General features: G+C 69.4%; 106 protein-coding genes, 7 pseudogenes and 1 riboswitch (2 of these 114 only partly in view). Of the genes and pseudogenes, 45 read left to right on the forward strand and 68 right to left on the reverse strand.

The features are described 5' to 3' along the window. Positions 1-161, reverse strand: partial view of a helix-turn-helix domain-containing protein gene (locus DNK56_RS26225; RefSeq protein WP_111338288.1) — the 5' end (the start) only. It extends 739 nt beyond the left edge of the window; only the first 161 of its 900 coding nucleotides appear in the window; the start codon lies at positions 159-161; its stop codon lies off the left edge, out of view. A 566-nt stretch (positions 162-727) separates the two neighbouring features. After that, the gene (locus DNK56_RS35090; RefSeq protein ID WP_158558474.1) at positions 728-886 is read right to left on the reverse strand and encodes a hypothetical protein; all 159 of its coding nucleotides are present in this window, start codon (positions 884-886) and stop codon (positions 728-730) included. A gap of 225 nt (positions 887-1111) precedes the next feature. On the opposite strand from DNK56_RS35090, the gene DNK56_RS26235 reads away from it, so the two are divergent. From DNK56_RS26235 to DNK56_RS26270, 8 genes and pseudogenes are all read left to right on the forward strand, one after another. Next, complete coding sequence (locus tag DNK56_RS26235) at positions 1112-1591, forward strand: DUF6415 family natural product biosynthesis protein (protein ID WP_241990185.1); 480 nt, start codon at positions 1112-1114, stop codon at positions 1589-1591. Positions 1592-1721: 130 nt separating this feature from the next. Further along, a pseudogene (locus DNK56_RS26240) lies at positions 1722-2222 on the forward strand (trehalase-like domain-containing protein); the annotation flags it as partial. 248 nt (positions 2223-2470) lie between these two features. Next, positions 2471-2926 carry a roadblock/LC7 domain-containing protein gene (locus DNK56_RS26245; RefSeq protein ID WP_241990085.1) on the forward strand — a complete coding sequence of 152 codons (456 nt, stop codon included), beginning with the start codon at positions 2471-2473 and terminating at the stop codon, positions 2924-2926. 62 nt (positions 2927-2988) lie between these two features. Further along, positions 2989-3477: a LuxR C-terminal-related transcriptional regulator gene (locus DNK56_RS26250; RefSeq protein WP_111338291.1), complete on the forward strand. Its 489-nt coding sequence runs from the start codon at positions 2989-2991 to the stop codon at positions 3475-3477. Then, on the forward strand, positions 3474-4109 hold the full coding sequence (locus DNK56_RS26255; RefSeq protein WP_342211045.1) for a hypothetical protein: 636 nt from the start codon (positions 3474-3476) through the stop codon (positions 4107-4109). Before DNK56_RS26250 ends, DNK56_RS26255 begins: the two co-directional genes overlap by 4 nt. Positions 4110-4200: 91 nt before the next feature. Next, on the forward strand, positions 4201-4668 hold the full coding sequence (locus tag DNK56_RS26260) for a hypothetical protein (RefSeq protein ID WP_111338293.1): 468 nt from the start codon (positions 4201-4203) through the stop codon (positions 4666-4668). Between the two features lie 411 nt (positions 4669-5079). Further along, entirely contained in the window at positions 5080-5388 is a 309-nt protein-coding gene (locus tag DNK56_RS26265) for a transposase (protein ID WP_158558473.1), read from the forward strand. Continuing rightward, on the forward strand, positions 5385-6302 hold the full coding sequence (locus tag DNK56_RS26270; RefSeq protein ID WP_158558472.1) for an IS3 family transposase: 918 nt from the start codon (positions 5385-5387) through the stop codon (positions 6300-6302). The genes DNK56_RS26265 and DNK56_RS26270 overlap by 4 nt, the downstream gene beginning before the upstream one ends. A gap of 28 nt (positions 6303-6330) precedes the next feature. Here the strand turns inward: DNK56_RS26270 and DNK56_RS26275 are convergent, their stop codons facing one another. Both DNK56_RS26275 and DNK56_RS36225 read right to left on the reverse strand, forming a co-directional pair. Beyond that, positions 6331-7461, reverse strand: coding sequence for an ATP-binding protein (locus tag DNK56_RS26275; RefSeq protein ID WP_241990206.1), 1131 nt, complete (start codon positions 7459-7461; stop codon positions 6331-6333). A 196-nt stretch (positions 7462-7657) separates the two neighbouring features. Continuing rightward, positions 7658-7825, reverse strand: a pseudogene (locus DNK56_RS36225) (hypothetical protein); the annotation flags it as partial. Positions 7826-7944: 119 nt separating this feature from the next. Between DNK56_RS36225 and DNK56_RS26280 the strand changes: the two are divergent. Further along, complete coding sequence (locus DNK56_RS26280) at positions 7945-8142, forward strand: hypothetical protein (protein ID WP_111338296.1); 198 nt, start codon at positions 7945-7947, stop codon at positions 8140-8142. Positions 8143-8212: 70 nt separating this feature from the next. Here the strand turns inward: DNK56_RS26280 and DNK56_RS35095 are convergent, their stop codons facing one another. The 10 genes from DNK56_RS35095 to DNK56_RS26325 all read right to left on the reverse strand — a co-directional run bounded on the left by DNK56_RS35095 (position 8213) and on the right by DNK56_RS26325 (position 17940). Beyond that, positions 8213-8377, reverse strand: a complete 165-nt coding sequence (locus DNK56_RS35095; protein ID WP_158558471.1) for a hypothetical protein — start codon at positions 8375-8377, stop codon at positions 8213-8215. 221 nt (positions 8378-8598) lie between these two features. After that, positions 8599-9732, reverse strand: coding sequence for an IS630 family transposase (locus tag DNK56_RS26285; RefSeq protein WP_241990086.1), 1134 nt, complete (start codon positions 9730-9732; stop codon positions 8599-8601). 36 nt (positions 9733-9768) lie between these two features. Continuing rightward, complete coding sequence (locus DNK56_RS26290) at positions 9769-10101, reverse strand: glyoxalase superfamily protein (protein WP_111338298.1); 333 nt, start codon at positions 10099-10101, stop codon at positions 9769-9771. Positions 10102-10468: 367 nt separating this feature from the next. Further along, positions 10469-11626: a DegT/DnrJ/EryC1/StrS family aminotransferase gene (locus DNK56_RS26295; protein WP_111338299.1), complete on the reverse strand. Its 1158-nt coding sequence runs from the start codon at positions 11624-11626 to the stop codon at positions 10469-10471. Then, positions 11623-12681, reverse strand: a complete 1059-nt coding sequence (locus DNK56_RS26300) for an NAD-dependent epimerase/dehydratase family protein (RefSeq protein WP_111338300.1) — start codon at positions 12679-12681, stop codon at positions 11623-11625. Before DNK56_RS26300 ends, DNK56_RS26295 begins: the two co-directional genes overlap by 4 nt. Before the next feature lie 29 nt (positions 12682-12710). Further along, positions 12711-14093: a hypothetical protein gene (locus tag DNK56_RS26305; protein WP_111338301.1), complete on the reverse strand. Its 1383-nt coding sequence runs from the start codon at positions 14091-14093 to the stop codon at positions 12711-12713. A gap of 21 nt (positions 14094-14114) precedes the next feature. Continuing rightward, the gene (locus DNK56_RS26310) at positions 14115-14789 is read right to left on the reverse strand and encodes a hypothetical protein (protein WP_111338302.1); all 675 of its coding nucleotides are present in this window, start codon (positions 14787-14789) and stop codon (positions 14115-14117) included. A gap of 97 nt (positions 14790-14886) precedes the next feature. Beyond that, positions 14887-15891, reverse strand: coding sequence for a Gfo/Idh/MocA family protein (locus tag DNK56_RS26315; protein WP_111338303.1), 1005 nt, complete (start codon positions 15889-15891; stop codon positions 14887-14889). Between the two features lie 29 nt (positions 15892-15920). Next, positions 15921-16994: an NAD-dependent epimerase/dehydratase family protein gene (locus DNK56_RS26320; protein WP_111338304.1), complete on the reverse strand. Its 1074-nt coding sequence runs from the start codon at positions 16992-16994 to the stop codon at positions 15921-15923. A gap of 28 nt (positions 16995-17022) precedes the next feature. Then, positions 17023-17940 (reverse strand): class I SAM-dependent methyltransferase, encoded by a 918-nt coding sequence (locus DNK56_RS26325; RefSeq protein WP_199563621.1) that lies wholly within the window; start codon positions 17938-17940, stop codon positions 17023-17025. A gap of 396 nt (positions 17941-18336) precedes the next feature. Between DNK56_RS26325 and DNK56_RS26330 the strand changes: the two genes are divergently transcribed. Beyond that, positions 18337-19509, forward strand: coding sequence for an XRE family transcriptional regulator (locus DNK56_RS26330; RefSeq protein WP_241990087.1), 1173 nt, complete (start codon positions 18337-18339; stop codon positions 19507-19509). A gap of 32 nt (positions 19510-19541) precedes the next feature. Here the strand turns inward: DNK56_RS26330 and DNK56_RS26335 are convergent, their stop codons facing one another. The 3 genes from DNK56_RS26335 to DNK56_RS26350 form a co-directional block, all read right to left on the reverse strand. Beyond that, entirely contained in the window at positions 19542-20429 is an 888-nt protein-coding gene (locus tag DNK56_RS26335; protein ID WP_111338307.1) for a glycosyltransferase family 2 protein, read from the reverse strand. Between the two features lie 613 nt (positions 20430-21042). Then, complete coding sequence (locus DNK56_RS35555) at positions 21043-22317, reverse strand: MAB_1171c family putative transporter (RefSeq protein WP_199563620.1); 1275 nt, start codon at positions 22315-22317, stop codon at positions 21043-21045. Beyond that, positions 22314-22841: a regulator component gene (locus DNK56_RS26350; RefSeq protein WP_199563619.1), complete on the reverse strand. Its 528-nt coding sequence runs from the start codon at positions 22839-22841 to the stop codon at positions 22314-22316. Before DNK56_RS26350 ends, DNK56_RS35555 begins: the two co-directional genes overlap by 4 nt. 127 nt (positions 22842-22968) lie before the next feature. On the opposite strand from DNK56_RS26350, the gene DNK56_RS26355 reads away from it, so the two are divergent. The 3 genes from DNK56_RS26355 (at position 22969) to DNK56_RS26365 (ending at position 27251) form a co-directional block, all read left to right on the forward strand. After that, positions 22969-24132 (forward strand): IS4 family transposase, encoded by a 1164-nt coding sequence (locus tag DNK56_RS26355; protein ID WP_111329449.1) that lies wholly within the window; start codon positions 22969-22971, stop codon positions 24130-24132. A gap of 823 nt (positions 24133-24955) precedes the next feature. After that, a complete protein-coding gene (locus tag DNK56_RS26360) occupies positions 24956-26332 on the forward strand; it encodes an IS1380 family transposase (RefSeq protein ID WP_111329981.1) in 1377 nt (458 codons plus the stop codon). A 214-nt stretch (positions 26333-26546) separates the two neighbouring features. Next, on the forward strand, positions 26547-27251 hold the full coding sequence (locus DNK56_RS26365) for a helix-turn-helix domain-containing protein (RefSeq protein WP_241990088.1): 705 nt from the start codon (positions 26547-26549) through the stop codon (positions 27249-27251). Between the two features lie 5 nt (positions 27252-27256). Here DNK56_RS26365 and DNK56_RS26370 read toward each other — a convergent pair whose 3' ends face one another. Beyond that, positions 27257-27700, reverse strand: coding sequence for a helix-turn-helix domain-containing protein (locus tag DNK56_RS26370; protein WP_111338309.1), 444 nt, complete (start codon positions 27698-27700; stop codon positions 27257-27259). Positions 27701-28112: 412 nt separating this feature from the next. Between DNK56_RS26370 and DNK56_RS26375 the strand changes: the two genes are divergently transcribed. The 10 genes from DNK56_RS26375 (at position 28113) to DNK56_RS26420 (ending at position 35577) form a co-directional block, all read left to right on the forward strand. After that, on the forward strand, positions 28113-28442 hold the full coding sequence (locus DNK56_RS26375; RefSeq protein WP_111338310.1) for a transcriptional regulator: 330 nt from the start codon (positions 28113-28115) through the stop codon (positions 28440-28442). 1 nt (position 28443) lies between these two features. Next, complete coding sequence (locus DNK56_RS26380) at positions 28444-29463, forward strand: hypothetical protein (protein WP_111338311.1); 1020 nt, start codon at positions 28444-28446, stop codon at positions 29461-29463. Next, positions 29463-30170 carry an ATP-binding protein gene (locus DNK56_RS26385; RefSeq protein WP_111338312.1) on the forward strand — a complete coding sequence of 236 codons (708 nt, stop codon included), beginning with the start codon at positions 29463-29465 and terminating at the stop codon, positions 30168-30170. Before DNK56_RS26380 ends, DNK56_RS26385 begins: the two co-directional genes overlap by 1 nt. Before the next feature lie 117 nt (positions 30171-30287). Beyond that, on the forward strand, positions 30288-30851 hold the full coding sequence (locus tag DNK56_RS26390; RefSeq protein WP_111338313.1) for a WhiB family transcriptional regulator: 564 nt from the start codon (positions 30288-30290) through the stop codon (positions 30849-30851). After that, on the forward strand, positions 30848-31885 hold the full coding sequence (locus DNK56_RS26395; RefSeq protein WP_111338314.1) for a DUF2637 domain-containing protein: 1038 nt from the start codon (positions 30848-30850) through the stop codon (positions 31883-31885). The genes DNK56_RS26390 and DNK56_RS26395 overlap by 4 nt, the downstream gene beginning before the upstream one ends. Before the next feature lie 102 nt (positions 31886-31987). Continuing rightward, the gene (locus tag DNK56_RS26400; RefSeq protein WP_111338315.1) at positions 31988-32212 is read left to right on the forward strand and encodes a hypothetical protein; all 225 of its coding nucleotides are present in this window, start codon (positions 31988-31990) and stop codon (positions 32210-32212) included. Next, the gene (locus tag DNK56_RS26405; RefSeq protein WP_111338316.1) at positions 32209-32874 is read left to right on the forward strand and encodes a MobC family plasmid mobilization relaxosome protein; all 666 of its coding nucleotides are present in this window, start codon (positions 32209-32211) and stop codon (positions 32872-32874) included. Before DNK56_RS26400 ends, DNK56_RS26405 begins: the two co-directional genes overlap by 4 nt. After that, positions 32874-34616 carry a relaxase/mobilization nuclease domain-containing protein gene (locus tag DNK56_RS26410; RefSeq protein WP_111338317.1) on the forward strand — a complete coding sequence of 581 codons (1743 nt, stop codon included), beginning with the start codon at positions 32874-32876 and terminating at the stop codon, positions 34614-34616. The genes DNK56_RS26405 and DNK56_RS26410 overlap by 1 nt, the downstream gene beginning before the upstream one ends. Before the next feature lie 117 nt (positions 34617-34733). Beyond that, a complete protein-coding gene (locus tag DNK56_RS26415) occupies positions 34734-35096 on the forward strand; it encodes a hypothetical protein (protein WP_342211044.1) in 363 nt (120 codons plus the stop codon). Between the two features lie 271 nt (positions 35097-35367). Next, positions 35368-35577 (forward strand): hypothetical protein, encoded by a 210-nt coding sequence (locus DNK56_RS26420; protein WP_111339614.1) that lies wholly within the window; start codon positions 35368-35370, stop codon positions 35575-35577. A gap of 78 nt (positions 35578-35655) precedes the next feature. Here DNK56_RS26420 and DNK56_RS26425 read toward each other — a convergent pair whose 3' ends face one another. From DNK56_RS26425 to DNK56_RS26440, 4 genes are all read right to left on the reverse strand, one after another. Next, positions 35656-35985 carry an esterase gene (locus tag DNK56_RS26425; RefSeq protein WP_111338318.1) on the reverse strand — a complete coding sequence of 110 codons (330 nt, stop codon included), beginning with the start codon at positions 35983-35985 and terminating at the stop codon, positions 35656-35658. 78 nt (positions 35986-36063) lie between these two features. Continuing rightward, positions 36064-36276: a hypothetical protein gene (locus DNK56_RS26430; RefSeq protein ID WP_111339615.1), complete on the reverse strand. Its 213-nt coding sequence runs from the start codon at positions 36274-36276 to the stop codon at positions 36064-36066. 308 nt (positions 36277-36584) lie between these two features. Further along, complete coding sequence (locus DNK56_RS26435; protein WP_111338319.1) at positions 36585-36770, reverse strand: hypothetical protein; 186 nt, start codon at positions 36768-36770, stop codon at positions 36585-36587. A gap of 104 nt (positions 36771-36874) precedes the next feature. After that, positions 36875-37276, reverse strand: a complete 402-nt coding sequence (locus tag DNK56_RS26440; RefSeq protein WP_241990089.1) for a DUF317 domain-containing protein — start codon at positions 37274-37276, stop codon at positions 36875-36877. Positions 37277-37476: 200 nt separating this feature from the next. Here DNK56_RS26440 and DNK56_RS26445 point away from each other — a divergent pair, with 200 nt between their 5' ends. Further along, on the forward strand, positions 37477-37707 hold the full coding sequence (locus tag DNK56_RS26445) for a hypothetical protein (protein ID WP_342211043.1): 231 nt from the start codon (positions 37477-37479) through the stop codon (positions 37705-37707). 679 nt (positions 37708-38386) lie between these two features. Here DNK56_RS26445 and DNK56_RS35560 read toward each other — a convergent pair. From DNK56_RS35560 to DNK56_RS26500, 12 genes and pseudogenes are all read right to left on the reverse strand, one after another. Beyond that, positions 38387-38797 (reverse strand): DUF317 domain-containing protein, encoded by a 411-nt coding sequence (locus DNK56_RS35560; RefSeq protein ID WP_199563618.1) that lies wholly within the window; start codon positions 38795-38797, stop codon positions 38387-38389. A 122-nt stretch (positions 38798-38919) separates the two neighbouring features. Continuing rightward, on the reverse strand, positions 38920-39738 hold the full coding sequence (locus DNK56_RS26455) for a winged helix-turn-helix transcriptional regulator (RefSeq protein ID WP_111338321.1): 819 nt from the start codon (positions 39736-39738) through the stop codon (positions 38920-38922). 29 nt (positions 39739-39767) lie between these two features. Continuing rightward, positions 39768-40346, reverse strand: coding sequence for a hypothetical protein (locus DNK56_RS26460; protein WP_111338322.1), 579 nt, complete (start codon positions 40344-40346; stop codon positions 39768-39770). After that, positions 40343-41011, reverse strand: a complete 669-nt coding sequence (locus DNK56_RS26465; RefSeq protein ID WP_111338323.1) for a hypothetical protein — start codon at positions 41009-41011, stop codon at positions 40343-40345. Before DNK56_RS26465 ends, DNK56_RS26460 begins: the two co-directional genes overlap by 4 nt. Further along, positions 41008-41484: a hypothetical protein gene (locus DNK56_RS26470; protein WP_111338324.1), complete on the reverse strand. Its 477-nt coding sequence runs from the start codon at positions 41482-41484 to the stop codon at positions 41008-41010. Before DNK56_RS26470 ends, DNK56_RS26465 begins: the two co-directional genes overlap by 4 nt. Before the next feature lie 40 nt (positions 41485-41524). After that, positions 41525-42100, reverse strand: coding sequence for a DUF4913 domain-containing protein (locus DNK56_RS26475; RefSeq protein WP_111339616.1), 576 nt, complete (start codon positions 42098-42100; stop codon positions 41525-41527). Between the two features lie 93 nt (positions 42101-42193). Further along, entirely contained in the window at positions 42194-42505 is a 312-nt protein-coding gene (locus DNK56_RS35565; protein WP_199563617.1) for a hypothetical protein, read from the reverse strand. 291 nt (positions 42506-42796) lie between these two features. Beyond that, positions 42797-43078 (reverse strand): annotated as a pseudogene (locus tag DNK56_RS36840) (DNA cytosine methyltransferase); the annotation flags it as partial. A gap of 115 nt (positions 43079-43193) precedes the next feature. After that, positions 43194-43376, reverse strand: a pseudogene (locus tag DNK56_RS36845) (DNA cytosine methyltransferase); the annotation flags it as partial. A gap of 1 nt (position 43377) precedes the next feature. Continuing rightward, positions 43378-43953: a hypothetical protein gene (locus DNK56_RS26485; RefSeq protein ID WP_111338325.1), complete on the reverse strand. Its 576-nt coding sequence runs from the start codon at positions 43951-43953 to the stop codon at positions 43378-43380. 29 nt (positions 43954-43982) lie between these two features. Then, positions 43983-45146: a DnaB-like helicase N-terminal domain-containing protein gene (locus DNK56_RS26490; protein ID WP_111338326.1), complete on the reverse strand. Its 1164-nt coding sequence runs from the start codon at positions 45144-45146 to the stop codon at positions 43983-43985. Between the two features lie 266 nt (positions 45147-45412). Then, positions 45413-45859, reverse strand: a complete 447-nt coding sequence (locus DNK56_RS26500) for a hypothetical protein (RefSeq protein ID WP_199563615.1) — start codon at positions 45857-45859, stop codon at positions 45413-45415. Between DNK56_RS26500 and DNK56_RS26505 the strand changes: the two genes are divergently transcribed. Beyond that, on the forward strand, positions 45858-46232 hold the full coding sequence (locus DNK56_RS26505) for a hypothetical protein (protein ID WP_111338327.1): 375 nt from the start codon (positions 45858-45860) through the stop codon (positions 46230-46232). The genes DNK56_RS26500 and DNK56_RS26505 overlap by 2 nt on opposite strands. A gap of 51 nt (positions 46233-46283) precedes the next feature. Here DNK56_RS26505 and DNK56_RS26510 read toward each other — a convergent pair whose 3' ends face one another. The 7 genes and pseudogenes from DNK56_RS26510 to DNK56_RS36235 form a co-directional block, all read right to left on the reverse strand. Further along, positions 46284-48518 (reverse strand): tyrosine-type recombinase/integrase, encoded by a 2235-nt coding sequence (locus DNK56_RS26510; protein WP_241990090.1) that lies wholly within the window; start codon positions 48516-48518, stop codon positions 46284-46286. Beyond that, on the reverse strand, positions 48515-49561 hold the full coding sequence (locus DNK56_RS26515; protein WP_111338328.1) for a tyrosine-type recombinase/integrase: 1047 nt from the start codon (positions 49559-49561) through the stop codon (positions 48515-48517). Before DNK56_RS26515 ends, DNK56_RS26510 begins: the two co-directional genes overlap by 4 nt. 198 nt (positions 49562-49759) lie before the next feature. Then, a pseudogene (locus DNK56_RS26520) lies at positions 49760-50287 on the reverse strand (hypothetical protein); the annotation flags it as partial. A gap of 53 nt (positions 50288-50340) precedes the next feature. Further along, positions 50341-52132, reverse strand: a pseudogene (locus DNK56_RS26525) (type IV secretory system conjugative DNA transfer family protein). Positions 52133-52327: 195 nt separating this feature from the next. Next, positions 52328-53581: an ATP-grasp domain-containing protein gene (locus DNK56_RS26535; RefSeq protein WP_111338330.1), complete on the reverse strand. Its 1254-nt coding sequence runs from the start codon at positions 53579-53581 to the stop codon at positions 52328-52330. A gap of 67 nt (positions 53582-53648) precedes the next feature. Continuing rightward, on the reverse strand, positions 53649-54863 hold the full coding sequence (locus DNK56_RS26540) for an MFS transporter (protein WP_111339620.1): 1215 nt from the start codon (positions 54861-54863) through the stop codon (positions 53649-53651). 53 nt (positions 54864-54916) lie between these two features. Further along, a complete protein-coding gene (locus DNK56_RS36235; RefSeq protein WP_241990091.1) occupies positions 54917-56179 on the reverse strand; it encodes a hypothetical protein in 1263 nt (420 codons plus the stop codon). A gap of 238 nt (positions 56180-56417) precedes the next feature. Between DNK56_RS36235 and DNK56_RS35100 the strand changes: the two genes are divergently transcribed. The 3 genes from DNK56_RS35100 to DNK56_RS26555 all read left to right on the forward strand — a co-directional run bounded on the left by DNK56_RS35100 (position 56418) and on the right by DNK56_RS26555 (position 59131). Next, positions 56418-56570: a DUF6892 domain-containing protein gene (locus DNK56_RS35100; protein ID WP_158558470.1), complete on the forward strand. Its 153-nt coding sequence runs from the start codon at positions 56418-56420 to the stop codon at positions 56568-56570. Between the two features lie 120 nt (positions 56571-56690). Next, positions 56691-57086, forward strand: coding sequence for a hypothetical protein (locus DNK56_RS26550; protein WP_241990092.1), 396 nt, complete (start codon positions 56691-56693; stop codon positions 57084-57086). Positions 57087-57907: 821 nt separating this feature from the next. Then, a complete protein-coding gene (locus tag DNK56_RS26555) occupies positions 57908-59131 on the forward strand; it encodes an IS701 family transposase (protein ID WP_446750396.1) in 1224 nt (407 codons plus the stop codon). A gap of 629 nt (positions 59132-59760) precedes the next feature. Here the strand turns inward: DNK56_RS26555 and DNK56_RS26565 are convergent. The 13 genes and pseudogenes from DNK56_RS26565 to DNK56_RS26625 form a co-directional block, all read right to left on the reverse strand. Further along, positions 59761-61406, reverse strand: a pseudogene (locus tag DNK56_RS26565) (VWA domain-containing protein). Further along, a complete protein-coding gene (locus tag DNK56_RS26570) occupies positions 61403-62548 on the reverse strand; it encodes an AAA family ATPase (protein WP_199563696.1) in 1146 nt (381 codons plus the stop codon). The pseudogene DNK56_RS26565 and the gene DNK56_RS26570 overlap by 4 nt, the downstream one beginning before the upstream one ends. Before the next feature lie 194 nt (positions 62549-62742). Beyond that, positions 62743-62961, reverse strand: coding sequence for a hypothetical protein (locus DNK56_RS26575; protein WP_111338333.1), 219 nt, complete (start codon positions 62959-62961; stop codon positions 62743-62745). 34 nt (positions 62962-62995) lie between these two features. Next, positions 62996-63619, reverse strand: coding sequence for a hypothetical protein (locus tag DNK56_RS26580; RefSeq protein WP_199563614.1), 624 nt, complete (start codon positions 63617-63619; stop codon positions 62996-62998). A 71-nt stretch (positions 63620-63690) separates the two neighbouring features. Beyond that, positions 63691-64770, reverse strand: coding sequence for a hypothetical protein (locus DNK56_RS26585; protein ID WP_146615263.1), 1080 nt, complete (start codon positions 64768-64770; stop codon positions 63691-63693). Positions 64771-64945: 175 nt separating this feature from the next. Next, positions 64946-65971: a hypothetical protein gene (locus DNK56_RS36240; protein WP_241990093.1), complete on the reverse strand. Its 1026-nt coding sequence runs from the start codon at positions 65969-65971 to the stop codon at positions 64946-64948. Between the two features lie 3 nt (positions 65972-65974). Further along, a complete protein-coding gene (locus tag DNK56_RS26595; RefSeq protein WP_111338335.1) occupies positions 65975-67477 on the reverse strand; it encodes an ATP-binding protein in 1503 nt (500 codons plus the stop codon). Between the two features lie 24 nt (positions 67478-67501). Then, positions 67502-67954 (reverse strand): DUF6238 family protein, encoded by a 453-nt coding sequence (locus DNK56_RS26600; protein WP_111338336.1) that lies wholly within the window; start codon positions 67952-67954, stop codon positions 67502-67504. Positions 67955-67988: 34 nt separating this feature from the next. After that, entirely contained in the window at positions 67989-69452 is a 1464-nt protein-coding gene (locus DNK56_RS26605; RefSeq protein ID WP_111338337.1) for an SCO6880 family protein, read from the reverse strand. A 137-nt stretch (positions 69453-69589) separates the two neighbouring features. Beyond that, a complete protein-coding gene (locus DNK56_RS26610; RefSeq protein ID WP_111338338.1) occupies positions 69590-70972 on the reverse strand; it encodes an SCO6881 family protein in 1383 nt (460 codons plus the stop codon). A 28-nt stretch (positions 70973-71000) separates the two neighbouring features. Continuing rightward, a complete protein-coding gene (locus tag DNK56_RS26615) occupies positions 71001-71705 on the reverse strand; it encodes a hypothetical protein (RefSeq protein WP_111338339.1) in 705 nt (234 codons plus the stop codon). Next, positions 71705-72013, reverse strand: a complete 309-nt coding sequence (locus DNK56_RS26620; protein WP_111338340.1) for a DUF6112 family protein — start codon at positions 72011-72013, stop codon at positions 71705-71707. Before DNK56_RS26620 ends, DNK56_RS26615 begins: the two co-directional genes overlap by 1 nt. An 84-nt stretch (positions 72014-72097) precedes the next feature. Further along, positions 72098-73231 (reverse strand): C40 family peptidase, encoded by a 1134-nt coding sequence (locus DNK56_RS26625; RefSeq protein WP_111338341.1) that lies wholly within the window; start codon positions 73229-73231, stop codon positions 72098-72100. 586 nt (positions 73232-73817) lie between these two features. Here DNK56_RS26625 and DNK56_RS26630 point away from each other — a divergent pair. Then, complete coding sequence (locus tag DNK56_RS26630; protein ID WP_111338342.1) at positions 73818-74564, forward strand: DNA-methyltransferase; 747 nt, start codon at positions 73818-73820, stop codon at positions 74562-74564. A gap of 99 nt (positions 74565-74663) precedes the next feature. On the opposite strand, the gene DNK56_RS26635 is transcribed toward DNK56_RS26630, so the two are convergent. Next, a complete protein-coding gene (locus tag DNK56_RS26635; protein WP_199563613.1) occupies positions 74664-75599 on the reverse strand; it encodes a DUF5655 domain-containing protein in 936 nt (311 codons plus the stop codon). Between the two features lie 393 nt (positions 75600-75992). Here DNK56_RS26635 and dcm point away from each other — a divergent pair, with 393 nt between their 5' ends. Further along, positions 75993-77975 carry a DNA (cytosine-5-)-methyltransferase gene (gene dcm / locus DNK56_RS26640; RefSeq protein WP_111338343.1) on the forward strand — a complete coding sequence of 661 codons (1983 nt, stop codon included), beginning with the start codon at positions 75993-75995 and terminating at the stop codon, positions 77973-77975. On the opposite strand, the gene DNK56_RS26645 is transcribed toward dcm, so the two are convergent. After that, a complete protein-coding gene (locus DNK56_RS26645; RefSeq protein ID WP_111338344.1) occupies positions 77890-78384 on the reverse strand; it encodes a very short patch repair endonuclease in 495 nt (164 codons plus the stop codon). The genes dcm and DNK56_RS26645 overlap by 86 nt on opposite strands. A gap of 54 nt (positions 78385-78438) precedes the next feature. Between DNK56_RS26645 and DNK56_RS26650 the strand changes: the two genes are divergently transcribed. Then, the gene (locus DNK56_RS26650; RefSeq protein WP_111338345.1) at positions 78439-78627 is read left to right on the forward strand and encodes an AbrB/MazE/SpoVT family DNA-binding domain-containing protein; all 189 of its coding nucleotides are present in this window, start codon (positions 78439-78441) and stop codon (positions 78625-78627) included. A 19-nt stretch (positions 78628-78646) separates the two neighbouring features. On the opposite strand, the gene DNK56_RS26655 is transcribed toward DNK56_RS26650, so the two are convergent. From DNK56_RS26655 to DNK56_RS26685, 7 genes are all read right to left on the reverse strand, one after another. After that, positions 78647-80656 carry an AIPR family protein gene (locus DNK56_RS26655; protein ID WP_111338346.1) on the reverse strand — a complete coding sequence of 670 codons (2010 nt, stop codon included), beginning with the start codon at positions 80654-80656 and terminating at the stop codon, positions 78647-78649. Next, positions 80649-81659 (reverse strand): PD-(D/E)XK motif protein, encoded by a 1011-nt coding sequence (locus DNK56_RS26660; protein ID WP_111338347.1) that lies wholly within the window; start codon positions 81657-81659, stop codon positions 80649-80651. The genes DNK56_RS26655 and DNK56_RS26660 overlap by 8 nt, the downstream gene beginning before the upstream one ends. Beyond that, positions 81656-84439: a Z1 domain-containing protein gene (locus DNK56_RS26665; RefSeq protein ID WP_111338348.1), complete on the reverse strand. Its 2784-nt coding sequence runs from the start codon at positions 84437-84439 to the stop codon at positions 81656-81658. The genes DNK56_RS26660 and DNK56_RS26665 overlap by 4 nt, the downstream gene beginning before the upstream one ends. Positions 84440-84502: 63 nt before the next feature. Further along, positions 84503-85978 carry an ATP-binding protein gene (locus DNK56_RS26670; RefSeq protein ID WP_111338349.1) on the reverse strand — a complete coding sequence of 492 codons (1476 nt, stop codon included), beginning with the start codon at positions 85976-85978 and terminating at the stop codon, positions 84503-84505. Positions 85979-86158: 180 nt separating this feature from the next. Then, on the reverse strand, positions 86159-87703 hold the full coding sequence (locus tag DNK56_RS26675) for a hypothetical protein (protein ID WP_146615264.1): 1545 nt from the start codon (positions 87701-87703) through the stop codon (positions 86159-86161). Between the two features lie 76 nt (positions 87704-87779). After that, positions 87780-89651, reverse strand: coding sequence for a hypothetical protein (locus tag DNK56_RS26680; RefSeq protein WP_146610423.1), 1872 nt, complete (start codon positions 89649-89651; stop codon positions 87780-87782). 26 nt (positions 89652-89677) lie between these two features. Continuing rightward, complete coding sequence (locus tag DNK56_RS26685) at positions 89678-93130, reverse strand: helicase-related protein (protein ID WP_111338352.1); 3453 nt, start codon at positions 93128-93130, stop codon at positions 89678-89680. A gap of 737 nt (positions 93131-93867) precedes the next feature. On the opposite strand from DNK56_RS26685, the gene DNK56_RS26690 reads away from it, so the two are divergent. After that, on the forward strand, positions 93868-94821 hold the full coding sequence (locus DNK56_RS26690) for a hypothetical protein (RefSeq protein WP_241990094.1): 954 nt from the start codon (positions 93868-93870) through the stop codon (positions 94819-94821). A 221-nt stretch (positions 94822-95042) separates the two neighbouring features. Here DNK56_RS26690 and DNK56_RS26695 read toward each other — a convergent pair whose 3' ends face one another. The 4 genes from DNK56_RS26695 to gcvT form a co-directional block, all read right to left on the reverse strand. After that, on the reverse strand, positions 95043-96464 hold the full coding sequence (locus tag DNK56_RS26695) for an L-serine ammonia-lyase (protein WP_111338353.1): 1422 nt from the start codon (positions 96462-96464) through the stop codon (positions 95043-95045). A 169-nt stretch (positions 96465-96633) separates the two neighbouring features. Then, the gene (glyA, locus tag DNK56_RS26700) at positions 96634-97893 is read right to left on the reverse strand and encodes a serine hydroxymethyltransferase (RefSeq protein WP_111338354.1); all 1260 of its coding nucleotides are present in this window, start codon (positions 97891-97893) and stop codon (positions 96634-96636) included. 20 nt (positions 97894-97913) lie between these two features. Then, complete coding sequence (gcvH, locus tag DNK56_RS26705; RefSeq protein ID WP_111338355.1) at positions 97914-98291, reverse strand: glycine cleavage system protein GcvH; 378 nt, start codon at positions 98289-98291, stop codon at positions 97914-97916. 101 nt (positions 98292-98392) lie between these two features. After that, complete coding sequence (gene gcvT / locus DNK56_RS26710; protein ID WP_274543551.1) at positions 98393-99559, reverse strand: glycine cleavage system aminomethyltransferase GcvT; 1167 nt, start codon at positions 99557-99559, stop codon at positions 98393-98395. A 141-nt stretch (positions 99560-99700) separates the two neighbouring features. Further along, a riboswitch (glycine riboswitch) is annotated at positions 99701-99794 on the reverse strand. Between the two features lie 183 nt (positions 99795-99977). Between gcvT and DNK56_RS26715 the strand changes: the two genes are divergently transcribed. From DNK56_RS26715 to DNK56_RS26765, 11 genes are all read left to right on the forward strand, one after another. Beyond that, positions 99978-100673 (forward strand): AAA family ATPase, encoded by a 696-nt coding sequence (locus tag DNK56_RS26715; protein WP_111338356.1) that lies wholly within the window; start codon positions 99978-99980, stop codon positions 100671-100673. Positions 100674-100769: 96 nt separating this feature from the next. Further along, positions 100770-101567, forward strand: a complete 798-nt coding sequence (locus tag DNK56_RS26720) for an enhanced serine sensitivity protein SseB (RefSeq protein ID WP_111338357.1) — start codon at positions 100770-100772, stop codon at positions 101565-101567. A gap of 152 nt (positions 101568-101719) precedes the next feature. Next, positions 101720-102502, forward strand: coding sequence for an enhanced serine sensitivity protein SseB C-terminal domain-containing protein (locus tag DNK56_RS26725; RefSeq protein WP_111338358.1), 783 nt, complete (start codon positions 101720-101722; stop codon positions 102500-102502). A gap of 520 nt (positions 102503-103022) precedes the next feature. After that, a complete protein-coding gene (locus DNK56_RS26730; protein ID WP_111338359.1) occupies positions 103023-104021 on the forward strand; it encodes an ABC transporter permease in 999 nt (332 codons plus the stop codon). Between the two features lie 86 nt (positions 104022-104107). Continuing rightward, positions 104108-105859 (forward strand): ABC transporter substrate-binding protein, encoded by a 1752-nt coding sequence (locus tag DNK56_RS26735; RefSeq protein ID WP_199563695.1) that lies wholly within the window; start codon positions 104108-104110, stop codon positions 105857-105859. A 140-nt stretch (positions 105860-105999) separates the two neighbouring features. After that, positions 106000-107010, forward strand: a complete 1011-nt coding sequence (locus DNK56_RS26740; RefSeq protein ID WP_111338361.1) for an ABC transporter permease — start codon at positions 106000-106002, stop codon at positions 107008-107010. Further along, positions 107007-108092, forward strand: a complete 1086-nt coding sequence (locus tag DNK56_RS26745; protein WP_111338362.1) for an ABC transporter ATP-binding protein — start codon at positions 107007-107009, stop codon at positions 108090-108092. The genes DNK56_RS26740 and DNK56_RS26745 overlap by 4 nt, the downstream gene beginning before the upstream one ends. Positions 108093-108115: 23 nt before the next feature. After that, positions 108116-109240 (forward strand): ABC transporter ATP-binding protein, encoded by a 1125-nt coding sequence (locus tag DNK56_RS26750; RefSeq protein ID WP_111339628.1) that lies wholly within the window; start codon positions 108116-108118, stop codon positions 109238-109240. 18 nt (positions 109241-109258) lie between these two features. Beyond that, on the forward strand, positions 109259-109918 hold the full coding sequence (locus DNK56_RS26755) for a trimeric intracellular cation channel family protein (RefSeq protein WP_111338363.1): 660 nt from the start codon (positions 109259-109261) through the stop codon (positions 109916-109918). Between the two features lie 91 nt (positions 109919-110009). After that, entirely contained in the window at positions 110010-110846 is an 837-nt protein-coding gene (locus tag DNK56_RS26760) for a thioesterase family protein (protein WP_111338364.1), read from the forward strand. A gap of 162 nt (positions 110847-111008) precedes the next feature. Then, positions 111009-112178, forward strand: a complete 1170-nt coding sequence (locus DNK56_RS26765) for a cysteine desulfurase family protein (RefSeq protein WP_111338365.1) — start codon at positions 111009-111011, stop codon at positions 112176-112178. A gap of 25 nt (positions 112179-112203) precedes the next feature. Here the strand turns inward: DNK56_RS26765 and DNK56_RS26770 are convergent, their stop codons facing one another. Beyond that, complete coding sequence (locus tag DNK56_RS26770; protein ID WP_111338366.1) at positions 112204-112884, reverse strand: N-acetylmuramoyl-L-alanine amidase; 681 nt, start codon at positions 112882-112884, stop codon at positions 112204-112206. A gap of 61 nt (positions 112885-112945) precedes the next feature. Between DNK56_RS26770 and mnmA the strand changes: the two genes are divergently transcribed. Continuing rightward, on the forward strand, positions 112946-114076 hold the full coding sequence (mnmA, locus tag DNK56_RS26775; RefSeq protein WP_111338367.1) for a tRNA 2-thiouridine(34) synthase MnmA: 1131 nt from the start codon (positions 112946-112948) through the stop codon (positions 114074-114076). Between the two features lie 216 nt (positions 114077-114292). After that, positions 114293-115343 carry the 5' portion of an AAA family ATPase gene (locus DNK56_RS26780; RefSeq protein WP_241990095.1) on the forward strand. It continues 161 nt past the right edge of the window, so 1051 of the gene's 1212 nt are visible here — the first part of the coding sequence; the start codon lies at positions 114293-114295; its stop codon lies off the right edge, out of view.

The raw sequence follows: 115343 nt of genomic DNA on the forward strand, positions 1-115343 counted from the left end.
TCCAACCGAGTCAACTTCGAGCCGGCCCAGGATAGATGACGGCATACCTCTGCGCCGGTCATCTTCCTCTGCAGCCGTAGCTGACGTAGCTCAACGCCCAGTTGGAGCCGACATAGAGCAGGCGTTGCTGCTTCGAAGGCCGATTCGGCCACTTCGATCATCCCGCACCCTCCCGAATCTTGGACCCAGTCTGACGGTGAACGTTCGAGTTGCGCAACGCAGCTTCTCCTGACTAGTGCAACGTTCGGCTGATTCGCAGAACTCTCTTGCAGGACAGCAAAGTTTGCAGTGAAATTCGTCTGAAGCAATTGCTCCTGAGAGCTTCCACGATAGGTCTTGCGCTGTCATGATGTCTGCGGATCGAGTGCACTGGGTCACCGATCGACACTCATGGTTGCCATCCCCGTCTGCTGGCATGTCGGTAGCCCTTCGTGGGCGTGCTTGCAGCACGACGACCTCCGACGAAGCCGAGGCCAGCAATGCGCCAGAGCAATGCCCGCACCATGCGGAACTGGATGAGCGAGGTACGCCCCGAGCGTGTGCGAGGGGTCGACTACGCAGCTCGTCCCGTCCCCAACCCGTACGCACTCGTAGCTGCCGTACGTCGCTCCCAGGTGGACCGGCGCGTAGAGCAGATCCGCAGTCGCCACCGGACGCCAAGGGTTTGCCTATACGCGTTATCCGGCGACGGTGAGAGCCTGGCCGCATCGCTCAACTCCGCTGCGGCCTACGCCGAAGCGCGGTCATGGCAGGTGTCGGCAGGGCGGTCCCACTCCGACTTGGTGGGCCAGCCGGCTTCCTCGTCGCGGCCGGGCTGGAGGCTCGTGAAGAGCCAGGTACGCGCCGGCTTCGCGGACGGAGTGGTGGTGGCTACCGCCGAGGCCATCAGTACGGAGTTCGATGAGTATCGACGGGAACTCGACTGGTTCGCCTCGCACTTCGCCTTCGTGGCCGTAGTGACACCCGAAGCTGTGGGGCTGCCATGAGCAGGACGACTCGGATCATGGATCGGCCGCCGGCTCAGCATGTTGCGACGGGCGCGTGCCGTCCGTTCGGTCCCAAGTCCGAGCGCGGGCGAATCGCTCGAACGTTGCATGATGCCGTGGGGCTGATGCGCGCAATACGGGTCACCTTTCCCCGGCTTGAACTGACGGCCAGTCAACACTCGCACCGGACGGGACAGGGGCGGGACCAGGTAGTCGCCGCGACAGAGACGGTTGCGCTCGTGCTGGGCGAGGACTCGCCCGTTCCTGAGAACGCCGCCGATGTGGAGGACCTCGTCCTGCGGTTGCGGGGCCACGTCCAGCACCTCGGCCCCCTGGCGCCTGCGACCGAGCCGGCCCTCCGGCAGGCGCAGCAGCTCTGCTCGGAAAGTCTTCCCGACGGCTACGTGCCCAGCCGAGTCCATCTCGTCAATCTGGCTCGGGCCACCCAGCAACTGCTCGCTGTAGCGGGGAACGACAGAGCTGTCACCGTGGAGTCGCCGCGCCGACGTTGGTGGTGGAGGCCGTCGTTGAACGTATGGCGCGGCTCCGTTTTCGCCCTGGCACTCGCCGTTTTGGTGCTTGCCGCATCGGTGCCGCGTAGGTGACCGGCACCGGGGCCGCCCTCATTGCGCTGATCCTCGGTCCGACGGCCTGGCTGGTCGTCCGCGACGGCCGTACGCGCCGCCACCACTCCCAGAAACGATCCCCTTCCAGGGGCCTACGGAGATTTTTACGATGACGCGTCATCCACGTATCGAGCGATACGGCCTGATCGGCGACCTGCAGACCAGTGCGCACGTCTGCGACGACGGATCGGTCGACTGGCTGTGTCTGCCCCGCTTCGACTCGCCGGCCGCCTTCGCGCGACTGGTCGGCGAGAAACAGCACGGCAGTTGGCGGATCGCACCGGCCTCGTCGTTCGACGACGACGGCCGCGAGGTCACCGCCGAGCGCCGCTACCGCAGGGACTCCCTCGTCCTGGAGTCGGTCTGGCACACGCCGGCTGGGATGGTCCGTGTCACGGACTTCATGCCGCCGCGCAAGGGCGAGCCGCAGGTGATCCAGGTCGTCGAGGGCCTGACCGGCGAGGTCGCGATGGTGTCGGCCATGCGCCTGCGCCCGGGTTACGGCCGTGTCCACCCGTGGACCCACGAGGTCGGCGGACGCATGGTCGTCGAGGCCGGCGCGGACGCGATATGGCAGGACACCGGCATCCAGCAAGCGGAGCGGCTCGGTGCCCCGTCCGCGCCGGGCACGGAAGCCCTCCCGCCTCCAACTCACCGTACGAGCCGGGACCGCGGGGGCCTGACGCCGCTGCGCGCACAGCCACCGACACCGTCTTGATGCGCAGGGCACCGGACCGGCCGACCCCGCCCAACCCCCACCCGGACGTGGACCAACCGGTCCGGTCCATCCGCAAGCGTGAACGGCATTGCCCTGTGCCGCGCCGAAGCCGACGCCAACCCATACCCCGGAGTGATCCCTTGAGCACCCACCCTGCGAGCAGCACGCCCGCATCGAAGACTACGGCCGACGAAGACCGCGACGACATCGCCTGGCTCCTGCGCGAATTCGCCACCGACACGACCGGCGTCACGCACGTGGTCCTGCTGTCGCGGGACGGATTGCGGCTGCTGGACAGCGAGGTTGACAGGGGCTGGGCGGACTCGCTCGCCGCCTCGGTCAGCGGCCTTGCCTCCCTCGCGGGGGGTTTCACCGGCCCCGGCGGCAGGAGGTGCCCGGCCAGGCAGGTACTGATCGAGCGGGACGATTGCCTGATCTTCGTGCGGAACGCCGGACGGAGTTCCGCCTTCGACAACCAGCCTGGTGGCGTGGACACGATCTTGGCAGTGGTGGCCGCCGTGGATTCCGACGCGCACACCATCGGGTTCAGCATGGGTCGCCTGGTCGGCCGGCTCGCCCCGTACATGCTGCGTTGAACCAACGCCCGAAGCCACCTCGTCCGCAGCCGATCACCAGCTCAACGGAGAATGAGGATCCCGTGACCCCGCTCGTGACCACCAGCGCACCGATCACACCGCTGAGCCCAACCTTACGGCGAGTCGTCCATCACCTCATGGCGGGGCTCACCACCCCCCAGATAGCCGTGGAGCAGGGCATAGCGCTCGAAACGGTGCGTGGGTACGTGCGCGACATCAGAGCGCGTCTCCACTGTCCGCGGCGCAGCAAGACCTGGGTGATCGTTCACTTCGCCCTGGTGTCGGCTCAGGCCGAACCGCCCGCGACGGATCGGCCCGCGCCGTCACTCGACGCAAAGCAGACGTTGCTACTGCGGGCAGTGGCGGAGCACAGCACCACCCGCGACATCAGTCGTGCCGCCCGGATCGCCCCCGACGACCTGCGCAGCGCACTCGACGGGCTGCACGCCGCGACATCCACCAAGGACGTCACCCAACTCGTCGTCCGGGCCCATGCCTGGGGCTTACTGCCGAGTCGGCGAATCGACGTGAAAGGTACGAGCGAACAGTGAAGACCTTCCCGCCGGCCGCCGGGACGTCCCGGCTGGACCGACCACGCAACCCTCTTCCCCCGTACGAGATGCGGCCCCTGCGCACCGACGCCGAGCGAGCCGAGGCTGCCGCCCTCGTCCAGGACCATCAACGCTGGCTCGCCCTGAGTGGCCTCGCAATACCCGCTGACATAAGCGCTTCCACTCTCTCCAAGGCCCCGGCGACGCCAGCGGTCGGCCTGTTCGAGAACGGACTGCTGCTGGCCTGCATGACCGCGCAGCGCGTACCCGATCTCGCCTGGGGCGGCGGCCCGTGTCTCTTCCTGGGCCACGTCCACATCCTGCCCGACCGACTCGACGACACTGCCCGGTTGATCACACTCTGGGGTTCCGACGCCGCAGCCCGAGAGGATCTCCCGCTCGTACGAACGGAGATGCCGGCCCGCGGCGCCCTTGCCGCAGAACCCCTTGCCAGTCGCTTGCGCCGGCTCATCGACCTGGGCTGGGACCTACGGGGACCGGGCCCCGGCCGGAACGGCGACCGAGTGGCCCGCCTCGAACTCGTCGCCGAGCAGCGTTCCGGGCTCAGCGCGCTGATCGGTGACGACGTCCGCATGACGTTCGCAAGCCCGCCTGACCGCACTGATGCATGACGACCGGCGAACTCACCCTTCTTCAGCGAATCGGAAGCGCCACCCAACGCCGTCCCTCGCGCCTGCTCCACCGAGACTCCGGAGGCACCTCATGACCCAGCGGACGACTTCCATCATCACCCCCCTGACCCCTACCGAGCGCAAGGTGTTGGAGGAGATGTCCCTCGGCCGCGTGCCAGCGGCCGGCGCTGCGAACCTGAACATGACGCCACGTACGTTCGGCCGACACTCCACGCTGATCGGCCACAAGTTGCAGGTTAAGAAGCCCTCGCTCAAGGTGCAGATGGGCTTCGTGACCGGCGAACTTCCCCGGCCCGCACCTCTGCCGACGCCTGAGCCGTTCACTGAGAAGGAACTACTGCTGTGGCAGGCCCATGCCCTGCACCACACGGTGGCCGCGATCGCCCGACACACCGGGATCGACCAGTTCGACCTGCCGGGCTACACCGCCCACCTCATCGCAAAGGCAGAGGCTGACAACGAAGCGCACCTGATCCGCCTCGGTCACGCCTACGGAATCCTCACCACCGACGATGTACCCGAACCGTCGCCGACGTGATCCAGAACCCCGCTATGACCCACCACCCACACCACCTCTCCGAAAGGGAAGGCGATCGAGTGCCGGGCCTGGGTCCTGTCCGCGAACGCTTCCTCGACAGCAGCCACGAAGTCCTTGTTGCACCATCCGGGCCACCACGACTGCGACTCGTCCACCACCTCCTGGACGGCGGCTCTCTCAGCGTCCGCGTACCAGCCGCCCCTGGGCGGGTTTGTCGGGTCGGCGCCGTGGGGCGGGGCTACGGGGCATGGCGCTGATGTCGGTGGGCTCAGTGGGAGGCGGGGACTGTTCGTGCGCGGTGATGATCTTGCTGGTTTATTCCGTACCCAGCAGGATCATCACTGAGGTTCCCCCGGGATGCGGAAGGTGCTGACAGCGGGTCGGATGGGACTCATGAGAGGAACCCAGACGATGCCTGCTCCGAGAAAGTACCCGCTGGAGTTGCGTGAGCGTGCGGTACGGATGTACCGCACCGCCGAGCCGAAGCCGCAGATCAAGAAGCTGGCCGTCGACCTCGGCGTCCATCCCGAGGCTCTGCGCGGCTGGATCCGCCAGGCCGAGGCGGACGCCGGCGAGCGCGACGACCGGCCCACCACCGCCGAGCGCGAGGAACTCGCGGCCCTGCGCAAGGAGAACGCCCAGCTCAAGCGGGCGAACGAGATCCTGCGGACCGCCTCGGCTTTTTTCGCCGCGCAGCTCGACCCGACCCGGCCCAGGTGACGGCGCTCTTCACCGAGCACCCGCACCTGGAGGTCGAGCCCACCCTCCGGGAACTGCACATCGCCTCCTCCACCTACTACCGCTGGCGCCAGGCCGAGACCGAGCCGTGCGAACGGCTCCGCCGGGACGCCGAGCTGACCGAGCAGATCAAGGAGATCCATACCGAGTCCGGCGGGATCTACGGCTCCCCACGCGTGCACGCCGTCCTCAAACGCGAGGGCGTCCACGTCGGCCGCAAGCGCGTCGAGCGACTGATGCGCGAGGCCGACCTCGCCGGGATCAGCCCGCGCCGCACGGGCTTCACGCGCCGGGACCCGAAGGCCACCCCGGCCCCGGACCTGGTGATGCGCGACTTCACCGCCCCCGTGCCGAACCGGTTGTGGGTCACCGACCTGACGATGATCCCGACCGGTGAGGGGCCGCTGTGGCTCTCCGCGATCCGCGACGCGTTCTCCCGCCGGGTGGTCGCCTGGGAGACCTCCGCCCGCGCGGACGCCGACCTGGTCCTGACCTCGCTGGAATACGCCCTCGCCTCGCGGGAGGTCGAACCCGGCCGGCTGATCCATCACGCCGACCACGGCTGCCAATACACGTCCGTGAAGCTCACGACACGCCTGGTCAGAGCGGGGATCGAGGCGTCCATGGGATCGGTCGGCGACAGTTACGACAACGCTCTCGCCGAGAATCTCTGGATGGTCATCAAGACCGAATGCGTCCGCGGCCGCGTCTTCGCCACCAGGGCCGAGGCCAACCTCGCGCTCTTCGAGTACATCGACGGCTTCTACAACCCCCGCCGCATCCAGAAACGCCTCGGCTACCTCAGCCCCATCGAGTTCGAGGAGAAGCACTACGCCGACCAGGCAGCGGCCGAACCGGTGAACCTGAAACCCAGTCAACCCGCCCTGACCAGCTAGTCAGCACCTCCCGCACAGCGGGGGAACCTCACTCGGGGTCGCCGTGGTCGGCTGCGCGTTGGAAGAGGTGGTGGCTCCATTGCAGGCGATATCGGTCTTTGGCTGCTTTGGCGAGGTTGTTCAGGTCGCCGGGGTGAGTGAGGTGGGTGTGTGCGGCATGCCAGAAGGATGCGGGTGGGCACAGGTGGCCGCGGATGGTGCGGCCGTGTTGTTCGAGGTAGTCGGCGAGCCGGAACACCGGGCCTGCGGGGGTGGGCGGTGTGGTGCCGGCGTCGGTGGTGGGGGTGGGTGGGCGCCGTGTGGGCCGGGGCGTGGTGCGGCGCAGGGGTGCTTGCTTGCCGTGGACTTTTTCGGCGAGTTCGGCGTAGGCCTGTTCGGCCCAGTCGTCGGCGAGCTGGTCGTAGTCGTGGTCGCTGAGGTAGTCGAGGGCGGCGTCGGTCAGGAAGGACTGGGGGATGTGGAGTCCTGTGCCGAGCCGGCGGGCGTCCATCGCCGCTTCCAGGAGCGCGCGGGCGGCGGCCTGGCGGGGCTGTTCGTAGCGGCGCAGGAGCTCGGGGGCTCCGGCCAGGTCCTGGGTGATCCGGCCGCCGTTCCGGTTTCGGGTGAGGGCATCGGCCAGCAGGCTGTCGCCCTGCTCGGCAAGGGCTGTCGCGGTGGCCAGGGCCGCGGCATCGAACGTGTCGGGGACGCTCACGGTGTGTCCGGCCATCAGTTCCCGCACCAGACTGTACGGATCGTCCTGGCCCGGTGTGGGCGGGGCAGTGTAGTCGTATGCGTACTCGGGCCACAGCGTGCCCAGGACCAGGACCGGGCCGCGATCCTCGTCGAGCAGCAGCTGGCGCACCGCCGCCGCGATCCGCTCGCCGAACTTCCGGTCGCCGAGGTAGTGCTGTGCCTCGTTCAGCCATACCACCGTCTGCGGACCGACCCGGTGCAGGTCCTCAAGGGCGGCTTCGGCGCGGGTCGGATCGAAGGGATGCCAAAGCCGCCAGCCCTTCTCGGCGAGCGGCTGCACGGCCTCCCAGCACGCCCGGGTCTTCCCCGTCGACGAGGTCCCCACCAGGACCACAATTCCACTGCGGCCTGCTGCCGCCGCCGTGACCGTGTTGGCCAGCACCTGGTCGTGCTCGCGCCGCGCATACCCCGACAGCGCGCGCACCGTCGGTGCCCGTCGGGCTCTTGCCGGGTCCGGCTGGGTGGACTTCCAGTTCGTGCGGATCCCACTGCCCGATCGGCCGGCCCGGCCCGGACATGTCGGCGGAGGCGGTGCCTGTCTCCCCGGCCGCGATCCGCCGCAACTCCAGCAGCTCCTCTTCCGACAACTTCAGCACGTTGGCCAGCACGGTCACTGTGTTCACCGACGGCACCCCTTGATTGGGGGAGAGTGCGTTCGACACCGTCGTACGCCCCAGTTCCGCTCTCCTGGAAAGTTGCGTCTTATCCAGGCGGGCGCGGGCGCGTCCCCTTTCCAGCCTTGAGCACAGCTCGGACAGCGCACGTCGACGGTCCGGATCATCGAGCATGTGACGGTCTCCAAGTGATGCGTGTGCCCGTGTTCATCTTCGTTCAGGTGAACCATGGCGCACAGCGGTTCTGCGAACTTCGCCCCTGTCAACACCCCACTGTGTCCAGGGAGTCTGTCATGACCGTCGCTGTTGTCCTTCTCACCATCGCTGTCGTCCTCCTTGTCGCTCTGCTGTCCGCTCTCGGCGCAGGCACGCTCGCCCGGATCGACGGCGCTAGCTGGCCAACAGCCTGCACCCGGGCTGCCGGCACCTTCGCCGCCGTCCTCGCCCTCGCCGCCGCCATCACCGCAGCCCTCTCCCCCCTCTTCACCTGACGGCCAGCACTCCCACGTCTCCGAAGGCCGATCATTTGCGGCCGGTGGCGATCCTGCCGGCTTTACTTGGTCACGCGGCGAGGGAGAGGTCGAGGCGGGCAAGGCGGCTGGCACGGATACGGTCGAGCGAGTGGCCTTTCCACCAGGCATCGAGGCGGATGAGGGTGAGCGCAGCGGCGGAGAAGACGCGTTCCACGGGGGTCTTCTGGAGGACGAGGCAGCGGGCACGTCTCATGCCGGTGACCGCGACGGCCTGGTGGATGGTTCCCTCGACGCCCGCGCGGGTTGCGTACTTGGCTCGCTACTGGTCGTCGGACTGCTGGAGGCGGGCATGGTCGAGGACTTCTTGCACCTCGCGTGGTGCAGGGAGAGGGTCCGACCGCCGATCTTCGAGCGGGGGCACTTGTCTCGCACCGGGCGGGGGCGACATCGCGCCGAGACCGATCTAGTGCCGCATCAGGCAACGTTCGCCCTGTCAACCACGGCTCGTAGCCGTTGATCGTCGGCGTGGCGGTTTCGCCAGATGATGTAGCGACGGATCATGCTGCCCTGCTCCTTGTGGCTGGCGTGGTCGGTGCCGTCGAGGGTGAAATAGCGCAGGGCGGTGAACTGGGCCTCGATGCGGTTCAGCCAGGAGCTGTTCGTAGGCGTGTAGGCGAACTCGACGTTGTTGGCCGCGGCCCAGTCGCCGACCCGGCTGTCCCTCTTCGTGGTCAGGTGCGGGGAGAAGTTGTCGAGCACGATCGCGATGCGGATCTTGGGCGGGTAGAGGCTGCGCAGGTAGCGGCAGAACTCCAGGAACCTCGTCCGGTTCTTCTTCGGTTTGATGTGGCCGTAGAGCTTGTCCTTGCCGAGGTCGTAGGCGGCGAAGAGGTGCCGGACCCCGTGCGGGCGGGTGTAGGTCGCCCGTCGGCGGGGCCTGGGCTCCCGGCCGGGGTCCTTGTGCCGTCCTCCGCGCTCGGCCCACTGTCGGCCGGGGTGGGGCTGGAGGTTGAGCGGTCCGAACTCGTCCAGGCATAAGACGACTTCGGGTTCGCCCTCCTCGGGTATGACCTCGCCGTCGGCGATCGCGTAGAGGTGCTCGACGCGGGCCTTCTTGGCGGCGTAGTCGGGATCGCGGGAGGTCTTCCAGGTCTTTATGCGTTGAAACGACACGCCCTCCTCGCGGAGCAGGACCCGAAGGCCCTCGTGGCTGATGTCGTCGACCACCCCCTCGGCGACCAGGAAGTCGGCCAGCTTGGCCAGGCTCCAGGTCGAGAACGGCAGACCGTGCTCGGTCGGCCTGGACTTGGCGATCTTCTTGATCTCACGCCGCTCGGGCAGGGTGAATGTCCTGGGCCGACCGCCTTTGTACTTCGGGTAGAGGGAGTCGAAGCCGTCGGCGTTGAAGTTGTGGATCACATCCCGGACCCGGTCCACGCTGGTGAACGTCACCTCGGCGATCTTCGCCACGGGCATGCCCTGCGCGGACAGCAGCACCATCTGTGCCCGCCGCCACGTCACCACCGACCCGCTGCCCCGGCGGATGATCCGCAGCAGGCGCTGCCCCTCGTCGTCATCGATCTCGCGGACGCGTACTCGCTCAGCCACCAGCACAGCTTCCCTGCCGCGCGCTGCCGGCGAGTGTCATTCCGTCGGTGTGCCGATTCGAAGCCGGTTGCCGTCAGGGTCGCGCAGCTCAATCTCACGCGCCCACGGAGCATCCTTCGCCTGCACACCGAACTCGGAGGCGATGGCCTCGACATCACGAATGCGGAGGTAGACCAACGTGTCGGGACGGGCGTCACCCTCGTGCTCCGACAAGAACAACCGCACCCCGCCCCGAGCGACCTCGACGAACGCGGGAAGTTCCGGTTCGAAGCGGTGTTCCCACTGCTTGGCGAAACCCAGTCGCTCATACCAAGCGACCGCCGCCGCAGCGTCCTCGACGCGAAGAATGGGGATGACTTCCTCGTCCATGGAGTCATCGTCGCAGACCGCCCAGGGCGAACGTTGCCTGATGCGGCACTAGATCAGGGAGTCTTCGCGCGGAGGGTCCGCGACGGGGCCGGTCAGGTTGTAGGCGTAGGGAGTGCCGGGCCCCTTCGCCAGCGACGACGACGCGCCGGCCTTCGGGGCTTTCCGGGCAGGGGGGTCTTCTGGAAGGCGTGCGGGAAGACGCCGGGGGCTCGGTGTCCCTGCGGCGGTCTTCACGATGGACGAGGGCGTTGGTCGGCCGGAAGGCAGTGGAACGGTGCTCCGGCGGTGCGTGCCCGAAGCACCGCCGGAGTAGCCACGTTCCGTGGTGCTCCGGCGGTGCTCCCCGCGTACTGTGTGCGCCCGCCTGTCAGGCCCACAGCTCCCGGACGGCGTGGATGACGCGTTCGACGTCTCGGTCGGTCATCGCTGGGAAACAAGGCAGGGACAGCTGGCGGGTTCCGGCCTGCTCGGTGACCGGCAGCGGCCGGTGGGCCATGTCCCGGTAGGAGCCCAAGAGGTGGACAGGTTTGAAGTGGACGCTGGTGGAGATCTGGTGGCGCTCCAGCAATGTGTCCGCCACTCGGTTGCGGTCCAGGGGCGCTGCGGCGGGGTCGATGAGGACGGCGTAGAGGAACCAGCCGTGCTCGATGCCGGGCAGGACGGTGGGGGTCGACAGGCCGGGCAGACCGGTGAGGCCGCTGGTGTAGGCGGCAGCGATGTCGGCGCGGCGCCGGGTGAACTCTTCCAGCCGGTCGTACTGAACGCTGGCGAGGGCGGCGGTGAGGTCGGACATGACGTATTTCAAGCCAGGGACGGTGACCTCGTAGTCGGCGGTGTTGCGCTTGCCATGCCGCTGCCAGGCGGAGGAGTCGATGCCGTGCCGGCCCAGCAGCCGGGCCCTCTTCACCAGTTCGCCGCGGCCGACGAGCAGGCCGCCCTCGCCGGCGGCTGCGACCTTGTTGGCGTAGAAGCTGAACGTCGACAGATCGGCGGTGCTACCAACGGATAGCCCGTCGCGGCTGCCGTGGAGGGCATGGGCGGCGTCCTCGATCAGCAGCAGGCCGTGGCGGTCGGCAAGCTGGCGGAAAGCGCGCATGTCGCACATCTGGCCGCCGTAATGCATGACGGCGATGGCTCGGGTGAGCGGAGTGATCGCGGCCTCGACCGCCTCGGGGGTGACGCACAGGACGGTGGGGTCGACATCGACGAACACCGGACGGGCGCCGACGTGGCGGATGACGTTCGGGGCGGCGCAGAAGGTCAGGCTTGGGGTGATGACTTCGTCGTCGGCGCCGATGCCGGCGGCGAGGAAGGCGAGGTGGAGGGCGGCGGTGCAGGAGGTGACGGCGAAGGCGTCCTCGACGCCCAGGCGCTCGCGCGCTGCGTGCTCCAGGCGCGTGGCCTTGGGACCGTGGGTCAGCCAGCCGGAGCGGAGCGTGTCGACGACGTTGGCGATCTCGTCCTCGCCGATCAGAGGCCGGTTCCACGGCAGCGGGTCGGCCGCCGGTTCGAGGGTCTGGTTCATCGCGCGCTCCAGGAGGTGTTGGTGTAGTCGGCGTGCAGGCGGGTGCAGTCGGCGCTGCGCAGCGCGCCGACGCGGCCCTGGGCTAGGGAGTTCTTCAGTCCGGCGAGGTTGTCGTATTCGGGCAAGTTGGGGTCCTCAAGCTCCTTGGACCCCACGGCAGTGGCTACCTCGCGTACACCGTGGTCCAGGGGGGTGGGGCAGGCGCCGGGGAAGGTGGCGGCCAGGCGGGCGAAGCTGGTGCGGTAGTCGCGGGCGTCCGCTTCGTCGCGCTCGGGCCCGGCGTCGATGCGGGTTTCGGGAACGGTGCGCTCCACGGTGGCGGCGATCTGGGCGATGGTGTAGTTCTCCGCCTCGGCGCCGACGTTGAAGATCCGGTGTCCGGCCGGGGTGGCGAGGACCTGGGCGAGGACGTTGGCGACATCCTCGACGTGGACAAGGGGGCGGCGCTGGCCGCCGCCGTTGAGGGGGATACGCCCGGTGGCAACGGCCTGGGCGGTCATGCGGTTGGCGACGGAGTCCAGGCGCTGGCGGGGGGAGCGGCCGTGCACGGTGGCCAGTCGCAGGACGGTCAGTGCCCGGTCGGCCAGCAACCCGGTCAGGGCTCGTTCGGCCAGGACCTTGGTGCGGGCGTAGATGCCGAGCGGGTTAGGGGCGGTGTCCTCGTCGACGGTGCCCTCGTGACGGCCGTAGACGCTGCAGGAGGAGAAGAAGACGTAGTGCTGCACACCAGCCGCGCAGGCCGCCTCGGCGGCTAGGACAGGTGAGGCGTAGTTGAGCTCGACGGCCAGGACCTCGTCGAGGGCGCAGGCGGGCTCGCCGACCAGGCCGCCGAGGTGAACGACGGCATCGGCGCCGGTGGCCGCCAGGCGCAGCGCGTCGCCGTCGCGCAGATCGGCGTGGACGAAGGTGCTTGCGGCCGGGAGGAGGCGGGCCGGGTCGTCGCCGCGGCTGTAGATCAGGCCGTCGACGACGGTGACGTGGTGTCCCCGTTCGGTCAGGTGACGGGCGGCGACGGTGCCCAGATAGCCGGCGCCACCGAGCAGGACGATACGCATGTAGGGCTCCTTGGAGAGATAGGGGACGGTCAGACAGCGGAGGTTGCGCCGACCAGGGCGGGGCTCGCGGACGGGCCGACCGGCCGCGGGGGCGGCGGATCGGGGAACGCCGCGCGGCCCAGGGCGGTGCCGCGCAGGTCAGCAAGGCGCGGGACGGGCAGGAGGTTGAGCTCTTCGGTGGGGTGCAGCAGCCCACGGTCACAGGTCTCGGCCACCCACGCCGCGCACGAGGCGCGGGGAAAGGCGAGGTTGAGGCCGATCTCGCCCTTGGGTAGTACCCCGTTGAAAGGGACGGCGATCTCGTGGCTGTTCCAGTACGCGTACACGGATGTCGCCTTGGCCTGCTCGAACACAGGGAAGAGCGCTGGGTAGCGGGGCAGTGTGCGCATCTCGCGGAAGACGAGCTGCCCGGCCAGGTACGGTGCCATGATGGTCAGGGTGTCGAAGTCGGCGCCGGCGTACCGGAAGGACACCGCGCCTGCGTCCCGGTCCGGGCCGAGCGCGGCGCAGGCGAACAGGTGCGGCAGGCGTCGGCGTACGTAGGTGTCGGCGCCCAGGGCGAGCGCGGGGTCGATCCGGTTTATCAGCTCGGTGAGTTGCGCGCGGTCGGGACTGAACAGGGCCAGGTCGAACAGGCGCCCCATCGTGGCGACGGCGGCGAACGCGAGTTCCTTGTAGAGATGGTTGTTCATCTCCCCTGCCAGCGCGAACGCCTTGGTCTCGGGGCTGGTGGAGTACAGCAGGAGGTACTCCGACAGAACCTCGAAGTACAGGTAGCCCAGGAACGGCATGCGCGGGACGGCCTGAGCCAGCTGGTGGAAGAACGCAGTTGTGGAGGTGGTGCGCTGACCGCAGGCGTCGGCGAGCAGCAGGTCCAGGAAGTCGGCCGCCTCGCGCACCTTGTCCACGGCGCTCTGCCGGAGGTGCTCGTCCTCGCCCTCGGCGAGGAATCCGCGGTGGGCCAGGTAGGTGTCCAGGTGAATGCCGCCGAGGCGCAGGTAGTCCAGGCCCTTGGCCGGCGCGGGTGCCTCGGGGTGGACCTCGAACACGAGGGTTCTAATGTCGGGTTTGGTCCGCAGCAGGTAGGAGCCGAGGTTGTGCGGGCGCAGGCCCTCGGCGGTGGTGGTCAGCGGGGCGCAGTACAGGGCGCCGACCAGGCAGCCGGCGGAGCCGTGGAGTTCGCCGGTGGCGCGGATGGCGTCCAGGTACGGGGTGGTGTGCATCAGGTGGACGGGCCGGCCGCTGGTGAGGGAGGCGAGCATCTGGTTGCCGGCGGGGGCCAGCAGGTGTCCGTTCGGGGTTCCGCGGTGAGCGGTGAACCAGTCGTCGGTGCTCTCGGCGAGCCCGGTCGGCCCAGGCAGGGCGGCGCGGGCGGAGTAGTCGGTGTGGACGGCGTCCCAGGCGGCGTGCACGAGGGTCGTCTCCCTTCTCTCTTAGCGGGCCAGGGTGGTCACGGCGTGGGTGAGCGCGTCGCGGTGTCCGACGCCGTGAAGGCGGGCGCGTTCGGAGTGGATGACCAGGCCGTGCGCGAACGGCAGCAGCCAGTCGGGGACCGTCACGCGCAGGTGGGTGAGGTCGGGCCACCAGCGCTTGAGCGGCAGGCGGTAGCGGTCCAGGCAGTCGGCGGCCTTGAGCAGGTCGGTCAGGTGCGGCGCCCGCTGGTAGGCAGTGCGCTGGGCGGGGCTGAAGGCGTCATAGGGCAGGTTGTGCGCGGCGATCGCTGCGGCCGCCTCCTCGCGCAGGGCCGCGGGAACGTCCTGGCCGAGAACGGCGAGAACATTCTCGGCGTTCTCGGTGAACCAGCCGGCCCCCCGGCAGCCGTGCCCGGGATCGGTCCGGTCGTCGTGGCGGCGGCAGTCGTGGATGGCAGCAGCGGTGCACAGCGCGGCGGTGTGCGGCCGGTCGAGGCCGTGGAAGCGGGCGAGGAGGAAGGCGAGGACGCCGGTGCGGGCGCAGTGGCTGATCCCGTGCAGGCCCTCGGCCTGCTCGCGGCGGGCAAACCATGCCGGGTCGGGGACCAGCACAGGGATGTCGCCAGCCACGAGCTGCGGGAGGTCGGCGGTCGGCGGAGGGCTCTCCGCGATCCAGTCAAGGGTGGCGGCGTCCATTCTCTGGCGATCTGGCAGCGTCCGGGCAACGGCCAAATCGCGCAGGGTAGACCCAGGTTGAGCGGGCACAGCAACTCTCCCTTCAGGAACGGAACTGTCAGGCGGGGGCGAGTTCGCGGGCGGCCACCGAGGTGGTACGGCCGCTGGCCGCAGCCGTCAGCAGCGCCTCGGTCGCGGTCACGGCGTGCGCGCCCTCGGCCAGAGACACCAGGCCGCGGCGGCCGGTCCCGAGCAGGGCGTCGCGCATCAGCCGGTGTTCGATGGTGAACGGGGGCTCCTGCTCGGGCAGCGTGATCAGGCGTGCCTCGCCGCCCTGGACGCCCGGGAAGGAGTCGGCCGGGGCTGAGGAGGCGGTGTTGGGGTGGTGGATGAGGGTGCCCGCGACGGTGTCGGCGGTCAGGACCCCGGCTGCGGTGTGGACCTGGACCTGACGGTGTTTGAACGGGGTGATCCAGTCGGCGTGGTGGTGGGCGAGGACCCCACCACGCAGGACCGTGGTGGCGGTGGCCGTGTCCTCGTTCGGGCCGGCCAGCGTGCGGGTGGCAGCGGTGACCGATTCGATCGGCGCCCCGGCGAGCCAGGAGACCAGGTCGACATCGTGGATTAGTAGGTCCAGGGCGACGCCGACGTCGAGGATTCGGCCGGAGTAGGGGCCCTGGCGCCGGGTTTCCAGCTGCCACAGCTCGCCGAAGTCTCCGCTGTGAAGAAGCCGGGCGAGTTCCGAGAGCGGTGCCTGGTGCCGTTCGGTGTGTCCAACGGCGGCGAAGGTCTCGGTGTGGGCAAAGGCGTCGTGGATGCGGCCGGCGGCCGCGCCGGTGGGCGCGAGCGGCTTCTCGATCAGCGCCGGCACGCCGGCCGACGCGAGGAGAAGGGCGTAGTGCTCGTGGGTCGCGCTCGGAGTGGCGATGACGCAGTAGTCCAGCTCCAGGCGCAGCATCTCCTCCACGTCGTTGTGCAGGGGGATGTCGGGGAAGGCGGTGTGCTTGGCGGGGTCGAGATCGCTGACGGCGACCAGGTCGATGCCGGGCAGGGCGGCCATGGTGCGGGCGTGAACGGTACCCGCCCAGCCCAGGCCCACCACACCGGCACGCAGCTTCGTCACGGGGCTCTCCTTCAGATCCGAGGGACAGGTCACCGGGGGGCGGGGGCGCTCCAGGCGGCGATGCGGCTGGTGCTGGTCTCGGTGCGCATCCAATCGGGGACGGCGTTGGGGGTGGTGCGCACCCAGTCGACATAGCCGTCGATGCCGTCCGCGACGCCGATGACCGGCTGCCAGTTCAGGACCGTGCGCATGCGGGTGGTGTCGGCGCAGGCGCCGAGCGGGTCCTGGGCGACACGGGGGGCGTCCACGATCTGGGCGCCGGGGAAGTGCCCGGCCACGTGCTCGGCGACCTCGCGGACAGCGGTCTGGGCGCCGGTGCCGAGGTTGAGGGTCTGCCCGGATGCCGCAGGCGCGGTGAGGCAGATGCGCAGAGCGTCAGCGACGTCGTCGCGGTGGATGAAGTCGCGGACCTGACGGCCGCCGTTGTTGAGCAGCAGTTGCTGGTTCAATGCGGCGTACATGGTGAACTGCGCCACCACCCACGAGGCGGCGCCCGGCTTCGGAACCTGGCCGGGCCCGTAGACGGAGAACGGTCGCAGGATCGTGTAGTCCCGCTCGGCCAAGTCCAGCAGGTGCCGGGTGTGTCCCTCGGCCCAGAGTTTGCTGTTGGCGTAGATGTTCAGGGGGTTGAGTGGCTGGTCCTCGGTGAAGTAGCCGGCCTGTTCGCCGCACGGAGCGTGAGGGTCGCCGTGGCCGTAGACCTGGGCGGTGGAGAGCAGGACGAAGCGGTGCACGTTGGGTGCGGCAGCCACCGCGCGCAGCAGGGTGTCGGTGCCCGTCAGGTTGGAGCGGACGGCCTTGTGCGGGTCGGTGGTGCAGCCGTGGACGGAGGAGTGGGCGGCAGCGTGGACGACGTAGTCGGCTTCGGCGACCATACGGCGTACCAGCGGCTCGTCGTTGATGTCGCCGACGGTCAGGTCCGGGTCGGTGGGGTCGGTGCCCAGCAGGGTCAGGGTCGTGGGCCCGTAGGCGCTCAGGTCGTCGAGGAGGGCCGGGCGCGCGCCGGCTCGGGTCAGGGTGGTGCGCAGCGCGGTGCCGATGAACCCGGCGCCGCCGGTGATCAGGACGCGGGCACCGGTCAGGTCGTTCGTCTGGGAAGGCACGGGGGTCTCCTCGTGGCGGTGGAGAGGGTCAGGAGCAGATGAAGTGGCCGGTGTACTTGGTCAGGGCGAAGTAGCCGGTCGCGTCGACGGCGGCTTGGACGTGGGCGTGCACGCGGTCTTCGAGCTCGGTGAAGAACGCCGGCGGCAGCCCTTCGCCTGGCTTGGAACCGGCGCAACAGTGGTTGCAGCTGCGGTAGAAGGCCATGAAGTGCTCGGCCTTGCCGAACTGGAGCTGGTCCTGCCAGTCCACGCGCTCGACGGACGTGAAGTGGCCGGCGAGCTGGTCGGCGCCGTTGCTCAGGGAAATCCGCGCTTTCGGTGTGGCCCGGAACAGCTGCTGGGTGGCGTTCATCTCGCGAAGCGCAGCGAAGTGGACGTTCCACATCTCGACCATGGAGTCGTTGCGGTCGGTGGCGAGCACGAACCGGCCCCCAGGGCGGAGGACCCGGTGTACCTCGGCGAAGCAGGCGTCCAGGTCGGTGAGGTAGTGCGCCATGTAGACGGCCATGACCCGGTCGAAGCTGTCGGTGGCGAAGGCACCCAGGTCGTCCGCGCTGCCCTCGACGAACTCGCACGGGGTGGTCACGCCATCCAGTCGCTGCCGGGCGGCCTCCAGGGCGGCTGGCGCGATGTCGAAGGCGGTGAGGTGGCCGGCGGCCAGGTAGGGGCGGATCCGGGCCAGCATCTCACCGTTGCCGCAGCCCAGGTCCAGCAGTTCCTCAGTACCGCGCAGGTCCAGGGCCCTGAGCAAGTGGTCGTGCAGGGCAATCGGATTGGTGCGGAACCGGTCGTGGGCCAGCTGCTTGGCGTCGAGCTTGCTGGTGTCGGTGAAGTATCTGTCGCGGGCGTCCTCGGCCCGCAGTTCGAAGTGTTGCTCGGGGATGATCTTCAGAGCCAGAGCGTCCAGTTCCGGGGTGCTGAAGTCCAGGGTCTCGGTGAACGACAAGACGGTGCTCCGATCGTGGCCGTCCGGGGCGTCGACGCCCGGTGGCAGATCCGCTGCCGCGACCTCGGGCTGACCTCACCCTGGCTTCCGCCCGGCCACGGGTGGAAGGCCGTTCGGCGGTGCTGTTGGGGTGCGGTGAGGAGCACTATCGGAGCACCGTTTGACGCTCTTCCGCGCCGAGGTCCGGGCCGCTAGCGTCGCCCGGATATCCACCCGCGCGTGGCTTTTGCAGGAGGAACAGTGAAGATCCACCGGTTAGTCATCGCACGTCAGGCACGAAACATGAACCGTCCTGATCTCGCCCGCGCACTGCGCAGACTGAGTGTCGAGCGCAAACGCCCTCTGGGAACCGCCCCATCCGGCGTCCTACGCTGGGAGGACGGCCGCGAGCCGGAGGTGGAGACGCAGAGACTGCTGGCCGAGCTGTTCGACATCGACCCGCACCTCGTCGACGCCCATCCCTGGCCCCTGTGGCTCGAGTTCGACCCGCTTCAGCAGTACAGCGACTTCCCCTGGACCCCGCACGGCGCGCTGGACGCGCTCAGAGACTCAGTCGGGAGCGACATGCATCGCCGGTCCTTCATCTTCGGTTCGTCGGCCCTGACTGCCGGCCTGTTCTCCTGGCTCACTGCCGACCCGGCAGCCGCAGGCGAGATCACCAGCGGCAAGCGCATCGGCGAGGCCGCCGTCACCCACATCGAGCGCAAGGTCCGCGCGCTGCGCCGCACCGACGACGAGGACGGTGGCGGCACCCTGATCCATGAGACTGCGGCGGCCAACGACATGGTCGCCGACCTGCTGACCCACCGCAGCTACTCCTTGGACCACGGCCGGCGCCTCTACGCCGCAGCGGCCGACCTGGAACGCATGCGCGCCTGGGCCATCTTCGACATCCACGGCACCTGCGACGACCGGATCTTCAAGTCCGCCCTGCACTCCGCGCACAGCGCCGACGACCAGGCCCTGGGAGCCCACATCCTCACCTTCTGGACCGCCGCCGCCTACAACTGCGATCGCCCCGTCGAGGCCGAGTCGATCGCCAGCGCGGCCCTGAGCACCGTACGCGGCAAGGCATCCCCGCGGGTGCAGGCCCTCGTCCACGCCCGCCGCGCCCGCGCCCGCTCGCACCTCGGGGACGAACGCTGCTGGTCCGACCTCGATCAGGCCGAGAGCCATCTCCACCGCGCGGAGCAGCACCCCGACGAGCACGAGCCCGAGTGGGCATACTGGATGGACCGCGCCGAACTCCAGGGCTCGCGCGCCTCCACCCAGCTTGCCATGGGGCGTCCGGGCGACGCGGAAGCCACCTTTGCAGCGGCCGCCCGCGCCTTCGACGGCGGCGCGGTGCGCACCCACGCTCTCTACCTCACCCGCATGGCCGGAGCGCAGTGGCTCCAGGGACATCACGAGCAGGCGTGCGGCACCGCGCACCAGGCCCTGGACCTCACCGACCAGATCAGTTCGCAGCGCACCGTCGGCCCTCTCCAGGACCTCGTCGCCACCATGGCCTCGCACAAGGCACTGCCTGCCGTACGGGACGTTCGCGAACGGGTCGCCGCTGTCCGCTGACGCACACCGCCCCCAGGGCGGCGCCGGGCAGGTCAGACGATCGGTGGGCGGCCGGCGCGCGTCAGTCGCCACACTGTGCGCCACGACATTGCCCGACGCTCTCCCGCGCCCCCGCGTAGTCCCTCGGCGAACCCCCGGAACCAAACCCCGAGGTTCCCCGAGGACCGGAACCGCCAGATGCTGATCACGGCCCAGGCAGTCAGGTAGACAGGGATGAGCGGAGCGGGCAGGCGGCGGCGCGCGACCCACACCCGGTTGCGGGCCACCATCCGGTAGAACGGCTTGTGCCGGGCGGGGTTCGTTGCTGGGTGGTGCACCTCGATGTCCCCGGCATACCAGCCGACCTTCCCGAGGTCCCACAGGCGCCACGAGAGGTCGATGCCCTCGTGGAAGAGGAAGAAGTGCCCAGGCCAGCCGCCCACCTTCTCGTAGTCCGTGCGGCGCACGAGGACGATGCCCTCAGCCATGACGGTGACGACTCCCGAGCGCCGGGCGTCGCCGGACCGGAGCCGTGGAACCCACCGTCCCAGCGTCATCCCGGTGGCGGGGTCGGCGATGCGGGGCTGGACGTAGGCGGCCTGCGGGTGCCGGTCGAACTCGGCGATCAGCCGAGTGACGGTGTCGGGGGCCGGCAGGACCGCGTCGTTGTCGAAGAACAGCACGAACTCGGCACCGTGCGCAGCCAGGGCGTCCGCTCCGACGTTACGACCTTCCGGAATACCGGTGTTCTCAGCAAGTGTGACGCCTTGCATTCCGTCGGGGATGTAGTCGGGTTCCACACCGTTCCCGACGATCACGACACGGAGGTCCACGTCCTCCTGGGCCAGGACAGAGGACATCGCCGTGCGGAACTCTTTGTCGCGATCGTTCATGGTGAGCACGACGACATCAACCGTGCGCTTGGGCGCTTCCCTGCTCACTGGACCTGTCCTTCGTTCACTGGGCCTGCGACGCCGTTTCCGCGAGGGCCCTCGTTGCTATCGAGGCGCACAAGGTGGTCTCGCAGCTTGTCCTGACTGCACGGCCCAGCGCAGCGTAGCGCCCAGAGCGCCTGCGGAAGAACTCGGCAGGTTGGCCACATGACGCGACTGCGAACTTCAGCTGAACGTGCCACTCGACGGTAATTCCCGAGGGGGAGGCCAGGCTCGTGGGGGTGCTTCGCTGGCCAGTCGCTTGGGGGTGATGGCCAGCCGCAGCTGCCGGTCCGCCGCGAGGACGTCGCGGGCTCCCAGGCTCGCCCTGCACGAGCGGGTCGAACTGTGTACGGGGGAGTTCACGAACGGCCGCGAGCGCCACGGCGTACGGCTCAGCACGTGCGGTATCTCGGCCGCGTCCTTCGGGAGCTGCCGTTGCCAGGTGCCGGCCTGCCCCTGGAGCCGGGGAAGACGCTCTGGTGCGGGCACGGCAAGGCGGCGGCTGCTCTGTCCGGCGATCGCGCCGCAGCCTGCGGAGTCAAGACCTCGGCCAGGGTGCCGCCGTGCTCACCGACGGCCCTCTTCCCGTTCGGTACGGACGCCGTCGGCAAGGGCGTGCTCACCTATTCGCCCGGCGCCTGCTGGACGAGAAGAGGACAGAGGGCGGCAGATTTTGGGAGTTCGACGCCATTGACCTCGGTCTCGGCAGCGAGGAACTGGTGGTTGAGGTCGCCGAAACCGTCCACTTCTGGGACTGGCTTGCATAGGCGTGCGCCACGTGGACAAGCCACTGCGCGTCGGCATCAAGGTCTCTGCGCGAGGTGGTCTGCGCCGGCGGGGCGATATCGGAGGCCAGCTGGCTGGCAGCGAGGTTGGCAAGCGCCGCCCTAACGACAGCCGCCTCGATTTGTGCCGATCCTTGCTCAGTTCTGGCGTCGAATATCTTCCGAGCTGCTTCTTGGGACTCTCGGGAGCGGTACGGTCTCAGTGCCAGAATCCCGTCGCTGATTTCAACAACGCGTCGCTGCAGGTGAAAGGCAGTGTCTGCTTCAGGCGGATTCTCGGTGAGTGGCCGAGCGGGTGACAGGACGATATGCGGCATCGCTTTTGCGAGATCGCGCCACAGGGGTGTGAGAGCTTCGAAGGACGCCTTTTCCCAGTGGCGGCGACGCATGTGGCGAATCGGGTAGATCACCGCGGGCAGGGTCAGACCGAGGCAGATCAGCGCTACGGCGAGTGCTGGAGACGTCACGCCGACTGCGCAGCGTACGGCGCTGAGTGAGGTGCACCTTTCGCCATCGCCATTGAGTTCGGCTCCCAGACCCAGATGGACCAATCGAACGGTCTTGTAACTGAGATGGATCAGCGCGACCCCGGAGCCCACCGCCGCAGTACGCAGGCCAACGCGCACAGTTGTCCGTCGCGTCGTCGTTGCCTGACGAAGTGCCTGGACCACGAAATTGATGTCCGTGGCTCCGACGACGGAGATGTAAAGAAGAGAGTAGAGGGCGTACACGTGTGCCGACTGGCCGGTTGCCTGCTCGTACACGAACAGGCAACCGATGCCGGCGAGGGCAATAGCCGTCCATTTAAGACGTGATCCGATGAGCTGTCTTGCTCTGGCCGGGCCCTGGTTGAGCTGGAGCGAAACAGCAAGGACTGCTGTGGTGGCTCCCAGCGATGCGCTGTCGCCGAGAATGCGGGTTCCGTGGGGCACGGCCGACTCAACGGTACGTTCCACCAGCGGCGCATATGTGGCCAGGAATACGGCGAAGGAGCTGAGGAGCGCACCCATGGCCCACGTGCCGGCAGGTCGCGGCTTTCTCCTGCCGAGTACCCAGAAGCAGCTGGCACCTGCGAGCAGGGTGGCCATGCCGAGGAAGAAGATGCTCACGGGCCGCTCTTGCGCCTTCTGAAGGGCTGGGCAAAGAGAGCGTCCCAGCGCTCCGGAGCCAGGCTGGGGTCAGGGGACGGGTCCTCTCGGTCCCGGTAGATGCGCCAGCGGATAACCGACGCCATCATCTCGGCCTCGCGCTCGTCGTCGGTCGAGTACCTGGTGCGGCCCGCCATGCGCATCATCAGTGCGGGGTTGAGCCCGATGATGCGGGCTGTCTTCTCATCGACTTCCAGATTCCCCGGATGATCGCAGTACACGTGGCACAGCTCATGCGTGAGGATGTGGCGCTGATGGTGCACGGAAGTTCCCTCCTCGTAGAAGAGGAGATCGGCGGACGGGGTCTCGATCCTCATGCCGCAGGGTGCGTCGACTGCGCCGAGTGTGGACAGCGGCCTGATCGATATCGGCTTGCCGCGGCGTTCGGCGATTGCGTCGCGCAACGCCCGGGTGGTGGCCGGGTAGGGAAGGTGGAGGCGGTCGACTTGGTCCTCGCACCACTGGCGCAGCCGCATCCCGGTCATGTGTGACGAGGGCATGGCACTCATTCCCCAACCCCCAACGTCGCTCGCTTAGTTCATGATCGCGTAGAGTCTCGGTCTTGTGCCGAGAGATCACATAGTTGGTGAGACGTACCCGGAGCGGGTCCGGATGGGGGTGCTGTCGCGTACGTTCACGCCCGAGCTGGTCGACTTCGTGGTCGATGAGGCGGGGGCGCGCGAGGAGCGGACCCGGTCGTTGCCGGCCCGGCTGATGGTGTATTTCGTCCTGACGATGTGGCTGTTCAGCGGTGACGGATACGGCCTGGTGCTGCGGGAGTTGGTGGAGCACTGGCCGCGCCGGGCGCGGGAGGTGTGGCGTCCGGCGCGCACGGGGTCTCTGACAACGGCGCGGGCCCGGCTGGGTGCGGGGCCGCTGCGACTGCTCTTCGACCGGGTCGCCGGTTGCACCGGCACTGCGGCCACGCCGGGGGCTTTCTGGCGCGGGCTGCGGCTGACCTCCATGGACGGCACACTGCTGGACGTTCCTGACAGCGAGGCGAACGCTGCCGCCTACACCCGTGCCTCCAACGGAAATCGGCCTGGACCGTACCCGCAGGTGAGGCTCCTCGCGCTGGTGGAGTGCGGCACGAAGGCGTTGATCGGTGCGGTCTTCGACTCCTTCGCCGTCGGCGAGCGCACCTTGGCCGCCCGCCTCCTGGTGCACCTGCGGGAAGGCATCCTGTTGATGGCCGACCGGGGCTTTCCAGCCTATGAGCTGTGGCGGGCAGCCGCGGTCACCGGGGCCGAACTCCTGTGGCGGGTCTCGGATTCCTTCACCCTGCGGCCGCATGAGGTTCTGGCCGACGGCACCTTCCTCACCCGCCTGAACGGGCCGCGCGGCGCCCGGATCACCGTGCGCGCCGTGGAGTACACCGTGGTCACCACCACGATCGGCGCGGACGGCGACAGTGAGGAGACCTCGGAGCTGTTCTGCCTGATCACCACGCTCCTGGACCCCGAGGCGGCACCCGCCGCAGAGCTGGCAGAGCTGTACACCGCCCGCTGGACCAGCGAGACGATCTTCAAGCACATCAAGATCGAACAGCGGGGAGGACGCACCGCGACCCTCCGGTCCAACAGTCCCGCCATGGTCGAGCAGGAACTGTGGGCCATGCTCTGCGTCTACCAGGCCGTACACGACCTGGCCGTGGACGCCGCCCACCACGCGAACCTCCCCGTCTCGCACATCAGCTTCAAGAACACCCTCGCCGCCGCCCGACGTTCCGTCGGCGCGGACTTTCCCCCCTCGGCAACTGGCCGCCAGGATCCGTGACATCCAGGCCGACCTGACCCGCGAGGCCGTCCGTCCCCGCCCCGGACGTGCCGCACCCCGCGCCACCAAACGCAGCACCACCGGATACCGCACCCTCAAACCGGACGAGCCCGCCACCACCAAGGTCACCCACACGATCAGCCTCTCGCTCTTCCCCGAAGAACGACGACCACGCAAGCCGCGGGCGAAGCCGAGACCCCTGCAACTCGCCCCGCAGGAAACGACGTCACCGACACTCAAAGACATGGCGACGGCCATCTAATAGAGCGACGTTGCCCCAACCCCTACATCCTGGCTTCGGGCTAGAGCCCGGCTCCCGTTTGTGAGTGGGCGTGACGAGAATGCCAAAGGGGAGCAGGAAGCCGCACTTCCGGGAACTCGCAGTTCCGATTACGGTGTGTGGTGCAGGGTGGGGCCTGTCGCGTGATTCTTGAATCGCCTTGGCCTGTCTCGATCTGGTGTGCGCACCCTGAAATATCGTGCGCAGCCGACTGGTCCCAGGCTGTTCATTTCTCTCCGCCTGGTTACGCTGAATGACTGATTCATGATCCACTGCCACCCTTGCGATGCCTGGTATGGCGTAAATCACAGGGCCGCTAGAGCTACTTTCGGACTATGGATCTCGTCGGGTCGGGTGAGGGTATGGGTGGCGACCGTGATTCGCTTCCGATGCTGCTACGAACGTGGCGGAGGCGCACTAGCCTCGGGCTTTCATGAGGTGGGCTGTCCGAAGCGTGATCGAAAACGTGAGAAGTGCTCCTGACCTGCAACGATGGGACTTGTCGAAGGTCCAGATCGTGCCGTGGAAAGAAGCACTTCTCAGGTGAAGAAGCGTATCGGGTCGTACCCGCGTATCCGCATCGAGGGCGGCGGCCGGGCGGTGGTCTCCCAGGCCGGGGGCGTGCTGCTGGTCGAGACGGTCCGCAAGGCCGGGCTGGACACCGCGATATCCGCGGCGCTGGCGCCGTGGCGGAAGGCTCGGGCGGTGCACGACCCGGGCAAGATCCTGCTGGACGTGGCCCTCGCGGTCGCGCTGGGCGGCGACTGCCTGGCCGATGCCGGGATGCTGCGGGCCGAGCCGGCCGTGTTCGGCCCGGTGGCCTCCGACCCGACCGTCTCCCGCCTCGTCGACACCCTGGCCGAGTCCGGCCCGAAGGCTCTGAACGCGATCCGGTCCGCGCGGGCCGAAGTACGCGAACGAATATGGAAGTTGGCGGGATCCTCGTCGCCGGACGCCTCCGGGCAGGTGATCGTCGACCTGGACGGGGTGCTGGTACTGGCCCACTCCGACAAGCAGGACGCGGCCGCGACCTGGAAGAAGACCTTCGGACATCACCCGCTGGTGGGCTTCGTCGACCACGGAAGCGGCGGCACCGGCGAGCCGGTGGCCGCGCTGCTGCGGCCCGGGAACGCGGGCAGCAACACCGCCGCCGACCACATCACCACGGCCCGACTCGCCCTGGCCCAACTGCCGAACAAGTACCGGCGCGGACGCCAGACGCTCATTCGTACCGACTCCGGCGGTGGCACCCACGAGTTCGTCGCCTGGCTCGCCCAGCGGGGCAGGTGGCTGTCGTACTCGGTCGGCATGACCATCACCGACGCCATCCACCAGGCCGTCCTCAAGATCCCGCCCGCCGCCTGGACAGTGGCCGTCGAACCGGAAGGTGAGATCCGTGACGGCGCCTGGGTCGCCGAACTCGACGGTGACGTCCTCAAGGGCTGGCCGCAGGGGATGCGGCTGATCGTCCGCAAGGAACGCCCGCACCCCGGCGCCCAGTTGCGCCTCACCGATGCCGACGGACTGCGGCTCACGGCGTTCGCGACCAACACCACCGGCGTTCCGATCGCCGCACTCGAACTCCGGCACCGCCAACGCGCGAGAGCCGAGGACCGCATCCGAAACGCCCGCGCCACCGGCCTGCGCAACCTGCCACTCCACGACGCCGCACAGAACCAGATCTGGCTGGAGATCGTCCAAATCGCCCTCGACCTGCTGGCCTGGATGCCCATGCTCGCCCTCACCGGGCAAACCCGCAGGTGGGAGCCCCGGCGGCTGAGGCTCCGACTGTTTTCCGCCGCCGCTCAGCTCGTCACCACCGCCCGCCGCCGACACCTGAGATTCGCAGGCCACTGGCCCTGGACCGACCTGATCACCGACGCCATCGCCCGACTCGAAGCTCTCCCGAACCCCGGCTGACCAGCACGTCCCCGCCCCTGCGAGCAGCACCACCCCGACCGGAGCCGTGGAACCCGGCGCCCACCCGACGCGACAGCCGGGCCATCAGCCTGCCCGCCACCCGCCCGAACAGCCGAAACGGCCCGCCGGAGGAACCGACGGACCGTCACGAAAGATCGAGGCTAGGGCCAGTGATATCCAGGGTCTGATGGTTGCCGGCCGGAGAGGTGAGTGCTTGACGCAGCGCGACGTGGCCCGCCTGGCGGGAGTGAGTGAGCGCTGGTACGGCGCCTTCGAGCGCGGCGTTGAAGCCGAGTATTCACCGGACTTCCTCGACCGGATCTCTTCTGTGCTCGGGTTAAGTCCTGCGGAGCGCCAAACCCTCTATCTGAAAGTGCTGGGTCGTCCGCCGGCCCCTGCTGGTTCAGTAGCAGCGGGAGCGGACCCGGAGAATGCGGGGTTTCTGCAGCAGTTCCTGGACAACCAAGGGCTGGCGCCTGCCTTCGCGACCGACCTTGCGTGGAATGTGATCGCCTACAACGAACCGTTGCTGCAATGGTTTCCGTGGGTTTCGGTCATGACGAATCAGATGCGGTGGATCTTTCTGGCGCCGGAGGCTCGCGAGCAGCTCGTTGCCTGGCGGCGGGACTGGGCGCGTCCGCTTCTCGGGCGGATTCGTTACGAGCGGGCTCATCACCCGGCGAACGAAGCGCTCGTCGGGCTTGAGCGGGACATTCTCGCGGGGTCGCCTGACGCGCGGGAGATGTGGGATCTGCACGAAGTGGCGGATCACTCCCACGGCCGTCTGCGGCGGCTCAAGTTGCCGTGCCATGACGGACGTGAGGTCGCCGTGCGTATTGCCGCGATGCGGCCGATGTCCGGAGAGCCCCTCTACGTGAACGTACTGCTGCCAGATCCCGGAGGCGCGGGCGTCATCTGATCGACTCACTCGTCGTCGAGCAGGTCCAGGGTGTCCGACTCCGGTACACCTTCCAGTCTCCGGGCCTGCTCGATCACTGTGCTCACCATGTTCAGGCTCGACGTACTGAGTCCGTCGGCGCGCAGGGCGACGCGAAGCACGTTCTGGTCGCGCATAGTGGCCACCAGTCGGATCTCCGCGCGTTGCCGCTCGGCCTCTTCCTCGTCGAAGAAGTAGCCAGGGGGTACTCCGAAGAACGCGGCCAGTGCCCGGATCGTCTGCATCTTCGGATTCCGGTTGGTTCCGCGTCGGAGCTGCTGGATGGCGCTCGCGGAGATGCTCACGCCGGTAGCCTCCCGGATGCCCTGCGACAGCTCGGCGTACGTGTACGGGCCGCGGCCTGCCGGGTGTACTTCCCGGACCAGGTGGTCGAGTAGCTCCGCGAAGCTGCGCTCTTCCTTCCCCGTCATCTCCCCTCCTTTATCGCCGGCCAGCTTATCCACTCCAGTGGGGATCGCATCTCGGATGCCGGTACTGCGGTTGACGCAGCTTCATCACTGGGGTGTACGTTTTCTGGCATCTTCATTCAGTTCAGTGTTGCATGCCTGGTCGGAGGGGTTGAAGGCCGTGGACTTGAACGGGCAGTCGCCATATGGTTCTGGTCCGATCGGGCTGCCAGACGCAGCACGGGCCAGGAGGGGAGGAAGCGCCATGTACGCGCACGGGCCGTGAAGTCGACCGGGGTGAAGTGAACCGGCGCCCAGGAGCTACCAACTCCCGAGCGCCGGGTCGGCACCCCGAAGGGGCCATTCACATCTCGCGGGCGGCGGGGCTTTTGCACGAGAACCGCCGCTCGCGCTCCTACGAACAACGGAGTATCGCATGCTCGCCACACCGAGCGGTATCCCCGCATGCCCGGACGTCAACCGCCACCGCCGCCTTGCGGATCAGCTCACCGACATGATCCCGGGCGCGTCCACGATCCGCGTCAGCCTCACCAACCCGCAGCGCGCCTGGCCCCACCCGCACGCGATCGTCAAGGACGCGGCGGGCCGGACCATGGAGGTGAGCAGGACGACCGCCCGAATCGCGGCGCGGTGGATTCTGCGGGTCTGGCCGGAGTCGGACTGGACCCACCCGCACACCCTTGACCTCGCCAACGCGGTCCTTACCCGCAGCGACCGGGTTCCCGCCGCCGACCGGGGCCGCTGACATGGCGCGGATACGAACGATCAAGCCGGAGGCGTTCGTCTCCGAGTCGCTCGCCGAAGTGACCGTGGCGGCCGAGCGGACCTTCTTCGGCCTCCTGACCCAGGCCGACGACCACGGCCGCCACCGCGACAACGCGGCCATCATCGCCGGGCTGCTCTGGCCCCTGCGGGCCGAGCACACCTCGGTCCACGTCGAGGACGACCTCCACCAGCTCGCCACCGCAGGCCTGATCTGCCGGTACACCGGCTGCGACGGCCGCCGCTACCTGCACATCGTCACCTGGTCCGAGCACCAGAAGATCGACAGGCCCAGCCAGTCGCGCCTTCCGTCCTGCCCGCAGCACCAGGCCGCCGACCGGTGCGCACCCTGCAAGGGCACCTGCGCCAAGGCCGCCGAGAAGTCGCCGAAGCCTCCGCGAGGGCTCGCCGGGGATTCCCCGAACCTTCCCGCCACCCTCGATGCAGCCGGGCAGCACGACGCGACACCTCGCGATGACACAGGCAAGGCTTCCGCTGCCCTGCAGGGCGCCCTCGCCAGCCCGGACAACACAGTCGGCCGGAGACAGGAAGAAACGGCAGGTCAGGACACCTTCCCCGAGTCCTCCCCGAGCCTTCCCCGAAGCCTCGACGAGGGCTCGGCGCCTGGATCTAGGATCTTGGATCCTGGATCTCTTGTCCCTACGGGGCGCGCCGCGCCCGCAGCTGGCATCTCGGCGCAGCAACTCGTCGGCGAGTACGTCGCGGCGTGCGGTGAGCGTCCGCCCCGCGACGTGATCGGCCACCTCGGAAGGATCACCAAGCGGCTGCTCGACGAGGGCATCAGCCCGGAGCACGTCCGGGCCGGGCTGGCGAAGTTCGCTGCCAATCCCAGGCACCCGAGCGTGCTGACCAGCATGGTCAACGAGGCCATGAACGCGCCCTCGGCCGGTTTGGGACGGCCGGGAATCCGGCCTAACGTGCCCGCCCACCAGGCGTGGACCAACCCGTCCGACGCTGCCGCCGCCTACGCCGAGGAGCTCTGATGGGCACCAACAGCCGCGACCCCCAGCTTCTCGGCGCGAGCGCCCTGGAGCGGATGGCCAAGATCCTCGCTGCCCGGGACATCGACCCGGCCGCCCTCGCCGGAGCGCGGTCCGACGAACCCGAGCAGCCCCACCCGCTGGACGCACTGTCGGCCGGCATGCCCGCGCGCTACCGGGCCGCAGTGGCCGACCACCCCCAGGTCCTGGACTGGACCCGGCAAGTCGCCGACGCGGCGGTCGCCCCCACCCTCGGGGCCCGGCGCCAGATCACCACCGGGCCCAGCCTCCTGATGGCCGGCGTCGTCGGGGCGGGCAAGACCCACCAGGCGTACGGCGCGGTCCGGGAACTGGTCAGGCACGGGGTCGGCGTGCGCTGGCGCGCGACCACGGCGGCCGACCTCTACGCCGAACTGCGCCCCCGGCAGGGCGTCGACAGCGAGCGGGAGCTGGCGATCGTCAGCCGGTGTCCGCTGCTGATCCTCGACGACCTCGGCGCCGCCCGAGTGACGGAGTGGGTCGAGGAGATCACGTACCGGCTGATCAACCGCCGCTACAACCTGATGCTCCCGACGCTGATCACCACCAACCTGGCGATCAGGGACCTCCGCAGTTACCTCGGCGACCGCGTCGCCAGCAGGCTCGCGCAGATGACCACTCGGGTCGAGTTCGAGCCCGTCGACCGCAGACGCCACCGCGCCGCCGCCTGATCCACCGCAGGCCGCCACGCCGGGCAGAGCGCCCTACGCTCCGCCCCGGCACTTTCCCGACCCAGCGCACCTCTTCGCCGACACCCCTGCGCGCGGAGAGCGATCGGAGCCATCACCGTGACCCGCACGACGAACCGCCCTGCCCGACACCGGTCGCTCGGCGACCACCTCTGGCAGGACGATGCCGTCTGCCAGAGCACCACGTACAACCCCGTCGACCCCGACCTCTTCTTCCCGGACCCCGACGAGACCCACAAGATCGCCGCCGCGAAGGCGCTGTGCGGCCAGTGCCCGGTCCGCCGCACCTGCCTGGACGCCGCCCTCGAAGGCGGCGACAGCGACGGCATCCGGGGCGGACTCACCGAGGAGGAACGCGCGAGGCTGCACTCCAGGATCGCCGACCGCCTCGACTACAGCCGCGTCAACGACACCATCGCCGGACGCGACATCCACCTCACCAAGGCCGAACGCCGCGCCGTCGTCCACGCCGCCTACCGACACGGCCTGAGCGAACAACGCCTCGCCTGGCTCCTGAAGATCACCGAGGAACACGCGCAGAAGCTCTACCGCGAGACCCGCCGGGCCCTGCGCAACCGTGCCCTGAACCAGCCGACCAGCACCCCACCGCCCGACCACCAGGCCGAGCCGCTGGGCCGCGACGACTTCGGGACGGCGGCATGACGACCACGAACACACCGACCACCGCCCGCCTCACCGGCTGGGACCGCACAGCCATCATCGCCCTGGGCGGCGCCGGATGCGCCCTGTCGTACGACGCACTCCAGCAGATGGCCGTCGCCATCCACGTCCGGGGCGTACTGACCTACCTTTTCCCGCTGGTGATCGACGGTTTCATCGCCTACGGCGTCCGCGCCCTCCTGGTCCTGCGCAACGCCCCGCTCCGCGCCCGGCTCTACGTCTGGATGCTCTTCGGCACGGCCACCGCCGCCAGCATCTGGGCAAACGCCCTACACGCCGTCCGCCTCAACGGACAAGCCGCGGTCGGCACGGATCTGTGGCTCGGCGACACGGTGGTCGCGGTGCTCTCGACCCTGGCCCCGCTCGCGCTGGCCGGAGCTGTCCACCTCTACATCCTCATTGCCCGGGTGCCGGTCAAAGCCGGTGACCGCACGGGCGCCGGTCACCCCGGCTACCTCGGTCAGTCCAACGGTGGTGACCGGGGCATGGCCACCCGAGATGACCGGCTCGGTCAGCAGCGTCCGGAGGACGGCCGGGTCAGTGCTGGTCAGCCGTTCGCTGCCCTGACCGACCGGCCGGCAGTCTCCCTGGAGAGGCAGACACCGAACCTGCGGTCAGCGACCGAAGAGAGCGCCCCGGCGGACAGCGGCCTCCCGGTCACCGGTGACCGCGAAGAGCAGAGAAGCGCCCATGACCTGCGCGGTCAGCCGGACACCTCGCAGCCGGTCAGTGACCGCACGGCCGCAACCGGGCCGGTCACCGGCCAGTCGGTCACTGCGGCCCAGGCCAGTGACCGCGAGCCTCGGGCAGGCGGTGACCGGCGCAGTGACCCCGACACCGAGGAGCTGCTCCGGATCGCCCGGTCGGCGGTCAGGGCGGAGGACAAGCTGACCCGGAAGGTGGTCGCCCAGGCCATCCGGGGTCAGCGGATACCGCTGTCCAGCGACACCCTGACCGGCCTGATGGCCCAGCTCCGAGCCCAGCACGGACAGCAGGTCACCCGCACCCGGAACTGACCGGCCCGCACCTTGGCGGGTGACCGCGCCGGACACTCCGGCCGGTCGCCCGCCCCACCGAGACCGCACCCCACCCGTTCCGAACGAGTCGGAGAGCACCAGATGCGCACCACACCGGCCACACCCGCCGAGGTCGAGTCCTGGCTGACAGTCCTGCACCAGCACGGTCACGTTCACGACGTCAGCCGTGGACGCGACGCCACCTGGATCGTCCGCCGTACCCCGTCCAGCCGGCCGTGGACCCTGCACCACCCGGTCCTGGCCATGGACTGGATCGAGAACACTGTCCGCCAAATCCGGCAGACGCGCCCGGAGAAGCGCCGGTGACCACCGACGAACCGGCGGCCACCGCCTCGGGACAGCAGCGTGACCCCAGCACGGCTCCTGGCGGAGCAAGTTGTCGCGTACGACGGTCCTACGGCCCGTCGTACGCACTTGCCCCCGCCCCAGAGGGCGGGGGAAGCCCTGCTGGTTCCCGAGCGAGGACGCACGGGAACCAGCAGGACAACTGGCACCAGGGGGCGCCGGACACCGGGGGAGAAGCCAACAGCGAAACCCGCTGCGAGCAGCCGATACCGAGCACGCCCGCCTTCCCCGACCGCCTACCGCGCCGCCGCAGCCGCAACCCGAGCCGGCGCACCCGCAAGACGACCACGCGCCTCTCCGATACCGAGCACGCCGAGATCGCGACCGCCGCCAAGCAGCGCAACGTCACCGTCGCCCGCTTCATCGCCGCGGCCGGCCTGGCCGCCGCCCGCGGTTCGACCGCCCTGCACACCAACGAACGGCTCGACGCCGCGATTGACGAGCTGGCCGCACTGCGTACGGCCCTCGCCCGAATCGGTAACAACATCAACCAGATTGCCCACGTCCTCAACAGCGGCGGCCACCCGCGCGCAGGAGAACTCGAATACGCCCTGCGCGCCCTGGCCCGGCTGCTCGTCCATGTCGACAACGCTGCGAACGACCTGGTGAGGAAGCGAAGCTGATGGTCCCCAAGATCCGGCGCGGCTCACGCACCCACGGTCTGCTCGTCTACCTGTACGGCCCTGGCAAACGCGACGAGCACGTCGACCCTCACCTTGTCGGTAGCTGGGACGGCTTCGCCCCCGACCCCGGCCGCGACACCAGCCCGGACCCCGACCCGAAGGCCACCCTCGCCCGGCTCGCCGCGGCGCTGGATCTACGCGTCAAGCAGGCAGGCACCGAGGCCCCGCGTGAGCACGTCTGGCATTGCTCGGTGCGCACCGACCCCGGCGATCGGACCCTGACTGACGCGGAATGGAACACGATCGCCAGCCGCTTGGTCCGCGCCGTCAACCTCGCCCCGGAAGGCGACCCGGACGGCTGCCGCTGGGTCGCCGTACGGCATGCCGACGACCACATCCACATCCTGGCCACCATGGTCCGAGGCGACTTGCGCCGCCCCCGGATGAACTACGACTTCAAGAAGGCCCAAGGCGAGTGCCGGCGCATTGAGAAGGAGATGGGCCTGCGCCGGCTGAAGCCCGGCGACGGAACCGGAGCCAAGACCCCCACCAGCGCCGAACGCTTCAAGGCCGAACGCACCGGCCGTACCGATACCGCCCGCGAGACGCTCCGCGACACAGTCCGCCAAGCCCTCGCCGGAGTGAACGACGAGAAGGAGTTCTTCACCCGCCTCCGCGACGCGGGCCTGCGGGTGAAGGTGCGCACCGCACCGTCCGGCGACCTCCTCGGCTACAACGTCTCCCTCCCCGGCGACCGCAACCGGTACGGCGAACCGATCTGGTACCCCGGCTCCAAGCTGGCCCCCGACCTCTCCCTCCCCAAGATCCACCTCCGCCTCGCCGACGGCGCCGGCGAGCGGACAACACCTGCGCCGGACAGCGGCCGACCGGACTGGTCCGCGCCGGCCCGAGCACGACGCGGCGCCACCGGCACCGCCGAGCACGCCGCTGCCCTTCTCGACAGCGAGAACGATCAAAAGGCCGCCGCGCAGCTCGTCGGTACCGGAGAACTCCTGGACGCGCTCGCCCAAACCTCCCCGGCCACCACCCGCGCTGAACTCGCCGCCGCAGCCCGTGCGTTCGAACGAGCCACCCGCAGCCACATCCGAGCAGAACACGCCGACCACCGAGCGCTCCGCTCGGCCGCCCGCGGCATCGTCCAGGCCGGCGGCGCACTCGGCAGGGGCGAAGACGGCGGCACCACCGCCATGCTCCTGTCCACCCTCGTCCTCCTCGCCCTCGCCGCCGCCCACTGGCACTCCGCCCGCAACCACGCCCAGCAAGCCCACGCCGCACGCCAAGCCGCACACCACCTACGCACCGCCTACCACCACGCCGCCACCACCCCGCTGCGCGCACTCAACGCACAGGGCCGCGCCCTCCCGGATGCAGAGCGCCGCACCCACCAGGCCACCATCCGTACGGCGCTGAGCGGGTCAGGACTGGAGACAGAGCGCTCAGCGGCGCACGCCGATGCTCTGGCCGCCACGCTCGCCCAGGCCGAGAAGGCAGGCCACGACCCGAAGGCGCTGCTCCAGCGGGCCATCGACATGCGCGAACTCGATACCGCAGAGAACGTCAACGACGTCCTGGTCTGGCGCCTGCGCCACCTCGCGCACCTCCCCGCCCAGCCCGCCGAACCGTCCCGCGCCCGGCCTGCCGGCACCACGACCCGCCCCGCCACACCCACCGCGACCACCCACACCACCGTCGAGCCACGCCACCGACGACCACGCCGCTGAGGACAGCCGGAAACGGCCCCGCGCCACCTGGGCGCACCAGGGTCTGCATATCCCCTGGACAGCCCGCTCACCTGCTGTTACGGATGGGAACCGAGACCTCGACCGGGAGACGACACCGTGGACAGAAGAACCAACCCCGCTGCCGGCACCGACCCGCTCCGCCAACTCGTGGACGCACCGATCTTGCCCACCGGCCCCGGCGTGACGCGCCACCTCGCCCATCCCCAGGAACTCACCCTTCGCGGGATTCCGGTGATGTGCTCGGTCTGCCGAGCCCGACGCGACTGGCTGCTCATCAGCCACGGCCGCAACGTCTGGGTCATCTGCCGTTGCGGCAACCAGTGGCTGGAGCCCGAGATCACCCGCGTCGACTTCGACGCCCGCATCTTCTTCCCCGACGGCACCGTCTACCCCAGCATCGACCAGGCCCTTGCCGCACTCGGATTCGACGGGACCTTCGCTGGCGCCTACCTGGACTGAGGCGCTGCTGGATCAGCCGAAGAATAGCCATCCGCATGTAATCGAACGCGTGAGCGAAACTGAGGTGTCGAGGATCGAACTGCTCCGCTCCCTGGAGCGGGTGCAAGTCCGAGATCTCGCACGTATCGTCGGATGACCGGCTCCAGGGTCGAACCGGTGCTGGCAGAGGAGGTACGGCGCCTTATCGGCGAGAACAGCTCGCTTGCCAGCTCTGCCGTCCGGACACCGAACTGGGCATGCTGTGACGTCCATGCTGCCGGACGATAGAGGCATGAAGCCCGCGCCGATAATCGTCCACCGCCCGTCGCCCACCGGCGGCCGAAGGGTGACCGCAAACGGGCAGATCCTCGGACTCGCGCACGACGATCGCGATCTGATCGAGTTCCTTCGCCGAGTCGGCCTAAACGCGGAAGCACTGATCGACGATCCCGACTGGGTCGAGTGGCGAGGGGGCCATGCCCACGTCTGGGACGCGGCCTGACCCGCGTCGAACACATGACAGCCGCTCGTACCACGATCGACGATCGCGGTACGAGCGGCTGCGGTTGGTGTAGGTGGTTCAGGTCGGGGCGAGGCTGTTCGAGAGGTCGAGGGCGGCGGTCGCAAGAGCGAGGGCGGTGGCGAGGCCGGTCACCTCGTAGAGGGTCGGGCGGACCAGTCTGGGCCAGTCGTCGGGAGCGGCGGGCCAGGACGCCAGGTGCACCTCGGTTGTGGCAAGGCTGAGGTGGGCGGTGACGTCCCAGCCGGCGAGGGAGGCGGGTTCCCAGTGGAGCCGGATGCGGCCGAGCGGGAGAGGTGCGGAAGCGGGGGTGAGCCAGGCGACGTCGAGCGGGCCGTCGGCCCGTGCGCTCACCCGCTGGACCACCGCGCCGCGTACACCGATCGGCATGGGGCGAACGGCGAGCCCGTGCAAAGGGAGGGAGCGTGAAGAGGGGATGCGGGCCTCCGGGGTGGTGCAGATATTTGGTCAGGACCAGCCGATCGTGTCGGCGACGGCTGGTGGGAGGTAGTCCTCCTGGCCGTCCTCGTTGATGAAGGCGTGGCCGTCGTGGACGACGACCTCGGCGCCCACGTAGTGGGTGAACGGAAAGTCGGGGCCGACGGCAATTCTTACCGGCAGACGAGGATCAAGCTGCTGCAGCTGACGCAGCAGATCACCGACGGTCAGATGGCGGGGCAAGAAGAGGACCTCCAAGGGACGTACGGGGCAGCAGAAGAGCGTCCGGGCGGCGGGTAAGTCACGCCTACGCCGGTCGGAAGTTCGGGTGCGATGTCCTGCCGCCACTCACGGGCATCACGGGCGGGTTCCCGCCCGTGGTGGTAGGAGCTGGGGTTGTGGCCGGGGCAGCAGTTGCAGCGCCGCAGTCCACGCCGCGTCATCATTTTGTCGCGCGTCACGCAGTGGTCGTCCCTTCATCGCGTCGGATATTCGATGGTTGGTGCGCGTCGGGTCCGGAGGGTTGGCCGGGCTCGACGGGTTCGCGTGCACTACTCGCTGAAGACGTCCGCGATGTCGGCGAGCCATCGGCGTTCTTCGGCGCGCCGGGCGGCCCGGCGCCGAAGGGTCTTGGCGCGGCGGCCGTAGTTTCTGGGCAGGTAGTAGCAAGTGCAGCCTCGGCGGGCGTGGGCGCACTTGCGCCGGTATCCGGGGCGGGTGGCCAGGAGCATGGGCATGGCTGTGCCTTTCGGTAAAGGGGGAGGCGTGTCGCGCTCGTCAAGCGGGTGACTGCGGACGCACTGGGGGGCTGCTCGGGATCGATCCGCCCAGTGGCGCTGCGTCAGTGGGCGGAACGGGTGACGAGGGCCGCGAGGAACCCCGCGACGGCCTCGGAGGGGGTCTGGAGGCCGAACTCCTGGACCCAGGGGTCGCCCTCATCGGGCTGGACGCGAATTTCCCAGACGATGTTGCGCTGCCAGGCGGCGGGTCCTCGGGGAGCCAGCCGACGTAGACGTGGCCGTCGGGGCTCGTGGCGTGGACGTTGGCCTCCGGGGTGTCGACGACGGACCAGTTGAGGTCGTGGAGAAGGTCGAGCACGGGGGCAGCGCAGTGGTCGGAAGAGAGCCAACGGCGTTCGTGCACGGTGGGGTCGACGGTGGCAGGAAGGAGGGCAGCAGACGCGTTCATGGTTGGACGATCCCTTCGATGACCTGCGGTTTTTCCGACACCCGTACGTTGGCATGGGGTGCCCCGGAGGTCGTAGTCGTTTCCCGCACGGTGGCGTCTGCCGTGGGCGAACTTGCGACGACCCGCAAGTGTGCGTCGGCCGAAGGAATGGATGGGCGGCGGTCGGTGTCGTACCTGGGTTGCGGTGACAGGCCGTATGGGAGGGAGAGGCGGGCCGGAATGGCGCAGTCGAGCAGAGGGTGGGACGGTGCAGGGTTGGAACACAAGATCCTTGCCGCAGGCCGGCCCTGGACCGTGGGCGACACCGTGATGGTCGCGGATGGGCAATGGGGAGTTGGCGCGCAGTCCAGCGGACGGACGGAGCAGGAGGTCGTGGTGGAGCAGCGGATGGCGGATGGCGGTGAAGTCGAGTTGACGGTGGAGTTGCTGGCCCGCGTCGTGGGTGCTCACGTCTCGGATGCCCACCAGGCGGAGCCTCCCACTTGAACACGTGGTGAGGGAGCCCGTGTGGTGTGCGCCCGTATCGGGGACGTCCACCACACGGGCCTGGGCCTGACCGTTCAGTGATGGCGGGGGCCTGCCAACGGCGTCGGCGAGCTCGCTGCCGCAGGGGGAGTTGGCGACGTGGGCACCGGGCCCGGTGGGGCGGCGGTCTGCCCTGCGGTTGGGACGGGGGTGTGTCCTGCGGTTGGGACGGGGGTGTGCGGACGGTGCTGCGATGTACCCGCTGTGCGGCTGCGGGCTGCCATCACCCGTAGGCCAGCGGCGGAGCGTGGGGCGCGTGCGGCGCGGTTGACCGCCCCGGCGACGGCAGTACGCCGTACGTCGAGCGGAGTCGGGGCGGCATGTGGCCGGGGCATGCGTGAGGTGACGGGCGTGATGGTGACCAGATGTTTCAAGCTCTCGTTCAGCATGTGCCGTTCACGTACGACGGGCGCGGTAATGGTCATAGCGGCGGCCGTTGCGGAGATCAGGTGGGACGGGGTGCCGGCAGTGAAGACCGCCTCGGCGCGTGTGCCCCACCTGGGCGGACCGGACCACAAGGTCACAGCCTTTTCCTTCCTGCCGATGTACCGCCGGTCAAGCATGGCACCTGCCTGGCCGTCGGGCGCGATGATCTCGATGAGCCCAGTTCCCCACCCCCCCCGGCGCCAGCCGGCGTCGATCAAGGGCTGGAGCGCATCGCGCCAAGACGCCGACGGCCGTTCCAGGAAGCACGCACCGTCCTTGTGAGTGCTGGATTCGGCGTAGTCGCGGGCCGGGCAGCGGTGAGGCCGGCCACGATCTCGGCCAGGGTGAGGTGGTTGAAGGACGCCGCCCGCTGCGGTGCGCCGACGCTCTCGGGGGAAGCGGTGATCTTCCAGACGTCCCAGTCATCGCCAAACCAGCCGATACGAATCCGGTGGTCAGGACTGGTGACGAGCAGCTGGCAGGGGCTGTCGCCCAGGTCGTGGCGCGGCCAGTGGGCAACCGGCGCGAAACTCGCCTCGCCCGACACCCCCAAGCCGGCCAGGTACCGGGGGCTGACCAGTACCTCTTCGTAGGGATCAGGTTCGTGAGCCTGCAAGGTGCTCATAGCCGGTACTCCGGGGCGCGTAGAAGGAGGTGGTGGTGCCCGCGCGGGCGGCGCGGAGAAGCGCTTGGTCGTACAGGGGCGCTGTTCTGGTGGCGAGGGGCGCTTGGTTCTCGGCAGCGGGATCACCGGCGTCGGGCGGGGGTGGGCTGGGCGGTGGGGGCAGCGGGGACCTGCGGCTGAGGCTGGGGCGGATGGCTGAACAGGGAGGTCGGAGCAGCGGGGCTTCGGCGCAGTGCCGCAGCGGTTCGTACGCTGCTCGCCTCCAGAGGAAGGCCGACTCGGGTCTGCGCTGAGGGCGCGGGTGAAGCGGGCGTCATCTGTGCGGGGGAGGGAGCGGCCCAGTGCGTTACGGCCGCGTAGACGGGGCTGAGCGCTTGCCCGGCGGCGCTGAGGACGTACGGATCGCCCCAGCGTGGGCCGGTGCGGGTCACCAGTCCGTCATTCTGAAGTCGCCTGAGCCGCTGCAGGGCGGTGTTCTTCCCCAGATCAGTGGCTTCGGCGATGTGGAGAAACCGCATGGGCCCGTGCGTGCTGAGGGTCTGGATCACAGTGGTGGTATGGCGCAGGTGCAAACGACGGACCGCGTCCTCGATGCGTTCGGCACCGGCGATCTCGTCGAGCGGAAGGTGTTCCCGGGACCACTCGGAGAGGACACGGTAGACCGGCGGCAGCGACTCGCCCAGAGCGCTGAGCTTGTAGGGGGCTCCGTGGCGGGAGCCAGCACGGGTGACCAGATCGGCGGTATACATGTCGGTCAGCCGCCTACTGACGGTCGACATGTCGATGAAGGGCAACTGGTTGGCTATGTCGCCCACGCGGAGTGGGTGCTCGTGCTGGGCCAGGGTCTGGGCCAGCCAGACGGTCCACTTCGGCGCGAGCAGCGACAACGTGTCCTCGATCCGCTGCGCTTGGGCCGGGGCGAGGGGGGTGGTGGTGAGCATGGTGCACTCCGGTGAGAAGGGGATCGCTTTTAGGCCGAGGGGGACCGGCGAAGGCGTAGGGAAGCGGGAGCCGTACGGGGGGCCGACGCAGGAGTCACTGCGCCGGGGCGTGGCTCCGGGACAGAGGCGCTGCGGCAGAGGGCGGCAGAGACACGCGACGTGGCTGGCCCCGGATCCTTTTCGTGCAAGGGCTGTTGGCTCCGCTCTTGGTCGTGCGCTGCCGCCTTCGCAGAGTTGTTTGGCCCGCGGCCGGGGTCGAGCCGGCGGAAGGTGGCAATGGCCTTCTTGAGCTGGTCGTAGGTAACTGCCCGACGGGCTGCGAGCACATCGATTCGCGGGGCCACGCTCGACAGAACGCCGTACTGCTGCTCGTGGGCGATCTCGCCATGAAGGATCGGTGCAAGGAGATCGGCGGCGGTTTGGGCAGCCCGCTCCAGTTCCGTGTGCAGTGAGTCGACGTTGCGAGCCGACTCGGCGATCAACCGGCCGACGATGTCGCGTGGGTCATCAGAGCCAAAGTTCTCGGTCAGGTCCCAGGGATTGTCGACGTACAGCGCCTCGGCGACCAGGTGTGCGCCGGGCCGATCGACAGCGTCGTACGGGTTCACTTCGCCGGCTCCATCCGTGTAAGGAGCGAGCGGACCAGGGTGGGCAGGCTGCCCGGTCCGTCGTCGGTCCGGACGTGGTCGCTCGCTTCGTCCAGGACGTATGCGGCGTCGTCGATCAGGCCGCTGGAGATCTCCATGCAGTCGTCGGTGATGCGGGAGCCGGCGAGCAGTGCTTGGCAGAGAACTTCGACGTAGTCGCCCGGGGTGAGGGCGGCGGCCTCGGCCGCGGTCCGTATCGCCGCCAGCTCCAGCGCACTGAACGCGAAGTCGAACTCGTCGTCCGGTTCCGTGCAGAGGATCCTGTCGGCGACCGTGGTGTCAGGTTTGGTGGGGATGCCTGTGCGGGTGCAGATCTGTTCGACGGAGGCGGTCAGCTCGGTGACGGATTCGGTGAGCCACCCCAGGGCAGAGGCGTAGGAGGCCAGGGTGAACAGGCCGGCCGGGGTGACCAGGCTGGCCTCGGCGGCCACGAGCCGTTCGAACCGGTCGTTCAGGTCGCCGATGACGCGGGGCCCGGCCGCGAGCGGGCCGAGTACCGGATGCAGGTAGGACCGGCTCGCGGCGGTCGGGTAGTCGGTGGTCAGGATGCTGGAGACGCTCTGTGCCGCGTCGGTGAGACATTCGGCCAGCTCGATGCGGGTCAGGGAGGTCTGTTCGGGGGTCATCGCTGGGGAACCTTTAGAAGGGGTGCGGCAGCAGGTCGGGCATCGGTCGCGGGAGAGACCGATGCGGCTATCTGCTGAGTGGCGGCGTGGGGAGAGCGGGCGAGGGCAGCCTGCACGCGCGTTTCGGCGGCGGTGGCCGGCGGGCGCTTCTGAATGGCGCCGGTGCGCAATTGCGCGGTGTGGTAGACGGCGTATTCCTTGCGGCTGCCGGCGGCGACGAGATAGATCTCCCGCTGATGGGTGGAGGTCGCCGGGGCGTCGCGGAACTGGATGACCATCCGATAGTGCACGGCGGGGTCAACGTAGACCTTGTGGTAGCCGGTGAGGAGGCCGTGCAGCGGCAGGCAGTCGCCGTTGCCGTGAACCAGGCCCTGCAGTTCCAGCAAGGCAAGATCGCGCATATCGTCGGGCAGTTCACGGAGGTCGCGGATCGCGTCCGGATGGGCCGCGAAGGCGAAGCGCGCGCGGCTCACGGCATCGATCCAACAGCCGGGCGGCGGAAGGAGACGGTGTTCATGCCGCCAACTCCGTCTGTACGGGCGCCGGGGTGGCGAGCACGCGGTGGCCGGGCCGGGCCGGGCTCGTCGTACACGCGGCGAACGGACCGTCGGGAGCACGCAGGTGGAGGAGGGTCTGGTCGAGGTGGTCGCGGTGCCAGGTCGAGGGCCCGGACAGGCCGGCCTCGGCGTCGGTGAGCTGCTGCCATGCGAGCCACAGCGCGTGCAGCCGCGCGACGGCTTCGGGGTGCTCGTGCCACTGCGCGCACCAGGGCCGGGTCGTGCTGATCTCCCGTCCGTAGACCGGGAGGAGAAGGTAGTTCACCCAGTCACTGAGGGCCGCCAGCTCGGCCTCGTACGCCTCGCCCGCTAGGGCGACGACGAACAAAGAGGTCGGCTCCTCCCCGTCCTGGGCAGGAGCGGCCGGTCCGGGGATGGCAGGGGACGGGAGTTCGGAGCCGAGGCGGTCGAGGATGACACCGTGCTGCCTGACCTCGGACACGGTCCTGGCCAGGGTACTAGCGAGGTCGTCGAGGTCCTCGTCCGCAATGCGGAACGGATCGTGCTCGGAGGCGGTCGTGCTGTCGGACATAAGGTCGTGCTCCATCTGTGGGTCGGCGACATGAGGAAGAGGATTCGCACGAACGCCGATTTGGCCCGGCCGGAACAGCGGGGTAGAGGGCACCTACTCCGACGCCCTGCAGCGCGGGCACCGGGGGAAAGGTGGAACCAGCAGCCGCAGGGCCTCGCGGGCCTGTTGGGGGACGACACCGTTGCCCAGCGCGGTGAGCTGCGCGGGCCGTCCGAGGCCAGGGGTGGCGGTGACCCAGCCGGCCGGCAAACCCTGCATCCACTCCACGAACTCGGGCCGGAGCCGGCCTGCCGGATCGGTGGGTACCGGGGCGGGACGGGTGAGCATCTCCCACCGGGTGATCGCGGCGTCGTACGGTCCCCATCGCCGTTCGGGTCCGCGGCCCTCGGAGGCGGATCCGGCCACAGCGGTAGTGCCGCCGTTGGCAGGTTGCGGTGTAGCTGCCGGGGCAGGGAGGGCCCGGTCCGGTGGGAGGGCGAGAGGGAGGCTGCCGCGCTGGGCAGGGTCATGTCCCCGTTGCCGTGTCGCTGGTTGGGGGAGCCCTTGGTTCCGTCCGAAGCCTTCGGGGTCGGCAGCAGCCACTCGATCTCGTCGGCCAGGTTCGGGCCGTGGCCCCCGAGCTTCCGTTTCGCGGGGTGCTGGGAGCCTCCGTTTTTGGCGATGTTGCTGGTCGGGGTCTTGAGCAGGGTGGCCGGAGGGCCAGGCGGTGAGGAAGGTGCGCTCACGCCGGTGCGGGGCTCCGACGTCGGAGGCGCGAAGCACGAGCCACTTCGCGTCGTACCCGAGGTCGGCCAGGGATCCGAGTACGGCACCGAGTGCCCGCAAAGGAGGCTGGCCTGGGGTGTCTCCCAGACACCACGGGCAGGGTTCCACGTCGCCAGGGGAGCCGGCGGGCGAGGTGAGGAGTCCGCGGACATTTTCGATCACCACGAGGCAGGGTCGGAGGGCCGCGATGGCACGGGCGACGTGCAGCCACAGCCCGGAACGGGTACTGGGGTTGAGTCCGGCACGGCGGCCGGCGACCGAGACGTCTTTGACAGGGGAAGCCTGCCGTCAGGACGCACACCCGCGGGACGGTGCTCCAGTCGACGAGGGCGATGTCGCCGAGGTTGGGCACCCCCGGCCAGTGGCGGGTCAGGATGCGCGAAGGGCCCGGATCAACTTCCGCGTGCCAGGCCAGAGTGCCCCCCAGAGCGGACAGCACTCCGAGGTCCAGTCCGCCATAGCCCGAGCAGAGCGAGCCGATCAGTGGAGCCCGTACGACGTCGGCCGGCATGTCACCGGCCCCGCCGCGCCGGGGCCGTGGAAGGTGCTAGAGGTGGTGAGGGCGGGGCCGCAGCGGTGGCCGAGGGGATAACCGGAGACCGGCTGAGCGCGGCCCGAAGCTGCACGGACGGCGGCGAGATCGTCGTTGCCGCGGTGCGCAGACAATCGGCGGTATCGCGCAGACTGGTGTGCGCCTTGCAGAGCGCTTCGTCGATCACGTGTACGGCGGCCTCCCGGGCGTCGTCGGCGTCGGGCTGGACACGCAGGTGCTCGGTCCGGTCGAGGAAGGCGAGCTGCTCGGCGACTTGACCGAGCGCAGATAGCGCCTCGGCGGTGGGTTGTACGGCGGCGGTGTAGGCGGCGAGCACCTTCGGGGTGTGTGCTTCGGGTTCCTGGGCATCGCTGAAGAAGACCTCGTGGCCCATGCCGCTGGCCAGTTGGCCGAGAGCGGTTATCTGCCGAGCGATGTCACCGAGGACCGGCGGGCGCAGCGGGTCCGCGAGGTCGGGGAGCTTGCCGCGCTGGGCGTCGAGGGCTGCCGCAATGGAGCGCAGGGAGCGGATATCCGCGCTGGGGGTGTTGTTCATAGTCGATCCAGACGTGAGGAGCGGAGGGATCAGTGGTGGCCGCGTGCAGGTGGTCGTGTGCTGGCCGGTGCGGGGGCCGGGCCGGTCCGTCCGGCGGACGGTGGGACTGGCGACGGCGTGCTGCGGGCGAGGGCAGCGTGCATCCGCTCCGCAGGAGGACCACTCGAAGAGGGAGTGGGCTGGGGCGGGGGTGCGGGTGAGCGGCCCGTGGCGGTCTGCCAGCGCGCCCTCACCTCGTCGAGCGGGCCCAGGGCGTGCAAGGCGTGATTGATCAGCCGGCCCGGCGACAGCGCCTCAGTCCCAGCCAGGGCCAGTACCTCGTCGGCCGAGGCGGCGGCGGTCCGGGTGACGGAGGATCGGAGGACTTGCTCGCCGAGCCAGGCGGCATCGCCGGCACCGACGTCGTCGCAGATCGCGGCAAGATCCTCCGTCGTGAGCGTGCCGTCGGCCAGGAACCCGCGCCGCTGAGCCTCCCATAGAAGGGTGAGGCGGTCGACGGGTTCACCGCGGTGGTGCAGCGCGCCGAGGCAGCGGTAGAGCTGCCCGTGACCCGGGTCGGCGAAGTCGCCCGGCCGCAGCCACCCCACCACCGCATCCATAGCCTTCGGCCGGTCCGCCAGGACAGCGAGGAGGAACTGTTCGTCCTCCATCACCGAGTTGGGGACCGGGCCGCCGCGGTCCGTGGCCGGTGGTTCGGTAGCCGGGACCGGGCGAGGCTCGGTGCCCCACCGCTGGGCGAGGTCGTCAAGAACCCCGGCCAGAACATCCGTCCGGTGCAGGGCGCCGTCGACCTGGCCCTGGAGCGCATCGGCGCGGGCGGCCTGGCGCAGGCGGACCGCATGCTGGGCGATGGTGCGGTGGATAGCGCCTTCCAACACCATCCTCGCGTACACCGGGGCGTGTTCGGGGCGCGGACAGGCCGAGATCAGCATGTGTGCGTAGACGGCGGTCAGGCCCCGGACGTGGCGGCTGGCCTCGTCGACCGCATCGGTCACCCACGACAACGGCACAGTCCCCTCGGCGTCCAGCGCGCCGTGCCCGCCGGACTGGAGCTTGCGCAGCGCGGTGAACAGGGCACGATGAACCGGCCGGTCGAAGTGCTCCGGGACGAGCCAGCCCAGGAGCGAGAGTTGGCCCGGGTCCAGGAGCACCGCGCCGAGGACCGCCTGCTCGGCCCTCTGCAGCGGTGTCATCGCCGGTCAACCGGGCGCGGGAGTGCGTCCGTACGGGCGCGGAGGCCGGCGACGGCTCGGTCGGCAGCGGCTGAGGCCGTGGCGAGAGCATCCAGGGCGCTGGCGAAGACGGGGTCGTCGGTGCGTACGGCCCCAGCCTCGCTGACCAGCCACCACTGGCCGTTGCGTCGAACGGCTGGTGACCGCATGAGTCCCCCGGCGTGAGTCCGAGGGAAACCAAGGCGGAGAGGGGAGAACACGATCAACTCCTGTGCAGTGAAGGGGTGTCACGAAGCGAGGTCGTGATCGGTCTGGGTGGGGGTGCCGGATCGGCAGGACCAGGGGGAGCATCCGTCCGGCTCACCGTTCTCCAGCTCGGCGTCGGCGACCGCGTCGAAGACATCGGTCTGCCGCCCGGACCACTCGTGGGCGGTGACCCGGTCGATCGGCGCCTGGTCAAGGGGGCGTCGGCTTCGGTGCAGGTACGCCTGTCCGAGCAGGGGCTTGCCTTCGGCGGTCGCGCGGGCGTTGCCCGAGCGGATCGCCGCATCGAAGGCCACGACGTCCTTCCATTCCTCGGGGGACTCGTCGCGCAGGGCCCGCCACTGCGAGTTGCCGTGGTACGGGCAAGTTATTGAGAATCGAGACAGGTTCGTGACCTTTCGTCTGGGGGAGGGATCGCCCTCCCAGGGCGGTTGCGGGGTGCGTGAACGGGCGTGGTAGACACGCGGCATGGCTGCGTTCATGGCGTTCTTCGATGGTTCGACCACCACCTGGCGGGTCAGCTCAGCCGCCGTGACTTCCGCGATCACGGAACTCTGGGCCGAGGTCGAAGCCGATCCGACGCCACGAAGTGAGGTGTGTGCCTTCAGCTGGAGCTTCTGCACGGATGAGGGTCCGGGCGAGGCGCTCCTTCCGGAGGATGGGACGGGCCTGTACTTGGACGCGGCCCTGGCAGACTCGGCGCAGGTCGCTTGCTTGCTTCGCCAGCTGATGCCGGATTCCGTCGAGCTGGTGTTCTGCGATCAGGGTTACAACTTCGATGTTCGAGTCCAGCCGGGCGTCACCGCGGCGGAGCTCATCGCAGACGTGGATGCCCAATCCTGAGTGGGAACCGTCCGCAGGCGATCGCGGCCTGGTGGAGGCGGCCAGTCTTGCTCAGCTGTCTCTCTCGCGGGAGATGGTCTCGGTGAGCTGGGTGAGGGGGATGAAGGCGGACTCGGTCCCCAGCTCTTTGGGTGTGGGCCCCGCAGGTGTGGGGATGTCGGCCAGTCGCTCGACAAGCGCGGTGACGGCGTCGCGGTCACCTTCGAGTGCTTCGCGCTCGTCGTCGGTGAGGTCGACCTGTTCGAGCATCCTGTTGATGCCGTCCTTGACCGCGAGGAGCTGGCCCTTGGTCGACTCCTTGGGGACGTAGAAGGGGCAGCGGGCGCAGGCCATGCGGTGGGGGCACTTGGCGAAGAAGTCGTAGCTGCAGTAGCCGTCCCCGAGGTCGTAGTACTTCCAGGGCTGTTCGCCACCGGCGGCGGCGCCGGTGAGGATGCTGTCGCGGTCGATGAGGACCTCGATGGTGCGGATGTTGCGGGCGAAGTAGTCGGCTTTCCGGTAGGCGGCAGTCAGGGTTCGTTGGAGGATCTTGGCGTAGTAGCGGGTGCTGGCGGGGTGCTTGTGGCCGAGCCATTGCTGCAGGTCGCCGAGGGTGAGGGGGTCGCGGGCGTTGAGGAGTTGAGTGGCGATGGTGCTGCGGGCCCGGTGGCTGGTGAGGGCACCGCGGGAGTCTTCGGCAGGGATGCCGGCCTTCTGGCAGAGGGCCGGAATGATGTTGTCGTTGAGGTAGGCGTTGCCCACCAGTTGGCCGCGGTGGCAGAAGAGGTGCTGGCGGGGCAGGCCAGTCTTGCGGTCCGCGAGGTCGGGCTGGGGCGAGCGGACGAGTTTCCAGGCATCGATCAGTTCTCCGACGAGCGGGTCGACGGGCTTGGCGAAGGGCCGGCTGGTCTTGTTCTGCGGGATGTGCAGCAGGCAGATGGGGTAGGTCTCACCGGTTCGTTCGTCGGTTCCTTCGTCCCAGGTAATGCAGTCCAGGTCGAGGCGGCGCAGCTCGTCCATGCGGCAGCCGGCGAACAGCCAGACGCCGACCATGGCCCGGACCATCTCGATGGGGTAGTAGGTGGCCTGCCAGCCCGCGGAGCGGGCCCGCGGTGTGCCGTAGGGCTTGAGGTCCTCGCTGTTGAGCGTCAGCCCGGCGGCCATGAGCTTGGCCCAGGTCGCGTCGTCGATGATCCGCGGGTTGGGTCCCATGAGCGCACGGAGCGACAGCGGCATGCTCAACACCTGCCGCGGGTCGAACCGCGGCTTGATCCACTCCCATTCGATGAGGTCGTTGAAGAACCCTCGGATGCTGTCGATCCGGTTGGCCTTCCCAGCGGGGCTCAGCGGTTGGCCGAAGCGGGAGCGGTTGCGGCTGTGCCCGGCCCACTGCCCGACGGTGGCGGTCATCGTGTCGGCGATGTACTCGGCCGCGATGTCACGCGTCCAGTGCTCGGGAGCGACCGCCTCAGGGTGCTTCTCGGCGGCCCAGCGGCCGGCGACCAGGATGGCCGAGAGCATCGACCGCTTCGTCCCGGGTTCATGGGTGACCAGCCGCATCCACCGCAGGGCCGCATCCCGCCACGGGGACGGGACCGTGGCCAGGGCCGCGGTTTCCGGCCCGGCCTTGTCCTGGTTGGTGCGTAGAGGCGAGGAGATGATGCCCTTGTCGGCGAGGACGCGGGAGATCTTGAACAAGCCGCGGCGGCGGCTCGTCGCGCCGGTGGAGCGGTAGTGCTCCATCAGGTCTTCCAAGAGGGGTTCGCGCAGGTCCTCCAGGTGAGGGCTGTTGTTGCTCAGGAGGACGTCGATGGTCGCGTTGCGGACCTGCCAGGGCAACAGGTGCGTGGAGTTGCGCCAGGCCGTCAGGGTCTCCGCGACGGCATCGACTGCGGGCTGGATGGCCTGCGGGCCGAAGACCAGGTCCGCGAGCCGGGCCAGACTGGTGATGCCGGCGGTGCCGTGCAGGCGGTGGTGTCCACCGAGCTGGTGGCCCAGAGCCGCCACATGAAACCGAAATGCCCCGGCCTCCGCTGCGGCCTCTGCCCAGGCTTCCTCGTCCCAGGTCCAGTACGGCCTCTGCTGGCGGTGGACCTCCTTCAGTAAGCGAAACCGCGCCGAGCGGGCCTTGCCCGGATCCCAGGCGGAGGTGACCTCATCAATCGGGATGATCAAGCGCGCCAGATCCGCCGCTGCTCGGGCGTGCATCGCTTTCAACGGGGCGATGTGCTCCAGTGCTGTCACCTCCTTCGGTATGAGGTCGGGCAGCAGGTGCATGGTCAGCCGGTGGCTGGGGTTGTGGGTCACGGTGTCTCCAGAAGACGGGCGAGGAGCCGCTCGCGGTCGGCGTGGAGGGTGGTGTTCGCCCGGTGGAAACGTGCTGCGAGCTCACGGCCGGACAGGTGGATGTAGCGCATGGTCGTGGCCAGGTCGCGATGGCCGGCGTACTGGGCGATCTGGTCGATGGTCCAGTCGGCCCGGGCCAGGTCCGTCAGCCGTAGGTGCCGGAACGTGTGCGTGGAAAGGCGACTGACACCGGACGTGCTGCTGAGACGTTCGACGATCTTCGACCAGCTCGACGCTCCGAGCGGACCACCTGGGTTCCGGTTCGACGTCGACCGCAACAGCGGTCCGCCGACCCTGCCGACCGAACTGCGTCGCTCGGCCAGGTAGGCCATGAACAGCTGCCCCGTCGCCTCCCCGTAGGTGACTTCCCGCGACCGCTTGGACTTCGTCGTCTCCGCCCTCAGCCGGATCAGGCTGTAGGCGGGATCGAAGTCATCGCCGGAGAGCTGGACGAGTTCCTCGCGGCGTAGGGCGCCGTCATAGGCGAGAGAGATCATCAGACGGTTCCGCAGCGGCTCGGCACGAGCCACCTCCAGGATCCGCTGCCAATCGGCCTCCGTCGGTATCCACGGCGCTTGCTCGATACGCCGAACCAGACCCCGCTTGGGCCGGCGCCCTCGTCTGCCAGCCTGACCGCGCCGCACCGGGTTCCGCTCCCGCAGCCCGTCCTCCACCAGAAACTCGTAGAAGGTTCGGACTGCCACGAGCCGCTGCTGCACCGTTGCGTTTGCCAGCCCCGGACCCGCCCGGCTCGCGCCCTTCCCCCGCGGCCGACCAGGCGGGCGCTCCAACATCTCCCCGATCCACGCCGCCACCGTGTCCGCCTTCGCGTACAGCGGTTCCGTACCTTCCGCAGCGCAGAACCGCAGATGGTCCTCCACCGCGCGGCCGTACGCGTCGATCGTGTTCGGCGCCCGCCCGATGTTCGCCATGAACTGCAACCACCTGCGGGCTTCTTGATCCGCTGTCAGGGTAGGGAACTTGTCCCACGGGACGTCGACCATGGCTCCAAGCTAAGGGCTGTCCCGTAATCCCCGGTGGATCAGCGCGCGGCGTCAGATGCGGTGCATCGCAAGGCGGAGGGGCGTTCGCATACTGGACGTATTCGGACGTTCCGACAACGCAGCGAGGTGCCGTAGCTGTCGTCGTGCGCCCGCCGGGGATTACGGGACAGCCCTTAGCCCCGGTCGATTCCACATAAGGCACCCCAGGCAGGCGGATTTGGGGGTCTGGCCGAAGCCCCTGGAGCGCAGTAGCCGTAGACAGTCCGACCGCGAGAAGCCGAGCTCGATCAGCGGGTGGCGGTTCTTCATGTAGGCGACGTCGGCGTCCTTGGCCCGGTGGAACTCATCCACAGAGATGCCGATCCACTGCTCGACGTGCATTCCGGCGGGGATGCGCTGCGGGTGCGGGTAGCCGAGCAGCTCGCGGACCTTCTCCTTGATCGGGCGGACCTTGTACTGCCCCGTGCACTGGCGCCGCGACATACCTTCACCGCCATCGGCATTGAGGATGTGCAGGGGCATGGAAGCGAAATGCTTGGTGGGGTCTAGCGCGTCCGAGCGGATGTTTCCGGACGACACCCGCAGGATCGGAATTCCGGCGGGCTTCGCGACCTCTGACTCGATCCGGTCGAGGTGGTCGTAGACGCTGCGCGGCTCCCAGCCCGTGTCCGCGAAGATCGCCGCGTCTAGCTTCGGTAGGTGGCCCTCGGCCGCCAGGAGCAGCAGACATGTCGACTGCACGCCGGCGCCGAGCGAAAGCACCTTGAGTGCCGGGGCGCTCATGCCGTCAGCCCGAAGTCGTCGCCAGCAGCCTCGACCTTGGCCAGGGCGCGTTCGGTGATGGCCTTCGTCGCCCGCGCGGAGGCCGGGCCAATGACCTTGGCGGAAGGCTCCTTGTACCAGGGCCGGATGCTGAGCATGGCGATGCGCAGGCCGGTGGCCAGCAGCAGCACCTTGCCCTTCGGCAGGGCACGGATCGCGTCCGGCGGCAGAATCCGCTCGGTGCGCATGCTCACCGAGGAGGACTTGCCGCCCTCGCTCGTGGACACCGAGACGGTCTGGACGTCGTGGTCACCGACCTGGCGGCTGAGCCGGTCGGCGAAGTCCGCGTCATCGATACCGGACCCGACGATCTTGACGGTGGCAGCGGACCAGAGAGCGTCCATCCCGGCCTCGCCCCAGCACCGCTGACCCTGCCGGTAGGACTGCAGGATCGTAATCGGGATGACGCCCCGGCTGCCCAAGTGGCTGTACAGATCCGGCAGGTCGCTGATCTTGCACACGTTGGCGGCTTCGTCGAGCACGCACAGCGCGGGCGGGTCGAGCCGGCCACCGGAGCGCTCGGCGACGACGACGGCCGCGCGCATCACCGCGTCTGCGGCGGCAGCGATGATCGCGGACGCGCTGCCCCCGCCGTCCTTGCTCAGCAGGTACAGAGTGTCGCGGGAGGTGGCGAAGGCGTATGGCTTGAACTGGGGAAGGTCTGCGGTGGGCGTGACCCAGGCGGCGACGTCCGGGTCGAGGAGACAGCTCGCGTACTGCCGCGCCGTCTCGTAGATGCCGTCGCGGGTTTCGGTGGCGCCGGAGACGGTGCCCTGGAGCTGGGCGGCGACGGCGTCGTGGCCGGCGTCGGTGAGCAGGTCCACCGGGGTGCGGTCGTTGGGTGAGGCGAGCCAGGCCAGCACGTCGGTGACCGGGCGTCGGTGGCTGGCGGCGGCGAGGAAGAGGGCGCCGAGCGTGTTGGCGGCGGCGGTGGACCAGAAGTCGGACCCGTTGGACTCGTCCACGCTCGCGGCCACGAAGTGCCCGGCCAGGCGCTTGGCCCCGGCCAGGTCGCGGGCGTCGGCGAGGATGTCCCACCACATCCGACGCGGGTGGTGGGCGATCTGCTGCGGGTCGAGGGTCCAAACCGTGCCGACTTCGGCGCGGGCGTCGACGGTCGCGGTGAAGGCGTCGTTCGCGGCCTTGTTGCTGGTGAGCAGAACCGGGCCGGGGGCCGAAAGGATCGCCGGGATGGCGAGTCCGGACGTCTTCCCGCTGCGCGGCGCCATGATCGCGACGAGCACGTCCTCCCAGGACGCCCGGACCTCGGCCCGGCCCGGCTCCAAGGTGCCGAGCAGGATGCCGCGATCAGCAGCCGCGACCTCTTTTACTCTCCCGCTCGTTCAGGGACGGGCGCAGGTCACGGGCCTTCGCGGTGATCTCCTTGCCGAGCAGCGGAGCGAGGTCGGCCTTGCGAGCGAGCCCGGTCGCCGAGCCGGCACGTTGGCGTATCCAGAGCACCGTGGCAGCGGTGATCAAGGCCAAGGTCAGCAGGCCGGGAATGATGCGGACGCCGACCAGCAGGGCGGCGGTGTCCAGATCGGGCCACAACACGTCGGGGTGCAACAGGGCCTCGGTGGCGTCATAGGGCGCCCACCGTCCGTCGGCTGCGATGGAGTTGGTCAGGTTTCCGGATATCCAGGCCAGGGAGCCGAAGGCTATGGCGGTGCCGAGGGCAGCGAACAGGAGGTAGAGGAGCGCGTCGGACCCGGTGGTGGTCGAGGGCGCGCTGGTACGCGGTATGGGCATGGGGAGGTTCCAGGAGGTGCGCGGGCGAAGGGGGCAGGAGGCGCGGGCCGCTTTTCTGCTGGTCATCATGGAATTCGTCTGGTCGGGGCATGGAATTTCGGCTGCGGGACATGCGAGGCGGCGCCGGAGCGGCATGCGGTGAGGCAGATGTTGTGGTGGATCGCGGCAGCGACGGCGCCGATGCTGGAGTAGTGGTCAGGCACGGGGCGACCCGTCGTAGAGCTTGACCGACAGGGTCAGGGAATCGGTGAGGGTGGTGAGCCGCTGCTGGGCCGCGCCGGGGGCGTCGGCGGTGACAACGAACCATCCGATCCGGCTCGTGTCGAGGTCACCAGCTGGCGGCAGGACGACGCGCTCTCCCGGCTCGCGCAGCCACGTCACCTGGTGAAGCCACGGGCGATCCGGACCAGGCGCGAACGGCAGGTGCCGTTCCGTGAGGGAGCCGCTCGCGGGCGGGTAGACGATCTTGATCGCGGCGGTCGTGTGCTTCGTACGGGTGAGATCGGGTTCTTTGCCGCCCGCGACGTCGGCGGCGATGCGAGGCAGGTCGAGACCGGTGGCGAGACCTACCAGCTTCCCGATCAGGTCGCCGCCGATGCGGGCATTGACCTCGATGATCCGTGGGCCGGTCGCAGTCAGGCGCATCTCGACGTGCTGGATGCCCTCTGTGACTCCCAGGGCCTGGACCGCCCGCACGGCGACGGGCGCGACCTCGGGCAGCAGTGGGTCTCCGGCGTCGACGGTGTGACCGATCTCCTCGAAGTACGGCGCGAAGCCGACCTCCTTGCGGGTGACGGCAAGTGCGGTGGTGACACCGTGCCGCGTGACGCACTCCACCGATATCTCAGGTCCCGACAGGTACTCCTCGACCAGCACGCCGCTGCCCTCCGGTCCCTGCCCGCCCGCGCCGGCTGCGGCGAAGTTCCATGCGTCAGGCAGCTGTTCGGGCGAGTCGACGCGCACGACGCCGATGCTGGCCGCGTGTGATGCGGGCTTCAGGACGACTGGGAATCCGGTTCGCAGTGCGGCGGCGGTGGCCTCGGCCAGGGTGCTGACGGTGGTGGAGGCGGCCGAGGGAACCTGATGCTCGGCGAGCAGCCGGCGGCTGGTCGCCTTGTCCCGGCACGCGTTCATGGCTGCCGCGCTGTTGCCGGGAACACCGAGGCGAGCGGCGAGTTCCGCGGTGGGGACGAGCGCGTACTCGTCCCAGGTGACGACTCCAGCGATGGGATGGCGCGCGGCCAGGGCGAGGCCGGCGGTGACCACGGACTGCGGGTCGTGGGTGTCGGCGACCTCGTGGTCGAGCACGAGGCCCGGCCGCAGGGACGGGGGCTCGGCGTCGATCAGGGCGATCGGGTACCCGGCGGCGGCCTGCTCGATGCAGTAGCCGCGATACACCGGGTCGGAACCGCCGACGACGATGAGCAGCGGAGTGGTGGGCTGGAACATGGGAAACCTCCAGAAGAGACAACGGGAAAAAGGAGAGAAGAGGGGGAAGAGAACGTTTAGCGGGCTTTCACGGAGTACCGACCGGTTCGGCGTACTCGTGTCGGGGGCGCGGGACCTGCTGCCGGGGCGGTTCGCAAGCGGCCCGGTGGCGACGCAGACCTGCGAAGCAGGCGGCCAGGACCAGGCCCTGAAGCGCGGCACAGGCCAGCAGCAGGTGGGGAAGTTCGGCGGCGGGTACGAGGGCGACCAAGGCGCCAGCCAGCGGGAGCGGCACCAGGACTAGAAGGATCGTCGCTGCCAGGGTCGAGCCGAACGCCGCCGCAGGGATCAGCCGGGACCGCAACGTGCGCAGGACCACGGTCAGTGCACCTTCACCGGCCATGACTACCGCCACCGCCACGGTGTACGTAAAGAAGGTCGGCGCGACAGCGGTGACGAGGCAGGCCGCCGTGGCGAGCGCGGCGGCCACGGCGCCGACCGCCCACGTGCCGCACCGGTCGATCGCCCGCCTGCTGACCCACACCGCGAGCAGGGAGGCAACCGCTGCCGCGCTCCAGACCGAGCCCACCAGCGCGGTGGAGGAATGGAACTGGTGAAGAACCATGATCGGGGCGGCGGCTTGCAGAACGCCGGTGGCAAGATTCGACGCTGCCAGGCTCACGACCAGCCAGACCAGCGCGGGCGTACGACGAAGAACCCTCCACCCGGCAGCCAGACTGCTCGGCTCCGTTGCGTGGCGAGCCGGTTGCGTGACACCGGACGCGGTAACGGTGGCGACCAGGGACAGGAGCGCGACCACGGCCATCATCACCGAAGGGTCGGCCAGGAGGAGCAACCCGCCCAGAAGCGGGCCGACGAGCACAGCTCCTTGATCAATGCCGGTCTGCGTCGCCTGCACACGGTGCGCCTCAGCCCCCAGACGGCGGCCGGCAGCGACACCGAGGGTCTCCACCGCGACGAACGAGACCTCGGCCAGCAGTCCGGAGACAGCGCTGAAGGCCAGCACCACCCCGGTCGTTACCGTGCCCGCCATCGGAAGCACCAGCAGCGCCGCCCCGGTCAGGAAGACGAGACAAGCTCGTACCGTGTTCGCCGCACGAAAGACAGAACCGGCACCCCACCGGTCCACGAGAACTCCGGCGAAGGCAAAGGCGGCCAGCCTCGGCGCCCATTCGAAAAGGAAGGCGAGCCCGGTCAGGGCGGTGGAACCAGTGGTGACCAGCACCAGCAGCGGGATAGCGTAGGTCGCCGTCGCACTGGCCAGAGCATCGGACGCCCGCATCAGGTACGTACGCGCCAGACCGGCTGACGACACGAAGGGTGCGCGCACCCCGATCACCGCCGCGGACCGGAAGCACGCGACGAACGGGCATCCACGCGGGCACCCGCGGTGATCTCGACCGCTCCGGCCGAGGCGGCATCCGCCTTGACCGCCGCAGGCGAAACGGCCACCGCCGCCCTCTGGACGAAGGAGCGATCCTCCGCCCGGACCGATGGACCGGACCACGCCCCGACGCGACCCAACTCTTCATCTGCCCCGCGAAGTTCCGCCTGCGCCGTGCTGATGAAGTCGGCAGCCACACCGAACCGGTTGGCCAGCTCGTACGCCTCCTCATCAAGGCCGTTGATGTGCTCGCCGACAGCCTCCAGCGCTTCCCGGACTCGTTCCAGCGCTCCGTGCTCGGGGTTCAGGAGCTGCTCGGCCGCATCTCGGAGGCCCGCTCCGCCCTCGGTGGCCCTGATGGAATCAGTGATCCGGACAAGCTCGGCACCGGCGGCGTAGTGCTCAAGGGGGCGTATGGCGGCGCTCACCTGAGACGTGTCCAGAGAAGGAGCGAGAGCGACGTCATAGCGGGCGGCGCGGAGCATCTCGGCCGCATGGCTGGCAACGGCCCTCTGGTCGTCGGCCGACGTGGTGGTGGGAAGCCGGTGCCGCCGGCCGTGCCAGTCATCGATCTGCTGGAAGCCGGCGTGCCTGAGCAGCAGGGCAGCGAGGTCGTCGTTGGCCCCCTTTGCCACGACGCTGTCGCTGGGCTCGGCGGAGATGGTGATCGGAGCGGGCACGAGGGTCTCCTGGGTACGGGGGGTGGAAGTGGGGGAAGCGGTGGGAAGGTGTCCCAGCTCGGTGGCGATCCGGTGGCACTCGGACTGGAGCCGGAAGGCGTCGCGGTAGCCGTTGTGCACGCCACCGTCCTCGCGGGCGAGGGTCGCCACGACATGCACCTGCCGGGGACGGCGACGGATGGCGATCCATCGGCTGGCATCCGGGTCACCGCGCGGAGCGATGCCGGTCGCCGCGACCAGCCGACGGGCGACCCCAGCCCACTGCTCGTCGGAAAGATCAGGCCGACAAGGGTCCGACCGAACTGAGCAGAACCACGTCGGCCGCTGAGGCGCACGGCCCGCGAGACGTTCGAGCGGTGCGTCGAGCGCCTGCGCCAGAGCAAGCGGACCGACCTCGGCGAGCAGGTCCACCGGGGCACCGTGCCCATCGCCCGCGACCAGCCACGGACGGATACGACGGCCGCGCTCACCCGGCCCGTACAGGTCGGAGAGCACGTCAGCCGTACTGCTGGCGTGCTTCAGGTGAACGATCACGGCACCTACCTCGTCGGGCAACGGCGAACGAGAGCCCGAGGACCGGGCTGTCAGGTAGGAGAATCCGCAGGAATCGGGATTTGGTGCGGCCGGAGATCGCTGCTAGGGCCCGTCTTCGAAGTGATCTTGCTCAGAGCAGGAACGACGCGAGCGTTACCGCCGCTTCGTAGGAGGCGGCGGTCTTGTCGTACCGGGTCGCGACACTGCGGTGCTTCTTCACCGGCAGTGCGCCCTGTCCTTGGGCGGCGAGGACGACCTCTTCGAGATCCGCTCCCTGGACGACCCGGAGCTGCTGCCGGACCTGAAGCGCGTCATCGCCGTGGACGACGGCACACTGGTCGTACCGGGCAGGTGGGAGACCTTCACCGCCCGCGACATCGAGGCGAGCTGAGGGGCAGGCATGGGAGCGCCCGGGGGACGAGGGGAGGTCATGCGGTGTGCGTACTGCCGGCGTGAGGTCGTGTGCCGGCAGCCGGCGTTGGGCGGGCCGCCCTGTGTGGGGCAGATCCACGTGCACAGCAACGAGGAGGCGTGCTTCCCCGAGCAGGGGGCGGCGAGTTCACGCGCCTGGCCGCCCGGCGGGTGCGGCTGCATGCCCCGGGATGTGAAGGCACGCGTGACCGACCTGCCTCCTGCGCCCCCACCGCTGAGGGCCGGTACCAAACAACTGACCGAGGTCGGCAAGGCGTTCCTCGGCCTCGCACCGGGCGTGGGGGTGAACGTCGTCGAGCTGGCGGACGGCGCGGGCGTGTGCGTCGTACAGACCGGGCGCGGCGGCGGAAAGGTGTACGTCGCACCCGACCGGACCGTCCTGTTCGTCCCCTCCGCCATGGATTTCGAGACCGGACTCACGGCCTTCCTCGCCGGGGCACGCACCCCCGCGAGGCGGTTTGAAGACGGACCTTAGTCGCACATGGGCAGCCGCCGCCGGGGGCCTGAGCCTTCACGTACGAGGGGGTGCCGCAGTTCGATGCGGATGAGCGCAGAGGCGAACGCCGTACTGCGATGACTGAAGGAGGCGGAGCGCCCGCCGGGCCCACACTCGGCAGGCAGCACGTACAACACTGCCGGTACTGCAGCACTGGTATTGCTTCGGGGGAATGCTGTCCGCGAAATCAAATCCGTGATGATTCTGAGAACTCACATCGCATGTAAACTTTGGCGGTACCGTGTAGCTACACGCCACCGCGACACATGACGCGTTGGAGTGCGGGTAGGGGGCGGAACCTGCTGGTTGCAGGCCCCGCCCCACGCTGCAGCTGCCGGTGCTACGAGAGCGGGATCACCAGGTCGAGGGTGAACTCAATCATGGTGAGAATGAAAACCCAGCGCTCGTAGTCCGGCCGCTCATTGTCGATCATTGCTGCTCCAAGACGCCCCCTCTGGGGTCAGGACGGGGTCCTGCCGGTCGGGCGGGGCATGGTCCTCCCGTACCGCGGTCGGGAGGCATAGCAGCGCTGTCACAATGAACACCGCGATCGCGACTCTAGAACGCGCCGGGGCTCAGTGACGGGGATTCCCGAAATTAGTCCATGCCCCCGTGATTTTGACCGAGTTGGGGGCCGGGCGTGCTAGTACTCCAGCAGGATTTTGGTGTCTGACCTGGTCTTTCGCCGGGTGGCGGGAGTGTAGCGGTATGTCGGTCGTGCAGGGGCGGTCTCACGGGGACCGCCCCTCGATCGTGCGACAACGCCGCTGGTAGTGACAGCGGCGGGGCAGCCTCCGAGGGTGATCACCGAGCATGCTGCCGCGCAGTGGGACCTCGAACTGGACGATCTCTTTCTGACCATCGGGCACCGTTTCGGCCGGGTCGAGCTCCGCCGCCGGATGCGTGACTACGTCCGCGGGCTGCTCGCTCCGGTGGCCCGCAAGAACAGCTGGCAGCTGGCTGAACAGGCTGGCCACCGCACACCCAACGGCCTTCAGCACCTCCTCGCCGGAGCGAAGTGGCGGCCCGACGACATCCGCGACGACCTGCAGGAATACGTCGCACACCAGCTCGGCGAGGCCGACGGCGTCCTGATCGTCGACGACACCGGGTTCATCAAGAAGGGCACCACCTCAGCCGGGGTCCAGCGCCAGTACTCCGGAACCGCCGGCCGGACCGAGAACTGCCAGATCGGCGTCTTCGCCGCCTACGCCACAACCCGCAGTCGGGCCCTGGTCGACCGCGAGCTCTACCTCCCCAAGTCCTGGACCGAGGATCGTGAACGCTGCCGCACCGCGAAAGTACCTGACGAGCGGGAGTTCGCCACCAAGGGCGAACTGGCCCAGCACATGGCGCTGCGGGCCCTCACCTCGCCGCTGCCCATCGCCTGGGTTACCGCGGATTCCGCCTACGGCCAGGACAACCGATTCCGCCGACTGCCGGAGCAGTCGGGCGTCGGCTACGTGCTCGCTGTACCCAAGTCGCAGTTCAGCGTGGGCTGTTCACGGATCGAGGGTCTGTTCGCGCAGGCCCCGGACGAAGCATGGGAGAAGCTCTCCTGCGGCGACGGAGCGAAGGGGCCCCGTGTCTACCACTGGGCAGCGGTGCGACTGCCGGCCGTCGCCGAGTTCGACTACCAGGGCGAGGTCCCCTACCGGATGCGGTGGGCACTGGCCCGCCGCAGTATCAGCAAGCCCGAGGAGATCGCCTACTTCCTCGCTTACGCGCCCCTGCACGTCACCGTCCAGGAGCTGGTGCGGGTCGCCGGGGCACGCTGGGCGATCGAGGAGTGCTTCCAGGCCGCGAAGAACGAGTGCGGCCTGGACCAGCACGAGGTCCGCCGCTACACGGGCTGGTATCGGCACATCACTCTGGCCATGCTCGCGCACGCCTTCCTGGCCGCCACGGCACACCAGGCCGGGGAAAAGGGGGCGGAACGGGTGGGACGGCCGGGGCCGTCGGGCTCACAGTGGCGGAGGTTCGGCGACTCCTGGCAGCTTGTCTTCCCCGGCCCCCGCACCTGAGCGGACACCGCGGCCTGCACCACGCGCTGAACTGGTCGAACTGGCGCCGCCGACGCCAAGCAGTCGCCCGCCGCTGTCACTACCAGCGGCGTTGTCTCACGATCGAGGGGCGGTCCCCGTGAGACCGCCCCTGCACGACCGACATACCGCTACACTCCCGCCACCCGGCGAAAGACCAGGTCAGACACCAAAATCCTGCTGGAGTACTAGGCAGGACCTACCGAAGGTATGTAGCCAGAGGGCGTTGCCAAGGCTGACGGGGGCGCTGAGGCCGGTGCCCGCGAGGGTCTCCGAGCGTTGCGGACACGAGTCAGTAGGGGTTCTCGGTGGGCCTGGTCGATCCACCATCCTGCTCGGGTCACGGTACGCGCGGCCCCTTCGATCTTCTGCCACTGCGTCTCGGTGGTTTCGCCTTCGAGGATGTGGGCGGTGTAGGCGGCGACGAGGAGCTGATGGCGGCAGCGGACAGCCCAGGCGACAGCCCGGTCGGTGCCGTCCAGAAGCCAGCCCGCCGGTCTGCCAGCCGGACGGACAGGCCGCGTTCGTCGTGGTGTCCGCATGAGTAGGAGACCGGCCAAATGGCCTTCATTGCCACGTGATTGTTCTTGCCTTCTGTCTTCCATGTCGTGTCAGCGTGTCCTGCGGATGGCGTCTGTGGCCGCTGCGGCGATGGCGGCGGGAGCGCTGGAGGGCTGGGGTAGGTGCAGCAAGGTGGTCCCTGGCAGGTGAAGGGACTCCGGGGTGAGGGTGAGCTGGAGTACGGCGCAGCCGGCGGTCGTGAGTTGCTTGACGCGGGTGACGGCCTCGGCTGTTTCGTCGCTGTCGTACCAGGCGTCGGTGACGATCACGAGGAGGCGGCCGGCGCCGGGGCGGCTGAGGTCGAGGCCGTGGTCGAGTGCGTCGATGGCGGCGCCGAGGTTGTGGCTGCAGCCGCTGGCATCGAACGTCGTCACGCGTTCCGGTGCGCGGTGGGTGGGGCGGGTCAGTGCGGTCAGGTGCCTGTCGTAGGCGATGGTGGCGGTACGGGAGCCGGGGCCGGTCAGGGCTGCTGCGCGTGCCACGATCCAGGCGGCGGATGCGACGGGTGCGCAGGCGGCGCTCATGGAGCCGGAGACATCGACGGCGATCCCCACACGTAGTGGTGGGTTGGGGGAGGTGCGTCGGCGGGTGTGGGTGAACGGCTCGGCGGTGGGTAGCGATCCGGCGGCGCGCTGGGCGTCGCGGGCGAGGGCGCGACCCATGTTGAGGCGGCCGGGCGGGGTGGGGCTGGTGGTTCGTTCCTCGACACGCTCTTGGCGGTGGCGGCTGCTTTGCGTCGCCGGCCGGCCCGCTGGGCGCGGTCCTCAGCCTGCGCCTTGGACTTCGCCTCCATGGCGCTGTCCGCCGCAGACTGTGCCGCGAGGTCGGCGGCGTCGGTGGCCGCCGTACTGTCCATGACGGCGCCCACGGCGCTGGACAGCAGATCGGTGAGGTTCGCGGGCACGGGTCGGGCGGGGGCCGCGGCGTCCAGAGCGTCGCACCACTCCTGCCCGCGCGTGAGCATGGCCGTGGCGTCGTGGTCGGCGCACCGGTGAGCCGCGGTCCAGATGCGGGTGAGGGTGGTCAGCAGATCGGCGCCCAGCACCGATTCGCACAGATCGGCGACGGCGCGGGTTTCGCCGGCGTCCAGGACGCCGACGTCACGGCGGCCGAGGATCAGGGCCGCCACGGCGGCGGCGTGCTCGACGCCCTGAAGGGTCGGGTTGGCGATGTCGGGCATCACCAGGGTCCGGGCACTGGTGCGCAAGTACCGGCGGTCCGTGGGCCGCGTGACCAGGTGGGCGCCCTCGACCCGGCTCTCCTCCAGCAGGAGCGCGGCCTCCACGACACGGGGGTCCGCTCCGGCAGGCGCCAACCAGACGGAGTGGGCCGCGTGCGCGGCCTCGTGGACGAACACACCCCAGGCGGCGGGATACCGTTCCTCGTCGCCCACGATCCGCGGATGGATCTCGTGGGGCTTCAGCGGGGTGAACAGGCCGGCGTCGAACTCGACCTCGCCCAGAGTGGGGAAATAGGCGGCCGGTGCGCCGCTGCGCGTGCCGGGGCGGCAGGTGACGAGGAGGTCCTGGCGGCCGGAGAGGGCGACCAGCCGGTCGCCGAGTTCGGCTCCGACACGCAGCCACGCATCCGGGGAAGTGCGGGGTTGCGCGGGCGGGGCGCCGTCGTCGTCCCATCGCGCGAGGTCGGCGTCGTCGTCCGGCGTGGTGGCGGCCTGCACATGGTGGTGAGCGCTCATCGCGAGCGGCCCCGGTGCGCGGAGCCGGCGCTGCCCGCAGGCTGCCGGGCGGCGGAGGCGGGGAGTTGCTTGCCGAGGGTGAGAGGAGCGATCCTCTTGACGCCGACGGTCTTGGTGACGGCGTCGGCGACGGCATCGCGATCCTCCGGAGGGGCGATGCCGACCAGGTTCGCGAGCGCGGCCTTGGTGCCGAGGACAGCCTCGGTCTTCTGGTAGCTCAGCAGCTCGCGCAGCTGGGGGGCCCAGCCCAGCTCGCCGAGTTCGACCTGGCGGGCGAGGTGCCGGGCGACCCGGACCACCCGGGCATCGATCTTCAGCGCCAGGGCGAGGTCGTAGTCCGTGCCGATCTGGATCTGCACGCTGAACCGGGACGACAGCGCCTCCGTCAGCACCGCCCCGTGGACGCCGGGATTGTGGCCCGCTACCACGTAGAAGCCCGGCTCGGCCTTGATGGTCTCGCCCTTGTGGGCCTTGACCTGGATCTGCCTGCGCCCGTCCATCGCCGGATACAGCGCCGCCAGGACCATCGGTGAGATCAAGGTGGCATCGTCGATCAGCAGGGCGCGGCCCTCGGCCATCGCCGTGACCAGCGGACCGTACTGGAAGACGTAGCCTCCGCTGTCGGCCTGTGTGTACTCGCCGATCAAGTCGCCGACCGTGGTGTCGCCGTCACCTGCGACGGTGAGCAGGTCCGGGAACGCCGCCTCGACCAGACTCGTCTTGCCGGTGCCCGGGGGGCCGTAGAGCAGCACCGGCACGTCAGCGTCCCGCAGACGGTGCAACGCCTCGACGTCGGGCAGATCGGCCAGCTCCCGGGGGTGGTAGAGCTGGCCCCCCGCACGACGGATCGGCCCCGTCTGCCGGGGCTTGGTGGCTGCGGGCATGGTCGTGCGGGCGGTGGCGGCCTGGGCGCGGGGAGAGTGGGTGCCCGGTGGGCTGATCACAGCGCTCTGCGCGGCTGCGGCAGTCTTCGCGTTCGCACGGAACTTCGGCTGCCCGGTGCCGGCGCCTTGGTCGGCTTCGCCGCGTGTGACCAGGGTGAGGGCGGCGTTGCGGACGGCGCCGTGGGAGTGGCCAAGCTGCCTGGCCATGTCGCCGATGGTGAGCGTGTCCGCCGGCCGGTCAGCCAGAAGCCTGGCCACCTTGGCCCGCAATTCGCCGCCCTTGGTGCGTGCCGGGCTGGTAGGCGTTCCGGGTGTGGTCAAAACGAGGCCCCTTCAACAGGTATGGCTTTGGAACGGAGTTGGTGATGTCCTGGAGAGGCTGGCCGCTCCGGAGCGGGTCACGGGCTGTGCCGGCATCGGAGGCCGGGCCAACCGGGGCGTACCGGCGTCGCTCACCGGTCGGCCGAGGTCGCGGTCCAGGTGCACGGGGAGGCCGGCGATGAGCAGTTCGCCGGCTGCCAGGGCGGCCCGATTGGCTCCGTACCGGGGTCCGTCGCTCGACAGACGCAGGTCGGCGCCTCTTCGAAGCCGTCCTGGAGCAGGATCTGCCGGGCGGCGTTGTTGTAGCTGGTGGTGGTGATTTCGCCGGTGATGGCGTGCCGGATCGGCATGAACGGCTCTGCTGCTTGGGGCAAGGCGGAACTCCTATCGGTGGTGGCGGGAAGCGGTGGCGGACTGGCCGTGAGGCACGGTGGTGGTGCGGCTTGCGGTGGATGGCTCGTGGAGGCTGCGGTGTCGCGCTGTCACATCACGGGCGAGGCCGGGTTCGACTGCGGCTTGGAGACCGGATCGGGACACGGCCACGGTGGCGGCGGCGACCCTGGCCAGGGCCTCGCTGCGTTCTGTCGCCGCAGGCAGGGAGTACACGCCGAGCCGGGAGTCGAGGCTCCACCCGTGCTCCTCCAGGAGTCGGCGGCTTTCGCGTTCGGAGAAGGGCGGCCCGGTGGCCGCGATGATGCCGAGCCCGTCATGCTCGACGAACGCGATGTCCGGACCGGTGTCGGCGGGGGTGGGGTCGAAGGCGGCGTCCACGTCGATGAGGTAGCCGGCGGCGCGGAGTGCCGAGATGGCGCGGAGGGTGCGGCCGTGCCCGTCACGCTGCTGGTCGGCCAGAGCGAAAAGAGTCGGCTGGCCGGGGACGTGGTGGAAGCCGTGATGCTGCAACGCCTGCTCGATGTCGGGACCTTGCGTGGGGCTCGCGGCGACGATGCCGTGGAGCGGGTGGTGGCCGACGGCGATGTCGGGGAGCGTGTCGTAGTGGGTGGGCATGGTATGGACCATCCGATCCGGGCTGAGGGACGAGGAAGGGCTGCGCGCGGTGCGGCCGAGTGTTGATGGGCCTATCGGCGTCGTGTGGTGCCATCCGGGGGCGCCGGGGGTGGGGTACGGCTGTTCGGGGATGCGGGCGTGACTGCTGTGGGGTGGTGCTGAGCGGTGGCTGGTGAGGATGCGCGTGCCGCCCGGGCCCGGGGCGTGGATGCGGTCCGAGCGGCTGAAGCCTGTGGTGTGCTGGGGCGTTCGGCGGCGCTGTCGGCCATGTCCGACCCGAGCCCGAGCAGCTTGATCATCTGGAGCTGGAGATGTTCGGCGGTGTCGCGGAGACGCATGGCGTGTGCGGCGGGCCGGCCGAGGTTCTCCCAGGTGGCGGCGGTTGCGTTGAGGATCTCGACGACGTGCCGGAGCACGCCGTCGACCGGATCGGTGACCTCGCTCAGGGAGGCGAGCACCTGCCGCGTATGCGTCGCCGCCTCGACGGTCCCGGCCAGTTCACCGAGCCGGTCGCCAAGGCTGGGCTCGTCCGTCCACGCCGTCTCGGGTGACCGGAGCAGCGAGTCGTCGTACGACGTCGGGACGTCCACCTCGCCCAGTCGGTCCAGGGCCCAGGTCACCGCCCGCTGTTCCTCGGCCGGGGCGAGGGTGGAAGGCAGCCGGTAGTGCTGTTCGCCATCGTGGACTTCACCAGGGAGGAACCCTGCCTGCTGAAGAAACGTGTGGGCGGCGTGTTGCTTGGCCAGCCGCTCCTGTTCGGGGCTCGGTGGTGCTCCGGTGAGGTCCAGACGCTCGTTGATGAAGGCGAGAAGCTTGGGAATGGACGCGCCGTTTCGAGCGTGCGGGCCGTCGGGCGCGGAGTCGTAGATCACCTCCTCGCGGGAGTCCGCGTCGCGGTGCAGCACGGTCCAGCTGTCGGGTCGGCCCGGTGGGTGTTCGGTGGAGGGTTCCTGGGGCGGCGAGATGATCAGTTCGCTGCCGTCGGGGAAGCCGGCGTGGACGTAGTAGTCGCTGAGGCCGAACTCGGCGGTGCACTCGACCCAGCGCCGCCTCAAGGGCGCGGTGATCGGCGAGAGGCCGTGTTCCAGCCGCGGGTCGGGAGAGGCGACAGGCTTCGGTTCGGACCAGTTGAGGCGTGCCTTCACCCGCAAGCCTTCACGGTAGAGGGTCACCAAGGGGTTATCGATGTGCATGGACGGCTCCTGTGGGCTGGCTCAGGCACCGGGCCTGGGCGGATTGCGGGGATCGCCGGACCGTCGGCGTGCTAGGAGGATTCCGGTGTGAGGCCGGTTTGGGAGTGCCGCCGGTCAGTGATACGGGCCGGGGTCAGCGCGAACGGCGCGGTGCCGGAGGCAGTACCGGCGGTGCCGGCGAAGAAGGGGCCGGACCGGTGTGCGACGGGGACGCTGATCGTGTCAGGGCGGCGTCGCGGCGCAGGTCCCCGGCCCGGCGCTCGGTGTCTGCCCGGCTGAGCAGGTGGTCGGCGGCTCGGACCAGCGCAGGACCCTGACGGATCAGCTCGTCGGCGTAGTGCCAGCCCTCCGAATCGCGGATCTCGCGGGCCTGATCCTCGTACAGCTCGCGTGAGCCGGGCTGGGAGCCGTCCATGAGCGCCACGACCTGATCCCACTCGGTCTGGAGTGCCTGCGCCCGCTCCAGGGTGGTGTCGATTCCTCGCATCCTGCGCAGGTCTGTGCTGGCGGGGCCGTGGTCGTAGTCGCGGCTGGTGGCGGCTTCGCGGGTGTGGGCCAGGACGCGGGGGCCGTGGGCGATGAAGGTCTCGACGTGTGTCCAGGCGGAGGCGTCGCGGGCGACCTTTCCGTCGGCGTAGACCTTGTCGTCGATGGGCCAGCCCTCGGCGTCGCAGAGGGTGCCGGAGATATCGTCCCAGTCGGCCGAAGCCTGAACGATGCCGGCCGCCGCTGCCCGCAGCGCCTGGATCTGAACGCGCAGTAGTGCCCTCCCATAGTCGGGGAGGAAGGCATCTTTCACCTCGGCCACGGCCCGCTCGGGATCGAGGTCGAGGGCCGCGAAGGCCGGTGCGGTGTGGCGGGTGAGGTCGAGGGTGCCCGTCGGGTCCGGGGGCCGAAGGGCTCCGAGGACCAAGCCGGGGTCGTCCGAGCGGTGCGTGGGAACGGCGATGAGCCGGTCGTGGTCGGGCCCGGTGAGAACGACCACCTCGGTGACGGCACCTCCCCGGAAAATGCTGTCCAGCACGAGCTGGTCCCAGAGCTGAGAGCGGAAGCCGTCCGGGTCGGGAAGCATCCGGACGTGGGCGCCCCATCCGGGCATCTGGTCGGGCACGGCCTTGGCGAACTCGGTCAGGCAGTCCGAGTGACGGTCCGGCGGCATCGCCTACGCCCCCATTCGGGCGTCGGTGTCGAACAGGTCGCGCTCGGCAGGGTGGAGGAGGTGCTGGGTGATGAAGCTGCGGCCCGCGACCTTCCACAGCCCTCGCCCCTTGGTGAGGGCGGAGACGGCCTGGGTCTCGACGCCGGTGAGGCCGAGCAGGGAGGAGGCGGCGGCGAGCTGGTCGGGTTCCTGGCGGTAGATGATGCGGGTGGAGCAGTCGGCGAGGAGGCCCTCGGCCAGGACCCGGCCGCGCGAGCCGGCGTCTCCGGCGCTGAGCAGGTCGCTGAGGCGGTGAATGATCATGAGGTTGGCGATGCCGAGCCCGCGCGAGAGCTTCCACTGCGACTGCATCCGCTCCAGCAGGCCAACGTGCCGCATGACCCGCCACGCCTCGTCGTAGATGACCCAGCGCCGGCCGCCGTCGGGGTCGGCGAGCGCGGACTCCATCCACGCGCTCGCACAGGTCATGGCGAGGACCAGGGCGACATCCTCGCCCGTGCTGCCCAGGCGCGAGAGGTCGATGGACAGCATCGGCGTGGCCGGGTCGAAGGCGACGGTCGTGGGCGCGTCGAACATGCCGCTGAGGTCGCCGTGCACGAGCCGACGCAGGGCGTGGGCGAGGTCCTGCGCGGCCGGCCCCACGCGTCCGCTCTCGTCGCCGAGGGCCCGGTCGAGGCGCTCCGGGGAGCCGAGCGTGTGCGCGATGCCGCCGAGCAGCGGCACCGTTCCGGCGGCGTCGGCTTCGGCGACAACCAGGTCGAGGGCGACGTCCAGGGCTGTGTGCTCCATCGGCAAGAGGTCGCGCTTGAGGACTGTGCGGGCGAGGGCGGCCAGGAGCAGGAGCCGGCGCTTGCGTACCTCGCCCGCCCAGTCCTCCCCGCTCGCCGAAGCCGGGCGGGCCGGCGCGTCGAGCGGATTCAACCGTCCGGCCAGCCCCGGTCCGAGCGCGATGGTGTTGCCGCCGAGGGCCTCGGCGACGGCGGTCCACTCGCCCTTGGGGTCGCTGGGGACGTAGATGCGGTAGCCGTGGGCGATGGCGCGGGTGGCGATCGACTTGGCCAGCGCCGATTTACCCATGCCGATGATCCCGGCCAGGACTGCGTTTGGGTTGGTGAAGCCCTCGACCCGGCCGCTGCTGTACAGGGAGAACGGGTCGTAGCAGAACGCGGCCTCGGCGTGGACGTCCCGACCGATGAAGATGCCCTCGGCGCCGAGCCCGCCCTCGGCGAGGAAGGGGTAGGCGCCGGAAACGGTGGCGGTGGTCATGCGGTGAGCGGGCAGTCGCAGCGTGCCGCCGCGGCCGGAGGAGGGGCCGGGGCGGCCGGCGGGCGGGTATGCCGGCCGCACCTGCGGGTCGAGAGCTTCCTCGGTACGGGGCCGGGGCGTGGCCTGGGCGTTGCGGGCCTTGCGGCGTGCTTCGGCGAACCCGGACCGGGCGGAACGCTGCTGGGCGCGGGAGGTCTTGCGGGGGACGAACAGGTGAGAGGCGCTGGCGCGCGTACGCATGAACGTTTCTCCAGACGGGGCGGGTCAGTGGCGGGTGAGGCCGGTGAACGGGGCGTGCAGATCCGCCGGGGTGGTACGTCGGCGGACGAGGTGCGCGGCGCGTTGGTGGCGCTGGCAGACGGTCAGCGCTGGAGCGCCCTCGGGCAGCCCTGCCCGGCACGCTTCCGGCTCCGGCACTTCGCCCGTGCCGGGTCGCGGGGCTGAGTGGTAGGCGTGATGAAGGTGCTCGGCGGCCTGCCAGATACGAGTCCGGGCGGCGTGTAGGTGGTCGCCCTCGGCGGCGAGGAGGGGGCCGGTGCGGTGAGCGTGGGCGTCGAGGAGGCCGTGCAGGGAGACGAGGTGTTCGTGCAGGGTGTCCAGCTCGGCCCGGCCGGCTACAAGCGGGCCTGCGGGGATGTTGACCGAGCGGTGGAAGTCGAGCGCGGCGGTGGCGAAGGGCACGAAGTCCTGCGCGGAACGGCTGGGGGTGCGGGACATGGAGGTGCTCTTTCGGACAAGGAGGGATGCCGGGTCAGACGGCGAGGGCGAGCGGCATCGAGGCTGCGGTGAACGCCTCGGCCTGCTGCCAGGTCAGCAGACGCAGATCGAGCTGCGCGCCGACGGCCGCGGTCTCCACGACCGCGCACGCCGAACGAAGCTCCTCCTCGGAGTCGGCCGAGACGGTCAGCAGCCCGGTCAGGGCGACGTCCGCGTGCCCGGCGATCAGCTGGCGCTCACGAGCCTTGATGTCCTGGTACTCGATCGAGTCCGCCTCGGACTCGACCCGGCCCCGCCGGGAACGCTCGGCGGCATCCGCGATCACGCTGGCCTTCTTGCGCTGCACGTCCCGCAGCGCGGCATCCAGCCCCTTCGGCTCGTACGACAGCGAGAGCGTCCGCCGTACCCCGGCCGTGAACAGGAGCTGGTGCAGGAAGCCGGCCGATGTCTCCGTTCGCGGCCAGTTCTCCACCCAGTACGTGGCGTGGACGGCCGAGTCCGTCGCGATGTGGTCCGCCTTCTCCACCACCACGACCGGCCCGGCAGCAGACGGATCGGCTTCCGGCCGCGAACCGGCGGACCACCGGTCCAGCGCGGTCAGGGCCTTGGGGTCGTAGGCGGTGCGTACGACAGCGGCGATCTCTCGGGCGGTGAGCCAGCCGCTCGGATTGAGTCCTGCGGTACGGGCTGCCTGGTCGAACGTCGAAACGAGCTGGGACAGGACACTGAAGGAGCCGGTCAGCCCGCCGCCGGCCTGGTTGGCCAGGCGCCGTGTGGCCTTCGCGTCCAGAGACAGGGCGACGTACGCCTCGTGCGGCGCGGCAGCAGGACCCGCGCTCTGGATCAGCTCGGTGTAGATCGCTCCGGCGACGGGGGCGTCGGGGTTGCCGTGCTGCTCCCAGTAGCGGCGAAGGGCGTCCCCGGAGTCGGGGACGGTGCGCTCGATGACCTGGATGCGGGCGATGTGCCCCGTACGGGCGAGGGCGGCGAGGGTGCGTCCCCAGCCGTTGACGTTGGCGTGCTGGGTGCCGGGGTCGAGGAGCGCGTAGGCGCGGGAGGAGACCTTGACGACGGCGGTCAGGGAGCCGGTGTGGGGGTTGTGGACTGCGGCGTACCGGCCGTCGGGGGCGGTGACCACCCGCAGGCTGGCGGTGGTTCCGGGCAGGTGGAGGAGCCCTTCGCGTACGGGGCGCCGGGAGGGGCGGGTGAGCCAGACCAGTTGACCCCGCATCCGCCGCAGAAGGTACCGGGTGAGGACTGGGGCCCAGTCGGCCAGGGCGCGGCCTCGGTGGCGAACGAAGACCAGGAGGGCGATGACGGCCCACACGGGGATGAGTTCGAGGGCGCCGAGCACGCCGCGGGTGAGGATTACGGCGAGCAGGGACAGGCCGGTGAGGCCCGCGCCGATCAGCTGTGGGGCGGTCAGGCCGAGAAGGATGCCGCGCCTGCTGCGGTGCGGGAACTTCACGGTGGCTGTGGCCGGTGGGGTGTGGGACATGCTGGTTCCAGACGGTGGGAGTGGGCGGGGAGCGGGAAGGTCGGGGCTCTTGCGAACGTCACGACAGGTCTCCAATCGGAGGAGGGGGCTGGGCCGGGGCGGGCCGCTGGGGCGGCCCGCCCCTGGGCAGTGGTCGGTCAGGAGCCCGAGGGCGGCCGGTCGGATGATCCCGCCCAGTTCGATGGCGTCGGGGAACCGGTTGCCGAAGGGCCGGTCGAAGTCGGCGGGCCCGTGGCGTCGGGCGCTGTCCGGCCGGCACCCGACGTGCTGCCCGGCACCGAGGCGGTGAACGGGCCGGCGGGAGTTTCGTCCGGGCTGTCTTCCGGTTCGCCCCCGTCGGGGCGGTTGAGAAGCGGCGGGATTCCGGGGTGCTGGATCAGAGCCCGGCCCTTGTCGCCGGGGGCATCTGGGTCCTCGCCGTAGCGGAAGGCGGTCTGCGCCTTGGGCGGACCGGCGTCGATGCCTTCCTTGCTGAGGTTGCCGCCGGCGGGGTTGATGGTGGAGATGACACCATCGCTGCCCGCGCCGGGGACCTGGCCGGGGCCTTGCGGAGCCGCGGTGCCGGTGCCGGCCCGCATCGCGAGGCTGCCCGCGGTCTTCACGGCCCCGGCGGCGACCGCCATACCGGCCACACCGGTGCGGTGCAGGTCGTCGTGCCCACCGCCGTCGCTGGCCCAGTGAACGAACTTGTAGGTGGCGTACGGGCACAGCAGCACCAGGATCATCACGACGATGCCGGCCATCGCGTCCGACAGCGCGCTCATGCCGTCGTGCGCGTCCGACTTCCCGATCGCCGAGACACCGATCAGGAAGACGACCGTCATCAGCAGTTTGGACACGATGAGGGTGGCGGTCGCCTCGACCCAGCCGCGCCGCCACCGCTTCGCGACCTCCCACCCCCCGCCGGCCCCGGCGAACACGGCGAGCGTGACCAGGACCAGGACGCCGATCTTGCGGGCGACCATCACGCCCCAGTACATGAACGCGCCGATCGCGCATCCCAGAGCGACCAGGGAGGGGACACCCCAGCCCAGGCCGTACATGGCTCCCAGTTCACTGACCTTGATCACGCGGCGCACGGCGTCGTCGACGCTGGAGTTGGCGGCTTGGAACAGCCCGTCCGACAGGGCGTCGACGAGGGTGATGGCGACGGAGGTGAAGGCGATGGCGCAGAAGCTGAACAGGACGCCGGTCATGGTCCCGATGGCGGCCTGTGCCAGGGCGCGCTCGTCGCGGCGCCAGGCTGCGGTCATCAACTGGAGGCAGAACGTTCCCACGGTCAGGGCCAGGCCGATGGGGAGCAGGAGTTCGTAGTTGTCGCGGAACCACCCGGCGTTGAGGTCGATGGCCGTGGTGGTGTTGACGGCGCGGGCGGCGAGATCCGCGGCGCTGGCAGCCAGTTCACCCATCGATTTCGCGATCCACGCGCCGAGGCCGTCGGTGACGGCCCCGCCGGGGTTGGTCGCGAACTCGACGGTGCCGCAGATCTTGTCCATCAGGGGGATGTCGCAGACTCCCATGGAAGTACCTCCTTTCCGAGGTGAGGTGTCAGGGGGCGACGTACGGCATGACGCCGGCCAGAGCGCAGGGCTGTGAGGGCCGGCACTGCACGGCCAGGGTGGTGACGCGGCTCTCGGCGCCGCCGGCGGGAGAGCCCTTCCACGTGATCGTCTGCTTGCCGGAGACGGTCACGGCGTAGACGTACGCCTGCGTGAGCGTTCCCGGATCAGCCTGGAGCGCCTGGGCGAAGGCGTTCGGGAAGTGGCCCTCGTTGACCTTGGCGGTGGCGAACTGGCCGTTGGCGGCCATCTCCTTCCACAGCGCCGGCGGGGGAACGACCGCTTCGACCGACGCAAAATCGGCGTACTTCCTCTCCCTGGTCAGCCACCCGCGCAGCGCGGTGACCAACTCAGGCTGGGAGTAGGCACGGGTGTCGTACGACCACAGCGCCACGGCGGCGGCCTTCCCGAACGCGATGGGATCGTGCGTGTCCGGCGCAACCGGGAGACCGTGCGCGTGCCCGCTCGGCGATGGTACGCCCGACGGAGAACCCGCAACCGGAGAACGGAAGCCGGTCACCGGACCGGAGCGGGGAGCCGCCGACACGGCGGGTCCGGCAGATGCGCGGCTGTCGCGGGTGAGGTAGGCGACCAGGCCCGCCAGGACGACGAGGACCACCAGGACGGCAGCACCGAGCAGGGCCCGGCGGCGCACACCGGATGCACCGCCGGGGTTCGGGGAACGGTCGGACATCAGTGGACCTGCGATCCGAGCGTGCTGAAGAAGGCGATCACACCGTTCGCCGCGCCGAGCAGGAGAGCCGCGCCCGCGCTCACCAGCACACCCTTCTTGCCGTTGGCCTCGGCCTGGTGACCTCCCGAGTGGTGCCCCCAGGCCCACACGCCCGCGCTGACGGCGAGCGCACCGACCACGGCCACGAGGCCGAAGAGGTTGAGCGAACCCATCACCTGCTTGAGGACGGACAGGCCCGGCAGCCCGCCCTCGGCAGGCGTAATGCCGGGGTCGTAGGCGAGCCGGACGACCGTGTCGGAGAGAAGCATGGAGAACTCCAGTTCGAGTATTTGCACGCCGAAGCCCGCGAGGATGCGACGGCGATGCGAGAAATGGGGGGGAGGAGCGGCCGGTCAGACGAGGCGGCGGACCGCGAGGATCTGCGAGTTCCACGCCGCGACGGTGGTGATACGGACCACGTCACCGGTATGCGGGGCATGGACGATCAGGCCCTGGCCGATGGCCATACCAACGTGCTCGGGAGCCGTGGCCGTCCCCTCGGTGAAGATGAGGTCACCGGGCCGCAGCGCACCGACCGATACCGCTTTGCCGGCCTTGACCTGCCCGTACGTCGTGCGCGCCAAAGTGACGCCGCCCGCCTTGTACGCCTGCTGCATCAGCGACGAGCAGTCGCACCGGCCCATCAGGTCCAGGCCGTGGGCGGAAGTGCAGCTGCCGCCCCACTGGTACGGGGTACCGAGCTGGGCGAGCGCCCAGCGGATCGCCTTCCCTACCTCGACCGGAGCATCGGCCGGGACCGAGTAGCCGTCGGGGACCAGTCCGGGAGGGATGACCCCGAAGTCGTACCCGTCCCCGCCGGCCGGACAGCCGCCCACCGTACCGGCGGACACAACCAGGTCGGAGCCCTCGGGGCCCTCCCCAGAGGTAGCCAGCAGGGGCTCGATCGCCTGCTGCAGCGCCGTGGCCAGCGGCTCCCACTTCGCGTAGGCGTCCGGGAAGGCGGAGCGCTGTACTGCCTGGGCGGCCTGGGCGATCGACAGGGACTGCCAACCCGAGACCTTCTTGAGCGCCTCGTAGAACTTCGTCGCGGCGTGCACCGGATCAAGGATCTGCTCGGCGGTGCCCCAGCCCTGGGACGGACGCTGCTGGAAGAGGCCGAGCGAATCACGGTCGCCGTAGCGGAGGTTGCGCAGGCCGCTCTCCTGCAGAGCCGTTGCCAGCGCCACGACCTGGCCGCGGGCCGGGATGTTCATCGCGACGCCGGTCGCCTGAATCGTCCTGGCGTTGGGCACCTGCTCGGCCGGATCGGGCAGCCCCGGAACGGAGACCGCCTTCTCGCCGTCGTCACCGTCCAGGATCGACTTCACCTGAGAGGCGACGGCGGCGGGATCCACACCCTGTGAATCGCTGACGGCGCAAGGGGAAGCCGGTGAAGCCATTTCCGCCCCGATAGCGAGGACCGGAACAGCCAGGAGCAGCGGCCCGGATGCGGCCAGGCCAACGAGCGCTTTGGTCGTCGTCTTCATCAGAGCCGTGACTCGCAGCCGTGGCTGGGGAATTCAGGCGGCCGATACGAGGCCGGGTACGGAGAGGCAGGTGTGCCTGACATAGCAGAGGCTCCTCATAGAGGTTCGTAGGAGGCGCGGTGCCGATTCCCGTGCGAAGCCATCGGCACCGCGCCGATGTGAACTAGCCATCTCGGGTGGACCGGCGCGGGGGAGTTGGTAGCACCCTGGCGCCGGCCTCGAACGGCGCGGCAGCCAGCCGCGCTCGTAATCTCAGGAAGTGCACGCGGGTCTCCTTCAACCGTTCGCGACAGGTGGTCAACAGGCCGATCCGCGCGTGTCTCGGGACGAAAAGGCACGAAAGGCGCAGGTCAACCCAGGTGAGGAGGGGCCACACCGGTGCTGACGAGGCGAGACAGTAGGTCGCGATTCCGGCCGCACCAAACGGCCCTCAGCCCGGCTCACAGGGATCGCGCAGCTCGTTGGGCACGGCCGCAGTTCACGGCTAACGTCCGGCGCACCCCGCTCACCAGGACCGGCCGGCCCTGCGACCGTCCTGCCAGAGCAGGCTCCCCTTCCGCCGTGCCATCGAAAGAGGCCCCTGCGCATGAGCTACACGCTGCACCGAGGCGACGCCCTCACCGTGCTCAAGACCCTCCCGGACGAGAGCATCAACGCCGTCATCACCGACCCCCCGTACAACTCCGGCGGCCGTACCAGCTCGGAACGCACCGGACGCACCGCCCGCGCCAAGTACGTCACGAGCAACAGCGCGCACGACCTCGCCAACTTCCCCGGCGAGAACCGCGACCAGCGCTCCTACCGTTCCTGGCTCACCGAACTACTCACCGAGGCATACCGGGCCGCCACCGAGCACTCCGTCGCCATGATCTTTTCCGACTGGCGCCAGGAACCGACCACCACCGACGCCCTGCAGATGGCCGGCTGGACCTGGAGCGGCACCATCCCCTGGATCAAACCCGCCAGCCGCCCCCGCAAGGGCGGCCCGAAACAGGACTCCGAGTTCATCATCTGGGGCGTCAAGGGATCCCTCGACAACAGCCGCGACCTATACCTTCCGGGCCACTACATCGCCTCCCAGCCCCGCAAGGGCCGGGTCCACATCACCCAGAAGCCCGCCGAGATCATGCAGCAGCTCGTCCAGGTCTGCCCCGAAGGAGGCACCGTGCTCGACCCCTTCACCGGCAGCGGCTCCACAGGGGTCGCGGCCCTGCGCGAGGGACGCCACTTCGTGGGCGTCGAGCTGTCCGAGCACTACGCCGACGTCGCCGAGGAGCGGCTGCGGGCCGAACTGACGAAGGACGACTTCGAGCTGGCCGGACCGGAGGCATGATCGTGAGAGCGAAGAGAGGCCAGGGCCGGCGGTCCACAGACGCCAGAGGGGCGGCTGGAGCATCGACTAACCGATGCACCAGCCGCCCCTGCTGTTACGTCAGGCCGCCTCGAACGCCCGCCGGATCAGCGGCGCCGCCTTCTCCAGGTCGGCTGCCGAGACGACGCGGACCTCCAGGTCGCCGGTCCCGAGGTGTCCGATACCGCGCATGTCACGGGTGAAGCCCTCCTCCAACTCGACCGTGTTCGGGTCGAGTCTGAGGTACACCAGGATCGCCTCGTGCTTCGGACGGAAGATCACCGACGCCACGTTCACCAACCGCCGGTAGGCGATGTAGTGCCGCAGGGACGCCACCTCCACCTCGCCCCATGCCGTGAGCGCCTCGTCCAGTTCCGCGTACAGGTCCCGCAGGCACTCCGGCACCGCTCCTCCACCCGCAGGCGGAGAGACCGCCGAAGCCATCGGCACGCTGTCCGCCACGGGTGCCCGCTCCCGGCCCCGGCGAGAGGAGGCAGCGCTCGGGAAGCCGGTCGCGGAGTCCACGAGCAGCAGCCCCAGCAGGCCACCGTCGAAGATCCGGTAGCGCACCAGGTCGATCCGCTCGGGCAACCGCTGCACCGCCACCCGGTCGTGGTGCGAGAAGCCCGCCGCGATGCAGATCATCCGCGGACGACGCCAGTCGACGGACTCGGCCACCTCCGCCCCCAGCACCTTCCGTACAAGCGCCTCGAACTCGTGGTGCGCCGACTCCAGCCAGGACAGGTAGGAGACCGCCTGGGACATCACCCCGCTGTCCGAGCCCTTCTTGAACTCGATCACCACCGGGCTGCCGTTCTCATCGAGCCCCAGGGTGTCGATCCGCCCCCGGTGCCAGGGGCCAGTCGGATACTCCGATGCCAGGAAACGGACGCCCAGCATCTGCTCCAGGCCGGCCTCGACCCGCCGCTGAAGCTCCACCTCCAGCGCCACCGTCGAACCCGGCAGCTCCACGTCCCGCCCGTCCGCGTCCCGCCGGAACAACATCAGCTCGGCCACCAGCTCCCCCTCCCGCGATCTCTGTAGAGGGCAATCAAGGGGACGCTGCGCGTATTCCGCGTCGGGCAGGCAGCTCGACTACGGGATTGGCCGAGCGCAGGACGCGGGCATCACCCCGGGACGAGAACCGAGCCTGCGGAGGAGGCGATGACATAAATCTCGACTGGCGAGAGCTCTGATGGTCTTGTCAGTGTTTGTCCGTATGGTTGACCCTCTCCAGTGTTACTGGGGGGTTGCTTTCCAATACAGGGGTGGGTGCCGCGTAATATTCTCGGGGCGCCTGTGGCGTCCTAATCGATCCAGCCATCCGAGGTGGACGCCGGATTCTTGATCTTGCCAGAGGTTGTGTGATCTCCTGGTGCTCGTTCTTCTCGTCCGATGGAGGTTGGCGCAGTGCGCAGGCAGCACTATGGGGTGCCTCTGGAGCGGAGCGACTGTCTGGAGCTCAGGCGTCACAGGAACAGTTGCAAGCCCGAGAACTTCGGCAAGTGGCTCGGTGGCTTCGGTGCTGGCAAGCGTCTGGCCGTCGACCTCTTCTCCGGAGCGGGTGGACTGAGCCTCGGACTGGAGCGAGCCGGGTGGACGGTCGCAGCCGCGGTCGACTTCGACGAGCGCGCGCTCCAGACGCACGCTGCGAACTTCCCCGGCATGAGTCTCCACATGGATCTGGGTAATCCTGACGAGCGTGACAGGCTCGTCGAGATGCTGGCGCCCGCCAAGATCGATCTGGTGGCCGGAGGCCCGCCATGCCAGCCGTTCAGCAGGGCTGGCCGGAGCAAGATCCGCAGCCTCGTGGAGCATCACGGTCGTGATCCCCATGATCGCCGCAAGGAGCTGTGGAGCGCCTACCTCGACGTCGTGAAGCGCCTCCGGCCGCGTGCGGTCCTCATGGAGAACGTGCCGGACATGGGTCTCGGCGACGACTTCTTCGTGGTACGCACCATCGAGGAGCAGCTGGAGGACCTCGGATACGCGACGCAGGTCCGTCTCGTCGATGCGTGGAAGTACGGCGTTCCGCAGCACAGGAAGCGACTGATCCTGCTCGCGAGGAACGACGTGGAGCGCTTCTCGTGGCGGCAGGAGCTGGAGCACGATCAGCGGACCACGCTGCGTGACGCCATCGGTGACCTGCCGGTGCTGCCTGTCGTGCCCACCGAGCGTGTCGGGCAGCGCGAACTCCCGTACGAGGAACCGTCCGAGCTTTCCAAGTTCGCTCAGGACATGCGTAAGTGGGCGCGCAAGGACCGGGTGTGGGACCACATGACCCGACGGGTCCGGAAGGACGACGCGGAGATCTTCTCCAGCATGGACTCCAAGACCCTGTACTCGCAGATCACCCCGGAACTGCAGCGCTACAAGGCCGACCACTTCACGGACAAGTACAAGAAGCTCGACTGGTCGGACCTCAGCAGGTCGATCACCGCACACATCGCCAAGGACGGCTACTGGTACATCCACCCGGACCAGGACCAGCCGCGCACCCTCACCGTGCGGGAGGCCGCGCGAGTGCAGACGTTCCCGGACAGGTTCCGCTTCGCCGGGACGCGCAGTGACGCCTTCCGCCAGATCGGTAACGCTGTGCCGCCCCTTCTGGGCGAGGCTGCCGCGGAGGCCCTGCTGCCCGTAGTTGACGAGCAGCCGACCGAGGGGGGACTCCAGCCGCACTGGCGCACGGTGCGAAGGGATCTGACCGCCTGGGCCGAAGCACGGCGTGAGTCGGAGGACTGGTACCAGCTTCCGGGCAAGCAGATGTCCGGCTTGCAGGCCGCCGTCGTGGCCATACTGTCCGGGACCCGGATCCAGCCCGCGCAGCTGGCGGAGATGGTTGAGGCCGTGCGGGGGCAGACGTCCCTTAGCAAGGCCGCACTCGAGACGCTTACTGCGGCGGCGCCCTCCGAGGCTGCGAAGGCCCGGGTCGCCCGGCTCACTGCGGTGATCGACCAGTCGAGCGTCTGGGCCGACGAGGAGAAGGTCCGCGAGCAGTTGAAGCTGAAGCCGGCTGAGGCGACGGTGTACCGGCTGCTGGTCGGCGAGGACCTCCTGTGGGTCGGGCAGGGAGCGCTGCGCGTCGCCGCCCGTCTGCACGGCAGTGATTCGGATCGCACGAACAGGCTGAGCGACGGCCGAGTGGATCTGGTTAAGCTCGTCGGAGCCGGCGAGGACGCGCCTCTGCGTATGGCGGCGCTCCGGCTCATCGGAAGCAGCTTCTGCCGGGCCAAGGAGCCGCTCTGCGAGGTGTGCCCCCTGAGTAAGTACTGCGTCGCCAGGGAGAGGGTCTCGGGCGACCTGTTCACGGACGCGTTGACCGGTACCCACGGACGGGAGACGGTGCCGACCCAGGCTCGGAAGTCTGTTCGCACAACTGGGCGACGCTGAGCGCGGCGCGCTCGACGTCCGCCCGGATCTCGCACTCCCAGACACGGACTACGGTCCACCCAGCGGCCTCGGCTGCTGCGGTGTTCCGGCGGTCGCGCTCCTTGTTGGTCTCGATCTTCGCCTCCCACAAGGCGGCGTTCGGGCCGCGGAAGGTCTTCGGCCCGTGCACAGGACATCCGTGCCAGAAGCACCCGTCGACGAACACCGCCACGTCGTACCTGGGCAGGACGAAGTCCGCCGTGCAACGGGCAGCCACCTTGCGCTGTAGACGGAACCGGAGGCCGAGCCGGTGCACGGCACGCCGGAGGGCCACCTCCGGCTTCGTGTCGCGGGCGCGCCGACCGCGCAGATGGCCGCTCAGTTCCGTGCTGACCCACTGAGTGCTCGTGGTGTCCTCACGTGCTGCCATCCTCAGCCCCAGCCCGTCGTCGGCCTACGAGTGTGAGGGTGCCACACTCGTCCCATGCTTCGTGAACCTGCGGAACTCCGTGTCGACGATCAGGGGCGCGTCGAGCTCCCCATCGGCCTGCTCGCGGAGGCGGGCATCGCACCCGGGGCAGACCTCCTGGTCTTCAGCGACGGAGACGGACGGATCGTGCTCCGCCGCGCCGAGGACGCCATGAGGGACCTGGTCGAGCGCGGGGAGCTCTGAGAGCCGGGACGCGTCGGACCTACGGTCCAGGCACGAACCCGAGCGAAAACGCCTCGTTGCGCGCGTGCAGCGCCTGCACCGCCTGCGGCTCGGGAACCTCCTGCCCGAGCTCGAGTCGCCGACCGACGTACTGCGCGAGCTGTCGCTGCGAGGGATCCAGGTTGTGTGTTTCCTTCGCCCATCGCTCGATGGCGTACCACTCGTCCGCCGGGACCGACGTCACCTCGTCGCTCGCCCCGCGGTCGCCTTCCGCTCCGCCCGCGAGGGCCTCGTCGTCCAGCGGGTGATCACGGAGCTCGGCCTTCAGAGCGTCAGGCACGGACCAGGGCACGCGGGAGACGGCGTCCCAGCAGGCGGGCTTCTTGGCCCACTCGCCCACGTGGTTGCCCTCACGTGGCTTGGTGACGACCCGCATGACCCGGGGGCACAGATCGTCGATCGCGGCTTCGAGGGCTGACGAGACCCTCTGTTCACGCCAGATCCTGTCGAGATCGATGCGCTGTTCAGTGGCGAGCGCCAGACGGGCCATGGTGTAGGTCGTGATCATGCTCTTGTAGCTGCCCGCCTCGTGGTTCGCCGCGACGCGGTCGACTGCCTTGAAGAGGACCGCCATCGCGATCACGCGCTGGCAGTAGCGGACGTCGACCCGTGGGGGCGCCTCGCCGATCCGGTCCATGAACGCGACGAAGTTCTTCTGCGCGCCGCGGCTGACGCTGAACGGGAGGAGGCTCCAGGAGTTGACGTACTTCGCGAGGTCCGCCTTCGTGAACTTCCGACTGGTCGGGTTGAGCTTCTTGAAGGTGCGCTGCTTCGCCGGTGTCCGAGCCTTGGCCACCTCGTCGGTGTACTGGCCGCGCGCCCTCTCGTAGAACCAGTGGGTCTCCTGGCCACTGCCGTCCGTCGCCGGCGCCCACAGAGATCGGGTGATCCGCTGGACGGCCACGTGGTACGCGTGGTTCGAGCTGAAGTCGACGAGCGTGACGCGATTCTGGGTGTTGGAGTACTCGGAGATCATCGGGACGATCTCCGAAAGCCGCTCGGGAGAGACCTCCGTCAGCTTCATCTGGACAGCCACGTGAGACAGGTCGGCCTTGTCCCGGCTCGAGGCGTAGTGCAACGAGGCCGTGGTCTGACCACCGTTCACCACTTGGAGCCCGTGCACGCGGGAGATGCCCGTGGGGGTGCCGTCCGGGCCGTGCACGAAGTCGACCAGGGACGCGGTCGCCGTGATGCCGTTGTTGTACGCCAAGAACCTGCCCGGTGAGTTCAGCAGGGTCTCCCTGATTCCCCGGTTGACCGATCCGCGGGCCTGCAGGAAGGACCGGACGTTCAACTCGAGGAGTCTGGTCCCGTACTCCCCGTACAGTTCGGCCAGTCTCTGGCCGGGGATCACGGCCATGGTCACCGAGTGGTCCGGCTCGCTGCTGGGTGCCGAGACACAGGGCAGCGGAGGGTCGAACGAGACCACGATGGGCTCGCTGATGCTGCCGGACGTCTCGTGGCGGTGCAGCCGCGCCAGGTCCCATACCTCGTGGGTCACGGGAAGGCCGTCGAACTCGGTGGACGGGAAGGAGGTGCTCGTGCCGACGCGGTTGCTGAGCAGGAAGAGCCGGATCCTCCGTACCTCGGTGAGCGCCTTCTCCACTGCCGCGCACATGTCGTACACGTCGAAGGACTCGTCGATGTGCTGACGCAGGCCCTCCCGACACCGGCGGACGAACGTCAGCAGGCGCCTGAACGCGGTCTCCGCCTGCCCTTTCGTGAGTTTGGACTCCAGCGGGTCGAGGTCGAAGTCGGTCACGAAGAGGTCGAGGCACTCCCCGGAGTCCCCGATGCCGTATCCGTGCACGAGATGACCGTGGGCCGAGTGGTAGGCGGTGAACGTGTTGGACACGATGCCAGCCCGTTCCAGGTCCTCGAACACGCGCCGCGTGAACGCCTCCGGGGTGGTGGTCCCCTCGGCGTCGGCAGTGGCCTGGACGTCCGCGACGACGTCGTGGGCGTACTGGGGCAGGTCGAGCTCAGGCATGCGGTCCCCCGATCAGTGCGGTCACCTCGTCGGTCGTGGCGCGGTGGTGGTCAAGTCCCGAGGTGCTCACGTGGTACGAGCACTCACCGACCCCCTCGGGAAGATCTGTCTCGACGAGTCTCGGGAAATTCTCTCCCACGTGCCAGAAGCGCAGGTCGCGAACGGTATAGCGAGGCTCTTCGTAGGCGGCTCGCTGGCCGGGGAGATAGCCGGCCTGCACGAGACGACCGTCGAAGGCGGCTCGGACGACAGGGCTTGTGAGCTGCTCGCGTATGCGGTCCACCAGGCGGTTCAGACTCTCTCCTGATCCACCCCGCCGTTCGTCGAGCATCGCCAACGCCAACAGGAGCGCAGGCGTCCCGGCGTCGTCCAGCTGGCGCTCGCTGGCGATCCGGATGCTGCGGGGCCGTTTGGCGGTGCTGGCCTTCGCCTCGACGGCGACTCCGGGTAGCTGGAAGTCCTGGTTGGTTCCGCTCGGCCCCGTCCACGCGTCGACGGCCTCGGCCGGTCCGACGACAGGCAGGATGTGGTCGCGCAGCACCAAGAGCTCGCCGACGAGTCCACGACGGGCCTCAGGGCCGAGACCGTCTCTGCCGACGGCGCGAAGGAGGTCCTGCCACCGCTCGAACCTCTCCACCGCTGCTGTCAGGGCTGCCGAGGCCCCAGAGGCCTCTCGGACCGTGTCGGCCACGTCCGTGACAAGCGGGTTGAACACCTCGCGCAGCTCGTCGGCGGTGAGGACCACCTGGAGCTCGTACTCGAGACGCGACACGGCACTCACGTTCATCTCCAGCCCGGCAGCGCGAGGCAGCTGGCGTACGGAGCGCACGATGTGGTCGGCGGAGCGGGCGTCGGCCCTGAGCACGAGCATGCGCTGCCGTGCCGGATGGGAGACGGAGAGAAAGACGTCCAACGGGGCGTCTGGGTGCAGGCGGATCAGGGAACGGCCCGGGGCACCCTGGGGTGCCTCCAGGTCACGCCACTCGGACTCGGTGACGGTCACTCGTCGTCCTCCTCGTCGTCGAGAGCGTCAAGGCCCTCCTTCTGCCAGATGGCGTTGACCACGTACTCGGTGTCGGACTGGTGCTCGGAGCGTGGGAAGCTTGCCTTGAAGCCCACCAGCGGCGGCCGGACCTCACCGTCCTGGGCCGTCGGCCGCTCGACCAAGTAGACGAGCAGCAGTGCCTGGTCGGCTCGGCGCTGCCAGCGGACGTGGTCTCCCGAAGGCGACTGGGGTACCTTCTCCCGCTTCTTGATGGCTGCGGCTTTCTGCGTCGCTTCCAGGGCGGCGTCCACCTGCTCGCGATCGAGGTCGAAGATGTACTCGTCGGGAGGGCTGAGCAGGCGGCGGATCGTGTACCGACCGTCGCACGCGACGTCGTTGAGCGCCGAGCGCTTCACGGGCCCCAAGCTGTAACCGGCGATGTCCTGAGGGTCATTGGCTGCGTGCTTGCCGACCAGGATCACCGTCCACTGCGGGAGCTCACCTACGGCCATGCACTGTTCGATGTACTTCGCGATGAAGCGGGGACGAACCCTTTGGGCCATGCGGTCGGTCTCGTAGCGGCTGAGGAAGTCCACGACAGCGTCGGATGGCACCTGCTTCCACGTCACGTTGGCGCCTGCCGACTTCTGGTCGGCTGTGGCCAGGCCGTCGAGCCTGCGCACAAAGTCCCCGAGGACCTTGAGGTTGTGTTCCGGAACCCCGTCGGAGACGTTGAAGATCACCGTCTCAGGCCCCTCCCCGGAGTAGCTGAGCATGACCTTCGTACCCTGGCGCATCTTGTTGGCCGCCGTGACGGCGAGGCCCAGCGAGGAGGCGCGGACCTTCAGGCCGAAGTACCTCGGACTGAGGTTCAGCGCCGCCATCTCCTCGACCTCACGACGCAGTTCGTCGGTCGCGGCAGTCACCTCGATGTACTTCGCCTGAAGATCCGGAGTGGTGTACAGGCGGCAGAGGTCCTCGTGCCCCGGTCGGTACCCGAACCAGCGTCCCATCTGGAGCAGGGTGTCGTACGTGCTGGAAGTGCGCAGGTAGTAGCTGACCGTCAGCCCCTCCAGGGTGAGGCCCCGGGAGAGCTTCTGACCTCCGATCGCGATGACCGACAGACCGGTCCTGCGGTGCTCGTAGTAGTCGAGTGCGTCGCGGGATGCGCCGTTGACCGTCTTGACCACGATTTTCCGTAGCGCGGGCATGAGCTGGCTCGACACGTCCTCCCAGGTGACGCGTCGGGCCTCGTCCGCGGGGAAGTGGTCCGTGGTGGGGACGAAGTCCCGATCCCACAAGGCCCGGAGCTCGGCCATGCGCTGAGGTGCCTGTCCGTACCGGTCGCGGAGCGAGTCCACGAGGAGCCGCAGGTAGTCGTCCACCTGGTCGCGGACGATCCCTTGGACCGCGGTGAAGCGGGTGACGTGCACCAGCATGGAGTTGTGCACCTTCGCCTGTCCGCGCACCCGTCGTGCAGCGCTGGCGAGCACGAAGGAGGCGATCGCCTCCCGAAGAGACTGTGGAAGGTCGTCGGAGGGGACGAAGGAGGACTTGTGCTTGCTCGGGATCCAGCTCTCGGCGTCGTTTACGGCGCGTACGAGCGGAAGCGGGGGCACGTCATCCTCCTCGTCGTTGTCGACCTGGAGACCGAACACCCTCTCCGGGCCCAGGTAGTTGGTCGGCGAGGGCAGGGTGCGGATGAAGCTGTCGGGAAAGAGGTCGGCGCCGAGTTCGGCGTGGTTGACGTCGGGATCGATGTAGATGTTGGCGAACGGGGTGGCGGTGTACCCGACGTACGCCGACTTCTCGAAGCTCTTCATGAGCTCACGGATCGCACCGTTGGTCCTGGTCGGATCCGCGTCGGGATCGCGCTTGGTGTTGATGGAGGCGTTGTCCGCCTCGTCGTCGATGACGAACAGCGGGATGTCGCGTACGACCTTGTTCCCGCTCTCGTCCTCCGTGCCCTGGACTTCGGTCACCCACGTCCGCAGGTACTCGAGGATCTTCCAGTGCTTCTTGACGACGAGGACGACCGGAAAACGGCCGAGCGGGAAGTTGACGGCGTTGGCCGCTTGTCGGCCGAAGTCGCCCTTCTCCGAGCTGTTGGTGGGGGACGCGATGTCGAGCTTCCTGGCACCCGGCATCCTGCCGGCACCCATGAGACGGGACTTACCGTTCTGGTTGGACCGTTGCTGGTGCTGGGTGTCGAAACCCAGGAGTCCCTCGTCGACACGCAACTGGGTCTGGCTCCGGAGGTCGTTGTGGATGCCGGCGAGGATCACCACGAACTGGTACCCCGCGTCCACGGCCTTCGCGGCGAGCCCGATGTACTGGCCGGTCTTGCCCGACTGGACCTGTCCGATCACCAGGCCCGTCCGGCGCCACGAGCCGACACGGCGCGGGTCCTCGAGCTGGCTCAGGACCTCGTCCGTGCTCTGGTCCAGCCGACGCACGACGAGCGGCGGGAGGTTGCGGACGTCCTCCAGGTAACGGCGGTAGCGTTCCCAGAAGTCCCAGGCTCGGTCGTTCTTGGCTTCGGGCAGCCAGGGCTCGTGGCCGCTGTCGCTTTCCAGCCCGGAGGAGCCCTCCTGGAAGACCGCCGTCAGGACCTCGATCTCCTTGGCCAGCTGGTCACGGTCGAGGACCTCTCCCTGGCCGGCCAGCATCCCGAAGATGACGGTGACCGCGTTCTGCACCTCGTCCGGCGTCGGCTGACGGTCCTGCGACAGTAGTGCGAGAACCAGGCGACGGGCCTTGGCAAGGGACTCGAGAGAGTCCTCGGGGGTGGAACTCACAGCAGACCTCCGGCTGGGCGGGAACGGCATGGGGCAGGCTAGGGGCGGGCACTGACAACGGGCTCACCCGTTCCAGAAGCCCTGCATCTGGTCGAAGGGGGGCATCGTCCGGAGGCGTTCGCGAGCGGCCGCAGGCGAGCGGCCGTCTGAGACCAGTGCCGCGTAGATGCGCTGTGCGACCTCCGTGGCCTCGGCGTCGGCAGGCCCGGGGCCCCCGAAGGGCTCGGGGTCGTCGCTGGTGTCCGTCTCGTGCATCACGCGGAGGGCGGTGACCGGCACCGTCTCCTCGAGCAGACGGATCAGGGCACGTACGTCATCCGAACCGGCACCACCAGAGCGCAGAGCTGCCTTCACCAGGGGGTGGCCCCGGTTGATCCGGCAGGTGACCTGGTCGTCGACACGGCGGACGTTCCACGCGTACACGAGCGGATCCCCGTGTGTGCGCGCAGCGATCTGCCCGCGGTGCCGAAGCACGTCGGCGGCCCTTCTCCTGGCCTGCAGGGCGATGCGCCGTAGATGAGAACGCAGTGCGACGGGCGGGACGACACTGGACTTCCGGACGTCGACCCCCCATTCGACATCCGTCTCGGCGGGGATGTCCACGGCGATCCGTGCCAGGTTGTACTTCTCCTCGCGGCGCAACCCGCGCTGTCCCAGCCAGTCACCGGCAAGGATCAGACGGTCCCGGCGGTACACGTAGAACCCCTGTTGGTCGAGCCACCCACGCGGGCCGCCGGCCTTCTCGTACTCGTCCGGGGCAAGCCTCTGGGCACTGGGAAGGACGAACGCCTCCACCCGTACGGAACCCGCCCCCAAGCGCAGACGCTCGACCGGAAGCGGTTGTACGGACGGGTGACGGGACAGGAACGGATCCCAGGGCTCGACGGGGCTGCCCGACACACGCAGGTTGCGACGTCGGCTTCCGGTGAGGAACCTGCCGAAGACCATGCCCAGATGGGACTCCGTGCGGGCGGCCTCCGCGTAGAACTGCTTCTGGGTCCGCTCGTCCTCCACCGTCACCGCGTCGACGTGGTAGCCGTTGAGTCGCCGCCACAACACGACGGTGCCGTGGTCCGCCTCACCCCGGATCCTGTCGAGCAGTTCGCTGGTCGTCTCGTCCGCGCCGCGTAGCAGTCGCCACTCGCCCGACCTCTCGACGACGTCGAGGTCCCACGTGCGCACGTGCCATTCGCCGGCGGTGGCGGTGGCGACGGTGAGCTGCCGGGCCTGTGAGAACGAGGCTGACTTGAGGCCGACGCCGAAGCGGCCCAGGTCCGTTGCGCTTCGGGGCGTCGCAGGGCCTCGCGCGGCCACGGTCATTGCGGTCACGAGCTCGCCGGCGGTCATCCCGGCACCGTTGTCGGCAACGGCGATCCATGAGTCCTGCCCGGCCCAGGTGAACTCGACGTCGATGGTCGACGCCCCAGCGGAGACGCTGTTGTCGACGAGATCCGCGATGGCAGCAGGCAGAGAGTACCCGAGCGAACTGAGCGAGGCGACCATGCCCGCTGGCTCCGGAGCCGCTATGTCATACATCATGCCGAGTTTCCAGCCTACTTCTGAGTTCTGGTGCTGGATGTGATTATCCACCGGCATCGCCACCTGCAGGGGATGTATCTCTGTCCCGAGAGGACGCACGAGCACCGTGCTCTCGGTGGTTCGCCTGGTTGACCGGACGAGTTCATGTCGCGTCAGAGAGCCGATGATCAGGCTGACCCACTACCCGAAACGGGGGCGCCAAGAGCTCGTGCGTATCCCGAGCGCGTCGATGTGTACTTGGTGTCGGCCCACGGTGATCGACCGTTTCCGCACGTCGAAGTGCACCCCTCTGGCCGGGAGATCCGGGTTCCTCAGGGCGGTCACCAAGGAACCGAGGTCGGGCGGCGTCCCCAGTGCCTGCACGTAACGAAGAGAGGTGGCGTGCATGTCCGGAACAGGAAGAGGGCGCGTGGTGAGCTGCTGCGGCGTGCCGACGCACCAGGTCCAGCTGATCGAGTCGAACGAGGGCCAGTTTCGCGGCAGACGAGCACTGGCGGCACCCGATCGGAGCTCGCCTCTGAGGCGGTCCAACTGCGCTGCTGCAGAACTGATCCAGCTCTCGATCTTCATGCCTTCGTGCAGGGACAGGGCTTCGATCGGCCACTTGATCTCGAGGCAGAGGCCGAGCCGGCGGACCGGGTCCACGACGACCACGTCCAGATCGCCGGCAGACCCGCCGTCGGTCCTGACAGCCGGGATGCGCTCGGCTACCAGGGCGCCCGGGGTGGCGCGCAGCCACTCCGTCCAGGCCGTCGCACGTGCACCCTGCGCCCTTCCGATGCGGCCGAATCCACCGGGCGCATGAGTGGCTGAGCGAAGCATGATCGCGTCCACGGTCCTCGGCGTCAGGAGGGGCGGACAGATGATCACGACGTCGTCGTGGCTGATGAGGGGGGAGGTCCTGCAGGACCTGCCGGGTCGGTAGGTGAGTCTCTCCAACACGAGGGCTTGGTGCGCCTCGGACACGTTCGGGCACATCTCCGCGATGACGGCGAGCAGCCGGGAGGCCGGCATGTGCGCGAGCGTCGTCTCCAGACGGGAGAGCCTGTGCGCGGTGTACTCACTCAGAGAGGCGATTCCCATGATCACAGCCAGCACGCTGGTCATGTCACCGGCGGTCATTCCATCTCCGAGTTCGAAGGAGTCGGGAACCTGGCCCTCGGGTACCGACTGCCGGTACACCTCGATCGTCGCAGCGGCCCGCTGGACAGCTGCCTCGAGGACCTCCGGCGGTGGACCACTACGAAAGTCGACGACTCGGGACGAGATCCACTTCCGCTCCACGTCGGAGAGCAGGGGCACGCCCGTGGGACGCGCGTCCTGCTCGAGGATCATGTCGGCTACCTCGGCCGAGGCGTCCCAGCGGTGACGCACGCGGAAGTCGCCTCTCGTCATGCGAACGTCGTAGGCGCCGCTCCGAATACTGGCCTCCAGGGGGTCGAACCGCTGAGCTGCCACCGCGGCGAGGACGATCTCGTCGGCGTCCTCCTGCGAGCACGCACCCGTGCCTACGGGTTGGTCGTGATGCCACGCGACGAGTTGCGCGAGAACGCTTTCCCACGGAACGTCCGTCGTGACTCCCGAGGCGATCCCCATCGCACGGACTCTGGTCGCGGTCCGGAGCAGGTCGTAGATCCGCTCCGGACCGGAGTTCCATCCGCTCAGCGCTCGGGCCCGGTCCCGGGCGTCGGCAAGGACGCCCAGCAGCTCTTGTTCTGGTCTCACGCTGAGCTCCACTCGTGCAGTTCGGGGGTCAGGAGCCCTGTGTTGTCGACAGGGCGCGCGGGTACTGCCCTCGGTCTCAGAGGGTCGGGTCCCAGTACCCGACCCTCGAACCGTCCGGGGCACCGAAGAGATGCCAGCGGGAGAGGTTGCGGTTCCAGGACTGGCAGGCCGTCTCGGGCAGCTGCAGACAGCCGTGGTCGGCACCCTCGTTCGTGATCATGCAGTTGGGGTCGTACAGGCACGAGTCGTTGTCGACGGCGCGACTCACGACCGCGTCGAGGTTCTGCTCCAGGACAGTCCTCATCGCGCCCAGGCTGAAGTCGCTGCCCCCGTTGGGATAGACGGCGAAGGCCAGGTCGTACGGGAACAGGTACTCGGACAGGCTCGTCTCGCTGTACCCGCTGTCGACCGCCAGTGCCCGCAGGATCTGGTGCGACAGGGAGTGCAGCAGCCCGAACAGCTCGTGAACCGGGAGGTCGGGGTGTCCTGGAGCGGGGCGTACCTCGTGGGAGAGAGCCTGGCCGTTACTCGGACCGAGCTGATGTACCAGCCACTGGGCGACGCCGCCGGCGTCATCAAGCGTGCGTTGGCTGACGAGGTCATTTCGGACCATCCACCGGCTTACACGATCCCGGTCCACCGGAAAGAGCAGGGCTTCCGCCTGAGTGGGGTGTGCGTAGAGCAGGGTCTTCTCGGGAGCACCCCGTGAAACGCGACCCCGGTAGGGCACCAGGTCCGCCTCCTCGGGGCTGAAGCCGGTCCGGCTGTAGCCGATCGCGAGGTAGGTGATTGGTAGGTCACTCACCAGGCAGGTGTCACGGCTGAGGCCGGCAGCTGCCAGGACCCCGGGGTAGCGTTCGTAGAGCGCGCGCCGCTCCGGGTTGCGCGCCTCCCGCTGCAGTCGTGGGACCCCGAGGCGTTCCAGGTTGAGAACGCGACGGTAGGTGTGCAGCTCGGCCGCGAGCCCACGGGCATCGTCACTTTCTGCGTCGAGCCCGAGGGCCTTGCCCACCCGGTCTCGCAGATGGTCCACCTCGACCGGCATGAAGCGTGCCCGCAGGGCACGCGCCTGGTCGTGCAGACCGGCCTCCTCCATCACCCGGATGCTTTCGACGACCTCGTCGGGAACGTCCACTGTGTGCCCGTCCGTGAGCCGACGGAACTCGTCCTCGGTGATCTCCCCGAGCCACCAGCCGAGCACGGCCGCGGTGTACAGAGGATTGCTCTGCCGGGTCGCCTCCTCCGTCGTCGTCACGTTCACGAGGGTGAGCCCATGGCCGACGTGCGCGGTTCCCGCGGAGTGAAGCAGGGGGTTCATGAACTTGTCCGGGTAACTGCACGAGGAGTTGCTGCAACTCCATTGCACACCAAGAGGGAAGCCACAGGTCATGCACTCCCACCGGAAGTCGCGGAACCGACTGGGGCGGTCGTCGAGCCTGAACCGGGTGTGGCCCCTGGGGCACTTGCTCGGGGGGTACATCGGTGACGTCTCGCCGCACTTGTGCGCGAAGACGAACTGGAGTTGCCGGTTGCCGACGACGCCGCCGCAGGCCGGGCAGGCCGGCGGCCAGTCGTCGGTTCCGGGCCGTGGGTCGCTGGCCGTCCAGACGTGCCCGCACCCTGCCCTGGAGCAGCGCACCACTCGGGGCCAGACGCGGCAGAAGACCTTGCCCGGGACCACGACCTCGTAGTGGCGGTCGGCGAGTCGGTCCTGGTCCCCGGGGAACTCGGGTGCGCGGTCGGATCCGGCGACGAACGCACGTCCGGCGGCCCGCCATCTGCGAACGAACCGCATCGCCTCCTGGACGAGGTGGTCACGATCCAGGGAGGGACCGTCGAACTCCTCGTCACGCCCGAGCTGGATCACCTGCGTGGTGTAGCCGCCACGGTGGTCGAAGGTCTGGCCGGGCCTGAACCGGAAGAGGACCTGGCCACGGTCGCGTGACATCTCGTCGTTCCTGGGGTTGAACGCCATCACGACCTCCGGTTGTCGGACACGACGTGGAAAGGGATGCCCTCGGAGACGTCGCGGAGACTCGTCATCGGTCGGCACTCGAGTCCCAGGTAGTCGCCCGTCGCGCGGTACCCCCGGTTGTTTCCGCCGGCGAGGGCGGCGGAGGCGCCAGCAGAACGGAGGCTGGCGATCGCGTGCTCCACCATGTCCTCCAGGTCGCTCCGGAGCTCCTGTCCCTCCGGCCGATGGGACTGGAAGACCGCGTGGAGCGCCTCGAGCAGCTCGGTCAGCTGGACTCCCTCCAGGCCGCTGCGGGAGGGATCACGGAGAGCGGCCTGCATCTTGGATAGGTCGTGCAGATGCCCTGGAGCATTGCCCGCCTGCCACCAGTCGCGGTTGGCGATCTGGAGCAGATGACCCATGAGGATTCCGGGAAGGGTCCTACGCACCGCGAACCGGCTCCAGCGATTGATCGCCACCGGTTCGACCATGCGGTCCAGGTACTCGTGGAACTTTCCGTGGTACCGGTAGTGCGAGCGGTCCCGCTCCCGTACCGGGTTGAAGAGCATGAACACGAGTCCGTGGTGTGCACGGCCGACGCGTGAGGATGCCTGGATGTACTCCGCCATCGACCTGGGCATGCCGTTGAACAGCATGAAGTTCAGTCGGTCCACGTCGACCCCGTGGCTCACCATGCTCGTGGCCACGACCATGCCCGTCTCGCCGTTGGTTTTGCCGAGGTCGTCCAAGACGCCACGCACCTCGTCCAGGCGTGTCTCGCCCTTCAGCTCGGCCACGTGGAGGTCCGGAAAGCCCTCCCTGCGTAGCGCCTCGTTGACCTGGGTGTCCAGCGAGCGGCGGATACGGCCGAAGTCGACGAGCGTGGTGGCGTACGTGAGGCTTGTGCGGTACAGGTCGACGACAGCACGAAGCTCGTCTTCCGGCCATGCTTCCAGATCCGGCGGAAGCTCACGGCGCTGCTCGAGCTTCCACAGGGCTCGGTGGGCGGACGTCAGGATCCTGACCAACGTCATCTCCGCCGTTCCACGGGTCGGCATGACCCCGACGAAACGACGGAGGGGGAGCCCTCGGTCCAGACGCCAGTAGAAGCTCTCGTCGAGGTTGGGCCCCGGGAGGGGCACCACCACGGACCTGAGGCCGAAGAGGTGCTCGCTCTGGCGGTCCTCGCCGCGGATGGTCGCGGTCGTCGCCACCACCTTCATGCGGACCCCCCGTCCGTCGGCCCGGTGCCTCGACGTCAGGGTGCGCTGCACCTCCGCCAGGAGCCCCTCGTAGTGCCCCGAGAAGGCCCCGAGCTCCTCGTTGACCATGTGCAGTTCGTCGATGATCTCCAGGGAGGGCGAGGGGTCGTAGAGAGGTGACTTCAGGGGCCCGGGAGCCGTCTTCGGATGACCGGGCGCGTGGCGCTCGTGGCACTTCCCGCCCCGACCGAACCCGTGCGGCGGGCACCAGCAGTCGACGTCCCCCAAGAGGGCGCCGAACTTGTCCGACAGCCCGACGTTGGCCAGCTTGTCCAAGGTGCCGACCACGACCGTGGGCAGGTAGCGGTAGATCTCGGTGTCCACCACGACGATGGGCAGTACCTTCCCGCACTGCTCGTTGCCGCAGACGTGCTTGAGCCTCAGCTCCTGAGGATCGGGGGGCGGGATGTGGACCGACCGTTCACCGCAGTAGGGGCAGTCGTGTACGAGTCGGTACGCATGCCGCTCTGCCTCGCTCGACCGAAGGCGGTCGAGCGTGCGATCGGACGTGAGCGAGTTGGGGGTGTTGCCTCCGCCGGCGTAGAAACCGATGAAGAAGGGCCACCCGGGCTTGCCGCCGACCTCCTTGATGCGGTCGGTGTTGCGGCCTCGGACGATGTCAGCGGCAGCAATGACGTCGAGTTGCCGCTGTGTCTGCTGGAGGGTGAGGAGCCGGAGGGGGAAGCGGCACCAAGCTGAGACCCCGACCTCCTTTCCCCTGGTCCGGTCGTAGAACATGCACACGAGGACCAGACCGAGATACGCTTCCGTCTTGCCGCCTCCAGTCGGATACCAGACGACGGTCGCCGCTTCGGTGGGGTCCGCGTCTTGGTCGTCACCCCAGAGTCCCGGCGTGAAGAGCTCTTGGGGGTGCTCCCGCCAGGCCAAGGCGCTGAGCTGGCTCACGATGGCCACGAGCTGGAAGAGTCGCCACCCTCGGTTCGCTCGCTTCCTCCGCGTGTTGAGCTCCGTCATGGACTCGTTCGCGAGCTGGAACGCCGTCAGCAGACGGTCATCCCGCCGCAGCCACGCGATGCCGTCGCGGAAGCGGGCGACCTCCAACGCGGCGGCTTGGCGGTCGGACTCCTTCCGGCGGGCCAGATCCGGCTTGTCCTGGAGGTTCTCCGTGCTCCACGCGGGGGCGTCGAGATACGCCTCCATCTCGTCGGCGAGGTCCTCCAGAACCGGCAGCGGGTCCGCAGCGAGTGACGAGTAGCCCCAGCGTGCGTCTGCGCGGGCCACCGCGCGATGGGTGTCATGCTGCGGCACGGGCACGCTGCGGACGGAGACGAGCCGGCCGTCGTGCCACTGCGGTTCGACGCCGCAGTTGTTCGCGTACGCCCCCAGGTCTCCCGAGTAGCGGTAGGCGTCGGCGCCGAGATCCATCACGATGGGCAGGAGACGGTCGCCGTCGATCTCCAGCCCCGCGCGGAACAGGGCGTTGTCCCTCGCCTCGTCGCCGCGGCTGCGGCCCGCGTTCCTGCCCTTTCCCTGGACGATCACGACCGGGTCCGTGGCGAGGTTCTGCAGGGTCGCGGTCACCCGGAGCCGTCCCGGGGCCACCGGCCGAGACGTGATGACGACGTGTGCGGCGGGGGTCGGCACCACCGGATCCCCGACCACCTCCCGGGCCAGCCACTGCTCGAAGGACCTGTCGTCGTTCATCGCTGCAGGGGGCACCAGACGCTCTCGGCGGTCATTGCCCGCGCGACGATCGATCCGCGGGTCACGGAGCGCCAGCTCGACGGCCTCCGAGAAGGCGTGCCGGAACTCAGCCTCCAGAGTCTGACGGAGGCCAGCCTGACCGAGGACGATCTCCACCGGGCCGACCACCACGTCAAGTCGCCTGAACAGCGGCGCCAGCCGGTACGGCTCCCCGCGGTCGCCGGCCCACGCCAGCTGCTGCGCTCGGGTCGGCAGGGCCGAGTAGTAGAACGACGCCTTCGCCCTGACCATGAGGGAGCTGGCGTTCTCGGCCTCGAACTCGAACCCGAGGCTGTCCGGAGTCATCCGACCGTACCTGGGTGCGGCGCCGCCCGGCTCGACGGCGTGGGGGCCGAGGCTCTCCATGAAGTAGCGCGCGCTGGGAGGTTCACCGAGGCAAACGTCGCCCTGTGCCTCGCCTGTCGCATCGGTGACCACCGCGCTCACGAGGTGCTCGACGAGGGCCGTCTGTTGGGCGACGCTCGGCTTGAAAGGGGGTGTGGTCACTGCGTCTCCCCTCCAGCCTCGGCGTAGGTCGCCGACAGGAAGGAGGCGCTGCAGGAGGGCCTGAGCAGCTGACAGGCGCCGTCGCTCACGAACGAGCGATGGGGGAGCCGAAGCGGCTCCGAGGTACGTGCCGGCGGCGACGAGCATGCACAACCGGCCCGCAGGACAGGGGTGTCCACGGGTTTCTCCAGGGTCCGCGAGTCAGAAGCCGCCGTGGCACGACGCCATGGCCGGACATCTTCTGCTTCTCCGAACCGGATCAGGATGAGCTCAGGGTGAGGGAAGTTACAAGCCGATAAACCAAGTTGATCGAATCTGACCTGAATGAACCGATCTCTTGATTGAATCTATCGGTATCGAAGGGATGCAGGTCGACGCCCCCTCTTCTCAGGGGCAACGGCTGGACATCATCACCGGGTGATCCCAGGCAGTGCAGCAAGCTCCTGGCTGGCCGACATTCCGCGGGCCGTCAGGCAGCGTTTGTGCACCCTTCTGACTGACAGGTCGCAGTCGAGAAGCGGACGGAGGTAGCGGGCGAATCCTTCGGCCCACGTCGGAAGCACACTGTGGCTGCCGTGGTACGTGTCCGCGGATCCAAGGACGGACTCCGTACTCCCATCCGTGAGAGGAGGGCCGAGAACGATCGGGTCGACCTGCGTGACTTTGGCGTGGTCGAACGCCGGGAAGCGCCTCGACGATCTCAACTAAGCTCCTGAAAAAAAGCACATGGGGGAAACGTGACCATCGACGTAGGCGACACCGTGGGGCTCGTCCGCAGGAACCGGAAGACGCGCAAGCGTTTGCAAAAGGCTGCTCAGGAGCTCGATCAGCAGGCCGCTGAGGACTCCATCGCCCTGAACAAGGCACGGCAGATGCTTTACGACGTGGCCGTTCTTCCCTTCCGAGACGTCTACGGGCGTATGAAGAACGTGGATCACTTCGAACTGGCGACGATCGAGAGGCCCACCGCGAGTGTTGCGGGGGGTGTCGAGCTGAGGCGAACAGGTGGTACCGCCGCGGCGCAGGCCGCTCGCATGGCGGGCGGCGCGGTTCTGGTATTCGGGCTCCCATTTGTCGTCGGTCATGCTGCCAAGTCGGGGTCCTATCGCGCGGTCCAGAGCTTCGGATCCGCCTCCACAGGCCGCGCGATCAAAACGCTGCGTGGGGCCGTAGCCCGCAATGCCGCAGAAGCATGGTTTGGCGGCGGGGCTGTCGCGTTCGGCGGCGGCGGGCGAGCGGCCGGCAGGAAGATGTTGGACCAGATCGAGGCCACTTCGAGCAAGGTCACGTTCGAACTGGCAGCAACATGGCGGATCCAGGCGCTCGAAGCCAGCAAGCAGGAAGAGGCGCGAGGACTGGAGCGGCGCGAAGCCGCCGTGAAGCAGAGACAGGACGAGGCGCTCGCGCTGCACGAGCGCTTCGAGGGCATGCAACGCGTCATTCAGGATCTCCGGTCCGAGCTGCTGACGAGGTTGCCGTCCCTTATCGCTCTGGTCGACAACTCTGACGATTTCGCCCGATACGACTCCCGTCAGTGCGCAGAGGTGACGACGATGGTCGATCTCGACGGACTCGCGGTGAAGGTCATGAGGTGTCCGATGGTCGACCCAACGGGACGCCCGACCGAGGAGTCCAAGTGCGTCGTCGCCGAAGTCGAGGCGCGACTCCAGGCGATGCAACCGCATGCGTGAGCTCCGCCACTGGTCTGTTGATCTACTCGGACGCAGCGTGCACTGGTGATCACGAGGGCAACCCAGGGCGTTCAACCGGGTCTCGGAGCAGGGCCATCCCAGGGACTTTTCAGGGACTTTCACGTCTGTCCCAGGGAGGTTTCAGGGACTTTCCGTCGCGTAAGCAAGGAAGGCCCTGACAGCGCCGAAAGAAGCAAAAGCGCTGGTCAGGGCCTAGAACCTCAGCACTCGATGATGTTCACCGCGAGCCCGCCGCGTGCCGTCTCCTTGTACTTGACGGACATGTCCGCGCCGGTCTCCTTCATCGTCTTGATGACCTTGTCCAGCGAGACCTTGTGGCTGCCGTCGCCGCGCAGCGCCATCTTCGCCGCGGTGACCGCCTTCACCGCGGCCATGCCGTTGCGCTCGATGCACGGGATCTGGACGAGACCGCCGACCGGGTCGCAGGTCAGGCCCAGGTTGTGCTCCATGCCGATCTCGGCGGCGTTCTCCACCTGCTCCGGGGAGCCGCCCAGGACCTCGGCGAGGGCGCCCGCCGCCATGGAGCAGGCGGAGCCCACCTCGCCCTGGCAGCCGACCTCCGCGCCGGAGATCGAGGCGTTCTCCTTGAACAGCATCCCGATGGCGCCGGCGGCCAGCAGGAACCGGACGACGCCGTCCGCCTTCTCCTCCTCGGTCGCGCCGCCCGCCGCGAAGTTCATGTAGTAGTGCAGGACGGCAGGGATGATGCCCGCCGCGCCGTTCGTCGGGGCGGTGACCACCCGGCCGCCCGCCGCGTTCTCCTCGTTGACCGCCATCGCGTAGAGCGTGATCCACTCCATGGCGTGCGGATTGGGGCCTCCCCTGCTCGAACCCAGTTGAGAGCTTGGGGATGGATCGCCCTCCGCGCGCAGCTGGCGGGCCGTCTTCGCGGCGCGGCGGGTGACCTTGAGGCCGCCGGGCAGGATGCCCTCGCGGGACATCCCGCGCGACACGCACTCCCGCATGGTCCGCCAGATGTCCAGCAGCCCGGCCCGGATCTCGTCCTCGGTGCGCCAGGCGCGCTCGTTCTCCAGCATCAGCGAGGAGATCGAGAGACCGGTCTCGCGGGCCAGGCGCAGCAGCTCGTCGCCGGTGCGGAACGGGTACTTCAGGACCGTGTCGTCGAGCACGATCCGGTCCTCGCCCACGGCGTCCTCGTCCACGACGAAGCCGCCGCCGACCGAGTAGTACGTCTTCTCCAGGAGCGGGGCGCCCTCGGCGTCGTACGCGAAGACGGTCATGCCGTTGGCGTGGTACGGGAGGGCCTTGCGGCGGTGCAGGACCAGCTGCTCGTCCGCGTCGAAGTCGATCTCGTGCATCCCGAGGAGGTTGATCCGGCCGGTGGCGCGGATCGCCTCGACCCGGTCGTCGGCGGCCTCGACGTCGACGGTGCGCGGGGACTCGCCCTCCAGGCCGAGGAGGACCGCCTTGGGGGTGCCGTGGCCGTGGCCGGTGGCGCCGAGGGACCCGTACAGTTCGGCCCGTATCGAGGCGGTGTGGGCGAGCAGGCCCTCGTTCTTCAGCCGGCGCGCGAACATACGGGCCGCGCGCATGGGGCCGACCGTATGGGAGCTGGACGGGCCGATGCCGATCGAGAACAGGTCGAAGACCGAGATGGCCACGGGTGACTCCTCAAGGGTTGGTAGACGCCGTTGTCTGCCGGGGTGGTGCGGTACGGGCGGGACGCCCGGAAAGCAAGGACAGAGCGGGGGGGGACAAGGGACGGGGCACCGCGCCCACCTCTCAGTGTGCGCGATGCCCCTCCCCGAGGCGCGAATGCGCCCGCCCGGGCTACTTCAGGCCGGGGTACAGCGGGAACTTCGCGGCCAGGGCCGCGACGCGGGCCTTCAGGTCGTCCGCGTCGTACGACGGCTTCAGGGCCGACGCGATGATCTCGGCGACCTCGGTGAAGTCCTCGGCGCCGAAGCCGCGGGTGGCCAGCGCCGGGGTGCCGATGCGCAGGCCGGAGGTGACCATCGGCGGACGCGGGTCGTTGGGGATGGCGTTCCGGTTGACCGTGATGCCGACCTCGTGGAGCCGGTCCTCGGCCTGCCGGCCGTCCAGCTCGGAGTTGCGCAGGTCCACCAGGACCAGGTGCACGTCCGTGCCGCCGGACAGCACGGAGACGCCCACCTCGGTGACGTCCGGCTGCACCAGGCGCTCGGCCAGGATGCGGGCGCCCTCCAGGGTGCGCTGCTGGCGCTCCTTGAACTCCTCGCCCGCCGCGACCTTGAAGGAGACCGCCTTGGCCGCGATCACGTGCTCCAGCGGGCCGCCCTGCTGACCGGGGAAGACCGCCGAGTTGATCTTCTTGGCGAGCTCCTGGGTGGACAGGATCACACCGCCGCGCGGACCGCCGAGGGTCTTGTGCGTGGTGGTGGTGACGACGTGGGCGTGCGGCACCGGGTTGGGGTGCAGGCCCGCGGCGACCAGGCCGGCGAAGTGCGCCATGTCGACCATCAGGTACGCGCCGACCTCGTCCGCGATGCGGCGGAAGGCGGCGAAGTCGAGCTGACGCGGGTACGCCGACCAGCCGGCGACGATCAGCTGCGGCTTGGACTCCTTGGCCAGGCGCTCGACCTCGGCCATGTCCACGACACCGGTGTCGTCGACGTGGTACGGGACCACGTTGTAGAGCTTGCCGGAGAAGTTGATCTTCATGCCGTGGGTCAGGTGACCGCCGTGCGCCAGGTTCAGGCCCATGATCGTGTCGCCCGGCTTCAGCAGCGCGAACATCGCGGCGGCGTTGGCCTGCGCACCGGAGTGCGGCTGGACGTTCGCGGCCTCGGCGCCGAAGAGCGCCTTGATCCGGTCGATGGCGATCTGCTCGACCACGTCGACGTGCTCGCAGCCGCCGTAGTAGCGGCGGCCGGGGTAGCCCTCGGCGTACTTGTTGGTCAGGACGGAGCCCTGCGCCTCCATGACGGCGACCGGAGCGAAGTTCTCCGAGGCGATCATCTCCAGCGTGGACTGCTGGCGCAGGAGCTCGGCGTCGACGGCGGCGGCGACGTCCGGGTCCAGCTCGTGGAGGGAGGAGTTGAGAAGCGACATCAGATGGTCCCTTGGGGTCTCTAGTTGCCGGAGAACGCGGTGTACTCGTCGGCGGAGAGCAGGTCCTCCGGCTCCTCCGCGACGCGTACCTTGAACAGCCAGCCGCCTTCGAAGGGAGCGGAGTTCACCAGGGACGGGTCGTCGACGACGGCCTGGTTGAAGGCCGTCACCTCGCCCGAGACCGGCGAGTACAGATCGCTGACCGACTTGGTCGACTCCAGCTCGCCGCAGGTCTCGCCCGCGGTCACCGTGTCACCGACCTCGGGGAGCTGGGCGTAGACGACGTCGCCGAGCGCGTTGGCCGCGTGCTCGGTGATGCCGACGGTGGCCACACCGTCCTCGGCGGCCGACAGCCACTCGTGCTCCTTGCTGTACCGCAGCTGCTGGGGGTTGCTCATGACCTGAATTCTCCTGTACGCGGGGGTGTGCTGATGAACGGTGGTCTTACGGTGTGAGACAGGACTGCGTCACGTCGCGCGGGGCCCTGTGCCCCGCGGCGCTACTTCTGCCGCTTGTAGAACGGCAGGGCCACGACCCGGTACGGCTCCTGGCTGCCCCGGATGTCCACGGCGACGCCCTCGGTGCCCGGCTCCGCGTACGCCGCGTCGACGTACGCCATGGCGATCGGCTTGCCCAGGGTCGGGGAGGGCGCGCCGGAGGTGACCTCGCCGACGACCTTGCCGCCGGCGGTGACGGCGAACCCGGCGCGCGGCACCCGGCGGCCCTCGGCGATCAGGCCGACCAGCTTGCGGGGCGGGGCGGTCTCGGCGCGCCGGGCGGCGGCCTCCAGCGCCTCGCGGCCGACGAAGTCGCCCTCCTTCTCGAACTTCACGACCCGGCCGAGCCCGGCGTCGAACGGGGTCAGCGCGGTGGTCAGCTCGTGCCCGTACAGCGGCATGCCGGCCTCCAGGCGCAGCGTGTCGCGGCAGGAGAGCCCGCACGGGATCAGGCCGTGCGGCGCGCCGGCCTCGGTCAGCGCCTGCCACAGCCGCTCGGCGTCGGCGGGCGCCACGAACAGCTCGAAGCCGTCCTCGCCGGTGTAGCCGGTGCGGGCGATGAGCGCGGGCACCCCGGCGACCGTGCCGGGCAGCCCGGCGTAGTACTTGAGGCCGGCCAGATCGGCGTCGGTCACGGCGGCGAGGATCGCCGGGGACTCGGGGCCCTGCACGGCGAGCAGCGCGTACGCGTCGCGGTCGTCGCGCACCTCGGCGTCGAAGCCGGCGGCGCGCTCGGTGATCGTGTCGAGCACGAGCTGGGCGTTGCCGGCGTTGGCGACGACCATGTACTCGGTCTCGCCGAGCCGGTAGACGATCAGGTCGTCCAGGATGCCGCCGTCCTCGGCGCAGATCATCGTGTAGCGGGCCCGGCCCGTGGAGACGGTGCCGATGTTGCCGACCAGCGCGTGGTTCAGCAGGTCCACGGCCTGCGGCCCGGTGACGGTGATCTCACCCATGTGGGACAGGTCGAAGAGGCCGGCCTTGGTCCGGACGGCGTTGTGCTCGTCGCGCTCGCTGGCGTAGCGCAGCGGCATGTCCCAGCCCGCGAAGTCGGTCATCGTGGCGCCGAGCGAACGATGCAGGGCATGAATGGGGCTTTGGTGCGCAGCACCATCAGGCAGGGTGGTGGTGGGTGACGGGAGGGCGGTGAGACGGGGGGTGCTGCTCATGAAAACGGGCTCCCAGGGCATGACGTCGAGGACGATCCTCCCCATCTGTCATCGGAACCTGAGAGGTTCGCCGAAAGCCCCCGGAGGGGTTCGGCTTGCACCTTGGGTGGAGCCGCGCAGCGGCTCGCTTTTCAGATCTGCCTCATCCACGCGGTACGGGGCCTGAGAGATTCAAGGGAGGATCTTGCTCCTTCGGCGCCCGGCACGAGGGCCGGGACTCTCCCGCGCGGATTCAAGCGGCCTGTATGCAGTTGGCGGGGTCATCATCGCACGGGTTCCGGGGGAGTGGGGAGCCGGGACCGCCGCCGGTCCCGGCGGGATTCCGGCGGGTCGGACCGTTGTGCCGCATTACCTTTTCTTTACACTTCGGGGGTAGGTAGGAGTCAGCACGCGTCGGCCGTACGGCCAGGGGGAGGCGATGACGTTGCGCTACGCGACGACGGCGGGGACCGAGGTGCCCGCAGGAGGCGCGCTGCCCGCGCAGCCGGGCGCCCGCGCCCGGCGGACCGCGGGCACCGGCCCGCCCCTCGTACGGGACCTGCGCGGCCGGGCCGGGCGCTCCCCGCGCGTCCTGCGCTTCGCCGCCGGGGACGTCGTGGTGGTCTCCGGACTGCCCGGCAGCGGCAAGTCCACGCTGATCGCCCGCACCGCCGCCGCGTACGCCGTCGACTCCCAGGACACCCGGGACCGCTGGGCCCGCCGGCTGCCCCGTTTACTGCCCTACCCGCTCTACCGCCCACTCGTCCGCCTCGCCCACTACGGCGGGCTGTGGCGGGTGCTGCGCTCCGGAGCCCCCGTCGTCGTCCACGACTGCGGCACGCAGAGCTGGGTCCGCGCCCGGCTCGCCCGCCATGCCCGGCGGCACGGCCGGGGCCTCCATCTGATCCTGCTTGACGTCTCCGCCGAGACCGCGCGCGAGGGCCAGCGCGAGCGCGGCCGGGGCGTCTCCGCGTACGCCTTCGCCCGGCACCGCAGAGCGGTGGGGCGGCTCCTGCGCGACACCGGGGCCGGGCTGCTGCCGCGCGGCTGCACGTCGGCGGTGCTGCTGGACCGCGCGGCGGCCGGTTCGCTGACCCGGATCGTCTTCGCGGACGCACAGGGTGAGAGGCGGTAACCGGCTGTCCGGAGTGCGGACAGGGCGCCCGAGGGGTGGCGGTGGCCGGAACAGGCCGTAACCTCTTGCTGCACGGCATCGGGTGAGAGGGAAGCAGTGGACATTCCGGCACCGGCCGGGAGCCGGCCGCAGGGCGGCTGGCCGGCCAATGAACTCGAAGAGGCGCTGGGCGCCTCGCTCGGCGTCCCGGAGGCGGGCGGCCGCCTGCTCGAAGTGCTCGGCCGCAGCCAGGTCTGGGTGCCCCTGCCCAACGGCGGCGGGGCCGACGCCCGCGAGCTCGACCTGCCCACGCTGGAGATCGAGGGCGGCGCCTACGTCCCCGTGTTCAGCTCCGAGCACCAGTTCCTCACCTGCGTCGGCGCCCACATGTCCTTCACGGTCGCCCCGGCCCGCGAGTTCGCCCGCGGACTGCCCCCGCAGCTGGGCATCGCGGTCAATCCGGGCGGCGCCGTCGGCATGCCGCTGCCCCCGCCCGCCGTCGCCGAACTCTGCCGGGCCGGCCGCACCCCGCTCGACGGCCCGGCCAGCGGCGGCCGGGTCCGGCTGTACGAGCCGGACTGGAAGGAGGAGCCCGTCGACTTCCTGGCCGCCGCGGCCGGCGAGTTCCAGGAGAGCGGCGTCGTCCTGACCGCCCGCAGGGCCCTGGCGAGCATCGAGGGCGGCGACCCCGTCCTGTTCGTCGGCGTCGAGTCCGCGGCCTGGGAGAACGCCGCCCAGGGCGCCTCCATGGACGCCCTCGGCCGGGCGCTGGGCCGCGTCCGGGTGCCCTGGCCGGTCAGCCTGGTCCTGCTCGACGCGGCCGCCCAGGACCCGGTCGCCGAGTGGATGCGCGAACGGGTGCGGCCCTTCTACACGCGCGCTGGGGAGCAGGAGTCCGGCGCCCTCGGCGGATGACGGGGGCGGCCGTGCCGTCAAGCCGGTGACGGTGCGGCCGCATAAGCTGGTTTGATGGCCGAAGGCCGATCCCCGGTGGCTCGGCACCGCGCCGTACCGAATGCCCCGGCACGGCGGGCCGAAACAGAGGATCTACGAGGGGCGGGACCAGGGTGAGTGCGTCAGGCACCGCGGCGGCCGGGCAGATCGAGCACACGCTGCGCCACGTCGCGCCCGGACGCTACGACGCGTACGAGGCGCTGCTCCGGGCCCTGGCGGCCGGCCGGGTCTGGATGCTCCTGTGGCACGGACGCCCCGGCGCCCCCGACGCCCAGTACGGCAACATGGAGGTGGACGGCCTCGGCTACGCCCCGTGCGTCACCTCCCCGCAGGAGCTGGCCGCCAGCGGCTGGAACCGCGACCACGAGGTCGTCGCCGGCCTCGACATCGCCCGCGCCCTCTACCCCGACCGCTGGGGCGTCTGGCTCAATCCGCACGCCCCCGGCGGCGGCGTCGGCATCCCCTGGCTGGACCTGCGCCGCATCGCCACCGGCCTCGACCGGATGCCCGCCGGGCCGCTGCGGATCAGCGAACCCGCCGTGGAACTGCCCCAGTTCTACGCCCAGCTCGCCCAGAACGCCCACCACACCCCCGCGATCCGCTCGCTGCGGCGCGCCTGGGTGCAGCCCGCGCTCGGCGTCCCGTACCTCGCGGTCGGCCTCGACCTGTACGACACCGGCGGAGCGTCCGTGGACGCGGTGCGCGCCATGATGCGGCAGTCGGTCGGCGCCGTTCCCGAGGGACTGCCCGTCTCCACCGTCGCCATGTCCGACGAGTACGACCCGGTCGCGATGTGGCTGCGCGCCAACGCCCGGCCCTTCTACGACCGCGAGGCGCACGCCGCGCCCGGTTACGGCTACCCCCGCACGCCCGGCGCCGCCCCGCACGCGTACTGACCCTCCCGTACGCGTAGCCCGAGCCTCCCGTACGCCTGCCGGGCCTCCCGTGCGCGCCGCCGTGCTTCCGCACGCCTGTTGAGACGCCCGCCCGGCCCCTTCCGCCGGCCCGCCGCGCGGGGACAAAATGTCCCGCGACCGGACAAGTCCTGCCCGACGCCCGCCCAAATCACCACCGCATCACCACAGTTGGGGCTCATGTCCGTTCTGGTGGATTAGCGGCCGAGTGGTCCGCTCATGCGGCAGGGCTGTCCGGATAGCGGAAGCCCGCAGGCCGCATCACGTTTGAGCAAACATTCCCCGTGAGGTCTGGCGGGTGATCACAACCGCGTTGAAGACTCCCGGCCAGGAGCGTCCGCCGGTGTACGGGGGTTGTACCCGAGGACATCCCGCGGACACCTCAACACGTCCGCCGCACCGACCATTTCAGCCGCACCCGATGCCGCGGCCGAGACACGCGCCAGGCCGTCACCGCGGCGAGCAAGGGCCGGCCACCGCCGGCGGGAGGGTCAAGGGCACTGTGACCGCACCGATCGAGACCACCGGATCGGCTGCCGAAGCGCAGCCGGAGGCAGTACTCACGGGAGTCAAGCAGAGCCAGATCGAGGGCCGCTCGCTCGGACGCATCGCCTGGACGCGCTTCAAGCGCGACAAGGTGGCGGTGGCGGGCGGCGTCGTTGTCATCCTGCTGATCCTGCTCGCCGTGCTGTCCCGGCCCATCCAGGCCGTCTTCGGCCTCGACCCCAACGAGTTCCACCAGGACCTCATCGACCCCGCGCTGCTCGCGCCCACCGGCGACTGGGGCGGCATCAGCTGGAGCCACCCGCTGGGCGTCGAACCGCAGTACGGCCGCGACATCATGACCCGCATCATCGAGGGCTCCTGGGTCTCCATGGTCGTCGCGGTCGGCGCGACCCTGCTCTCCGTGGTGATCGGCGTCGTCCTCGGCGTCGTCGCCGGCTTCTACGGCGGCTGGGTGGACACCCTCATCAGCCGCACGATGGACACCTTCCTGGCCTTCCCGCTGCTGCTCTTCGCGATCTCCATCTCGGCCGCGCTGCAGGACGGGGCGTTCGGTCTGGAGGGGCTGCCGCTGCGCATCGCGGTCCTCATCTTCGTGATCGGCTTCTTCAGCTGGCCGTACATGGGCCGCATCGTGCGGGCCCAGACGATGACCCTGCGCAATCGCGAATTCGTGGAGGCGGCCCGGTCCCTGGGCGCCCGCGGCCCGTTCATCCTCTTCCGGGAACTGCTGCCGAACCTGGTGGCGCCCATCCTCGTCTACTCCACCCTGCTCATCCCCTCGAACATCCTCTTCGAGGCCGGGCTGAGCTACCTCGGGGTCGGTATCGCGCCGCCGCAGTCCTCCTGGGGCGGGATGCTCACCAACGCGATCCAGTTCTACCGGAACGACCCGATGTACATGATCGTGCCGGGCGTGGCCATCTTCGTCACGGTCCTGGCGTTCAACCTGCTGGGTGACGGGCTGCGCGACGCGCTCGACCCCCGTAGCAAGTAGGAGTCCGGGCGCTCGCCACCACGGTGGGCGGCAAGCCACGGCAACCATCGATTGAGGGGAATGTCCTTCAGGTGAAGACCAGAAAAATGACAGTGGTGGTCGCCACGGCTGTGGCCCTGGCGCTGGGAGCGTCCGCGTGCGGCGGCTCCTCGGACGACGACGGCGGCTCCAAGGGCGGCAAGGGCGGCGCCGGCGCCACCGACGCCGCGCTGACGTCGATCGTCAACAAGTCGGCCGAGAAGGGCGGCACCCTCAAGCTGGAGATGTCCGACGAGCCCGACTCGCTGGACCCCGGCAACACCTACTACGGCTGGGTGCAGAACTTCGCCCGCCTGTACGGCCGCAGCCTCACGTCCTTCAAGCCGGCCCCCGGCAAGGACGGCCTGGAGATCGTCCCGGACCTCGCGGAGAGCCTCGGCAAGCCGAGCGCGGACGCGAAGACCTGGACGTACACCCTGAAGAAGGGCCTCAAGTTCGAGGACGGGACCCCGATCACCTCGAAGGACGTCAAGTACGCCGTCGAGCGGTCCAACTTCGCGCCGGAGGCCCTGTCCAACGGCCCGACGTACTTCAAGGCCCACCTCGTCGGCGGCGACAAGTACAAGGGCCCGTACAAGGACAAGAACCCGGACGGCATCGCCTCCATCGAGACGCCGGACGACCGCACGATCGTCTTCAAGCTGAAGGACGCCTTCGCGGACTTCGACTACCTGGCGACCTTCTCGCAGACGGCCCCGGTGCCCGCCGCGAAGGACAAGGGCGCCGACTATGTGAAGAACATCGTGTCCTCGGGCCCGTACAAGTTCGAGTCGTACGAGGAGGGCCGCGGCGCGACCCTCGTCCGCAACGACCAGTGGGACCCGAAGACCGACCCGATCCGCCCGGCCCTGCCGGACAAGGTGACGATCCGCTTCAAGGTGAAGCAGGAGACGGTCGACAGCAACCTCATCGCCGACAACATCACCGCCGACGGTGCCGGCACCGGTGTCGCCCCCGCGACCCAGCCGGACGTGCTGACCAAGCCGAACCTGAAGAAGCAGACCGACAACTCGTACGCGGGCGCCACCTCGTACATCGGTCTGAACGTCAACGTGAAGCCGTTCGACAACGTCCACTGCCGCAAGGCCGTCCAGTGGGGCATCGACAAGGCGTCCGTCCAGGCCGCGCAGGGCGGCGACCCGAAGGGCGACGTCGCCACGACGCTGCTGCCGCCGACCGTCAACGGCTACACCAAGTTCGACCTGTACGAGTCCGCCGGCCACAAGGGCGACGAGGCCAAGGCCAAGGAGGAGCTGAAGCTCTGCGGCCACGCCGACGGCTTCGACACCAAGATCTCGGCCCGCTCCGACCGCCCCGCCGAGATGGCCATGGTCACCGCGGTGCAGGCCTCGCTCAAGAAGATCGGCATCAACGCCGAGATCAAGAGCTACCCGGCCGGTAAGTACTTCTCGAACTTCGCGGGCAACCCGAGCTACGTCCACTCCAACAAGCTCGGCATGATCATGAGCGCCTGGGGTGCCGACTGGCCGACCGGCTTCGGCTTCCTGGACCAGATCATCAACGGCTCGGCCATCAAGCCGTCCGGCGGCAACAACGTCCAGGAACTGAACGACCCGGAGATCAACAAGATGCTCGACGAGGGCATCGCCAACACCGACGACGCCGCGCGCGCCAAGACCTGGGGCGAGGTCGACAAGGCCGTCGCCGAGAACGCCAGCGTGGTGCCGCTGATCTACCGCAAGAACCTGCTGCTGCGTCCGGTCTCCGCGACGAACGTCACGGTCACCCAGGCCTACCTCGGCATGTACGACTACGTGCTGATGGGCTCCGCCAAGTAGGAACGGACCGTCCTCCGGGGGCCGCGCACGGCCCCCGGAGGACACACCCCCGGACACCGGACATCCTGAAAGGCAGGTGAAGGCACGGTGTCGGCCGGGCCGGGTCATCCCCGGCGGGCGGACGCCGGCGCCGGACAGCTGTGGCTGCGTACATCATCCGACGCGTCTTCGGCGCGATACTGCTGCTGTTGATCGTCAGCGCAGTCACCTTCTCCATCTTCTTCCTCGTCCCCAGGCTCGCCGGCCAGACGATGGACCAGCTGGCGGCCCAGTACGTGGGCAAGGACGCCAACCCCTCGTCCATCGCGGCCGTCAAGGAGAACCTGGGCCTCGACCAGCCGCTCTACGCGCAGTACTGGCACCTCATCAAGCAGCTCGTCGTCGGCGCCGACTACACGTTCGGCCCCGAGACCACCCACTGCGACGCCCCGTGCTTCGGCTACTCCTTCAAGAACCACGTCGAGGTCTGGCCCCAGATGACCGAGCGCATCCCGGTCACCTTCTCGCTGGCCATCGGCGCGGCCGTGATCTGGCTGCTGAGCGGTGTGGCCATCGGCGTCGTCTCCGCGCTCAAGCGGGGCTCGCTCCTGGACCGCTTCTTCATGGGCGTCGCGCTGGCCGGCGTCTCGCTGCCGATCTTCTTCACCGGCATGCTCGCCCTGGGCCTGTTCACCGTCCAGTGGCCGATGTGGGAGAGCATCAACTTCGTCCCCTTCACCGAAAGTCCGCTGGACTGGGCGTGGAACCTGCTCATCCCCTGGTGCTCGCTCGCCTTCCTCTACTCCGCGCTCTACGCCCGTATCACCCGGGCCGGGATGCTGGAGACGATGGGCGAGGACTACATCCGCACCGCCCGCGCCAAGGGGCTGCGCGAGAGCCGGGTCATCGGCAAGCACGGACTGCGGGCCGCGCTCACCCCGATCGTGACCATCTTCGGCATGGACTTCGGCCTGCTGGTCGGCGGCGCGGTCATCACCGAACAGGTCTTCTCCTTCCAGGGCATGGGCTTCTACGCCATCGACGGGGTCCGCGGCAACGACCTGCCCGTCGTCATGGGCGTGACGCTCGTCGCCGCCTTCTTCATCGTCATCTGCAATCTGCTGGTGGATCTGGTGTACGCCGCCATCGACCCCAGGGTGAGGCTCTCGTGACCGACGTTTCCAAGACCGGGACGCCGGGCGGTCCGGCGGCCGGCCGGCCCTCCGGCGACGAGCCCTTCCTCTCCGTGAAGGACCTGCGCATCCACTTCCGGACCGACGACGGCCTGGTCAAGTCGGTGGACGGGGTCAGCTTCGACGTGAAGCCCGGCAAAACCCTGGGCATCGTCGGCGAGTCGGGCTCCGGCAAGTCCGTCACCTCGCTCGGCATCCTGGGCCTGCACCGCACGGCCGCCAACGCCACCATCTCCGGCGAGGTCCTGCTGGACGGCGAGGAACTGCTCGGCGCCACCGACAGCCGGGTGCGCGAACTGCGCGGCCGCAAGATGGCCATGATCTTCCAGGACCCCCTCTCCGCGATGCACCCCTACTACACGGTCGGCGCGCAGATCGTGGAGGCGTACCGGGTCCACCACAAGGTGAACCGGAAGACGGCCCGCGCCCGCGCCGTCGAGATGCTGGACCGGGTCGGCATCCCCGAGCCGCACAAGCGGGTCGACGCCTACCCGCACGAGTTCTCCGGCGGTATGCGCCAGCGCGCGATGATCGCGATGGCCCTGGTCAACAACCCGGAACTGCTCATCGCCGACGAGCCGACCACCGCCCTGGACGTGACCGTCCAGGCACAGATCCTGGACCTCATCCGGGATCTGCAGAAGGAGTTCGGCTCCGCCGTCATCATGATCACCCACGACCTGGGCGTCGTCGCCGAGATGGCCGACGACCTGCTGGTGATGTACGGCGGCCGGTGCGTCGAGCGCGGCCCGGCCGAGCAGGTCTTCCACCGGCCCCAGCACCCGTACACCTGGGGTCTGCTCACCTCGATGCCGCGCATCGACCGCGAGGAGACCGAGCGGCTGACCCCGGTCAAGGGCCAGCCCCCGTCGCTGATCAACGTCCCGAGCGGCTGCGCCTTCAACCCGCGCTGCCCGTACGCGGACATCCCCAAGGACAACCTCACCCGCACGACGCGCCCCGAACTGGAGCCGGTCGGCGACGGCCACTTCTCCGCCTGCCACATGGCACCGCAGGAGCGGACCCGGATCTGGACCGAAGAGATTGCGCCGAAGCTGTGAGCGAGGCGAGCGAGGTGAGCGGCATGAGTGAGAAGAAGGACGCCCCGGTGCTGGACAAGGACGCGAAGATCCCGGCGCAGGCCACCGACTCGCGCGAGCCGCTGCTCAGGGTCGAGGGCCTGGTCAAGCACTTCCCGATCCGCAAGGGCCTGCTGCGCCGGCAGTCCGGCGCGGTCAAGGCCGTCGACGGCATCGACTTCGAGGTGTACCCGGGGGAGACCCTGGGCGTCGTCGGCGAGTCCGGCTGCGGCAAGTCGACCATGGGCCGGCTCATCACCCGGCTGATCGAGCCCACCGGCGGCCGGGTCGAGTTCGACGGCAACGACATCACCCACCGGTCGATGGCGCAGCTGCGGCCGATGCGCCGCGACGTCCAGATGATCTTCCAGGACCCCTACTCGTCGCTGAACCCGCGCCACACCGTCGGCACGATCGTCAGCGCCCCGTTCCGGCTCCAGGGCGTCGAGCCCGAGGGCGGCCTCAAGAACCACGTCCAGGAGCTGCTGTCACTGGTCGGGCTGAGCCCCGAGCACTACAACCGCTACCCGCACGAGTTCTCCGGCGGGCAGCGCCAGCGCATCGGCATCGCCCGCGCGCTGGCCCTGCGCCCCAAGCTGGTCGTCGCCGACGAGCCGGTCTCCGCGCTGGACGTGTCGATCCAGGCCCAGGTGGTCAACCTGCTGGACGACCTCCAGGACGAGCTGGGCCTCACCTATGTGATCATCGCCCACGACCTTTCCGTGATCCGCCATGTCTCGGACCGGATCGCGGTGATGTACCTGGGCAAGATCGTCGAGCTGGCCGACCGCAAGTCCCTGTACTCGGCGCCCATGCACCCGTACACCAAGGCCCTGATGTCGGCGGTGCCGGTGCCGGACCCGCGCCGGCGCGGCGCCAGGAGCGAGCGCATCCTGCTCAAGGGCGATGTGCCCTCGCCGATCTCGCCGCCCGCCGGCTGCCGGTTCCACACCCGGTGCTGGAAGGCCACGGAGGTCTGCACGACGCAGGAGCCCCCGCTGATCGCGCTGCGCACCGGGCACCAGGTGGCCTGCCACCACCCGGAGAACGACGGCCCCGCGGAGAGCGACGGCCCCGCGGAGGCGGCCGCGGACGGCTCGAAATCGCCCGAGGACGGCGCGAAGGAGTAGTACCGGCACAATTGCCCGGTGCTCAACGAACTGTTCACGCCCTCCGTCCAGCACGCGCTCGACATCGCCGGGATCTTCGTCTTCGCGATCTCGGGCGCCCTGCTCGCCGTACGCAAGAACTTCGATGTCTTCGGCATCGCGGTCCTCGCCGAGGTGACCGCGCTGGGCGGAGGGCTCTTCCGCGACCTGATCATCGGCGCGGTGCCCCCGGCCGCCTTCACGGACCTGGGCTACTTCACCACCCCGCTGCTCGCCGCCGTCCTGGTCTTCTTCCTCCACCCGCATGTGGAACGCATCCAGGTCGGGGTCAACGTCTTCGACGCGGCCGGGCTCGGTCTTTTCTGCGTCACCGGCACGGTCAAGGCGTACGAGTACGGGCTCGGCCTCACCGCGTCGGCGGCGCTGGGCCTGGCCACGGCGGTCGGCGGCGGTGTGCTGCGGGACGTCCTGGCCAACGAGGTGCCCTCGCTGCTGCGCTGGGACCGGGACCTGTACGCGGTGCCCGCCATCGTCGGCGCCACCATGATCGTGCTCTGCATCCGCTTCGACGCGCTGAACGCCCTGACCAGCGGCGCGGCGGTGATCGCGGCGTTCGTCCTGCGGCTGCTCGCGCTCCGCTTCCACTGGCGGGCCCCGCGCGCCTACAACCGGCGCTCGGCACGGGCCGACGAGGGATGAGCGGCGGGGCGACCGGCACCGGTGGTGGCCCGGCCGATTCCGTACCTGAAAAAGCTACCGCTCAGTAATGCAATCGGTGTACGGTGCCTCCATGGCACAGGCAACCATCGGGGACAGCGAGTTCGACCGGGACACCGCGGTCACCCTGCGCGAAGCGGGCGTCTACGACGCGGAGCTCTCGGCCGGCTGGACGATCATCCACGCGGTCAACGGCGGCTACCTGCTGGCGATGCTCGGCCGGGCCCTCGGTGAGGCGCTGCCCCACCCGGACCCGTTCTCCGTCTCGGCGCACTACCTCACCGCCTCCGTGCCCGGCCCCGCGGTCATCCGCACCCGGACCGTGCGCACCGGCCGCACCCTCTCCACCGGCCAGGCGTCCCTCTTCCAGTACGCCGAGGACGGCACCGAGGTCGAGCGCATCCGCGTCCTCGCCACCTACGGCGACCTGGACGCGCTGACCGACGACGTCCGCACCGCGGCCAAGCCCCCGGCCATCCCGCCCCGCGAGCACTGCCTGGGCCCGAGCGACGGACCGGCGCCGATCCCCGGCAGCTCCGCCATCACCGAACGCCTCGACATCAAGCTCGACCCCGCCACCATCGGCTGGACCATCGGGCAGCCCTCCGGCAAGGGCGAGATGCGCGGCTGGTTCGGGCTGGCCGACGGCCGCGACCCCGACCCGCTCTCCCTGCTGCTCACCGTGGACGCGCTGCCGCCGACCTCGTTCGAGCTGGGGCTCAAGGGCTGGACCCCGACCGTCGAGCTGACCACCCACATCCGCTGCCGCCCGGCCCCCGGCCCGCTCCGCGTCTCCATCACCACCCGCAACCTCGCGGGCGGCTTCCTGGAGGAGGACGCCGACGTGTGGGACAGCGCCGACCGCCTGGTCGCCCAGTCCCGCCAGCTGGCCCGCGCCCCGCGCGACTGACCCCGTATCCCGCCCTTCCCCGGCCCCGGTTCCCGGGCGCCCCGCGGCCCGGTCTGCCGGGGATTCGCGGGCTCATCGGGGCCGCCGTGCGCGGTGCGCGGGGGCCGGGACCCCATGCGCCCGGCGTACGCCCCACCGGGGGCTCGTAGAATCGGGCCCACCATGGCTTACCTCGACCACGCCGCGACCACGCCGATGCTGCCGGAGGCGATCGCGGCGATGACCGCGCAGCTCGCCGTCACCGGCAACGCGTCCTCACTCCACGCCGCCGGACGCCGGGCCCGCCGTACCGTCGAGGAGTCCCGCGAATCCCTCGCCGAGGCCCTCGGCGCCCGCCCCAGCGAGGTGGTGTTCACCTCCGGCGGCACCGAGGCCGACAACCTCGCGGTCAAGGGCCTGTACTGGGCCCGCCGCGACGCCGACCCCCGCCGCACCCGCGTCCTGGCCAGCCCCGTCGAGCACCACGCCGTGCTCGACGCCGTGGACTGGCTGGCCACCCACGAGGGCGCGCGCGTCGAATACCTCCCCGTCGACCGGTACGGGCGCGTCCACCCCGACGCCCTGCGCGAGGCGGTCCTGCGCGACCCCGACGACCTCGCGCTGATCACCGTGATGTGGGCCAACAACGAGATCGGCACCATCCAGCCGGTCCGCGAACTGGCCGCCGTCGCCCGCGAGTTCGACGTACCGATGCACGCCGACGCGGTCCAGGCGTTCGGGCAGCTCGACGTGGACTTCGCCGCCTCCGGGCTCGCCGCGATGACCGTCAGCGCGCACAAGATCGGCGGCCCGACCGGCGTCGGCGCGCTGCTGCTGGGCCGCGAGCACACCCCCGTACCCGTGCTGCACGGCGGCGGGCAGGAGCGCCATGTCCGCTCCGGCACGCTGGACGTGCCCGGCATCGCCGCGTTCGCCGTCGCCGGAGGGCTGGCCGCCGGCCGGCGCGAGGACTTCGCCCGCGAGACCGGCGCCCTGCGCGACCGGCTGGCCGACGCCGTCCTGGCCGCCGTCCCCGACGCGCTGCTCGGCGGCGACCCCGCCCCCGGCGGCCGGCTGCCCGCCAACGCGCACTTCACCTTCCCCGGCTGCGAGGGCGACTCGCTCCTGCTGCTGCTGGACGCCCAGGGCATCGAGTGCTCCACCGGCTCCGCCTGCACCGCCGGGATCGCCCAGCCCAGCCACGTCCTGCTGGCCACCGGCACCGATCCGGACCTGGCCCGCGGCACCCTGCGCTTCTCGCTCGGCCACACCTCCACCGAACAGGACGTCGAGGACGTCGCCCGCGCGATCGGCCCCGCCGTCGAACGGGCCCGGACGGCCGGCCTCAGCTGAGAACCCGCGCCGTGCCGCCCCGGGGTCAGGTCTTCTCGCGCTCCGGGGCCGCGGCCGCGCGGCGGACCAGCTCCAGATAGCGGTCCCAGTCCCAGCCCCGGCCCGGATCGGTGTGGTCGGCGCCCGGCACCTCGACATGCCCGATGATGTGTTCCCGGTCCACCGGAATCCCGTACCGCCCGCATATCGCCGCCGTCAGCGCGGCCGACGACTTGTACATCGCGGCGGTGAAGCCCTGCGGGCGCTCCACGAAGCCCTCGTGCTCGATGCCCACGCTGCGCTCGTTGTACGAGCGGTTGCCCGCGTGGAACGCCACGTCCAGCTCGCGGACCATCTGCGTCACCCGCCCGTCCTTGCGCACCACGTAGTGCGCCGCAGCCCGGTGGCCGGGGTCCTGGAAGGCGCGGACCGCGCTGTCGAAGCCGCCCTGCGTGACATGCACGACCACCCGGTCCACGCGGTAGTCGTCGGGCCGGTCCGCCCGCCGCCAGTTCGCGTCCGCCGCGGCGACCCAGCGGGCCCGCGCGTAGTCCACCGCGCCCGGTGTGCGCGGCTTCTCCACGCCGGGCAGCCGCCACCAGGCGCGCTTCAGCCCGTCCCGCGCCAGCGCCGCCGCGCCCACCGCCGTGACGGCGCCGCCGATCAGCACCGAGCGCCGGCCGATCCCGGTCCCGGTGCGGGCGCCGTCCGTCCCCTTGGTCCCCATGTGACGGACAACGCATATCCGCGAGCGATCGGTTCCCGCCCCCACGTACCCTGGTGGGGCTATGACTGAGACTCCCCAGCGCCCCCTCCGTGTGCTCGCCGCCATGTCGGGCGGTGTCGACTCCGCCGTCGCCGCGGCCCGCGCCGTCGAGGCGGGCCACGACGTGACCGGTGTGCACCTTGCCCTCTCCGCGAACCCGCAGTCCTTCCGGACGGGTGCCCGCGGCTGCTGCACCATCGAGGACTCCCGCGACGCCCGCCGCGCCGCGGACGTCATCGGCATCCCCTTCTACGTCTGGGACCTGGCCGAACGCTTCCGCGAGGACGTCGTCGAGGACTTCGTCGCGGAGTACGAGGCGGGGCGCACCCCCAACCCGTGCCTCCGCTGCAACGAGAAGATCAAGTTCGCCGCGCTGCTCGACAAGGCCCTCGCGCTCGGCTTCGACGCCGTGTGCACCGGCCACTACGCCACCGTCGTCACCGGCGAGGACGGCAACCGCGAGCTGCACCGCGCATCCGACATGGCCAAGGACCAGAGCTATGTGCTCGGCGTCCTGGACGAGCGCCAGCTCGCCCACGCCCTGTTCCCGCTCGGCGACACCCTCACCACCAAGGACGAGATCCGCGCCGAGGCGGAGCGCCGGGGTCTGGCCGTCGCCAGGAAGCCCGACAGCCACGACATCTGCTTCATCGCCGACGGTGACACCCAGGGCTTCCTGGCGAACCGCCTCGGCGGCCCGGCCGAGGGCGACATCGTCGACGAGTCCGGTACGAAGGTGGGCACCCACGAGGGCGCCTTCGGCTTCACCATCGGCCAGCGCAAGGGCCTGCGCATCGGCCACCCCGCCCCGGACGGCAAGCCGCGCTACGTCCTGGACATCTCCCCGGTGAACAACACGGTGACCGTCGGCCCCGCCGAGGCCCTGGACGTCACCGCGCTCACCGCGATCCGCCCCCGCTGGTGCGGCACCCCGCCCACCGGCCCCGGCACGTACACCGCGCAGCTGCGCGCCCACGGCGGCGAGACCGAGGTGAGCGCCGAGGCGGTCGGCGACACCCTGCACGTCACGTTCACCGAGCCGGTCCGGGGCGTGGCCCCCGGCCAGGCGGTCGTCCTGTACGACGGCACCCGCGTGGTCGGCTCCGCGACGATCGCGACGACGGTGCGCCGGGAGCGCGCGGCGGCGGGCTGAGCCCCGTACGCGTCGCCGGGGAGGCGCAAATCGACCATCTCGTATGATCAAGCGGGGCTGGCTCTGCCCGCCCGACCGTCATAGGCTGCCTTTGCGGAACGTCCGTACGAAGAAGCGTTCGGCGGGGCAGCCTCCCCGTCCTGTCAGGAGGTACAGGTGCTCCTGCGCTTTCGGGTGGCCAATCACCGTTCGATTCGTGACGAGTGTGAACTGTCGTTGATCGGTACAGCCCTGAACGAGGGCACCGCCCGCGACACCGGCTTGCGCCATGACGACCATGAGGTGACGGCGCTGCCTGTGGCCGCCGTCTTCGGGGCCAACGCCTCGGGGAAGACCAACCTGATCAGTGCCCTGCGCGATATGAGATCAGCTGTGCGTACCTCGTTCGCCGACTGGCAGAAGTCGCCCGGGGTGCCTCGCAAGCCTTTCAAACTGGATCGAGAGAGTTCCGAGGAGACGAGCCTTTACGAGGTGGATCTCACGCTCGGCCGGACGCCGGTCCGGTTCACCTACGGCTTCGAGCTCTCGGACGACCGTGTGGAGGCCGAGTGGCTGCACGCCTACCCCAACGGGGAACGGGAGATCTGGTTCGACCGGGAGGCCGACCGGCCTGAGTCGGAAGGCGGCGAGTTCATCTTCGAGAGCGACAGTTTCGTCGGTCAACGGGACGCGCTGGTGTCCTTCACCCGGTCCGACGCCCTGTTCCTGTCCACGGCTGCCACGGCCAACGACAAGCAGCTTTCGGCTCTGTACCGCTGGTTCCTCGACAACCTCTGGCTGATGACGCCGGGTGAGGATGTCGTCCACCGAACGAAGTGGACTCAGGAACTCCTCGGAGAACCCGGCCACCGGAGTGACTACACCGAGCGCATTCTGCAACTGCTCTCGGTGGCCGACCTGGGTGTCACCGGTATTGAGATCGACCGCGAGACGCAGGAGATCCGGCTGCGGCACCGGACCACGGTGGGCGAGGACGTGTCACTGGACTTCCTTACGGAGGAGTCCTTCGGCACGCACGCGTGGTTCGCCTTCCTCGGCCCGATGCTCACTGTGCTCGACAAGGGGGCCGTGCTGCTGGTCGACGAGCTGGATTCGAGCCTCCACCCCACGCTGGCCGCCGAGGTCGTCCGGATTTTCCAGGACCCGAAGGCGAATCCCCGTAACGCTCAACTGATCTTCACGACGCACGATGCCACTCTGCTGGGCAGCGAGGTCCTGGACCGGCCGCTGGGCTGTGATCAGGTCTGGCTCACAGTGAAGGACCGCA

This window comes from Streptomyces sp. AC1-42W, from assembly GCF_003248355.1.
Classification (GTDB): domain Bacteria; phylum Actinomycetota; class Actinomycetes; order Streptomycetales; family Streptomycetaceae; genus Streptomyces.

Coding starts and splice junctions, on each gene's coding strand:
- DNK56_RS35090 (WP_158558474.1), bottom strand. CDS start 886: ATGGCCTCGGCGGTAGCCACCACCACTCCGTCCGCGAAGCCGGCGCGT.
- DNK56_RS26235 (WP_241990185.1), top strand. CDS start 1,112: ATGCGCGCAATACGGGTCACCTTTCCCCGGCTTGAACTGACGGCCAGT.
- DNK56_RS26260 (WP_111338293.1), top strand. CDS start 4,201: ATGACCCAGCGGACGACTTCCATCATCACCCCCCTGACCCCTACCGAG.
- DNK56_RS26265 (WP_158558473.1), top strand. CDS start 5,080: ATGCCTGCTCCGAGAAAGTACCCGCTGGAGTTGCGTGAGCGTGCGGTA.
- DNK56_RS26280 (WP_111338296.1), top strand. CDS start 7,945: ATGACCGTCGCTGTTGTCCTTCTCACCATCGCTGTCGTCCTCCTTGTC.
- DNK56_RS35095 (WP_158558471.1), bottom strand. CDS start 8,377: ATGAGACGTGCCCGCTGCCTCGTCCTCCAGAAGACCCCCGTGGAACGC.
- DNK56_RS26290 (WP_111338298.1), bottom strand. CDS start 10,101: ATGGACGAGGAAGTCATCCCCATTCTTCGCGTCGAGGACGCTGCGGCG.
- DNK56_RS26295 (WP_111338299.1), bottom strand. CDS start 11,626: ATGAACCAGACCCTCGAACCGGCGGCCGACCCGCTGCCGTGGAACCGG.
- DNK56_RS26300 (WP_111338300.1), bottom strand. CDS start 12,681: ATGCGTATCGTCCTGCTCGGTGGCGCCGGCTATCTGGGCACCGTCGCC.
- DNK56_RS26310 (WP_111338302.1), bottom strand. CDS start 14,789: ATGGACGCCGCCACCCTTGACTGGATCGCGGAGAGCCCTCCGCCGACC.
- DNK56_RS26350 (WP_199563619.1), bottom strand. CDS start 22,841: ATGACCGGGATGCGGCTGCGCCAGTGGTGCGAGGACCAAGTCGACCGC.
- DNK56_RS26355 (WP_111329449.1), top strand. CDS start 22,969: ATGGGGGTGCTGTCGCGTACGTTCACGCCCGAGCTGGTCGACTTCGTG.
- DNK56_RS26370 (WP_111338309.1), bottom strand. CDS start 27,700: ATGACGGGGAAGGAAGAGCGCAGCTTCGCGGAGCTACTCGACCACCTG.
- DNK56_RS26375 (WP_111338310.1), top strand. CDS start 28,113: ATGCTCGCCACACCGAGCGGTATCCCCGCATGCCCGGACGTCAACCGC.
- DNK56_RS26380 (WP_111338311.1), top strand. CDS start 28,444: ATGGCGCGGATACGAACGATCAAGCCGGAGGCGTTCGTCTCCGAGTCG.
- DNK56_RS26385 (WP_111338312.1), top strand. CDS start 29,463: ATGGGCACCAACAGCCGCGACCCCCAGCTTCTCGGCGCGAGCGCCCTG.
- DNK56_RS26395 (WP_111338314.1), top strand. CDS start 30,848: ATGACGACCACGAACACACCGACCACCGCCCGCCTCACCGGCTGGGAC.
- DNK56_RS26400 (WP_111338315.1), top strand. CDS start 31,988: ATGCGCACCACACCGGCCACACCCGCCGAGGTCGAGTCCTGGCTGACA.
- DNK56_RS26410 (WP_111338317.1), top strand. CDS start 32,874: ATGGTCCCCAAGATCCGGCGCGGCTCACGCACCCACGGTCTGCTCGTC.
- DNK56_RS26420 (WP_111339614.1), top strand. CDS start 35,368: ATGAAGCCCGCGCCGATAATCGTCCACCGCCCGTCGCCCACCGGCGGC.
- DNK56_RS26425 (WP_111338318.1), bottom strand. CDS start 35,985: ATGCCGATCGGTGTACGCGGCGCGGTGGTCCAGCGGGTGAGCGCACGG.
- DNK56_RS26435 (WP_111338319.1), bottom strand. CDS start 36,770: ATGCCCATGCTCCTGGCCACCCGCCCCGGATACCGGCGCAAGTGCGCC.
- DNK56_RS26440 (WP_241990089.1), bottom strand. CDS start 37,276: ATGCCAACGTACGGGTGTCGGAAAAACCGCAGGTCATCGAAGGGATCG.
- DNK56_RS35560 (WP_199563618.1), bottom strand. CDS start 38,797: ATGAGCACCTTGCAGGCTCACGAACCTGATCCCTACGAAGAGGTACTG.
- DNK56_RS26455 (WP_111338321.1), bottom strand. CDS start 39,738: ATGCTCACCACCACCCCCCTCGCCCCGGCCCAAGCGCAGCGGATCGAG.
- DNK56_RS26465 (WP_111338323.1), bottom strand. CDS start 41,011: ATGACCCCCGAACAGACCTCCCTGACCCGCATCGAGCTGGCCGAATGT.
- DNK56_RS26475 (WP_111339616.1), bottom strand. CDS start 42,100: ATGTCCGACAGCACGACCGCCTCCGAGCACGATCCGTTCCGCATTGCG.
- DNK56_RS26485 (WP_111338325.1), bottom strand. CDS start 43,953: ATGAACAACACCCCCAGCGCGGATATCCGCTCCCTGCGCTCCATTGCG.
- DNK56_RS26490 (WP_111338326.1), bottom strand. CDS start 45,146: ATGACACCGCTGCAGAGGGCCGAGCAGGCGGTCCTCGGCGCGGTGCTC.
- DNK56_RS26505 (WP_111338327.1), top strand. CDS start 45,858: ATGGCTGCGTTCATGGCGTTCTTCGATGGTTCGACCACCACCTGGCGG.
- DNK56_RS26500 (WP_199563615.1), bottom strand. CDS start 45,859: ATGCCGCGTGTCTACCACGCCCGTTCACGCACCCCGCAACCGCCCTGG.
- DNK56_RS26515 (WP_111338328.1), bottom strand. CDS start 49,561: ATGGTCGACGTCCCGTGGGACAAGTTCCCTACCCTGACAGCGGATCAA.
- DNK56_RS26535 (WP_111338330.1), bottom strand. CDS start 53,581: ATGTTCCAGCCCACCACTCCGCTGCTCATCGTCGTCGGCGGTTCCGAC.
- DNK56_RS26540 (WP_111339620.1), bottom strand. CDS start 54,863: ATGCGGGCGTCCGATGCTCTGGCCAGTGCGACGGCGACCTACGCTATC.
- DNK56_RS26575 (WP_111338333.1), bottom strand. CDS start 62,961: ATGCCGATCCGGCACGCCATCACCGGCGAAATCACCACCACCAGCTAC.
- DNK56_RS26580 (WP_199563614.1), bottom strand. CDS start 63,619: ATGCCCACCCACTACGACACGCTCCCCGACATCGCCGTCGGCCACCAC.
- DNK56_RS36240 (WP_241990093.1), bottom strand. CDS start 65,971: ATGCCGCCGGACCGTCACTCGGACTGCCTGACCGAGTTCGCCAAGGCC.
- DNK56_RS26595 (WP_111338335.1), bottom strand. CDS start 67,477: ATGCGTACGCGCGCCAGCGCCTCTCACCTGTTCGTCCCCCGCAAGACC.
- DNK56_RS26600 (WP_111338336.1), bottom strand. CDS start 67,954: ATGTCCCGCACCCCCAGCCGTTCCGCGCAGGACTTCGTGCCCTTCGCC.
- DNK56_RS26605 (WP_111338337.1), bottom strand. CDS start 69,452: ATGTCCCACACCCCACCGGCCACAGCCACCGTGAAGTTCCCGCACCGC.
- DNK56_RS26610 (WP_111338338.1), bottom strand. CDS start 70,972: ATGGGAGTCTGCGACATCCCCCTGATGGACAAGATCTGCGGCACCGTC.
- DNK56_RS26615 (WP_111338339.1), bottom strand. CDS start 71,705: ATGTCCGACCGTTCCCCGAACCCCGGCGGTGCATCCGGTGTGCGCCGC.
- DNK56_RS26620 (WP_111338340.1), bottom strand. CDS start 72,013: ATGCTTCTCTCCGACACGGTCGTCCGGCTCGCCTACGACCCCGGCATT.
- DNK56_RS26625 (WP_111338341.1), bottom strand. CDS start 73,231: ATGAAGACGACGACCAAAGCGCTCGTTGGCCTGGCCGCATCCGGGCCG.
- DNK56_RS26630 (WP_111338342.1), top strand. CDS start 73,818: ATGAGCTACACGCTGCACCGAGGCGACGCCCTCACCGTGCTCAAGACC.
- DNK56_RS26645 (WP_111338344.1), bottom strand. CDS start 78,384: ATGGCAGCACGTGAGGACACCACGAGCACTCAGTGGGTCAGCACGGAA.
- DNK56_RS26650 (WP_111338345.1), top strand. CDS start 78,439: ATGCTTCGTGAACCTGCGGAACTCCGTGTCGACGATCAGGGGCGCGTC.
- DNK56_RS26655 (WP_111338346.1), bottom strand. CDS start 80,656: ATGCCTGAGCTCGACCTGCCCCAGTACGCCCACGACGTCGTCGCGGAC.
- DNK56_RS26670 (WP_111338349.1), bottom strand. CDS start 85,978: ATGATGTATGACATAGCGGCTCCGGAGCCAGCGGGCATGGTCGCCTCG.
- DNK56_RS26680 (WP_146610423.1), bottom strand. CDS start 89,651: ATGTCACGCGACCGTGGCCAGGTCCTCTTCCGGTTCAGGCCCGGCCAG.
- glyA (WP_111338354.1), bottom strand. CDS start 97,893: ATGTCGCTTCTCAACTCCTCCCTCCACGAGCTGGACCCGGACGTCGCC.
- gcvH (WP_111338355.1), bottom strand. CDS start 98,291: ATGAGCAACCCCCAGCAGCTGCGGTACAGCAAGGAGCACGAGTGGCTG.
- gcvT (WP_274543551.1), bottom strand. CDS start 99,559: ATGAGCAGCACCCCCCGTCTCACCGCCCTCCCGTCACCCACCACCACC.
- DNK56_RS26715 (WP_111338356.1), top strand. CDS start 99,978: ATGACGTTGCGCTACGCGACGACGGCGGGGACCGAGGTGCCCGCAGGA.
- DNK56_RS26735 (WP_199563695.1), top strand. CDS start 104,108: ATGACAGTGGTGGTCGCCACGGCTGTGGCCCTGGCGCTGGGAGCGTCC.
- DNK56_RS26750 (WP_111339628.1), top strand. CDS start 108,116: ATGAGTGAGAAGAAGGACGCCCCGGTGCTGGACAAGGACGCGAAGATC.
- DNK56_RS26760 (WP_111338364.1), top strand. CDS start 110,010: ATGGCACAGGCAACCATCGGGGACAGCGAGTTCGACCGGGACACCGCG.
- DNK56_RS26765 (WP_111338365.1), top strand. CDS start 111,009: ATGGCTTACCTCGACCACGCCGCGACCACGCCGATGCTGCCGGAGGCG.
- DNK56_RS26770 (WP_111338366.1), bottom strand. CDS start 112,884: ATGGGGACCAAGGGGACGGACGGCGCCCGCACCGGGACCGGGATCGGC.
- mnmA (WP_111338367.1), top strand. CDS start 112,946: ATGACTGAGACTCCCCAGCGCCCCCTCCGTGTGCTCGCCGCCATGTCG.